The sequence below is a fragment of the Bradyrhizobium sp. Ce-3 genome (assembly GCF_022835695.1).
In the GTDB taxonomy this organism is placed as follows: domain Bacteria; phylum Pseudomonadota; class Alphaproteobacteria; order Rhizobiales; family Xanthobacteraceae; genus Bradyrhizobium.
Window position 1 is genome coordinate 55,658 of the sequence record NZ_BQUV01000013.1, and the last position, 110,604, is coordinate 166,261.

Annotated in this window: 111 protein-coding genes, 2 tRNA genes and 2 riboswitches (2 of these 115 only partly in view); of the genes, 53 read left to right on the forward strand and 60 right to left on the reverse strand. The window is 65.5% G+C overall.

Translation table 11 applies throughout. From position 1 onward, the window contains the following. Positions 1–179: the 3' portion of a hypothetical protein gene (locus tag BRSPCE3_RS33715; RefSeq protein ID WP_244071073.1), read on the forward strand. The gene continues 142 nt to the left of window position 1, outside the view; 179 of the gene's 321 nt are visible here — the last part of the coding sequence; the start codon falls outside the window, past its left edge; its stop codon occupies positions 177–179. 63 nt (positions 180–242) lie between these two features. Further along, positions 243–386, forward strand: coding sequence for a hypothetical protein (locus BRSPCE3_RS33720; protein WP_244071075.1), 144 nt, complete (start codon positions 243–245; stop codon positions 384–386). 80 nt (positions 387–466) lie between these two features. On the opposite strand, the gene BRSPCE3_RS33725 is transcribed toward BRSPCE3_RS33720, so the two are convergent. Then, a complete protein-coding gene (locus BRSPCE3_RS33725) occupies positions 467–2,086 on the reverse strand; it encodes an ABC transporter substrate-binding protein (RefSeq protein WP_375709996.1) in 1,620 nt (539 codons plus the stop codon). Between the two features lie 269 nt (positions 2,087–2,355). Between BRSPCE3_RS33725 and BRSPCE3_RS33730 the strand changes: the two genes are divergently transcribed. From BRSPCE3_RS33730 to BRSPCE3_RS33780, 11 genes are all read left to right on the forward strand, one after another. Further along, positions 2,356–3,486, forward strand: a complete 1,131-nt coding sequence (locus BRSPCE3_RS33730; RefSeq protein WP_244071079.1) for a M20/M25/M40 family metallo-hydrolase — start codon at positions 2,356–2,358, stop codon at positions 3,484–3,486. Between the two features lie 91 nt (positions 3,487–3,577). After that, positions 3,578–3,684: riboswitch (glycine riboswitch) on the forward strand. Between the two features lie 3 nt (positions 3,685–3,687). Then, positions 3,688–3,814: riboswitch (glycine riboswitch) on the forward strand. A gap of 67 nt (positions 3,815–3,881) precedes the next feature. Then, on the forward strand, positions 3,882–5,201 hold the full coding sequence (locus BRSPCE3_RS33735) for a D-amino acid dehydrogenase (RefSeq protein WP_244071082.1): 1,320 nt from the start codon (positions 3,882–3,884) through the stop codon (positions 5,199–5,201). A gap of 242 nt (positions 5,202–5,443) precedes the next feature. Then, on the forward strand, positions 5,444–6,742 hold the full coding sequence (locus BRSPCE3_RS33740) for an ArgE/DapE family deacylase (RefSeq protein ID WP_244071084.1): 1,299 nt from the start codon (positions 5,444–5,446) through the stop codon (positions 6,740–6,742). 263 nt (positions 6,743–7,005) lie between these two features. Continuing rightward, a complete protein-coding gene (locus BRSPCE3_RS33745; protein ID WP_244071086.1) occupies positions 7,006–7,947 on the forward strand; it encodes an ABC transporter permease in 942 nt (313 codons plus the stop codon). 3 nt (positions 7,948–7,950) lie between these two features. Then, complete coding sequence (locus BRSPCE3_RS33750; RefSeq protein ID WP_244071088.1) at positions 7,951–8,838, forward strand: ABC transporter permease; 888 nt, start codon at positions 7,951–7,953, stop codon at positions 8,836–8,838. Then, positions 8,835–10,499: an ABC transporter ATP-binding protein gene (locus BRSPCE3_RS33755; RefSeq protein WP_244071090.1), complete on the forward strand. Its 1,665-nt coding sequence runs from the start codon at positions 8,835–8,837 to the stop codon at positions 10,497–10,499. Before BRSPCE3_RS33750 ends, BRSPCE3_RS33755 begins: the two co-directional genes overlap by 4 nt. A 319-nt stretch (positions 10,500–10,818) precedes the next feature. Beyond that, positions 10,819–12,339, forward strand: coding sequence for a M81 family metallopeptidase (locus tag BRSPCE3_RS33760; RefSeq protein ID WP_244071091.1), 1,521 nt, complete (start codon positions 10,819–10,821; stop codon positions 12,337–12,339). Positions 12,340–12,344: 5 nt separating this feature from the next. Continuing rightward, positions 12,345–13,517 carry a M20 aminoacylase family protein gene (locus BRSPCE3_RS33765; RefSeq protein WP_223976362.1) on the forward strand — a complete coding sequence of 391 codons (1,173 nt, stop codon included), beginning with the start codon at positions 12,345–12,347 and terminating at the stop codon, positions 13,515–13,517. Continuing rightward, positions 13,510–14,928, forward strand: coding sequence for an amidase (locus tag BRSPCE3_RS33770; protein ID WP_244071093.1), 1,419 nt, complete (start codon positions 13,510–13,512; stop codon positions 14,926–14,928). Before BRSPCE3_RS33765 ends, BRSPCE3_RS33770 begins: the two co-directional genes overlap by 8 nt. Before the next feature lie 136 nt (positions 14,929–15,064). Beyond that, positions 15,065–15,955, forward strand: coding sequence for a crotonase/enoyl-CoA hydratase family protein (locus BRSPCE3_RS33775; protein ID WP_244071095.1), 891 nt, complete (start codon positions 15,065–15,067; stop codon positions 15,953–15,955). Beyond that, the gene (locus tag BRSPCE3_RS33780; RefSeq protein ID WP_244071097.1) at positions 15,952–16,626 is read left to right on the forward strand and encodes an alpha/beta fold hydrolase; all 675 of its coding nucleotides are present in this window, start codon (positions 15,952–15,954) and stop codon (positions 16,624–16,626) included. Before BRSPCE3_RS33775 ends, BRSPCE3_RS33780 begins: the two co-directional genes overlap by 4 nt. An 87-nt stretch (positions 16,627–16,713) precedes the next feature. Here BRSPCE3_RS33780 and BRSPCE3_RS33785 read toward each other — a convergent pair whose 3' ends face one another. The 3 genes from BRSPCE3_RS33785 to BRSPCE3_RS33795 form a co-directional block, all read right to left on the reverse strand. Further along, positions 16,714–17,688, reverse strand: a complete 975-nt coding sequence (locus BRSPCE3_RS33785) for an NADPH:quinone oxidoreductase family protein (protein ID WP_244071099.1) — start codon at positions 17,686–17,688, stop codon at positions 16,714–16,716. Beyond that, positions 17,688–18,299 (reverse strand): 2-hydroxychromene-2-carboxylate isomerase, encoded by a 612-nt coding sequence (locus BRSPCE3_RS33790; protein WP_244071100.1) that lies wholly within the window; start codon positions 18,297–18,299, stop codon positions 17,688–17,690. Before BRSPCE3_RS33790 ends, BRSPCE3_RS33785 begins: the two co-directional genes overlap by 1 nt. A 159-nt stretch (positions 18,300–18,458) precedes the next feature. Next, positions 18,459–19,163 carry a glutathione binding-like protein gene (locus BRSPCE3_RS33795; protein WP_244071102.1) on the reverse strand — a complete coding sequence of 235 codons (705 nt, stop codon included), beginning with the start codon at positions 19,161–19,163 and terminating at the stop codon, positions 18,459–18,461. Positions 19,164–19,262: 99 nt separating this feature from the next. On the opposite strand from BRSPCE3_RS33795, the gene BRSPCE3_RS33800 reads away from it, so the two are divergent. Continuing rightward, the gene (locus BRSPCE3_RS33800; protein ID WP_244071104.1) at positions 19,263–20,285 is read left to right on the forward strand and encodes a methionine synthase; all 1,023 of its coding nucleotides are present in this window, start codon (positions 19,263–19,265) and stop codon (positions 20,283–20,285) included. A 17-nt stretch (positions 20,286–20,302) separates the two neighbouring features. Here BRSPCE3_RS33800 and BRSPCE3_RS33805 read toward each other — a convergent pair whose 3' ends face one another. The 3 genes from BRSPCE3_RS33805 to BRSPCE3_RS33815 form a co-directional block, all read right to left on the reverse strand. Further along, the gene (locus BRSPCE3_RS33805; RefSeq protein ID WP_244071106.1) at positions 20,303–20,926 is read right to left on the reverse strand and encodes a hypothetical protein; all 624 of its coding nucleotides are present in this window, start codon (positions 20,924–20,926) and stop codon (positions 20,303–20,305) included. A 162-nt stretch (positions 20,927–21,088) separates the two neighbouring features. After that, on the reverse strand, positions 21,089–21,616 hold the full coding sequence (gene gpt, locus BRSPCE3_RS33810; RefSeq protein WP_244071108.1) for a xanthine phosphoribosyltransferase: 528 nt from the start codon (positions 21,614–21,616) through the stop codon (positions 21,089–21,091). A gap of 6 nt (positions 21,617–21,622) precedes the next feature. Further along, a complete protein-coding gene (locus BRSPCE3_RS33815) occupies positions 21,623–22,375 on the reverse strand; it encodes a molybdopterin-binding protein (RefSeq protein WP_050406379.1) in 753 nt (250 codons plus the stop codon). A gap of 239 nt (positions 22,376–22,614) precedes the next feature. Between BRSPCE3_RS33815 and BRSPCE3_RS33820 the strand changes: the two genes are divergently transcribed. The 5 genes from BRSPCE3_RS33820 (at position 22,615) to BRSPCE3_RS33840 (ending at position 27,432) form a co-directional block, all read left to right on the forward strand. Beyond that, positions 22,615–24,033 carry a circularly permuted type 2 ATP-grasp protein gene (locus tag BRSPCE3_RS33820; RefSeq protein WP_244071110.1) on the forward strand — a complete coding sequence of 473 codons (1,419 nt, stop codon included), beginning with the start codon at positions 22,615–22,617 and terminating at the stop codon, positions 24,031–24,033. Positions 24,034–24,041: 8 nt separating this feature from the next. Continuing rightward, positions 24,042–24,986 (forward strand): alpha-E domain-containing protein, encoded by a 945-nt coding sequence (locus tag BRSPCE3_RS33825; protein ID WP_244071112.1) that lies wholly within the window; start codon positions 24,042–24,044, stop codon positions 24,984–24,986. Between the two features lie 188 nt (positions 24,987–25,174). Further along, the gene (locus BRSPCE3_RS33830; RefSeq protein WP_244071114.1) at positions 25,175–26,017 is read left to right on the forward strand and encodes a transglutaminase family protein; all 843 of its coding nucleotides are present in this window, start codon (positions 25,175–25,177) and stop codon (positions 26,015–26,017) included. A gap of 89 nt (positions 26,018–26,106) precedes the next feature. Continuing rightward, entirely contained in the window at positions 26,107–26,949 is an 843-nt protein-coding gene (locus BRSPCE3_RS33835; protein WP_244071116.1) for an alpha/beta fold hydrolase, read from the forward strand. 72 nt (positions 26,950–27,021) lie between these two features. Next, on the forward strand, positions 27,022–27,432 hold the full coding sequence (locus tag BRSPCE3_RS33840) for a carboxymuconolactone decarboxylase family protein (protein ID WP_244071118.1): 411 nt from the start codon (positions 27,022–27,024) through the stop codon (positions 27,430–27,432). Positions 27,433–27,592: 160 nt separating this feature from the next. On the opposite strand, the gene BRSPCE3_RS33845 is transcribed toward BRSPCE3_RS33840, so the two are convergent. After that, positions 27,593–29,203: an ABC transporter substrate-binding protein gene (locus tag BRSPCE3_RS33845; protein ID WP_244071120.1), complete on the reverse strand. Its 1,611-nt coding sequence runs from the start codon at positions 29,201–29,203 to the stop codon at positions 27,593–27,595. Positions 29,204–29,501: 298 nt separating this feature from the next. Here BRSPCE3_RS33845 and BRSPCE3_RS33850 point away from each other — a divergent pair, with 298 nt between their 5' ends. Together BRSPCE3_RS33850 and BRSPCE3_RS33855 are read left to right on the forward strand one after the other, a co-directional pair. Next, complete coding sequence (locus tag BRSPCE3_RS33850; RefSeq protein WP_244071122.1) at positions 29,502–30,263, forward strand: proteasome-type protease; 762 nt, start codon at positions 29,502–29,504, stop codon at positions 30,261–30,263. A 12-nt stretch (positions 30,264–30,275) separates the two neighbouring features. After that, the gene (locus BRSPCE3_RS33855) at positions 30,276–31,034 is read left to right on the forward strand and encodes an SDR family oxidoreductase (protein ID WP_244071124.1); all 759 of its coding nucleotides are present in this window, start codon (positions 30,276–30,278) and stop codon (positions 31,032–31,034) included. 278 nt (positions 31,035–31,312) lie between these two features. Here the strand turns inward: BRSPCE3_RS33855 and BRSPCE3_RS33860 are convergent, their stop codons facing one another. Beyond that, positions 31,313–32,536, reverse strand: coding sequence for an MFS transporter (locus BRSPCE3_RS33860; protein ID WP_244071126.1), 1,224 nt, complete (start codon positions 32,534–32,536; stop codon positions 31,313–31,315). Positions 32,537–32,651: 115 nt separating this feature from the next. On the opposite strand from BRSPCE3_RS33860, the gene BRSPCE3_RS33865 reads away from it, so the two are divergent. Beyond that, positions 32,652–33,908: a NupC/NupG family nucleoside CNT transporter gene (locus BRSPCE3_RS33865; protein ID WP_244071129.1), complete on the forward strand. Its 1,257-nt coding sequence runs from the start codon at positions 32,652–32,654 to the stop codon at positions 33,906–33,908. Between the two features lie 258 nt (positions 33,909–34,166). Here the strand turns inward: BRSPCE3_RS33865 and BRSPCE3_RS33870 are convergent, their stop codons facing one another. Continuing rightward, entirely contained in the window at positions 34,167–34,745 is a 579-nt protein-coding gene (locus tag BRSPCE3_RS33870; RefSeq protein ID WP_244071130.1) for a cupin domain-containing protein, read from the reverse strand. 111 nt (positions 34,746–34,856) lie between these two features. Then, complete coding sequence (locus tag BRSPCE3_RS33875) at positions 34,857–35,147, reverse strand: usg protein (RefSeq protein WP_097674119.1); 291 nt, start codon at positions 35,145–35,147, stop codon at positions 34,857–34,859. A 395-nt stretch (positions 35,148–35,542) separates the two neighbouring features. On the opposite strand from BRSPCE3_RS33875, the gene BRSPCE3_RS33880 reads away from it, so the two are divergent. Both BRSPCE3_RS33880 and groL read left to right on the forward strand, forming a co-directional pair. After that, positions 35,543–35,857 (forward strand): co-chaperone GroES, encoded by a 315-nt coding sequence (locus BRSPCE3_RS33880; protein WP_038383333.1) that lies wholly within the window; start codon positions 35,543–35,545, stop codon positions 35,855–35,857. A gap of 43 nt (positions 35,858–35,900) precedes the next feature. Beyond that, positions 35,901–37,541, forward strand: coding sequence for a chaperonin GroEL (groL, locus tag BRSPCE3_RS33885; protein WP_244071133.1), 1,641 nt, complete (start codon positions 35,901–35,903; stop codon positions 37,539–37,541). Between the two features lie 149 nt (positions 37,542–37,690). Here groL and BRSPCE3_RS33890 read toward each other — a convergent pair whose 3' ends face one another. The 4 genes from BRSPCE3_RS33890 to BRSPCE3_RS33905 all read right to left on the reverse strand — a co-directional run bounded on the left by BRSPCE3_RS33890 (position 37,691) and on the right by BRSPCE3_RS33905 (position 40,520). Beyond that, positions 37,691–38,854, reverse strand: a complete 1,164-nt coding sequence (locus BRSPCE3_RS33890) for an SPFH domain-containing protein (RefSeq protein ID WP_244071135.1) — start codon at positions 38,852–38,854, stop codon at positions 37,691–37,693. 336 nt (positions 38,855–39,190) lie between these two features. Beyond that, positions 39,191–39,257, reverse strand: a tRNA-Val gene (locus BRSPCE3_RS33895). Positions 39,258–39,260: 3 nt separating this feature from the next. Further along, positions 39,261–39,330 (reverse strand) — tRNA-Leu (locus BRSPCE3_RS33900). Between the two features lie 350 nt (positions 39,331–39,680). Next, positions 39,681–40,520, reverse strand: coding sequence for a LysR family transcriptional regulator (locus BRSPCE3_RS33905; protein WP_244071136.1), 840 nt, complete (start codon positions 40,518–40,520; stop codon positions 39,681–39,683). Between the two features lie 128 nt (positions 40,521–40,648). Between BRSPCE3_RS33905 and BRSPCE3_RS33910 the strand changes: the two genes are divergently transcribed. Further along, on the forward strand, positions 40,649–41,242 hold the full coding sequence (locus BRSPCE3_RS33910) for a cysteine hydrolase family protein (protein WP_244071138.1): 594 nt from the start codon (positions 40,649–40,651) through the stop codon (positions 41,240–41,242). 9 nt (positions 41,243–41,251) lie between these two features. Continuing rightward, a complete protein-coding gene (locus tag BRSPCE3_RS33915) occupies positions 41,252–41,881 on the forward strand; it encodes a glutathione binding-like protein (RefSeq protein ID WP_244071140.1) in 630 nt (209 codons plus the stop codon). A 22-nt stretch (positions 41,882–41,903) separates the two neighbouring features. Here BRSPCE3_RS33915 and BRSPCE3_RS33920 read toward each other — a convergent pair whose 3' ends face one another. The 10 genes from BRSPCE3_RS33920 to BRSPCE3_RS33965 all read right to left on the reverse strand — a co-directional run bounded on the left by BRSPCE3_RS33920 (position 41,904) and on the right by BRSPCE3_RS33965 (position 52,902). Further along, the gene (locus BRSPCE3_RS33920; protein ID WP_244071142.1) at positions 41,904–43,400 is read right to left on the reverse strand and encodes an AMP nucleosidase; all 1,497 of its coding nucleotides are present in this window, start codon (positions 43,398–43,400) and stop codon (positions 41,904–41,906) included. A gap of 120 nt (positions 43,401–43,520) precedes the next feature. Further along, a complete protein-coding gene (locus BRSPCE3_RS33925) occupies positions 43,521–43,871 on the reverse strand; it encodes a DUF779 domain-containing protein (RefSeq protein ID WP_244071144.1) in 351 nt (116 codons plus the stop codon). A gap of 63 nt (positions 43,872–43,934) precedes the next feature. Beyond that, the gene (gene adh / locus BRSPCE3_RS33930) at positions 43,935–45,452 is read right to left on the reverse strand and encodes an aldehyde dehydrogenase (RefSeq protein WP_244071146.1); all 1,518 of its coding nucleotides are present in this window, start codon (positions 45,450–45,452) and stop codon (positions 43,935–43,937) included. Between the two features lie 357 nt (positions 45,453–45,809). Continuing rightward, on the reverse strand, positions 45,810–46,766 hold the full coding sequence (locus tag BRSPCE3_RS33935; protein ID WP_244071148.1) for a GAF domain-containing protein: 957 nt from the start codon (positions 46,764–46,766) through the stop codon (positions 45,810–45,812). 190 nt (positions 46,767–46,956) lie between these two features. Further along, positions 46,957–48,114: a DUF2778 domain-containing protein gene (locus tag BRSPCE3_RS33940; protein ID WP_244071151.1), complete on the reverse strand. Its 1,158-nt coding sequence runs from the start codon at positions 48,112–48,114 to the stop codon at positions 46,957–46,959. A gap of 426 nt (positions 48,115–48,540) precedes the next feature. Next, complete coding sequence (locus BRSPCE3_RS33945) at positions 48,541–49,236, reverse strand: DUF899 family protein (protein WP_244071153.1); 696 nt, start codon at positions 49,234–49,236, stop codon at positions 48,541–48,543. A 78-nt stretch (positions 49,237–49,314) separates the two neighbouring features. Then, positions 49,315–50,817 (reverse strand): glycosyltransferase family 39 protein, encoded by a 1,503-nt coding sequence (locus BRSPCE3_RS33950; protein WP_244071155.1) that lies wholly within the window; start codon positions 50,815–50,817, stop codon positions 49,315–49,317. Between the two features lie 7 nt (positions 50,818–50,824). Continuing rightward, positions 50,825–51,958 (reverse strand): glycosyltransferase family 2 protein, encoded by a 1,134-nt coding sequence (locus tag BRSPCE3_RS33955; RefSeq protein ID WP_244071157.1) that lies wholly within the window; start codon positions 51,956–51,958, stop codon positions 50,825–50,827. A 286-nt stretch (positions 51,959–52,244) separates the two neighbouring features. Next, positions 52,245–52,448, reverse strand: coding sequence for a hypothetical protein (locus tag BRSPCE3_RS33960; protein ID WP_244071159.1), 204 nt, complete (start codon positions 52,446–52,448; stop codon positions 52,245–52,247). Positions 52,449–52,515: 67 nt separating this feature from the next. Continuing rightward, complete coding sequence (locus BRSPCE3_RS33965; RefSeq protein ID WP_244071161.1) at positions 52,516–52,902, reverse strand: hypothetical protein; 387 nt, start codon at positions 52,900–52,902, stop codon at positions 52,516–52,518. Between the two features lie 141 nt (positions 52,903–53,043). On the opposite strand from BRSPCE3_RS33965, the gene BRSPCE3_RS33970 reads away from it, so the two are divergent. Continuing rightward, a complete protein-coding gene (locus tag BRSPCE3_RS33970; protein ID WP_375709997.1) occupies positions 53,044–53,937 on the forward strand; it encodes a DUF72 domain-containing protein in 894 nt (297 codons plus the stop codon). 10 nt (positions 53,938–53,947) lie between these two features. Continuing rightward, positions 53,948–54,409, forward strand: a complete 462-nt coding sequence (locus tag BRSPCE3_RS33975) for a DUF488 family protein (RefSeq protein WP_244071166.1) — start codon at positions 53,948–53,950, stop codon at positions 54,407–54,409. Here the strand turns inward: BRSPCE3_RS33975 and BRSPCE3_RS33980 are convergent. From BRSPCE3_RS33980 to BRSPCE3_RS34020, 9 genes are all read right to left on the reverse strand, one after another. Beyond that, positions 54,406–55,323 (reverse strand): PhzF family phenazine biosynthesis protein, encoded by a 918-nt coding sequence (locus BRSPCE3_RS33980; protein WP_244071168.1) that lies wholly within the window; start codon positions 55,321–55,323, stop codon positions 54,406–54,408. The two genes, BRSPCE3_RS33975 and BRSPCE3_RS33980, sit on opposite strands and share 4 nt — an antisense overlap. A gap of 148 nt (positions 55,324–55,471) precedes the next feature. Next, the gene (locus tag BRSPCE3_RS33985) at positions 55,472–56,371 is read right to left on the reverse strand and encodes an amidohydrolase (RefSeq protein WP_244071170.1); all 900 of its coding nucleotides are present in this window, start codon (positions 56,369–56,371) and stop codon (positions 55,472–55,474) included. 15 nt (positions 56,372–56,386) lie between these two features. Continuing rightward, positions 56,387–57,631: an MFS transporter gene (locus BRSPCE3_RS33990; RefSeq protein WP_244071172.1), complete on the reverse strand. Its 1,245-nt coding sequence runs from the start codon at positions 57,629–57,631 to the stop codon at positions 56,387–56,389. A gap of 46 nt (positions 57,632–57,677) precedes the next feature. Beyond that, complete coding sequence (locus BRSPCE3_RS33995) at positions 57,678–58,406, reverse strand: GntR family transcriptional regulator (RefSeq protein ID WP_244071174.1); 729 nt, start codon at positions 58,404–58,406, stop codon at positions 57,678–57,680. A gap of 74 nt (positions 58,407–58,480) precedes the next feature. Further along, positions 58,481–59,797, reverse strand: a complete 1,317-nt coding sequence (locus tag BRSPCE3_RS34000; protein WP_244071176.1) for an adenylate/guanylate cyclase domain-containing protein — start codon at positions 59,795–59,797, stop codon at positions 58,481–58,483. A 118-nt stretch (positions 59,798–59,915) separates the two neighbouring features. After that, positions 59,916–61,079, reverse strand: a complete 1,164-nt coding sequence (locus BRSPCE3_RS34005) for an ABC transporter permease (protein WP_244071178.1) — start codon at positions 61,077–61,079, stop codon at positions 59,916–59,918. Positions 61,080–61,085: 6 nt separating this feature from the next. Then, the gene (locus tag BRSPCE3_RS34010) at positions 61,086–62,045 is read right to left on the reverse strand and encodes an ABC transporter ATP-binding protein (RefSeq protein ID WP_244071179.1); all 960 of its coding nucleotides are present in this window, start codon (positions 62,043–62,045) and stop codon (positions 61,086–61,088) included. After that, positions 62,042–62,827, reverse strand: a complete 786-nt coding sequence (locus BRSPCE3_RS34015) for an HlyD family secretion protein (protein ID WP_244071181.1) — start codon at positions 62,825–62,827, stop codon at positions 62,042–62,044. Before BRSPCE3_RS34015 ends, BRSPCE3_RS34010 begins: the two co-directional genes overlap by 4 nt. Continuing rightward, positions 62,824–63,549 carry a TetR/AcrR family transcriptional regulator gene (locus BRSPCE3_RS34020; RefSeq protein ID WP_375709998.1) on the reverse strand — a complete coding sequence of 242 codons (726 nt, stop codon included), beginning with the start codon at positions 63,547–63,549 and terminating at the stop codon, positions 62,824–62,826. The genes BRSPCE3_RS34015 and BRSPCE3_RS34020 overlap by 4 nt, the downstream gene beginning before the upstream one ends. A gap of 440 nt (positions 63,550–63,989) precedes the next feature. Between BRSPCE3_RS34020 and BRSPCE3_RS34025 the strand changes: the two genes are divergently transcribed. After that, positions 63,990–64,346 carry a DUF6572 domain-containing protein gene (locus BRSPCE3_RS34025; RefSeq protein ID WP_244071185.1) on the forward strand — a complete coding sequence of 119 codons (357 nt, stop codon included), beginning with the start codon at positions 63,990–63,992 and terminating at the stop codon, positions 64,344–64,346. A gap of 48 nt (positions 64,347–64,394) precedes the next feature. Here BRSPCE3_RS34025 and BRSPCE3_RS34030 read toward each other — a convergent pair whose 3' ends face one another. Then, a complete protein-coding gene (locus BRSPCE3_RS34030; RefSeq protein ID WP_244071187.1) occupies positions 64,395–64,805 on the reverse strand; it encodes a DUF2000 family protein in 411 nt (136 codons plus the stop codon). A 271-nt stretch (positions 64,806–65,076) separates the two neighbouring features. On the opposite strand from BRSPCE3_RS34030, the gene BRSPCE3_RS34035 reads away from it, so the two are divergent. Then, positions 65,077–66,294, forward strand: coding sequence for an FAD-binding oxidoreductase (locus tag BRSPCE3_RS34035; protein WP_244071189.1), 1,218 nt, complete (start codon positions 65,077–65,079; stop codon positions 66,292–66,294). Between the two features lie 52 nt (positions 66,295–66,346). Here BRSPCE3_RS34035 and BRSPCE3_RS34040 read toward each other — a convergent pair whose 3' ends face one another. From BRSPCE3_RS34040 to BRSPCE3_RS34080, 9 genes are all read right to left on the reverse strand, one after another. Next, positions 66,347–66,754 carry a DUF4189 domain-containing protein gene (locus BRSPCE3_RS34040; protein ID WP_244071191.1) on the reverse strand — a complete coding sequence of 136 codons (408 nt, stop codon included), beginning with the start codon at positions 66,752–66,754 and terminating at the stop codon, positions 66,347–66,349. Between the two features lie 218 nt (positions 66,755–66,972). Next, the gene (locus BRSPCE3_RS34045) at positions 66,973–68,577 is read right to left on the reverse strand and encodes an NTP transferase domain-containing protein (protein WP_244071193.1); all 1,605 of its coding nucleotides are present in this window, start codon (positions 68,575–68,577) and stop codon (positions 66,973–66,975) included. Next, positions 68,574–69,275, reverse strand: coding sequence for an XdhC family protein (locus tag BRSPCE3_RS34050; protein WP_050629204.1), 702 nt, complete (start codon positions 69,273–69,275; stop codon positions 68,574–68,576). Before BRSPCE3_RS34050 ends, BRSPCE3_RS34045 begins: the two co-directional genes overlap by 4 nt. Before the next feature lie 2 nt (positions 69,276–69,277). Further along, complete coding sequence (locus tag BRSPCE3_RS34055; RefSeq protein WP_021077800.1) at positions 69,278–69,601, reverse strand: XdhC family protein; 324 nt, start codon at positions 69,599–69,601, stop codon at positions 69,278–69,280. A 29-nt stretch (positions 69,602–69,630) separates the two neighbouring features. Next, the gene (locus BRSPCE3_RS34060; RefSeq protein WP_244071196.1) at positions 69,631–70,833 is read right to left on the reverse strand and encodes a VWA domain-containing protein; all 1,203 of its coding nucleotides are present in this window, start codon (positions 70,831–70,833) and stop codon (positions 69,631–69,633) included. 162 nt (positions 70,834–70,995) lie between these two features. After that, positions 70,996–71,901: a MoxR family ATPase gene (locus tag BRSPCE3_RS34065; protein ID WP_244071198.1), complete on the reverse strand. Its 906-nt coding sequence runs from the start codon at positions 71,899–71,901 to the stop codon at positions 70,996–70,998. Between the two features lie 86 nt (positions 71,902–71,987). Next, positions 71,988–72,794, reverse strand: coding sequence for a xanthine dehydrogenase family protein subunit M (locus BRSPCE3_RS34070; RefSeq protein ID WP_244071200.1), 807 nt, complete (start codon positions 72,792–72,794; stop codon positions 71,988–71,990). A gap of 37 nt (positions 72,795–72,831) precedes the next feature. Continuing rightward, a complete protein-coding gene (locus BRSPCE3_RS34075; protein WP_021077804.1) occupies positions 72,832–73,317 on the reverse strand; it encodes a (2Fe-2S)-binding protein in 486 nt (161 codons plus the stop codon). A gap of 168 nt (positions 73,318–73,485) precedes the next feature. Beyond that, complete coding sequence (locus tag BRSPCE3_RS34080) at positions 73,486–73,932, reverse strand: carbon monoxide dehydrogenase subunit G (RefSeq protein ID WP_021077805.1); 447 nt, start codon at positions 73,930–73,932, stop codon at positions 73,486–73,488. Positions 73,933–74,155: 223 nt separating this feature from the next. Between BRSPCE3_RS34080 and BRSPCE3_RS34085 the strand changes: the two genes are divergently transcribed. The 3 genes from BRSPCE3_RS34085 to BRSPCE3_RS34095 all read left to right on the forward strand — a co-directional run bounded on the left by BRSPCE3_RS34085 (position 74,156) and on the right by BRSPCE3_RS34095 (position 76,882). Continuing rightward, a complete protein-coding gene (locus tag BRSPCE3_RS34085) occupies positions 74,156–75,511 on the forward strand; it encodes a 3-carboxy-cis,cis-muconate cycloisomerase (RefSeq protein WP_244071202.1) in 1,356 nt (451 codons plus the stop codon). A gap of 84 nt (positions 75,512–75,595) precedes the next feature. Next, positions 75,596–76,378, forward strand: a complete 783-nt coding sequence (gene pcaD / locus BRSPCE3_RS34090) for a 3-oxoadipate enol-lactonase (protein ID WP_244071205.1) — start codon at positions 75,596–75,598, stop codon at positions 76,376–76,378. 120 nt (positions 76,379–76,498) lie between these two features. After that, complete coding sequence (locus BRSPCE3_RS34095) at positions 76,499–76,882, forward strand: carboxymuconolactone decarboxylase family protein (RefSeq protein ID WP_244071208.1); 384 nt, start codon at positions 76,499–76,501, stop codon at positions 76,880–76,882. Positions 76,883–76,957: 75 nt separating this feature from the next. On the opposite strand, the gene BRSPCE3_RS34100 is transcribed toward BRSPCE3_RS34095, so the two are convergent. Beyond that, entirely contained in the window at positions 76,958–77,485 is a 528-nt protein-coding gene (locus BRSPCE3_RS34100) for a hypothetical protein (RefSeq protein WP_244071209.1), read from the reverse strand. A 533-nt stretch (positions 77,486–78,018) separates the two neighbouring features. On the opposite strand from BRSPCE3_RS34100, the gene BRSPCE3_RS34105 reads away from it, so the two are divergent. The 7 genes from BRSPCE3_RS34105 (at position 78,019) to BRSPCE3_RS34135 (ending at position 84,825) form a co-directional block, all read left to right on the forward strand. Continuing rightward, entirely contained in the window at positions 78,019–78,936 is a 918-nt protein-coding gene (locus BRSPCE3_RS34105) for a branched-chain amino acid ABC transporter permease LivH (protein ID WP_244071211.1), read from the forward strand. A gap of 10 nt (positions 78,937–78,946) precedes the next feature. Continuing rightward, a complete protein-coding gene (gene livM, locus BRSPCE3_RS34110; protein WP_283843187.1) occupies positions 78,947–80,272 on the forward strand; it encodes a high-affinity branched-chain amino acid ABC transporter permease LivM in 1,326 nt (441 codons plus the stop codon). Further along, a complete protein-coding gene (locus BRSPCE3_RS34115; RefSeq protein ID WP_244071213.1) occupies positions 80,269–81,102 on the forward strand; it encodes an ABC transporter ATP-binding protein in 834 nt (277 codons plus the stop codon). Before livM ends, BRSPCE3_RS34115 begins: the two co-directional genes overlap by 4 nt. Then, positions 81,102–81,623, forward strand: coding sequence for an endonuclease domain-containing protein (locus BRSPCE3_RS34120; protein ID WP_244071215.1), 522 nt, complete (start codon positions 81,102–81,104; stop codon positions 81,621–81,623). The genes BRSPCE3_RS34115 and BRSPCE3_RS34120 overlap by 1 nt, the downstream gene beginning before the upstream one ends. Continuing rightward, entirely contained in the window at positions 81,620–82,354 is a 735-nt protein-coding gene (locus tag BRSPCE3_RS34125) for an ABC transporter ATP-binding protein (RefSeq protein ID WP_244071217.1), read from the forward strand. Before BRSPCE3_RS34120 ends, BRSPCE3_RS34125 begins: the two co-directional genes overlap by 4 nt. Before the next feature lie 156 nt (positions 82,355–82,510). Further along, complete coding sequence (locus BRSPCE3_RS34130) at positions 82,511–83,629, forward strand: branched-chain amino acid ABC transporter substrate-binding protein (RefSeq protein ID WP_244071219.1); 1,119 nt, start codon at positions 82,511–82,513, stop codon at positions 83,627–83,629. A gap of 200 nt (positions 83,630–83,829) precedes the next feature. Next, positions 83,830–84,825 (forward strand): P1 family peptidase, encoded by a 996-nt coding sequence (locus BRSPCE3_RS34135; protein ID WP_244071221.1) that lies wholly within the window; start codon positions 83,830–83,832, stop codon positions 84,823–84,825. Here BRSPCE3_RS34135 and BRSPCE3_RS34140 read toward each other — a convergent pair. After that, positions 84,822–85,658, reverse strand: coding sequence for an EF-hand domain-containing protein (locus BRSPCE3_RS34140; RefSeq protein WP_244071223.1), 837 nt, complete (start codon positions 85,656–85,658; stop codon positions 84,822–84,824). The genes BRSPCE3_RS34135 and BRSPCE3_RS34140 overlap by 4 nt on opposite strands. A gap of 253 nt (positions 85,659–85,911) precedes the next feature. On the opposite strand from BRSPCE3_RS34140, the gene rpe reads away from it, so the two are divergent. Beyond that, positions 85,912–86,613 carry a ribulose-phosphate 3-epimerase gene (gene rpe, locus BRSPCE3_RS34145; protein ID WP_244071225.1) on the forward strand — a complete coding sequence of 234 codons (702 nt, stop codon included), beginning with the start codon at positions 85,912–85,914 and terminating at the stop codon, positions 86,611–86,613. Here the strand turns inward: rpe and BRSPCE3_RS34150 are convergent, their stop codons facing one another. The 7 genes from BRSPCE3_RS34150 to BRSPCE3_RS34175 all read right to left on the reverse strand — a co-directional run bounded on the left by BRSPCE3_RS34150 (position 86,614) and on the right by BRSPCE3_RS34175 (position 92,392). Then, positions 86,614–88,092: a bifunctional serine/threonine-protein kinase/universal stress protein gene (locus BRSPCE3_RS34150; RefSeq protein ID WP_244071228.1), complete on the reverse strand. Its 1,479-nt coding sequence runs from the start codon at positions 88,090–88,092 to the stop codon at positions 86,614–86,616. Positions 88,093–88,097: 5 nt separating this feature from the next. Continuing rightward, positions 88,098–88,838, reverse strand: coding sequence for a metallophosphoesterase (locus BRSPCE3_RS34155; RefSeq protein ID WP_244071230.1), 741 nt, complete (start codon positions 88,836–88,838; stop codon positions 88,098–88,100). A 107-nt stretch (positions 88,839–88,945) separates the two neighbouring features. Then, entirely contained in the window at positions 88,946–89,539 is a 594-nt protein-coding gene (locus BRSPCE3_RS34160; protein WP_244071232.1) for a TetR family transcriptional regulator, read from the reverse strand. After that, positions 89,536–89,670 (reverse strand): hypothetical protein, encoded by a 135-nt coding sequence (locus tag BRSPCE3_RS36090; RefSeq protein WP_256375171.1) that lies wholly within the window; start codon positions 89,668–89,670, stop codon positions 89,536–89,538. The genes BRSPCE3_RS34160 and BRSPCE3_RS36090 overlap by 4 nt, the downstream gene beginning before the upstream one ends. 655 nt (positions 89,671–90,325) lie before the next feature. Further along, on the reverse strand, positions 90,326–90,934 hold the full coding sequence (locus BRSPCE3_RS34165; RefSeq protein WP_244071234.1) for a hypothetical protein: 609 nt from the start codon (positions 90,932–90,934) through the stop codon (positions 90,326–90,328). Then, a complete protein-coding gene (locus BRSPCE3_RS34170; protein ID WP_244071235.1) occupies positions 90,927–91,616 on the reverse strand; it encodes a hypothetical protein in 690 nt (229 codons plus the stop codon). Before BRSPCE3_RS34170 ends, BRSPCE3_RS34165 begins: the two co-directional genes overlap by 8 nt. Continuing rightward, a complete protein-coding gene (locus tag BRSPCE3_RS34175) occupies positions 91,613–92,392 on the reverse strand; it encodes a MotA/TolQ/ExbB proton channel family protein (protein ID WP_244071237.1) in 780 nt (259 codons plus the stop codon). Before BRSPCE3_RS34175 ends, BRSPCE3_RS34170 begins: the two co-directional genes overlap by 4 nt. 261 nt (positions 92,393–92,653) lie before the next feature. Between BRSPCE3_RS34175 and BRSPCE3_RS34180 the strand changes: the two genes are divergently transcribed. The 3 genes from BRSPCE3_RS34180 (at position 92,654) to BRSPCE3_RS34190 (ending at position 96,043) form a co-directional block, all read left to right on the forward strand. Then, positions 92,654–94,024 carry a histidine kinase gene (locus BRSPCE3_RS34180; protein WP_244071238.1) on the forward strand — a complete coding sequence of 457 codons (1,371 nt, stop codon included), beginning with the start codon at positions 92,654–92,656 and terminating at the stop codon, positions 94,022–94,024. 1 nt (position 94,025) lies between these two features. Beyond that, a complete protein-coding gene (locus BRSPCE3_RS34185) occupies positions 94,026–94,694 on the forward strand; it encodes a response regulator transcription factor (protein WP_244071240.1) in 669 nt (222 codons plus the stop codon). Positions 94,695–94,870: 176 nt separating this feature from the next. Then, complete coding sequence (locus BRSPCE3_RS34190) at positions 94,871–96,043, forward strand: M20 aminoacylase family protein (RefSeq protein ID WP_244071241.1); 1,173 nt, start codon at positions 94,871–94,873, stop codon at positions 96,041–96,043. Between the two features lie 164 nt (positions 96,044–96,207). On the opposite strand, the gene BRSPCE3_RS34195 is transcribed toward BRSPCE3_RS34190, so the two are convergent. Both BRSPCE3_RS34195 and BRSPCE3_RS34200 read right to left on the reverse strand, forming a co-directional pair. Next, positions 96,208–97,236, reverse strand: a complete 1,029-nt coding sequence (locus tag BRSPCE3_RS34195) for an agmatine/peptidylarginine deiminase (RefSeq protein ID WP_244071244.1) — start codon at positions 97,234–97,236, stop codon at positions 96,208–96,210. A 99-nt stretch (positions 97,237–97,335) separates the two neighbouring features. Further along, on the reverse strand, positions 97,336–97,899 hold the full coding sequence (locus BRSPCE3_RS34200) for a cytochrome b (protein WP_244071246.1): 564 nt from the start codon (positions 97,897–97,899) through the stop codon (positions 97,336–97,338). Positions 97,900–98,082: 183 nt separating this feature from the next. Between BRSPCE3_RS34200 and murI the strand changes: the two genes are divergently transcribed. The 6 genes from murI (at position 98,083) to BRSPCE3_RS34230 (ending at position 103,332) form a co-directional block, all read left to right on the forward strand. Beyond that, a complete protein-coding gene (murI, locus tag BRSPCE3_RS34205; RefSeq protein WP_244071248.1) occupies positions 98,083–98,880 on the forward strand; it encodes a glutamate racemase in 798 nt (265 codons plus the stop codon). 60 nt (positions 98,881–98,940) lie between these two features. Beyond that, positions 98,941–99,717: an HpcH/HpaI aldolase/citrate lyase family protein gene (locus BRSPCE3_RS34210; RefSeq protein WP_244071251.1), complete on the forward strand. Its 777-nt coding sequence runs from the start codon at positions 98,941–98,943 to the stop codon at positions 99,715–99,717. A gap of 256 nt (positions 99,718–99,973) precedes the next feature. Then, the gene (locus BRSPCE3_RS34215; RefSeq protein WP_244071253.1) at positions 99,974–100,384 is read left to right on the forward strand and encodes a cupin domain-containing protein; all 411 of its coding nucleotides are present in this window, start codon (positions 99,974–99,976) and stop codon (positions 100,382–100,384) included. Between the two features lie 115 nt (positions 100,385–100,499). Then, a complete protein-coding gene (locus tag BRSPCE3_RS34220; protein WP_244071255.1) occupies positions 100,500–101,285 on the forward strand; it encodes an acyltransferase in 786 nt (261 codons plus the stop codon). 269 nt (positions 101,286–101,554) lie between these two features. Continuing rightward, entirely contained in the window at positions 101,555–102,172 is a 618-nt protein-coding gene (gene rpsD, locus BRSPCE3_RS34225) for a 30S ribosomal protein S4 (protein WP_244071257.1), read from the forward strand. A gap of 92 nt (positions 102,173–102,264) precedes the next feature. Further along, positions 102,265–103,332: a low specificity L-threonine aldolase gene (locus tag BRSPCE3_RS34230; protein ID WP_244071259.1), complete on the forward strand. Its 1,068-nt coding sequence runs from the start codon at positions 102,265–102,267 to the stop codon at positions 103,330–103,332. A 99-nt stretch (positions 103,333–103,431) separates the two neighbouring features. On the opposite strand, the gene BRSPCE3_RS34235 is transcribed toward BRSPCE3_RS34230, so the two are convergent. The 4 genes from BRSPCE3_RS34235 to grxD are packed head-to-tail and all read right to left on the reverse strand — an operon-like array spanning position 103,432 to position 106,906. Then, positions 103,432–104,694, reverse strand: coding sequence for a serine hydrolase (locus BRSPCE3_RS34235; RefSeq protein WP_244071261.1), 1,263 nt, complete (start codon positions 104,692–104,694; stop codon positions 103,432–103,434). Between the two features lies 1 nt (position 104,695). After that, complete coding sequence (locus BRSPCE3_RS34240) at positions 104,696–105,976, reverse strand: serine hydrolase (RefSeq protein ID WP_244071263.1); 1,281 nt, start codon at positions 105,974–105,976, stop codon at positions 104,696–104,698. A gap of 49 nt (positions 105,977–106,025) precedes the next feature. Continuing rightward, positions 106,026–106,577, reverse strand: a complete 552-nt coding sequence (locus BRSPCE3_RS34245; RefSeq protein ID WP_244071333.1) for an O-acetyl-ADP-ribose deacetylase — start codon at positions 106,575–106,577, stop codon at positions 106,026–106,028. Further along, on the reverse strand, positions 106,574–106,906 hold the full coding sequence (gene grxD, locus BRSPCE3_RS34250) for a Grx4 family monothiol glutaredoxin (RefSeq protein ID WP_016843475.1): 333 nt from the start codon (positions 106,904–106,906) through the stop codon (positions 106,574–106,576). Before grxD ends, BRSPCE3_RS34245 begins: the two co-directional genes overlap by 4 nt. A 294-nt stretch (positions 106,907–107,200) precedes the next feature. Between grxD and egtB the strand changes: the two genes are divergently transcribed. From egtB to BRSPCE3_RS34265, 3 genes are read left to right on the forward strand one after another with little or no spacing between them, the layout of a single operon-like run. Continuing rightward, positions 107,201–108,457: an ergothioneine biosynthesis protein EgtB gene (gene egtB / locus BRSPCE3_RS34255; RefSeq protein WP_244071265.1), complete on the forward strand. Its 1,257-nt coding sequence runs from the start codon at positions 107,201–107,203 to the stop codon at positions 108,455–108,457. Positions 108,458–108,510: 53 nt separating this feature from the next. Continuing rightward, positions 108,511–109,479: an L-histidine N(alpha)-methyltransferase gene (gene egtD, locus BRSPCE3_RS34260; protein ID WP_244071267.1), complete on the forward strand. Its 969-nt coding sequence runs from the start codon at positions 108,511–108,513 to the stop codon at positions 109,477–109,479. A gap of 29 nt (positions 109,480–109,508) precedes the next feature. After that, entirely contained in the window at positions 109,509–109,904 is a 396-nt protein-coding gene (locus tag BRSPCE3_RS34265) for a DUF4345 domain-containing protein (RefSeq protein WP_244071269.1), read from the forward strand. A 9-nt stretch (positions 109,905–109,913) separates the two neighbouring features. On the opposite strand, the gene BRSPCE3_RS34270 is transcribed toward BRSPCE3_RS34265, so the two are convergent. After that, positions 109,914–110,604 carry the 3' portion of a low temperature requirement protein A gene (locus tag BRSPCE3_RS34270; RefSeq protein ID WP_244071271.1) on the reverse strand. 491 nt of this gene lie beyond the right edge of the window, so the window shows 691 of its 1,182 coding nt (coding positions 492–1,182); its start codon lies off the right edge, out of view; it ends in the stop codon at positions 109,914–109,916.

Sequence of the window (110,604 nt, forward strand, 5' to 3'; positions counted from 1 at the left end):
ACGCGACGCCGGACGAACGCGCGATCTACCGCCGCTGGATTCGCGGCGCGATCATGCTGTACGGATTGCTGGCGCTGGCGGCGGGAGCCGCGGTCTGGATCAACAGCGGCGGTGCCGGACAGACGCAGCTCACCAGCCTGTCGAATGCGGATGCCGCGCGCTCCGGTCATTCACATTAGCGGCCGCCGCTTCGGAACCAGTCCACGGCATCATTGTTGTCATGCAGCAATTGGAGCATGACGATGCCGAACGACGATCCGCCAGCGCAGCGCCCGACCGAACAACGCGATCCGCGCAAGGACAACCCCTCCCCGCCGGAGCGCGCACCGCAGAGCGGGCCGCCGCTTGACGGCGGACTGGAGCAACTCCGCGACAGTCACACCTGACGCGCGACAGCGAAAACAAAACCGAAAAGAAAAATGGCCGGGACAAAGTCCCGGCCATTTGCGTTGCATCGTGCCGAGGCTCACTCGGACTTGTCGATGTTCCAGAAGATCGGGGTCGCCGGGCCGTCGAGCACGCCGGTCAGCGACTTCCGCCAGGCGCTCGGTCCCTGATACTGGCCGAGCGGGATGTAGATGACCTGCTCGTAGGCTTCCTTCTGGATATCGGCGGCGATCTTCTTCTGCTCGTCGAGCGAAGGCGCCCGAACGAAGGCATCCTTCATCTGTTCGATCTTGGCATCCTCGGCCCAGCCGAACCATCCGCCGTTCTTGCCCTGGCCGCCAATCGAGAGGTTGGCGATCGGGTTGGAGACGTCGGCGCTGACCCAGTTGGTGAAGAACATGTTCCAGCCGCCGTCCTTCGGAGCCTTCTGGCTGGCGCGGCGGGTCACGACGGTCTGCCAGTCGGTCGCCTGCAGGTCGACCTTGAAGCCGGCGTCGCGAAGCTGCTGAGCGACGACAACCGGCTGCGCCTTGAGCGTGGTGACGTCGCCGGGCGCCATGATCACGACGGGCGTTCCATCATAGCCCGACTCGGCAAGCGCCTTCTTGGCGGCGGCCATGTCGCCGCCCTTCAACAGAGTCTCGCCACCGACCTCGGACGCGAACGGCGTGTCGCAGATGAAGAAGGCGACGCAGGTCTTGTAATATTTCGGATTGCCGACCAGCGCGTCGAGCACCTGCTTCTGGTTGATCGCCATCAGCGCCGCCTGGCGCACCTTGATGTTGTCGAACGGCGGATAGAGGAAGTTCATGCGGCCGAGCGTCTGGAAGCCGAACTTGTTCAGCGTCTCGACCTTCAGATCCTTGTCGCCCTCGATGACCGGCAACATGTCGAACGACGGGTTCTCGAGGAAATCGATGTCGCCGGACTGCAGCGCATTCAACGCGGTCTGTGCGTCGGCCATCGTGACCCACTCGACGCGGTCGACCTTCACGACCTTGCCGCCCGCGGTCCAGCTCGCCGGCTCCTTGCGCGGCACGTAGTCCTTGTTCTTGACGTAGACCGCCTTCACGCCCGGCTGGAATTCAGCCTGCACGAACTTGAACGGGCCCGAACCGATCTGTTCCGGAATCGGCTTGTCCGGCGGCGTTTCGGCCAGCCGCTTCGGCATCATGAAGGCGACGCGCGACGACGGCTTGCCGATCGAATCCAGCACCAGGCCGTAGGGCTCCTTCAGCTTCAGCGTGATCGTCTTCGCGTCGGTTGCCTCGAGGCTCGCCGTGAAGTCCATCAGCTTCTGGCCCATGCCGTCGACCTTGGCCCAGCGCTTCAATGATGCGACGCAATCCTCGGCGGTCACCGGCGTGCCGTCGTGCCACTTCAGGCCGTCGCGCAGCGTGAACGTGTAAGTGAGCTTGTCGTCAGAGACCTTCCAGTCCGCCATCTGCGGCTGGATCTTGAAGTTGGAGTCGGTCGCGACCAGCGTGTCGTAGACCATGTAGCCATGGTCCCGCGTGATATAGGCCGTGGTCAGGATCGGATCGATGACCCGCAGATCCGAATGCATCACCGCGGTGATGGTCTTATCCGCGGCCATGGCCGCTGGCGCAAACGACAATTGCTGTGGTGCGAACGACAACGCGAGCGCGGTCAACGCGGCCGCTAGCGTGCGGTGTTTCCAACGCGGGATAGGGAACATGCAATCTCTCCTGACGTGTAACTGGTCAAAGCCGGCTTATTCGTTATGCATGCGGTTCGTTATTTAGGCGAACTAACATGCTGTATGGCTTGTGAAATCGAGACTTGCACCAAGCGCAAAGCGCGTCAATCGGTTTCAGGCAGGATCAAACGTATACGAACGAATGAGCGGCGGGCGCAGCGCATTTGACTTTACAAAGTCGTCGTCCGAGCTTTTCGTACGGCACGCGAACGCGTATCGGCGCGAACAAACAACAAGAGAGAAAAGACATGAACCCCGCCAATCTTCCCTTTGATTCCGAAGCGATGCTGCAGGGGCTGCGCAGCTGGGTGGAATGCGAGAGCCCGACATGGGATGCGGCCGCGGTCGAGCGCATGCTCGGTCTCGCCGCGCGCGAGATGGCGATCATGGGTGCGACGATCGAACGCATCGCCGGACGTCAGGGCTTTGCCGGCTGCGTCCGCGCCCGTTTTCCTCATCCGAAACAAGGCCAGCCCGGCATCCTGATCGCCGGCCATCTGGACACCGTGCACCCGGTCGGCACCATCGAGAAGCTGCAGTGGCGGCGCGAAGGCAACAAGTGCTTCGGGCCCGGCATCTTCGACATGAAGGGCGGCAACTATCTGTCGATCGAGGCGATCCGGCAGCTGGCGCGCGCCTCCTTCACGACACCGCTGCCGATCACAGTGTTGTTCACCCCGGACGAAGAAGTCGGCACGCCGTCGACCCGCGACATCATCGAGGCGGAAGCCGCGCGCAACAAATATGTGCTGGTGCCGGAGCCCGGCCGGCCGAACAACGGCGTCGTCACCGGCCGCTACGCCATCGCGCGCTTCAATCTGGAAGCCATCGGCAAGCCGAGCCACGCCGGCGCGACCCTTTCGTCCGGCCGCTCCGCAATCCGCGAGATGGCAAGGCAGATCGTTGCCATCGACGGCATGACCACCGAGGACTGCACCTTCTCGGTCGGCATCGTGCATGGCGGCCAATGGGTCAATTGCGTCGCAACCACCTGCACCGGCGAAGCGCTCAGCATGGCCAAGCGCCAGGCCGATCTCGACCGCGGCGTCGAACGCATGCTGGCGCTGTCGGGTACGGCAAATGACGTGACATTCAAGGTCACGCGCGGCGTCACGCGCCCGGTGTGGGAGCCGGATGCCGGCACCATGGCGCTCTATGAAAAGGCAAAGCGTCTCGCAGCCGATATGGGCCTTGATTTGCCGCACGGCAGCGCCGGCGGCGGCTCCGACGGCAACTTCACCGGCGCGATGGGCATCCCCACGCTCGATGGCCTCGGCGTGCGCGGCGCCGACGCACATACTTTGAACGAACATATCGAAGTCGACAGCCTCGCCGAACGCGGCCGCCTGATGGCGGCGCTGCTGGCGACGCTGGACTGACGTCGATTGCGCTGCACAACACGTTGGCACTGCCGGACCGAAATTTAGCCTTGTCCATTTTTAAGGCTTCGCCTACGGTCCGGCCGTCCAACGCGACGATGCGGGAGAGATCGAAGCGGCAACATTCGTGTTGTTGGCTTTGGCGCCGACGGAGCAACCGCCCCGGAAACTCTCAGGCAAAAGGACTGTATCGTCAGGACGATCTGGAGAGAGACGGACATGGCCGAGATCAAGGGCCGTGACGTCCACCGAAGGGGATAGTCTGCTGTCGGGTGAGGTTCTCGTCCTTGGCCCGGTGCGGATCAAGCTCTCAGGTACCGTGACAGATGGGGCGCTGAAGCTGCCGGTTTCACCGGTGGTTCGGCGACTCTAACCACGGGAGCCTGAAGACCATCATGCGTCACATTGCAATCATTGGCGCCGGCATCACCGGCGTAACGACGGCCTATGCCCTGCTCGAACGCGGCTACCGGGTGACCGTCCTCGACAGGCATCGCTACGCCGCGATGGAAACCTCGTTCGCCAATGGCGGACAGCTTTCCGCCAGCAACGCCGAGGTGTGGAACAGCGCCGCGACCATCCTCAAGGGGTTGCGCTGGATGCTGCGCAGCGACGCGCCGCTGCTGATGAATCCGAAGCCGAGCTGGCACAAATATTCCTGGATCGGCGAGTTCGTCGGCAACATCGGCCGCTATCGCAGCAACACCATCGAGACCACGCGGCTCGCAATCGAAGCACGCAAGCATCTGTTCTCGATCGCGCAGCGCGAGAACATCGCCTTCGATCTCGAACGCCGCGGCATCCTGCACATCTATCACGACAAGGCCGGCTTCGACGCAGGCCTGCGCGTCAACACGCTGCTGCAGCAGGGCGGGCTCGACCGCCGGCCGGTGACGCCAGACGAGATCCGCAGCCTCGAACCCGCGCTGCAGACGGCCTGCTATGGCGGCTTCTTCACGCCGTCGGATGCGACCGGCGATATCCACAAGTTCACCCGCGGGCTTGCCGATGCCTGCATCCGCCGCGGCGCGACCTTCATCCATGAAGCCGATGTCGACACGATCGCGCGCGGCGATGACGGTTTCCGCGTCAGTTGGAACGAAGCCGCTTCGCACGATGCCGAGGTCGCAACCCGACACGAGTTGCAGGCGGACGGCATCGTGATTTGCGCCGGCGTGGCGAGCCGCCACTTCGCGGGCTTGCTCCACGACCGCGTCAACGTCTATCCGGTGAAGGGCTATTCGATCACGGTGCAGCTCGATGCGCCGCAAAGCCGTGATGCCGCACCGACCGTCAGCCTGCTCGATGAAGCTGCGAAGATCGTGACCAGCCGGCTCGGCGCCGACCGCTTCCGTGTCGCCGGCACCGCCGAGTTCAACGGCTTCAACCGCGACATCCGCGCCGACCGCATCCAGCCGCTGGTGGACTGGGTGCGGCATCATTTCCCTGGGATCGACACCTCGAAAGTCGTGCCATGGGCGGGCCTGCGCCCGATGATGCCGAACATGATGCCGGTGGTTCGCGCCGGGCGGATTCCGGGCGTGTTCTACAACACCGGCCACGGTCATCTCGGCTGGACGCTGTCGGCCGCGACGGCGCAGATGGTCGCGGGCGCGATCGATGACTGGCGCGGCCTCGACACGCCCTCGATGGTGCCGTCGCAGATCGAGGCGCCCGAGACCGCCCGTGCAGCTTTTCCCCAATTATCCGACTGATGAGGAAGAATATGTGCGTATTTGAGTGTACCCAAGTCGGAATTCGCTGAGAAACGCCGCATGACAACGACTAGCGTCACGATAGGGACAAGCGCTTCAGCGCGGGAGGGGACAATGCGTAGTGGGGTAGCGGGCACGCATGGCATTGCGGCCCGGCGGGGCATTCCGAACGGCACGCGCACCAGCGCCGTGCACCGCCTTTCCGAAACGGTCAACGTTCACGCCTGCACCACAGGCGCGGCATGACAACCGGGACGTTGACCAAGCCGGATCAGATCGCCGCCGAACTGTGCGCGGCCGTCGATCGAAACTTCGACGATCAGATCGCGTTCCTGTCGCGCATGGTGCAGTTCCGCAGCCTGCGCGGACAGGAGGCGCCGCAACAAGCCTGGCTCGCCGAGCAATTCGCAAAGCGCCGCTACGACGTCGATACGTTCAGCCTTGCCGACGTCAATCTGATGAGCCATCCGAAGGCCGCGCCGATGGACGGCATCGATCTTGCCGGATCGCAGCAGGTCGTCGCGACGCTCGACAGCAAGAGCGGCGGACGCAGCCTGATCCTGCAAGGTCATATCGACGTGGTACCGGAGGGGCCCGCTGATCTTTGGGAGCAGCCGCCGTTCTCGGGCGCCGTGCACGACGGCTGGATGTTCGGGCGTGGCGCACAAGACATGAAGGCCGGTGTCTCGGCCATGATCTTCGCGCTCGATGCGATCAGGGACGCCGGCTATGCCCCCGCCGGACGCGTCCATCTGCAGACCGTGACCGAGGAAGAGAGCACCGGCAACGGTGCGCTCTCGACCTTGATGCGCGGCTATCGCGCCGACGCCTGTATCATTCCCGAGCCGACCGGACACACGCTGACGCGCGCCCAGGTCGGCGCGGTCTGGTTTCGCCTGCGCGTGCGCGGCACGCCGGTGCATGTCGCCTATTCCGAGGCCGGCACCAGTGCCATCCTGTCGGCGATGCATCTGGTGCGCGCGTTCCAGGATTACACCACGGCGCTCAATGCGCGGGCGCTCGACAACAGCTGGTTCCGCAACGTCAAGAACCCGATCAAGTTCAACGTCGGAATCATCAAGGGCGGCGACTGGGCCAGCTCGACCGCAGCGTGGTGCGAGCTGGATTGCAGGCTCGGTCTGTTGCCGGGCGAGACACCGCAGCAGGCGATGCGTGGCATCGAGGACTGCCTGGCCGAGGCGCACAAGGCGGACGCATTCCTGTCCGACAATCCGGCCGAGCTGGTGTGGAGCGGCTTTCAGGCGGACGCCGCGGTGTGCGAGCCCGGCAGCGATGCGGAAGCGGCTCTGTCGGCGGCCCATCATTCCATCTTCCAGGCTCCGATGCAGGAGCGCCTATCTACGGCCGTCAACGACACCCGCTATTATTGCGTCGATTACGGCATCCCTGCGCTTTGCTACGGTCCTTACGGTGTCGGCCCACATGCGTTCAACGAACGCGTCGAGCTCGACAGTCTTCGCAAGACAACGCAGAGCATTGCACTGTTCGTCGCCAATTGGTGCGGCGTGGTGAAGGCGTGAATGAACTCGTCGTTTCTGGTCGGTGGCACACGACGACGAGTGCAATTCGAAATAGCAGCTTCAAACCAAAGGAGGGCTCCGACGGCCCGAACCGCGCCTTGATATAACGTCGCCATTGGCACAGTATTTGCCTGCAAATTCATCACGTTCGCGCTGGCTTTGAGACAAGGCGCAGAAGCGCATGAGACACATCACGGGGACACCATGAGTATGATGCCGCCCAGGCTTCGCTTCGCACCATCTGACGGCAGGAGATAGCAGCGATGCTCGGATATCTGCTTCGCCGCATCCTCGCCGCCATTCCCGTGATGGGCGTGGTGGCCCTGTTCGTGTTCCTGTTGCTGCGGCTGACGCCGGGCGACCCCGCTGCAATCCTCGCCGGCGACAATGCGACGCCCGAACAGCTCGAACGCATCCGCACCTCGCTGGGTCTCAACGAGCCGATCTACATCCAGTTCTACACCTGGGTCGCAAAGCTCTTGCACGGCGACCTCGGCGTTTCCCTGATCTCGAACAAGCCGATCCTCGAGATGATCGGCCCGCGCCTCGAACCGTCGATCTCGGTCGCGCTCGCCACCATCATCCTCTCGATCCTGGTCGCGGTGCCGCTCGGCGTGATCGCGGCGTGGAAGCACGGCACCTGGATCGACCGCTTCGTGATGGGGCTGTCGGTGCTCGGCTTCTCGGTGCCGGTGTTCGTGATCGGCTATGTGCTGATCCAGGTGTTTGCGATCGATCTGCGCTGGGTGCCGGTGCAGGGCTTCAAGAGCATCTCGGCCGGCTTCGGCCCGTTCTTCGAGCGCATCATCCTGCCGACCTGCACGCTCTCCTTCGTCTATGTCGCGCTGATCGCGCGCATGACGCGGGCCTCGATGCTCGACGTGCTCGGTGAGGATTACGTGCGAACCGCGCGCGCCAAGGGCATCGGCGAGACCGGCGTGCTGCTGCGCCATGCGCTGCGCAATGCCGCGGTGCCGGTCATCACCGTGATCGGTTCCGGCTTCGCGCTGCTGATCTCCGGCGTCGTCGTCACCGAAAGCGTGTTCAATCTGCCCGGCATCGGCCGCCTCACCGTCGATGCGGTGCTGGCGCGCGACTATCCGGTGATCCAGGCCATGATCCTCCTGACGTCGGGTATCTATGTCGCGGTCAATCTGTTGATCGACCTCGCCTACACCCTGCTCGATCCTCGTATCCGGTACTGAGCAATGGCGATCGAAACCCTTCCCGAATCCTCCATCCCCGTCACCCGGCCGTTCCGCGTCAAGTTCGGCTTCCTGACCTCGACGCCGATCATCGCGGTTGCGACGATCTGCCTCGCCCTCATCATCCTGATGGCGATCTTCGCGCCGCTGCTTGCGCCGCACGATCCGCTGCTGCTGACACCGTCGCAACGGCTGAAGCCGTCGAGCGCGCAATATCTGCTCGGCACCGACGCCTATGGACGCGACCTGTTGTCGCGCATCATCTACGGTGCTCGGATCTCGCTGGTGATCGGGCTCGGCTCCGCGGTCTTCTCGATCGTCGTCGGCCTCCTGATCGGCCTCGTCGCCGGCTTCTTCCGCTGGGTCGACGCGGTGTTGATGCGGGTGATGGACGGGCTGATGGCGATCCCCGCCATACTGCTCGCGATCGCCGTGGTGTCGCTGTCGGGCGCCAGCATCTGGACCGTGATGGTCGCGATCACCATCCCGGAAATCCCGCGCGTGGCGCGGCTGGTGCGCTCGGTGGTGCTGACCGCGCGCGAGGAGCCCTATGTCGAGGCCGCGATCTCGCTCGGCTCCAGCCTGCCGAAGATCATGTGGCGGCATTTGATGCCGAACACGATCGCGCCGCTGATCGTGCAAGGCACCTATGTCTGCGCATCGGCGATCCTGACCGAGGCGATCCTGTCGTTCCTCGGCGCCGGCATCTCGCCGGAAACGCCGACCTGGGGCAACATCATGGCCGAGGGCCGCGCCTTCTTCCAGGTCAAGCCGTCGCTGATCTTCTGGCCGGGACTGCTGCTCTCGATCGCCATTCTCAGCATCAATCTGATCGGCGACGCCGCGCGCGACGCGCTCGATCCCCGCATGAAACAGCGTGAGGGCAAGTGACCAACACCAACTCTTCCAACGTCGTCCTCGACATCAGCAATCTCGTCGTCGGCCTCGGCCGCAAGGCGGACGCGCATCGCATCATCGACGACCTGTCGCTGCAGGTGCGCGAGGGCGAGACGCTGTGCCTGGTCGGCGAAAGCGGCTCGGGCAAGTCGGTGACCTCCCTGACCACGATGGGCCTGCTGCAGAAGGGCACGCTGGTGCCGTCGGGCGGCAGCGTCAAGCTGGTCGGCGAGGAACTGCTCACCGCCAGCGACCGCCGGCTGCGGCAGTTGCGCGCCACGCGGATGGCGATGATCTTCCAGGAGCCGATGACCGCGCTCAATCCGGTCGTGCCGGTCGGCCGCCAGATCGACGAGGTGCTGCGCGCCCATACGGATCTCGATGCCCGCGCGCGGCGCCAGAAGATCCTGGCGATGATGGAGCATGTGCGGCTGCCCGACGTGCAGCGCATCTTCTCCTCCTACCCGCACCGTCTCTCGGGCGGCCAGCGCCAGCGCATCATGATCGCGATGGCACTGGTGCTGGAGCCGAAGCTCCTGATCGCGGACGAGCCGACCACGGCGCTCGACGTCACCACCCAGAAGCAGATCCTCACCCTGATCCGCGACCTGCAGCGCGATCACGGCACGGCCGTGCTGTTCATCACCCACGACATGGGCGTGGTGGCCGAGATCGCCGACCGCGTCGCGGTGATGCGGCACGGCCGGCTGGTCGAAACCGGTCCGCTGCAGGACGTGCTGCGCAAACCGACGATGGAGTACACCCGCAACCTGTTGTCCTCGGTGCCGAGCCTCGTGCCGCGCGCGCCGCGGCCGGAGACGACCGAGCCGGTGGTGCTGGAGGCCAACGAGCTCAGCAAGGTCTATCGGGAGCGGTCGCTGTACGGCAAAGCCCGCGAGGTCGCCGCCGCCAGCAACGTCACCCTCACCTTGCGCAAGGGCCGCACGCTCGGCATCGTCGGCGAAAGCGGCTCCGGCAAATCGACGGTGGCGCGCTGCATCGTCCGCCTGATCGACCCGACCTCGGGCGGGGTGCGGCTCGCCGGCCGCGAGATCTCCGACCTGTCGCGCCGGCTGCTGCAGCCGCATCGCCAGAAAATCCAGATCATCTTCCAGGACCCCTACCGCTCGCTCAACCCGCGCGTCACCGTCGGCGAGAGCATCGCGGAAGGCCCGATCAATTACGGCATGCCGCGCAAGGACGCGCTGGCGCGGGCCCGCGAGCTGCTCGAGCTGGTCCATTTGCCGCCCGATGCCATCTCGCGCTATCCGCACCAGTTCTCCGGCGGCCAGCGTCAGCGCATCGCGATCGCGCGCGCGCTGGCGCTCGATCCCGACGTGCTGGTCGCGGACGAGGCGGTGTCCGCGCTCGACGTCTCGGTGCAGGCGCAGGTTCTCGATCTGCTGGACGAGATCCAGCGGCGGCTTGGCATCGCGCTGCTGTTCATCACGCATGATTTGCGCGTCGCCGCACAAATCTGCGACGACGTCGCCGTGATGCAGCATGGCCGTGTCGTGGAACAAGGACCGGCCGCCGAGGTGCTGACCAATCCGCAACAGGCCTATACCCGCGCGCTGCTCGATGCGGCGCCCGGTCGCGGCTGGGATTTTGCGAATTTCCGCCCGGTATCGGAAGGCCTCGCGGCGACGGCCTAGGTCTTTGGTATTCCGTAGCCCGGATGGAGCGAAAGCGAAATCCGGGTCGGTCCATCCGGCGCGCAGGTCCCCGGATTGCGCTTCGCTCCATCCGGGCTACGCAGCTCGCAATGACGGACTGCGCTGAGGGCATGCAAATCCGGAAGTGCTCGACGGCTTGCGCTTGGCGCGACGACACGCTTAACGTCGCGCGCCAGAGCTTGGCCCGAACGGCGGACACCGGTCCTCCCGAAAGCTCACGCTCCAACCAACGAGCTGCGATCATGACGCACGCCGTCCTGATCGCATCGTGATCGAAGAAACGTACGAGACCAACTTGATGACCCGCATTGCCATCGGCGGCTTCCTGCACGAGACCAACACCTTCGCACCGACGAAGGCAACCTATGACGACTTCGTGCATGGCGGCGGCTGGCCGTCGATGACGCACGGCACCGAGGTGCTCAAGGTCATGCGCAAGATCAATGCCGGCCTCGCCGGCTTTGTCGAGGCGGCGGAAGCCAATGGCTGGGAGCTGGTGCCGACGATTGCCACCGGTGCGACCCCATCGGCACATGTGACGAAGGATGCCTTCGAGCGGATCGTCAAGGAGATCGTCGACGGCATCGTCGCGGCCGGGCCGATCGATGGCGTCTATCTCGACCTGCACGGCGCCATGGTGACCGAGCACCATGACGACGGCGAAGGCGAAATCCTCGCCCGCGTGCGCAAGGCGATCGGCAAGGACATTCCGCTGGTTGCGAGCCTCGATCTGCATGCGAACGTCTCACCCGAGATGATCGAACACGCCGATGCGCTGATCGCCTATCGAACCTATCCGCATGTCGACATGGCCGACACCGGCCGTGCCTGCGCCAGGCATCTGGCGCTGTTGCTGAAGACAAAACAACGGCTTGCAAAGGCATTCCGGCAATTGCCGTTCCTGATCGCGATCAGCTGGCAGTGCACCAACGACCAGCCGGCCAAGGGCATCTATCAGAGGCTTGCGGCGCTCGAGAGCGACGCGGTTCCGACGCTTTCCTTCGCGTTCGGCTTCCCTGCCGCCGATATCAGGGACTGCGGCCCGAGCGTATTCGCCTACGGCCGGACCCAAGCCGATGCCGACGCTGCCGCCGACAGCATCGTCGCACTGGTCGAAAGTCATGAGAACGATTTCGACGGCCCGATCTATTCGCCCGACGAGGGCGTCCTGCTCGCGATGAAGCTGGCGGAATCGGCGTCGAAGCCGATCGTCATCGCCGACACCCAGGACAATCCCGGCGCCGGCGGCAATTCCGACACCACCGGCATGTTGCGGGCGCTGGTGCGCAACGGAGCAAGTGCCGCCACCGGCGTGATCTGCGACCCGCAATCGGCGCGCGCTGCGCACGCGGCCGGCGTCGGCGCGACGCTCACGCTCGATCTCGGCGGCAAGTCCGGTATTCCGGGCGATACGCCATATCGCGAAACCTTTGTCGTCGAGAAGCTCTCGGACGGCAGGTTCGTCGCGCCAGGGCCATTCTACGGCGGCCGCGACATGGATATGGGGCCGTCCGCCTGCCTGCGGATCGGCGACGTCCGGGTCGTGGTCGGCTCCTACAAGGCCCAGCTTGCCGACCAGGCGATGTACCGCTATGTCGGCATCGAGCCGACCGCGCAGAAGATCCTGGTCAACAAGAGCTCGGTGCATTTCCGCGCCGATTTCGAGCCGATCGCCGAGAAACTGCTGATCTGCGCCGCGCCCGGCCCGATGCCGGCCGACACCGCCACACTGCCGTGGAAACATTTGCGGCCGGGCATTCGTATCAAGCCTAACGGCCCCGCCTTCACCCCCTCCTCCCCATCACGGACAAACGGATAGAGATCATGCCGACCATTGAGCGCATCGACAGTTTTGCCGACGAACTCACCGCCATCAGACGGGATCTGCATGCGCATCCCGAGATCGGCTTCGAGGAGGTCCGTACCTCGGGCATCGTCGCCGACAAGCTGACGAGCTGGGGCATCGAGGTGCATCGCGGCCTCGGCGGCACCGGCGTGGTCGGCGTGCTCAAGGGCAAGGGCAACAGCTCGAAGAAGATCGGCCTGCGCGCCGACATGGACGCGCTGCCGATGGAGGAGAACACCAATCTGAAGTGGCGTTCCACCATTCCCGGCCGCTTCCACGGCTGCGGCCATGACGGCCACACCACGATGCTGCTTGGCACGGCGCGCTATCTCGCCGAGACCCGCAATTTCGACGGCACCGTACACTTCATCTTCCAGCCGGCCGAGGAAGGCCTCGGCGGCGCCCGTGCCATGATCAAGGACGGCCTGTTCAAGCAGTTCCCCTGCGACGAGGTCTACGGCCTGCACAATGCGCCCGACCTCAACCATGGCGAGATCGCGATCCTGCCGGGCCCGGCGATGGCCGCGGCCGACTTCTTCGACATCAGGATCCAGGGCTACGGCGCCCATGGTGCGATGCCGGAGCGCTCCAAGGACGCGGTCGTGATCGCAATGACGCTCGGACAGGCGTTGCAGTCGATCGTCAGCCGCAACGTCGATCCGCTGCAGGCTGCGGTGCTGTCGATCACGCAGATCCATTCCGGGTCGGCGTACAACGTGATTCCCGGCGAAGCCTGGATGTGCGGCACGGTGCGCTGCTTCTCCGACGAGATCCGTGAGCTGATCCGCAAGCGCATGCGCGAAATCGCCGCCGGCTTTGCGGTGGCCTATGGCGCCGAAATCTCGGTCGAGATCCGCGACGGCTTCAGCGTGCTGGTCAACCAGGAAGAGCAGTCCCGCGTCGTCGAGGAAGTCGCGCGCACCGTGGTCGATCCGGCCAAGGTGATCACCCGCTCGACGCCCAAGATGGGCAGCGAAGACTTTGCCGACATGATGCAGGCCATTCCCGGCGCGTATTTCTGGGTCGGCCATGACGGTTCAGTGCCCGTGCACAATCCCGGTTACGTTCTCGACGACAAGATCCTGCCGATCGGCGCCAGCATGTTCGCCCGCATCATCGAGAAACGTATGCCGGCAGGTGCGCATGCATAAGCCGAAAGCGGACGCCATCACGTCGCTGCACGATCTCTCGGCCGCCGACCTGCTCGCCGGCTATCGTGCCAAGCAGTTCTCGCCCTCCGAGGTGCTGGAGGACATCATCTCCCAGGTCGCGACCTGGGAGCCGCACATCAAGGCGCTGTACCTGTACGACCCCGACGGCGCGCGCAAGGTCGCCAGGACCGCGACCGAGCGCTGGCAGCAGAGCGAGCCGGCCGGCACGCTCGATGGCGTGCCCGTCACGATCAAGGACAATGTCGCCACCAAGGGCCAGCCGATGCCGCTGGGTGCGGCGAGCGTCAAGCTCGCGCCCGCCGAGAAGGATGCACCGCCGGCCGCGCGGCTGCGCGAAGCCGGCTGTGTGATCTTCTCCAAGACCACGATGCCGGATTACGGCATGCTATCGTCGGGCCTGTCGTCGTTCCATCCCCTCACCCGCAATCCCTGGGATGTCAGCAAGAACCCCGGCGGCTCGAGCGCCGGCGCGGGCGCGGCCGGTGCGGCCGGCTACGGCCCGCTGCATCTCGGCACCGATATCGGCGGCTCGGTGCGGCTGCCCGCCTCGTGGTGCGGCCTCGTCGCGCTGAAGCCGAGCCTCGGCCGCGTGCCGATCGATCCGCCCTATGTCGGCCGCGTCGCCGGTCCGATGACCCGCACCGTCGACGACGCCGCGCTGATGATGAGCGTGCTGTCGCGCCCCGACCGCCGCGACGGCATGAGCCTGCCGGCGCTGGAAGTGAACTGGAAGGCGCTGGAGAAGTCGCCGCGCAAGCTGCGCATCGGCCTGATGCTCGATGCCGGATCCGGCCAGAAGGTCGAGAAGGACGTTCGCGAGGTCGTGGTCAAGGCGGCGAAGGCGTTCGAATCCGCCGGCGCCGTCATCACCGAGATCGACGGCATCCTGACGCCCGAGATGCTCGAAGGGCTCGACAATTTCTGGCGCGCACGGACCTGGGACGAACTGTCGAAACTGTCGCCGGCCGATCGCGGCAAGACCCTGCCATACATCCTCAACTGGGCCGAGGCCGGTGCAAAGCTCTCTGGCGTCGATGTGGTGCGCGGCTTCAATCAGACGATGGCGATCCGCGCAGCCGCCGCAAAACTGTTCTGCGAGGTCGACTACGTGATCTCGCCGGTGTCGCCGGTGGTAAATTTCCCGGCGGAGTTCGCAGCACCGCTCAACGACCCCGCGAAGCCGTTCGAGCACATCTGCTTTACCGTGCCGTGGAATATGTCGGAAAATCCCGCGCTGTCGATCAACGCCGGCTACGACAAGAAGGGTTTTCCGATCGGCGTCCAGATCATCGGCCGCCGCTTCGACGACATCGGCGTGCTCGGCATGGGCAAGGCGTTCGAAGGCCTGCGCGGCCCGCAGAAGCCGTGGCCCGCGCCGCCGAAGAAGTAGCGCCTCAACGCAAGTTGCGATGCGCGGGACCAAGCCTGCGCATCCCTCTCCTTCACAAGGGATGATTGCCGGGTTAACTGGATGGAGACGCGCGCCAGCGCCGTTCATTCAAGAAAACCGAGAGGAAATCATCCCCATGGCGTATGAGACGATCAAGTATGAGCTCGCCGAGCAGATCCTGACCATCACGCTGAACCGGCCCGACAAGCTCAACGCCTTCAACGCCACGATGCAGCAGGAACTAATCGACGCGTTCGACAAGGCCGACAAGGACGACGACGTCAGGGCGATCATCGTGACCGGCGAAGGCCGCGGCTTCTGCGCCGGCGCCGACCTCTCCTCCGGCGCCAACACCTTCGACCGCGATGCGCGGCGCGGCCCGGTCAAGCGCAATGCCGACGGCAGCGTCGACTACAGCGATCCGCAGGTGCGCGACGGCGGCGGCCAGGTCACGCTACGCATCTTCAAATGCCTGAAGCCTGTGATCGCCGCGGTGAACGGCCCGGCGGTCGGCATCGGCGTCACCATGCAGCTTGCGATGGATATCCGCATCGCCTCCGAAGCCGCGCGTTTCGGCTTCGTGTTCTCCCAGCGCGGCATCGTGCCCGAGGCCGCATCGAGCTGGTTCCTGCCGCGCATCGTCGGCATCTCGCAGGCGCTGGAATGGTGCTATTCGGGCCGCGTCTTCCCAGCCCAGGAAGCGCTTGCCGGCCGGCTTGTCAGCAAGGTGGTGCCGCCCGACGATCTGCTGCCGACCGCGCGCGCGCTCGCCGAGGAGTTCGCAGCCAAGACCGCGCCGGTGTCGGTGGCACTGATCCGCCAGATGATGTGGCGCATGATGGGCGCCGACGATCCGATGGAGGCGCACAAGGTCGACAGCCGCGGCATCTATGCCCGCGGCCGCTCCGAGGACGTCAAGGAAGGCGTGGTGTCGTTCCTGGAAAAGCGCCCGGCGCAGTTCAAGAACAAGGTGTCGTCCGACATGCCCGACTATTTCCCGTGGTGGCAAGAGCGCGACTATAAGTGAACGAACGGCGTCCCGCGGCGTCTCCATTTGACGGCGTCGTCCTGCTGCACGGCATCAGCAGGACGGCGCGCTCGTTTCGCAGGATGGAGCTGGCGCTCCGCGATGCCGGTCTTGCCACGCTCAACCTCGACTATGACAGCCGGCGCAAGGGCCTCGATGCGCTGGCCGAGGACATCCATCCAGCACTGGATCGCTTCGCGCAGAGCCTCGACGGCTCCGTGCATGTCGTTTGCCATTCGATGGGCGGCCTGCTCGCCCGCGTCTACCTCGCACGACATCGCCCGGCGCGGCTCGGCCGCGTCGTGATGTTGGGCACGCCGAATGGCGGCAGCGAGATCGCCGATCGCCTGAAGAACCTCACGGCCTATCGCGCCTTCTTTGGCCCGGCCGGCCAGCAGCTCGTCACCCGGCGCGATGCCGCGACCAGCGCGCTGCTGCCCGCAATCGATTATGAGGCCGGCGTCATCGCCGGCAATCGCTCGGTCTATCCGATCACGTCGATGGGCCTGCCGCGGCCGCATGACGGAAGGGTGTCGGTCGCCAACACCAGGCTCGAGGGCATGGCCGATCACATCGTGATCCGCACCTCGCATCCCTGGCTGGTGCGCAACAAGGAGGCGATTGCGCAAACCATCGCGTTCTTGCGCGCAGGCAAATTCGCAAAGCCGTAGCCGTCATTACGAGGAGCGAAGCGACGAAGCAATCCATACCTCCCACACGGTGAGCATGGATTGCTTCGCTTCGCTCGCAATGACGAACTACCGCATCATCAACGCCACCCGCCCGATCGCCTTGCGCTCGATCAGAAGCCGCATCGCCTTGGCATAGTCCTCCAGCGGCAGGCGATGCGAGATGTTGGGCCGCACCCGGCCGGCCTCGGCCCATTCGCTCAGCGCCTTGAACCTGACCTCGCCGAGCGCGGGATCCTTGCGCACCGCCTCGCCGGCGCGAACGCCGAGCACGCTGGCGCCCTTGATCATCAGCAGATTGGTGCGAGCGAGTCCGATGCCGCCGGTGAAGCCGACGACGAGAATCCGCGCGCCCCAGTTGATGCAGCGCATCGAGTTCTCGAACACCTCGCCGCCGACCGGATCGAACACGACGTCGGCGCCGCGGCCGTCGGTGAGGCGCTTGACGGCGTCACGAAATGGCTCGCGCGCGTACAGCACGAGATGATCCGCACCACGTTGTTTGGCAATCGCAAGCTTCTCCTCGGATGACGCCGCCGCGATCACGGTGGCGCCGAGCAGCTTGCCGATCTCGACCGCGGCGAGGCCAACGCCGCCGCCGGCGCCGTGCACCAGCAGCACTTCGCCCGGTTTGATCTGCCCGCGATCGATCAACGCGTGATACGCGGTGCCATGCGCGGCAAGGAAGGTTGCGCCTTCCGCATAGTCGAAGGTCGACGGCACCGGCACGAGCTGTGCCGGTGTCGCGACCGTCTCGTCGCAATAGGCGCCGAAGCGCATCTTGACGATCACCTTGTCGCCGACCGCGACACCGGCAGCATCATTGACCTCGACGACATCGCCGGCGGCTTCCGAACCGGGCGTGAACGGCAGCGGCGGCTTGAGCTGGTACTCGCCCGCGGCCATCAGGATGTCGGGGAAATTGATCCCGGCGGCACGGATCGCAACCCGCACCTGCCCCGGCTGCAACGGCACCGAGGCAAAGGTCTCGAGCTGAAGGCGCTCGGGCGGCCCGAGCTCGCGGCAAACGACGGCTTTCGGCATCAGGCGGCCCGCGCCTTGAGACGGGCCAGCGCCTCGCGGATCAGCGGCAGGCGGTCGTTGCCGAAATACATGTCGGTCTTGTCGAGATAGATCGTGGGCGAACCGAAGCCGCCACGCGCCATCACCTCCTCGGTGTTGGCCTTGAGCTGATCTTTGATCGCCTGGTCGCTGATACCGGCAAGGAACTGCGCCGGATCGATCCCGACTTTGGTGCAGATCTCGGCCAGCACCGCATCCTGCGAGATGTCCTTGTCGTCACCCCAATAAGCCTCGAACGCGGCACGCGCGAACGGCACCATCTTCTCGTTGCCGAGAAGGATGCAGCCGCGCATCGCCTTGACGCTGTTCACCGGAAACACCGTCGGCGGCATCTTGATCGCGAGCCCGGCCGAGCGCGCCCAGTCGCCGAGATCCTTCTTCATGTAGCGCGCCTTCAACGGCACCGGCGTCTCGCGCTGCGCATAGACCGACGGATTGACGGTGTTGAAGATGCCGCCGACCAGGATCGGCCGCCAGGTGATCGGCGCGTCGAACTCCTTCGCCAGCGGCTGGATGTTATGCCAGGCGAGATAGGTCCACGGGCTGGAGCAGTCGAAGAAGAATTCGATCATAGCGTTTCCTTTTGGTTTCTTTCTCTCAATCTCTTCATTCCGGGATGCGCCGCAAGGCGCAGGCCCGGAATCCATAACCACGATCGTGAGTATGGATTCTCAGATGTGCAATTGCACATCGTAGCTCGCGCCAAGAGGCGCGCCCCGGAATGACGGGTATTACTTCCTCTCGACCAGCTCCTTGGCACGCTGGCCGAACATGCTCTTGCGTGATTCCTCGTCGAACGGCTCCTTGACGAATTTTCCGATCGCAAGCCCCGCCTGCACCTGCGGCCGGGCGCGCACGGTGGCGTACCAGCGCTTGATGTTGGGGTAGTCGTCGAGGGTGAAGCCCTGCGCCTTGTGGGTCATGGTCCAGGGAAAGCAGGCGATGTCGGCGATCGAATAGTCATCGCCGGCGATATAGGCGCCGGTCTTGCCGAGCTGGCGATCGAGCACGCCATAGAGCCGCGCCGTCTCGTCGCGGTAGCGCGCGATCGCGTAGGGAATCTTCTCGGCCGCATAGAGCGCGAAGTGGCCGTGCTGGCCGAGCATCGGCCCGAGGCCGCCCATCTGCCACATCACCCATTGGATGACGTTCGACCGCGCCCGCAACTCCCTGGACAGGAAGCGGCCGGTCTTGTCGGCGAGATAGATCAGGATGGAGCCGGTCTCGAACACCGAGAACGGCCCGCCGCCGTCGGCAGGCGCATGGTCGACGATCGCGGGAATCCGGTTGTTCGGGCTGATCGCCAGGAATTCCGGCCTAAACTGCTCGCCGGCACGGATGTTCACCGGGATCACCTGATAGGGCAGCTCCAGTTCCTCCAGCATGATCGATATCTTCCAGCCGTTCGGCGTCGGCGCATAGTGCAGGTCGATCATCGGCGTCCTATTCCCCGTCACGAAAATTTTTGTTGTTCTGTACCTCCACTCTAGGACATGGCACACAGGCGCTCAATCAGAACCCGCCGGGAGGCACCCATGCTGTTTCCAACCACGATCGCAGGCTCGCTGCCGAAGCCGGAATGGCTGGCGGAGCCGAACATGCTGTGGGCACCGTGGAAGTCGGAGGGCGCCGAGCTCGCCCGTGCCAAGCGCGATGCCACCGTGCTCGCGGTCAAGCTGCAGGAGGATGCCGGCGTCGACATCGTCACCGAGGGCGAGCAGGCACGCCAGCATTTCGTGCACGGTTTCCTGGAGCGGATCGAGGGCATCGATTTCGCCCATAAGGTCGAGATGGGCATCCGCAAGGACCGCTACAAAGCCATGGTGCCGCAGGTGGTCGCGCCACTCCAGCTCAAGGGCCGCGTCCATGAGGGCGAAGCGCGCGCCGCACGCGCCCACACCAGGAACAGGCTGAAGTTCACCCTGCCCGGCCCGATGACGATCATCGATACCATCGCTGATCAATATTACGGCGACCGCGTCAAGATGGCCTTCGCTTTCGCCGAGCTGTTGAACCAGGAAGCCAAGGCGCTGCAGGCCGACGGCGTCGACATGATCCAGTTCGACGAGCCTGCCTTCAACGTCTACATGGACGAGGTCCGCGATTGGGGCGTCAAGGCGCTGGAGCGCGCCGCCGAGGGCCTGACCTGCGCCACCGCCGTGCATATCTGCTACGGCTACGGCATCAAGGCCAACACCGACTGGAAGCAGACGCTCGGCGGCGAGTGGCGGCAATATGAAGAGACCTTCCCGGTCATCGACAAGAGCACGATCCAGCAGGTCGCGATCGAATGCCGCAACTCGAAGGTGCCGATCGAGCTGCTCGCGGCACTCCCCGGCAAGATCGTGCAGGCCGGCGTCATCGACGTCGCCAGCGACGAGGTCGAGACCGCGGAGGACGTCGTCAAGGTGATCGAGGCCGTCGCCAAACACGTGCCGAAGGGCAACATCATCGCGACCACCAATTGCGGCATGGCGCCGATGCGGCGGGACATTGCCGAAGCCAAGCTGATCGCGCTCGGTAACGGTGCAAAGCTGGCGCGGCAGCGGCTGGCGTAAAGCGCGGCCCAGGCGGCTCAGCTCAAAGCAGCCGCCGCGCTCGGATGCAGCACTGGCCGGTAGCCTGCCAGAAGCGCGCGCACGGTTGAAGGCGGTGTCAGCAGCACGGCCGGCCCCGGTATGTCGGCCCGGCCATAACCGGCGAACGACCAGCGCAGCGCGACGCCGTCGGCGACGAGATAGCTTTCCCCGTTCGCCTGCACCATCGCGCCATCAGGCAACGCGTGCACCGGCATTGGCAACGGATGCAGCCGCTTCTTGCCCCGATCGAGCCGCTCGGCGTGCAGCGCCGCATCCATCGCCTTGGCGCTGAGATCGCTCAAGCCGTTGCCCTGCTCCCAGGCGGCGCGAAACCGCTTGGCGTCGTCGCGGCGGCAATAGAAGCAGGGCCGGTGTCCGGCCGCGAACGCCGTCGCTTCATCGAGGAAGAACAGCTCGGTCCAGCTCTGCCGGCTCATCACCTTGCGCCGCCGTCCCCTGAACTCGCAGACGCAGGTGAGCCACGCCGGCGACGACCAGCGCCTGTTGAGCAGCGTCCGTGTCGCGGGATCGTGGATGATGCCGCGGTTGCCGGTGAAGGTGCCGCGATGTTCGGATGCGACGATGTCGCCTGTCGGGGTGACGCGGTTTTGCAGGGGCATGTGTCTTACTTCCCCCTCGCCCCGCTCTTGCGGGGAGAGGGTTGGGGTGAGGGGCGCTTCCGCAAAGATGGTGAGAGATGAACCCGCGGTGCGTCCCCCTCACCCGGATCGCATCTATCGATGCAATCCGACCTCTCCCCGCAGGCGGGGCGAGGTGACCTTCTACGCCGCCCCGTCGCGGATCGGCGGCTGGAACGACAGCGCGGTGTCCCAGGGAAAGAAAATCCAGGTGTCCTGCGACACCTCGGTGATGTAGGTGTCGACCAGCGGGCGCCCCTGGGGCTTGGCATAGACGGTCGCGAAATGCGCGTCCGGAAGCAGCTCCCGCACCAGCTTGCCGGTCTTGCCGGTATCGACGAGATCGTCGACGATCAGAAGCCCCTTGCCGGTGCCGCCGCCGAGCGCGGCGGTGTGCTCCGAAATGCCCTTGAGCACCTTCAGGTCGCCCTGCTTGTCGTGGTCGTAGCTGGCGACGCAGACCGTATCGATCACCCGCAAGCCGAGCTCGCGCGCCACGATCGCCGCCGGCACCAGCCCGCCGCGGGTGATCGCGATCACCGCATGGAACGGGCCCACTTCATTCAGCCGCCAGGTCAGCGCCCGGCAATCGCGGTGGAATTGATCCCACGAGACCGGGAACGGCCTGCCGGCCCGCTCTTGCGCACTCGGTTCAGAATTTCGCTCGACCATATCGCCTCAACCCGCCGGCTTCTTCTGCGCGGCCTGCACCTGTTTCAGCATCTCCTTCACGGCGGCCATCGCGGCTGCCAGCTTCTCCGGATCGCGCGAGCGGACCACCAGATTGGTGTTCGGCTTCTGGTTCTCGTCCTGGAACGGATAGCTGCCGATGATGGTGTCGGGATTGGCTTCCGCGATCGCCCGCAGCGGGCCGCCGATGTCGCCTTCCCGGGCGTCGGCGCGGACCGAGTCCGACAGCATCCGCACGCCGGACTTCAGGGTCGGCGCCACGATGTCCATCATCGCCTGCATGATGGTCGGGATGCCGGCCATCACGATGACGTTGCCGAGCTTGAAGCCCGGCGCCAGGATGGTCGCGCTCTGGATCAGTTCGGCACCATCGGGCACCCGGGCCATCCGCAGCCGCGCCTCGTTGAGGTCCTGCTCGCTCCAGCGCTCCCTGAACCGGGCCACCACGTCGGGGTGATGGTGGATATCGACCCCGAACGCCTTCGCCACGCTGTCGGCGGTGATGTCGTCATGGGTCGGCCCGATGCCGCCGGTCGTGAACACGTAGGTGTACCTATGCCGCAGCGCATCAAGGGCGGACACGATGTCGGCCTCGTCGTCGGCGACGACGCGGACCTCCTTCAGGTCGATGCCGATATTGGTCAGGTATTCGGCGATGAAGCCGATGTTCTTGTCCTTGGTCCGGCCGGACAGGATCTCGTCGCCGATCACCAATATCCCCGCCGTGACGATCTCGCTCATGGTCTCATTCCCTAACTTGATCCCCTGACATTGCCGATCCAATGCCTTGATGTCACGGGGTTTTGCCGCCGAATTAAGCAGACCTCAGCCGGTTTTTCGGGCAGGCCTTCCGCCTTCCCCTTAGCAAATGCCACAAGCCAATGCATATCGCGCTGGCCCGGCCCTTGCTACCATCCCATCAAGTCATGCACTGTGTCACATAGCTCGTGAGGGCTGGCTTGGGAGGGCAGTCGGGATATATGGCAGTCGCGTTCGATGAGATGAACGGCCTCGGCGAGGACCTTCGCCCGGCCTACCAGGAGCTCTCCCGCTGGCTCAAAGAGACGCCGCCGGATGCGCTCGAATATCGACGCCAGGAAGCGGAGCTGCTGTTCCGCCGGATCGGCATCACATTCGCGGTCTACGGTGATTCCGAGGCCCAGGAGCGGCTGATCCCCTTCGACGTCATTCCGCGCATCATGTCGGCCACCGAGTGGATGCTGCTGGAGAAGGGCCTGAAGCAGCGCGTGCTCGCGCTCAACATGTTCCTCAAGGACATCTATCACGGCCGCGACATCCTGCGCGCCAACATCATCCCCGAGGACCTGATCTTCCAGAACCCGGTCTTCCGGCCGGAGATGAACGGCCAGGACGTGCCGCACGACATCTACGTCCATATCGCCGGCATCGACATCATCCGTACCGATCCGGACAATTTCATCGTGCTGGAGGACAATGCGCGGACGCCGTCCGGCGTGTCCTACATGCTGGAAAACCGCGAGATCATGATGCGGCTGTTTCCGGACCTGTTCGCGCGGCACCGTGTCGCGCCGGTGGAGCGCTATCCGGACGAGTTGCTGTCGGCGCTGCGCTCGGTGGCGCCGCACAGCGCCTCGGCCGAGCCGACCGTCGCTCTGATGACGCCCGGCGTCTACAATTCGGCCTATTACGAGCACTCGTTCCTCGCCGACAAGCTCGGCATCGAGCTGGTCGAGGGCCGCGACCTCATCGTCAAGAACGACGAGGTGTTCATGCGCACCACCGAGGGGCTGAAGCGGGTCGACGTGATCTACCGCCGCGTCGACGACGACTTCCTCGACCCCCTCACCTTCCGGCCGGATTCCGCGCTCGGCGTGCCCGGGCTGATGTCGGCCTATGCGGCCGGCAATATCACGCTCGCCAACGCGGTCGGCACCGGCATCGCCGACGACAAGGCGATCTATTCCTACATGCCCGACATCGTGAAGTTCTATCTCAGCGAAGAACCGATCCTGAAGAACGTGCAGACCTGGCGCTGCCGCGAAGCGCAGGATCTGTCCTACGTGCTCGACAACCTCGCCGACCTCGTCGTCAAGGAGGTGCACGGCTCGGGCGGCTACGGCATGCTGATCGGGCCTGCCGCCACCAAGGCGACCATCGAGGCGTTCCGCGACAAGCTCAAGCGCGAACCGGAGGGCTTCATCGCGCAGCCGACGCTGGCGCTGTCGACCTGCCCGACCTGCACCGACAAGGGGCTGGCGCCGCGCCATGTCGACCTCCGCCCATTCGTGCTGACCGGCTCCAGCCACACCACCATCGTGCCCGGCGGGTTGACCCGCGTCGCGCTGAAGGAAGGCTCGCTCGTGGTCAATTCGAGCCAGGGCGGCGGCACCAAGGACACCTGGATACTGAGTGAGTAGTTGAAAGCATGCTGTCGCGCACCGCCGAAAACCTGTTCTGGCTCGCCCGTTACGTCGAACGCGCGGAGTATCTCGCGCGCACGATCGATGCCACGCTGCGTGTCACCGCACTGCCGGCGGCCTATGTCGGCAAGACCAATGAGTGGGACTCCGCGTTGCTCACCGCCGGCGTCGGCGCCAACTTCTACGACCACTACGAGGAAGCCAACGAACGAAACGTCGTCGAGTACCTGTCATTCTCGGACGCAAACCCCGCCTCGATCAAGAACTGCATCGAGGCCGCGCGGCTCAACTCGCGCTCGGTGCGGACGGCACTGACCTCGGAGATGTGGGACACCATCAACTCGGCCTGGATCGAATTGCAGGCGGTGTGGAGCAAGGGTCCCTCCAACCGCGAGGAGCTGGCGAAGTTCCTGCGCTTCGTGCAGGAGACCTCGCTGCGCTTCGATGGTTCGGCCTACCGCACCATGCTGCGCAACGACGCCTACTGGTTCTCGCGGCTCGGCGTGCATCTCGAGCGCGCCGACAACACCGCCCGTATTCTCGACGTGAAGTATCACATGCTGCTGCCCGAGGAAGAGCACGTCGGCGGTCCGCTGGACTACTACCAGTGGACCTCGATCCTGCGCTCGGTGTCGGCGACGACAGCCTATCACTGGGTCTACCGGGAAACCCTGAAACCCTGGCTGATCGCCGACCTGTTGATCCTCAACGACACGCTGCCGCGGTCGCTTGCGAGCTGCTACAGCAACCTGGTGCGCAACCTCGACCAGATCGGCGTCGCCTATGGCCGCCAGGGCGCTTCCCAGCGCCACGCCCGCGGCATCAGGAACCGGCTCGAGCACAGCAACATGGACGATATCTTCCAGCACGGCGTGCACGAATTCATCCAGGAATTCATCGCCGACAATTCGCGGCTGGGTGAGATCATCACCAAGCAGTACCTGATCTGACCGATACGGCCCAAAACGCTCAAATTGTCGTCAAGGCGGGCCCAAAAGCGCGAAGCGCGTCTTCGCATGGGTGTCCCGGCCATCGACATCTTGCTTTCGCGGCCGATTAGGACGAAAGACGTGATGCCCGGGACAGCTCCGGGCATGACGCTCCTGCCTTAGGAAATCGACTGAACTCCGGTTGAGCCATGCGCCTGCGGATAGCCCATACCACCACCTATCGCTACGAGCCGGCGGCCTCGGGCGTGATCCAGATTCTGCGGATGACGCCGGGCAGCCATGACGGCCAGTATGTCGCGGATTGGCAGATCGACGTCTCGACCGATTCCCGGCTCGACACCCACGAGGACGCCTTCGGCAACGTCACCCATGTGCTGACGCATGGCTCGATCAGTGACCTCACCATCCACTGCGAAGGCCTGGTCGAAACCCAGGACACCGGCGGTGTGCTGAAGGGCAGCGACGAGCGGTTTCCGCCGAGCCTGTTCCTGCGCCCCACGGCGCTGACCGACCTCAATCCGGCGATGACGAGTTTCGTGCGCGAGCTGCGCGCCGAAGCAGGTAGCGACGTGCTCGGCTTCCTGCACGCGCTGATGGTGCAGATCTACGAGCACATGACCTTCGACGAGGATCCGACCAACAGCGCCACCTCGGCCTCCGAGGCGTTCGCGCTGAAGCGCGGGGTCTGCCAGGACTACGCGCATATCCTGATCGCCTGCGCGCGCGCCGGCGGCGTTCCGGCGCGGTTCGTCTCCGGCCACTTCCTGCGCTCCGACGGCATGGTCAACCAGCAGGCCGGCCACGCCTGGGCGGAGGCCTTCGTGCCGGATTTGGGTTGGGTCGGCTTCGACGCCGCCAACGGCATCTGCACCACCGACGCCCATGCCCGCGTCGCGATCGGCCTCGACTACCTCGGCGCCGCCCCGGTCCGCGGCACCCGCTACGGCGGCGGCAACGAGACGCTGACGGTCGCGGTCAAGGTCGACCAGGCCGGCCGCCCCGGCCAGTGGCAGAGCCAGTCGCAGTCGTAAGGCTCACCTCGTCTTAACATCGTCATTCTCGGGGCGCTTGTTGGCGCGTCGTGCCGCGGCCTGAAGCGGTGCTTGCGGAGAGTATAGCCATGGACCGACGTCTCTTCCTTGCGACCGCCCTGCTCGGCCTCGCGCGCATCCCGCGCGCCGACGCGCTTGAGCGCTGGCAGACCTTGCCCGCGACGCCGGCGCCGATCGCGGGGCGCAGCGCCCACGCCGAGGTCAACGGGATCAGCCTGTTCCATGTCGAGACCGGCGAAGGCAGCCCCGTGGTCTTCCTGCATGGCGGGCTGTCCAATTCCGATTACTTCGGCCTGCAGGTGCCGGAAGTGGCGCGGGCGCATCGGGTGATTTGCGTCGACAGCCGGGGCCATGGCCGCAGCACCCGCAATGCGCAGCCGTTCGGATACGATCTGATGACCGACGACGTCGTGGCGTTGCTCGATCAGCTGAAGATTCCGCGTGCGGCGATCGTCGGGTGGAGCGATGGCGCGATCATCGGACTGGATATGGCGATGCGCCATCCCGACCGGGTCAGCCGTGTGTTTGCGTTCGGTGCCAACACCCTGACATCGGGCCTGAAGCCCGACATCGACAAGGACCCGACCTTCGCGCAGTTCATCGCGCGGGCGAGGACCGAGTATGAGCGCCTCTCGCCGACGCCGGGCGAATATGATCAGTTCCTGCAGCAGATCGAGAAGATGTGGGACAGCCAGCCGAACTGGACCGACGCGCAATTGCGCGCGATCCGCGCGCCGGTGCTGATCGCCGACGGCCAACATGACGAAGGCATCAAGCGCGAGCATACCGAATACATGGCCGCGACCATTCCGGGCGCCGGCCTGCTCATCCTGCCCAATGCCAGCCACTTCGCATTCCTGCAGGACCCCGCGCTGTTCAACGCCGCGCTAAAGGATTTCCTCGACTCCTGATCGCGGACACGGCAACGCCGGACGCGTGCTGCTATGATCGTAGCCGTTCAAACCGACGCAATGAGAGGGGCCATGGCCACCGTAAAACTGCTCGCCGACGATGAACTCTCGACTGAGGCCCGCGCCGTTTTCGACGACATCCGCAAGACCCGGAACTCGGACTTCGTCAATAATTTCTGGCGCGCGCTCGCGCATGATCCGAAGACGCTGCGGCGGACCTGGGAGAGCATCAAGGAGGTGATGGCCCCGGGCGCGCTGGATCCGAAGGTCAAGGAGATGCTCTACGTCGCGGTCTCGGTGGCGCATGGCTGCAGCTACTGCATCCACTCGCACACCGCAGGCGCCCGCGCCAAGGGCATGACCGAGGCCGAATATCAGGAAATGCTCGCGATCGTCGGCATGGCCGCCGAGACCAACCGGCTGGTCACGGCGCTCGGCGTGCCCGTGGACGACGCGTTCCTGGCCGATGCGGCGGATAGGTAGGGCGCGCTTTGACTGCCCCTATCCTGTCATTGCGGGGCTCGCGAAGCGAGAGCCCGGAATCCATCGTGCCACAAGTTGCGCGGAAAAATGGATTCCGGTCTCGCGCCAAGAGGCGCGCCCTCAGGCAATTGCGCACCGGGGAATGACCGCCATATCGCGGTCACTTGTCGAGCCAGACATCCTCGAAGCGCAGATTGTTGTACTGGCTGTTGTCGTGCGGATGGAAATTCTTCACGTACGGCTGCCAGCAATTGCCGGCCGATGAGTGCAGGATGACCGGCCGCGCGGCGTCGTCGACCAGGAGGCGCTCGATGTCGAACACGATGCTGCGGCGCTTGTCCTTGTCGACCTCGCGCGACTGCGCGGCGAGCAATTTGTCGACCTCGGCATTGCAATACTGGGTGTAGTTGCGCTCCGAGTTGCAGGAGTAATTCTCGACCAGATTGCCGTCGGGATCGTCGACGCTGACGCCGGTGACATTGAGCCCGATCGTGTAGTCCTTGCGTTGCAGCCGCGAGTACCAGCGCGGCGTATCCAGGATATCGAGCTCGGCGACGATATAGATCTTCTTGAGCTGGTCGGCGAGGATCACGGCCGGATCGCGATAGGTCGGCAAATTGCGGGTCTGGATCTTGATCGACAGCGGCTTGGCGTCGCTGTAGCCGAGCTTCTGCATGATCGCCTGCGCGTCCGCGAGGTTCTTCTCGGTATCGGGGCCGTAGCCCATCAGCGTCGACAGGATCTCCAGCGGCATGCCCCACTCGCCTTCGGGCTTGGCCTGCATCGCGCCGCCGAGCCGCCCGCTGCCCTCGAACAGGATGCTGTTGAACGCCTTGCGATCGAGCGCCAGCGACATCGCCTTGCGAATCTCCGGATTGTCGAACGGCGGATTGACGCGGTTGACGAGCAGATTGATCTGCAGATTGGTCGAGGTCATCTCGCAGATCGCATTCGGCGCCCGCGCCTTGACGTCCTTCATCAGGGGAATGCTGACGTCGGACGGAAAGGTGATGTCATAGTCGCCGGTCGCGAATGCCAGCATGCGCGTGGCGCGGCTGTCGATCGAGCGCACCGTGATCTCGTCGAGATACGGCCGGTCCTTCTTGAAGTAATCCGGGTTGCGGACGAGACGGATCGAATCGCCGCGCCGGAACTCGGCGAATTTGAACGGCCCGGTGCCGACCGGCTTGGTGCGCATCACCTGCTGCGGCGCGTGGCAGGGATAGACCACCGAGAAGGCGCTGGCGAGCAGCGCCAGCAGGCCCGGCTGCGGCTCGGTCAATTCGAAGGTCGCTTCATCGTCGCCGTTGACGCTGACGTCCTTCAGCTTCGAGTACCAGACCTTGCGTGGATTGCGCTTGAAGTCCTGGGTTCTGGAGTCCTGGGTCTCGCTCTTGCCGATCAGCATCCGCCAGGTGCATTGCACGTCCTTGGCGGTGAACGGCTGGCCGTCATGCCATTTCACGCCGTGATGCAGCTTGAAGGTGAGCTTTGTGTTGGTGGAATCCCACGACCAGCTCTCGGCGAGGTCGGGGATCACGGTGTCGATGCTTTCGTGCACCTTGGCCGGATCGAACACCACGAGGTTGTTGAACACAGCCGCAAACGGCATCACCGAGGCGATGGTGGATTCCTCGAGCAGCGAGGTCGAGGGCGGATTGTCGTTGTGATAGAGCCGCAGCGTGCCGCCCTTCTTCTGCGCCGATGCAGGGCTCGCAGCCATTGCCGCGATGCCCAACGCCACGACACATGCGGACAGTTTGAGCGACATTCTCGCCTCCCGGAATTTCTTGTTGTTGTCGGTTGCGGGCAGTCGACCACAACGCCATGGGCCTCGCAATGACAGGGGCGCAGATCATTGCCGGCTGCGCACAACGCAGAACGCGGCCGGCTTCGGCCGGCAAGTTGGAGCGGCTGGAACAGGGGTCCGGCCCTCGCCGCGATCGGGCCGTCCCGCCCCGCTTTGACCGGCCGCCGCACGTCCCGTCACGGGGAATTAGGGTTGGATGCATGCTCGAAATTGGCTACTAGTCTCCCGCCGAGAAACTCGGACCGTTTGAGGGCTGGAAATGACCTATTGCTGCGGAATTCTGGTGCGCGACGGCCTCGTCATGATCGCCGATACCCGCACCAATGCCGGCCTCGACAACGTCTCGACCTTCCGCAAGCTGCACATCTTCGAAAAGCCCGGCGACCGCATCATGGCGATCGCCAGCGCCGGCAATCTCGCGATCAGCCAGTCGGTGCTGTCGACCCTGACCGAGGGCATGGAAGATCCGCACAGCGGCGAGCTCGAGACGCTGATGAACGCGCCGACCATGTTCCAGGCGGCGCAGCGGATCGGCCGCGCCATCCGCGCGGTGCATGCCACCGAAGGCGACGCGCTGCGCTCGGAGGATATCTCCTTCGACGTCTCGTTCCTGTTCGGCGGCCAGATCAAGGGCTCGCGGATGCGCCTGTTCATGGTCTACACCGCCGGTAACTTCATCGAATGCACCACCGATACGCCTTATCTGCAGATCGGCGAGCACAAATACGGCAAGCCGGTGCTCGACCGCGCCATGCATTACGACGTCGAGCTCTACGAGGCGCTCAAGACCGGGCTGATCTCAATGGATTCGACGATGCGCTCCAACCTCGGCGTCGGCCTGCCGATCGATGTGCTGGTGGTGCGCACCGACGCCTGCGAGGCGGATCTCAACCATCGGATCGAGGCCGGCGAGCCCTATTTCCACGATCTGCGCTCGCGCTGGTCGGCGGCGCTGCGCGCGGCGCATCAGAACATTCCACGTCCACCCTACAAGAACGAAACCGAAGCAAAAACCAAGTAAGAGGAAACTCGGATGACCGAAGCAACCAAGATCGCGCTCGTGACCGGCGCCGGCACCGGCGTCGGCCGCGCGGCATCGCTCGCTCTGATGGACAAGGGCTACACCGTGGTGCTGGTCGGGCGCCGCCTGGAGATGCTGGAGGAGACCGCCAAGCTCGGCCTCGCCGGCAAGAGCCTGTGCGTCACCGCCGACATGGCCAACCCGGCCGCGATCGCCGCGCTGTTCGACAAGGTCAAGGCGACCTATGGCCGGCTCGACGTTCTCTTCAACAATGCCGGCATGGGTGCACCGCCGGTGAACTTCGAGGACCTAGCCCTCGAGCAGTGGCAGGCCGTGGTCAACACCAACCTCACCGCGCCGTTCCTGTGCACCCAGCACGCCTTCCGCATCATGAAGGACCAGAACCCGCGCGGCGGCCGCATCATCAACAACGGCTCGATCTCGGCGCATGCGCCGCGGCCGTTCTCGGCCGCCTACACCTCGACCAAGCACGCCATCACCGGCCTCACCAAGGCCTCCAACCTCGACGGCCGGATGTATGACATCGCGGTCGGCCAGGTCGATATCGGCAACGCCGCAACCCCGATGACCGACCGCATGGTCAACGGCCCGGGCGTGCTGCAGCCGGACGGCACCACCAAGCACGAGCCGCGCATGGATGCGAAGGCGGTCGGCGACGCCGTCGCCTACATGGCCGGCCTGCCGCTCGACGCCAACGTGCTGTTCATGACGGTCATGGCGACCAAGATGCCGTTCGTCGGCCGGGGCTGATCCTCCCTCGCCTGCCCGCTTGCGGCATGGCCGGGCTCGTGCCGGCCATGCCGTCGCAGGGGCGCTCTACCAAAATATCGAAAACAACCCCATGCACAGTAGCCGGCCGCTGCTGGCGTGCGCATACCCGCTTGACACGTCGGGCAACTCAGGGGTATTTTTCCACTATTCCGAAATCGCGCGTCGTCATTGCGAGCGAAGCGAAGCAATCCATGCCTCCGCATATGGCAAGATGGATTGCTTCGCTTCGCTCGCAATGACGGGTGGCGAAAAGTCCCCTACTCCAGCTTCTCGACGTCCCGCAGCGTCGGGAACAGCTTCATCCAGAGCAGCGCGACCGCGATCGTGGCGACGCCGCCGAGCACGGCCGAGGGCACGGCGCCGAGCAGCGCCGCGGTGACGCCGCTCTCGAACTGGCCGAGCTGGTTCGAGGCATTGATGAACAGGAAATTCACCGCGCCGACCCGGCCGCGCATCTCGTCTGGGGTGGCGAGTTGCACCAGCGAGAAGCGGATCACGACGCTGATCGTGTCGGCGGCGCCGAGCACCGCGAGCGCCAGCGCCGACAGCCACATCCAGTGCGACAGCGCGAACACCACCGTCGCCACGCCGAACACGATCACCGCCTGGAACATGCGCATGCCGACGCGCCGGTTGATGGTGTGCCGCGCCAGCACGATGGTCATCAACAGCGCACCGACCGCGGGCGCGGCGCGCAGGATGCCGAGCCCGAGCGGGCCGGTCTGCAGGATGTCGCGCGCATAGATCGGCAGCAGCGCGGTGACGCCGCCGAACAGCACCGCGAACAGATCGAGCGAGATGGTGCCGAGGATCGCCGGATTGCTGCGAACGAAGGTGACGCCGGCATACAGGTCGTCCGACACCTCGCCGTTCTTCGCTGCGGCCTGTTGCAGCCGGCCGATGCCGCCGGTCAGCAGCGCGCCGAACAGCCAGAACACCATCATGATGCCGTAGGGCGCGCTCGGCATCAGCGCATAGGCGAAGCCGCCGAGCGCGGGTCCGGTGATGGTCGCGACCTGGGCCGCGCCGCTCGAGATCGCGGTCGCCCGCTGCAGTGACCCCTGCGGCGCGATCAGCGGCAGCAGCGCGGCGGTCGCCGGGCTCTCGAACGCGCCGGCGATGCCGAGCACGAAGGTCGCAGCAAAGATCTGGATCTCGGAGATGGTGCCGGCAAACGTGCTTCCGGCGAGAAACAATGCGGTCAGCGCCTCCGCGACCTGGCAGACCTGCACCACGCGCTTGCGCTCGAATCGATCGGCGGCGTGGCCGGCGACGAACACCAAGAGCGCCGTCGGCAGAAACTGCACCAGTCCGACCATGCCGAGGTCGAACGCGCTGCCGGTCAGATCATAGATCTGCCAGCCGATCGCCACCGCACCGATCTGGCTGGAGAAGCGCGACAGGCTGCGCGACGACAGGAAGAACAGGAAGGGTTGGTGGCCGAGCAGATCGCGGGCGCCGGCCGGCGTGGCGGTGTGCATGGATGATGGCGTGGCCGAGCGCCTGCAACTTGTCAATGGCGACGGGGTCAACGCGCAACAGCATTGCGCTGCGCGGGGCCCCTGCCCATAATCCGCAAAGGTTCTTGGGGGCGTGATGCTGCAGTTGCAATCGGCGTTCGGTGTGGTGGCGTTGCTCGTGATCGCCTGGGCATTGAGCGAGAATCGCCTGAGGGTGTCGCTGCGGCAGGCGGCGATCGGGCTCATCGTCACGGTCGTCACTGCACTGTTGCTGATCAAGGTGCCGCTGGTGACGCAGGCTTTCGGCGCGATCAACGATGCCGTCGGCACCATCGCGGCGGCGACACGCGCCGGCACCGCCTTCGTGTTCGGCTATGTCGGCGGCGGCCCGGCGCCGTTCGATCCCAAGGCGCCGGGCTCGGACTTCATCCTCGCCTTCCAGGCGCTGCCGATCGTGCTCGTGATGAGCGTGCTGACCACGCTGCTGTTCTATTGGCGGGTGCTGCCGCCGGTGGTGCGCGGCATGGCCTGGATCCTGGAGCGCACGCTCGGCGTCGGCGGCGCGGTCGGGCTCTCGACCGCGGCCAACATCTTCCTCGGCATGGTGGAAGCCCCGCTGTTCATCCGGCCTTATCTGGCACAGCTGACCCGCTCCGAATTGTTTCTGGTGATGACCGGCGGCATGGCCGGGATCGCCGGCACCGTGCTGGTGCTGTACGCCACGCTGCTCGCGCCGCTGATCCCCGATGCGGCCGCGCATTTCGTCATCGCCTCGGTGCTCGGCGCGCCGGCCGCGATCCTGGTCAGCCTGATCATGGTGCCGGAAACCTCCGACAAGCGCACCGGCGGGTCGCTCGACGATCCCGATGTTCAGGTGTCGTCGACGATGGATGCGATCGTGAAGGGCACCGCCGCGGGCCTCGAGCTCTTGATGAACATCATCGCGATGCTCTTGGTGCTGGTCGCGCTGGTCTATCTGGCGAACAAGATCATCGGCCTGCTGCCCGAGGTCGGCGGCGCCAGGATCTCGCTGCAGCGGCTGCTCGGTTACGTGATGGCGCCGGTGTGCTGGCTGATGGGCCTGCCCTGGCCGCAGGCGATCACGGCGGGAAGCCTGATGGGCACCAAGACCGTGCTGAACGAGCTGATCGCCTATGTCGACCTGTCGAAGCTCGGCCCCGACGCGCTCGATCCGCGCTCGCGCCTCATCATGCTCTACGCGATGTGCGGCTTTGCCAATTTCGCAAGCCTCGGCATCATGATCGGCGGCCTCGGCATCATGGCGCCCGAACGCCGCGACGAGATCAACGCGCTCGGACTGAAGTCGATCGTGTCAGGCACGCTGACGACCTGCCTGATGGGCGCGATCGTCGGGATGATGACGGCGCCGTAGCCGTAGCCCGGATGGAGCGCAGCGCAATCCGGGGCGGTCTCACTGCGGGCGCGAGCCCCGGATTTCGCTTCGCTGCATCCGGGCTACGAAACTTTTTTCGTCGTCATTCCGGGGCGGCGCGTAGCGCCGAGCCCGGAATTCATCACGCCGCAGAGCAAGTGGACAAATGGATTCCGGGCTCGCGCGGAGCCTGTCATCGGGCGCGCGTTCGCGCGACCCGTTGGCGCGCCCCGGAATGACGTCGGAGGGTGACGGCGCCTACGCCTTCAGCTCCACCGTCTTGAACTCGGCCGGCAGGATCACCTCCAGCAGTTCGACATCGTCGGAGTAATCCAAAATCATGTGCCGGATGCGCGGAGGCTGGGTCCAGGCGCTGCCCTCTCGCATCAGCGTCTCGCCCTCGCCTTCCATGTAGGTCTTCACCCAGCCCTTGAGCACATAGACCATCTGGAAGTCGACGTCGTGGAAGTGCAGCTTCGACACTTCATCCGGATTGCACGGGCCCTGCAGCCGGATGACATGCGCCTGCGCCAGGCCGCGGGAGGCGGCTGATATGCCGAGGTCGCGGTACTTGGCGTAGGTGCGCAAGCCATCGGCCTTGAAATCCTCCTCGCGGTGATGGCTGATCGCGACGCGCTGCTTCGGCCGCGCCTTCGCTGCCGCTTTCGGCGCGCTCTTCGCCGCACTCTTCTTGGCCGCCGAGACCCGGCCCTTGGATTTGATGGTCTTGCGCGCGGACGATTTCACTGACGTTTTCTTGGCGCCGGCGCCGAGCCCGGTCCATTTCTTCTTCACTGCGGTCTTGGCAGCGGATCTCGATGCCGTCTTCTTGGCCATTGTTCGCCTCCCGTCTTCTTGTGACGGTCAAAGGCTAACACAAGTCGCGCCGCGCGAGGTGGGCAAAGGCGCACAGCGCGCTTATGCCTCCAAAGCCCGGGTTCGACCCGCTCAATGCAGCCGGAACACGCCGTCGACGGCGCGCAGTTCGGCCGGCTTGACCAGCTTGGAATGCGCCACGGTGACCGAGAACAGCGGGCCCTCGAGCTTCTGCTGCCAGAAGGAGAGGAAATCCTGCAGCGCCGGAAATTTCGGAAACAGGTCGTAGTTCTGCCAGACATAGGTCTGCAACAACGAGGGATGATCCGGCATCCGATAGAGGATTTGCGCCGTCGTCAGCCCGTACCCCAGCAACTGCTTCCGGAAATCGTCGGAAACAACCCCACCAACTCGCGAGACCATGCCAACCTCCTGTGACGGAGCGCATTCACGTGGGTGGCCGACCTTCCCCGCCGGACCACCGGCAATGGATGCGCTCACATGAGAGAAATGTGACGCACGCGACTAACCCATCTCAAGCCTAAATGTTTAATAGGTTGTTGAAATTTCTTGCGTTGGCAGCAGCTTACCGCATCTGCTAATAGCCCGGCGGGCGCCCCCGGACGGCATTAAGGATGCCGAAATGATCTCGAAATGATCGTGGCACCCGACACTTACGAGTGCCAATTTTTCTGCTAGAGGCACTTGCCCGCCGCCAAGGCTTGGCCTATCTCCTGCCCAACCAGTCTGGCACTCGCCGGATTGGACTGCTAAAACTCCAAAAATCTACAGCATCCGCAAATATTTAGGAGGACTGCATGAAATTCCGTCCGCTTCACGACCGCGTCGTGGTCAAGCGTATCGACGCCGAAGAGAAGACTGCTGGCGGCATCATCATTCCGGACAGTGCCAAGGAAAAGCCCTCGCAGGGCGAAGTCACCGCCGTCGGCCCGGGCGGCCGCGACGAGGCTGGCAAGCTGATCCCGATCGACCTCAAGGTCGGCGACCGCGTCCTGTTCGGCAAGTGGTCCGGCACCGAGGTCAAGATCGACGGTGAAGATCTGCTGATCATGAAGGAAAGCGACATCATGGGCGTGCTCGACGTCCCCGCTTCCAAGAAGAAGGCGGCCTAAGCGCCTCTTCCCTCCCAGGTAAACCTCTCAAGGAAAAATTCAGATGGCAGCTAAAGAAGTCAAATTCTCCGTCGATGCGCGCGACAAGATGCTGCGCGGCGTCGACATCCTCGCCAATGCGGTGAAGGTCACCCTCGGCCCGAAGGGCCGCAACGTCGTGCTCGAGAAGTCGTTCGGCGCTCCCCGCATCACCAAGGACGGCGTCACCGTCGCCAAGGAGATCGAGCTCGAGGACAAGTTCGAGAACATGGGCGCCCAGATGGTGCGCGAAGTCGCCTCCAAGTCCGCTGACGCGGCCGGCGACGGCACCACCACCGCGACCGTGCTCGCCCAGGCGATCGTGCGCGAAGGCGCCAAGTCGGTTGCCGCCGGCATGAACCCGATGGATCTGAAGCGCGGTATCGACCTCGCGGTCGAAGCCGTCGTGGCCGACCTCCAGAAGAACTCGAAGAAGGTCACCTCGAACGAGGAGATCGCCCAGGTCGGCACCATTTCGGCCAACGGCGATGCCGAGATCGGCAAGTTCCTCGCCGACGCCATGAAGAAGGTCGGCAACGAGGGCGTGATCACGGTCGAGGAAGCCAAGTCGCTCGAGACCGAGCTCGACGTCGTCGAGGGCATGCAGTTCGACCGCGGCTACATCTCGCCCTACTTCGTCACCAACGCCGACAAGATGCGCGTTGAGATGGACGACGCCTACATCCTGATCAACGAGAAGAAGCTCTCCTCGCTGAACGAGCTGCTGCCGCTGCTCGAGGCCGTGGTGCAGACCGGCAAGCCGCTGGTCATCGTCGCTGAAGACGTCGAAGGCGAAGCGCTCGCCACCCTCGTCGTCAACCGCCTGCGCGGCGGCCTGAAGGTCGCGGCCGTCAAGGCTCCGGGCTTCGGCGATCGCCGCAAGGCCATGCTGCAGGACATCGCGATCCTGACCGGCGGCCAGGCGATCTCGGAAGACCTCGGCATCAAGCTCGAGAACGTCACGCTGCAGATGCTCGGTCGCGCCAAGAAGGTGATGATCGACAAGGAAAACACCACGATCGTCAACGGCGCCGGCAAGAAGGCCGACATCGACGCCCGTGTTGCCCAGATCAAGGCGCAGATCGAGGAGACCACCTCGGACTACGACCGTGAGAAGCTGCAGGAGCGTCTCGCCAAGCTCGCAGGCGGCGTCGCGGTGATCCGCGTCGGCGGCGCGACCGAGGTCGAGGTGAAGGAGCGCAAGGATCGCGTTGATGACGCGATGCATGCGACCCGCGCGGCTGTCGAGGAAGGCATCGTCCCGGGCGGCGGCGTCGCCCTGCTCCGTGCTTCCGAGCAGCTCAAGGGCCTGCGCACCAAGAACGACGACCAGAAGACCGGCGTCGAGATCGTGCGCAAGGCGCTGTCGGCTCCGGCTCGCCAGATCGCGATCAACGCCGGTGAAGACGGCTCGGTGATCGTCGGCAAGATCCTGGAGAACAAGACCTACAATTACGGCTTCGACTCCCAGACCGGCGACTATGCCGACCTGGTCAAGAAGGGCATCATCGACCCGACCAAGGTCGTCCGTACCGCGATCCAGAACGCTGCCTCGGTTGCCGCGCTCCTGATCACCACGGAAGCGATGGTTGCCGAGCTGCCGAAGAAGAACGCCGGCGGCCCCGCAATGCCTCCGGGCGGCGGCATGGGCGGCATGGACTTCTAAGTCCAGCCACTCAAGGCAATTTGCGAAATGCAAAACCCCGGCAGCGATGCCGGGGTTTTTGTTTTGGGGGTCCGTCATTCCGGGGCGCGCGCAGCGCGAGCCCGGAATGACGGAGAAACCGAAGGGCCGCCCGTGGGCGGCCCTTCTTGTTATGCGCTCTCGGGCGCCTTGAGGCGGACCAGCTTGGTCAGCAGCGCATCGAGGCCCTGGCCGTCGCCGGCATGCAGGTCGATGCGGCCGACCTTCTCGACCAGACGCTCGAGCGACTCCAGCTCCTTGAGCCGCAGCAGCAGAGGGTTCTCCTCCATCAGCCTGGCGGTGTTGAGGAGCGAACGCGTCGCCGCGGTCTCCTCCTGCCGGCGGATCAGGTTGGCCTTCGCCACCCGCTCCGCCTCCACCACCTTGTTAACCAGCTCGCGGATCTCGCCGGGCAGGATCACGTCCTTGACGCCGAGCTCGGTGACCTCGACGCCGCTATCCGCGACACGGCCGCGGACATAGTCGCGAAGCTCCTCGTCGAGCGCCGCCTTCGCAGACAGCATCTCGTCCAGCGTGCGGCCGGCCACCGCCTCGCGGATCGCGAACTGCACCAAACGATACAGCCACGCATCCACGTCGGGCACCGTGGCCACGACCCGCTCGGGATCGACGATCCGGCGGAACGCGGTCAGCGTCACGCGCAGCGCGATGCGATCCCTGGTCAGCATCTCCTGCGCCGTGATCTCGATCGCCTGGGGACGCAGGTCGAGGCGCTTGACCTCGATCTTGCGGCCCGCGATCCAGAACGCGTGCCGGCCGGGCGCGAGCCGCTCGACCAGCCTGCCCTCGACCGTGAGCAGACCGGCCTCGTGGTTCTCGACCACCGCCTCGGTGATGACGCCGGCCCGGTTGGGCTGGATCATCGCGAGGTGGCGTGCCGTGACCCTGGGATCGCTGGTGACGTCGATGCGCTCGACATCGACCGCGGTCGCGACCTTCCAGTACACGCGCGTCTGCCAGGGCGTCAGCAGCTGCACGGGGCGGCCGTCCAGGCTGACGATCGCGATCTCGTTCGCTCCGGTCTCGACCGCCTCGAACAGTTCGTCGGCCAGATCAGGACGCGCGGCCTTGATCACCGCGTAGCGATCCGCGGGGAATTCGGTCCGCACGACGCTGAACAGCTCGGCCTTGAGCTGATGCAGGGGATCGAACAGGCGGTGCCGCCCGGGCGCGAGCACCTGCGTCAGCCGGCCGTCGCGCGTCAGCAACGCGCGCTCGCCATCCTTCACCGTCAACTTGGTCGTCAAGAAATGCCAGGTCTTATCCAGAGTCATGGCACGCCTCCATCGTTGCTTCAGGCCCATGGGCCTGAATGCGGGTTTACGTTTGCAAAGGATTTGAGGACGCGAACGCGGCTTCCTGTCAGCCAAGCGGGCCGTGGCTTAAAGCCTGCGCGATGACGGGCGCACGCGCGCGATCGCGCGACGAATGTCGCGCGGCCGTGCGGAGCCACCCGGCATCAGCGCAAGCGGTATCCACCGCGGCGCATAGCCGGTCTCACAGTGTCCAGGTTCGGACGAAAAGCCTTGCGGCAGAACGGCCGGACTGCGACTGAAGCGCGCGTCCGGTCCCCTTCAGAGGTATCAGCTTTTCAGGCTGAAACGGAGCGCTTGGAGCGGGATTTGAACCCGCGACCCGATGAGTGTCATTCACCTGCTCTACCCAACTGAGCTATCCTTTGTGAGAAGTCCGGAATCGAACCGGCGCCTTCGGGGTTTGATCCCCGATGCTCGCCATGAGCTTCATCTCGCGATCGTCATTTCAGCGGAACACGACACCGCAGAGCGGCACGCGCCAGTCGGGATCTCAACGAGCCCGAACCCATGGCCGAAGCGAAGGAGCGGGCTAATAAACGAAGCACGTCCGGGTTGCAAGAGGGAAGCGTGTGATTTTTTCATGGCGAGGTCGCGTTGTGGCGCTTATGGCGCATCACACCCTCTCCTCGTCATTCCGGGGCTCGCGAAGCGAGAGCCCGGAATCCATCGGGCCGCATAACTCGCGGAGGAATGGATTCCGGGCACGTGCTTCGCACGCCCTCAGGTACGCAATTGCGCACCGGGGAATGACGAGCGGAGAGTTCAGCGCCTGCTTCCGCCCACCTCACCCGCTGCGCGCGACGTCCTGGAAGCAGCCGCGCAGCCAGTCGATGGTGACGCGTGTCGCCGCATCGCGCTTGAGATGGCTCTGCACCAAAAGCCAGACGTCGCGCCGCTTCGGCAGCAGCGTCGCGCGCAGGCGGCGATCGGTCAGAAGATCCGCGCAACTATGCTCCGGCAGCACGCCGACCGCGTGATGCGACTGGATCAGCCTGTGGATGATGCGGACGTTGTCGGTGACGCAGCGCGCGCGAAGGCGCTTTCCGCGCAGGAACTGCATTTCCGGAATCGTGCCGAGCTCATCGGGATAGGCGCAGGTCACCGCCTCTCCCGTTGCTGCCGCGGCCGGCTCGAAGAAATACAGCCTGACCTCGGCGAGTTTCGAGATCGCGAAGTCGCCCTTGTCGGGCTTGCGCAGCCGGATCGCAAGATCGGCCTCCCAGCGCGAGAATCTCACGTTCTCGCTCGACGTCAGGAACTGCAGCGTCAGGCCCGGATGGGCGCGCAGCAATTCGCTGGTGCGCGGCGCCAGCACCTCCTCGGCGATCGCATTGGTGGAGGCGATGCGCAGCCGCCCGACCGGGCCAGGCAGGCTCTCGCCGACCCGGCCGATCTCCTCGGCGTGCGCGGCCATCGCCTGGACGTGTGCGAGCACGACGTCGCACTGCCGGGTCGGCCTGCGGACGCCGTCGGCGGCCTCGAACAGCCGCAGGCCGAGCGCGCGCTCGATCCGCGCCAGCCTGCGGCCGACCGTGGTCTCGTCGATGCGCAGCCGCGCGCTGGCGCCGGCATAGGTGCCCTCGTCCCTGACGGCCGCGATGATGCGAAGATCGTCCCAGTTCATGCGCTCAGATTACAGCGCGCCCGGCCTGCCTGCAATAACGCAGCCACCGGCTGCAATATCCCTGCATAACGGCAGGCCGGGCCGCGGCTATATTTTCGCAGGACACATCCGCTGGAGATCTCAGGACCATGACCGCAGCCAAGACCTTGATGCAGCTTGCCGGCATCGACCTCACCCCGCCCCGCCTCGGCGACGCCTGTCTGGTGCTGATCGACATCCAGAACGAGTATCTCGCCGGTCCCCTCGCCCTGCCGGACGCCGGCCCGGCGATCGCGCGCGCCACCGCATTGCTCAACCGCGCGCGGGAGAGCGGCGCCAGGATCATCCACATCGCGCACAAGGGAGCGCCGGGAAGCCTGTTCGATCGCAGCGCCGAGCGTGGCGCGATCGTCGCGCCGCTCAAGCCGCGGCCCGGCGAGATCGTGATCGAGAAGCAATTACCGAACGCCTTCGCCGGCACCGACCTCAACGCGCAGCTCGTCGCGACCGGCCGCAAGGAGCTGGTGCTTGCCGGCTTCATGACGCATATGTGCGTCAGCTCGACCGCCCGCGCCGCGCTCGATCTCGGCTTCCGAACCACGATCGATGCCGACAGCTGCGCCACGCGCGACCTGCCCGACGGCGTCGGCGGCACGATTGCCGCAAAACTCATTCACGACGTCGCACTCGCCGAACTGTCCGACCGCTTCGCGATCATCGCGCGCGGCAACGCGCTCGCCTGAGACGCCGTCATGCTCGAGCTCTATTTCTCGCCGATGGCCTGCTCGCTCGCCAGCCGCATCGCACTGATGGAAGCCGGGATCGAGGCGCGCTACCACCTCGTCCAGCTCTGGACCAAGAAGGTGATCGAGGACGACGGCGACTTCCGCGCCGTCGCGCCGAAGGGCGCCGTGCCCGCGCTGGTGCTCGAAAACGGCGAGCGCCTGACCGAGAGTGCGGCCGTGCTGCAATATATCGCAGACCTCAAGCCCGAGCTCGGCCTCGCGCCGCCGCCCGGCGATCCGGACCGCTACCGCCTGCAGGAGTGGCTGAGCTTCGTCGGCACCGAGATCCACAAAGGCTTTCTGTTTCCGACCTTCTGGTACAAGGACGACGCGTCGCTCGCCAAGCCGCGTGCCCGGATCGGACAGACCTTGTCGGTGCCGTCAGCGCATCTTGCCGACCGCGAATTTCTGGTCGGGGACCGCTTCACGGTAGCGGACGCGCACCTCGCCTGGGCCCTGCTGCTGCTCCGTGCCGCCGGCGTCGACGTGGCGCAATGGCCGCCGCTGGCCGCCTATCTCGCGCGCATGCAGGCGCGACCGCAGGTCAAGGCCGCGGTCGGTATCGAGACGCAATTGTGGAAATCGCTCGCAGCGTGATCGAGGCGCACGTCGTACGGCGCTACTGAAACGCGACCTCGGCGAAGCTGCGCAGCTTGCGCGAATGCAGCCGCTCGGATTCCTGCTGCTTGAGCCGCTCCAGCGCCTTCAGTCCGATCTGAAGATGCTGGCCGACGCGCTGGCGATAGAACTCGCTCGCCATGCCCGCCAGTTTGATCTCGCCATGCAGCGGCTTGTCGGAGACGCACAGCAGCGTGCCGTAGGGCACGCGGAAGCGATAGCCGTTGGCGGCGATCGCCGCCGATTCCATGTCGAGCGCGACGGCGCGCGACTGCGACATCCGCCGGATCACCTGCGGCCCGCTGATCTCCCAATTGCGGTTGTCGACGCTGGCGACCGTGCCGGTGCGCATCAGCCGCTTCAGCTCGAAGCCGGTGAGCCCGGTGACCTCGCCGACCGCCTCCTCGAGTGCGACCTGCATCTCGGCGAGCGCGGGGATCGGCACCCACAGCGGCAGCTCGTGATCGAGCACGTGATCCTCGCGGACATAGCCGTGAGCCAGCACATAGTCGCCGAGCCGCTGCGTGTTCCTGAGCCCCGCGCAGTGCCCGATCATCAGCCACGCATGCGGCCGCAGCACCGCGACGTGATCGGTGATGTTGCGCGCGTTCGACGGACCGATCCCGATATTGATCAGGGTGATGCCGCGATAGCCGGGCTCGACCAGATGAAACGCCGGCATCTGCGGCACGCGCTCCGACGCCGTCCCGCTCACGCCGCCGCCTGCCAGCGCATTGCCTGTGATCACATTGCCGGGCGCGACGAACGCCTCGAGACCTTCCTCGCCCGCGGCGAGACGCTGCTGGCTCGATTGCACGAAGGCATCGACATAGAACTGGTAGTTGGTGAAGATCACGAAATTCTGGAAATGCTCGGGATCGGTGCCGGTGTAGTGATAGAGCCGGCGCAGCGAATAATCGACCCGCGCCGCCCGAAACAGCGCCAGCGGCTCGGGCGCGCCCGGCAACAGTTCAAATGTCCCGTCGGCGATCGCATCATCCATCGCGGCGAGATCCGGCGTATCGAACACATCGCGCAGCGACCGCGTGAACGCCGAGCTGTCGGCGATGGTCAGCGCCGCCTCGATATTGATGTCGCGCCGGTAGGCAAAATGGATCGGGATCGGCTCGTTCGATTCGCCGATCTCGACCGCGACGCCATGGTTCTTGATCAGGAGCCCGATCTGCTCGGTGAGATAGGTCCGGAAGATGTCCGGCCGGGTGATGCTGGTCTCATGGATGCCAGGCCCCGCAACAAAACCGTAGGCGAGACGCGAATCGAGCCGGGCATGCGACGAGGTCGTGATGCGCACGAACGGGTAACAGGCCCGCACCCGCGTCGTGATCACGGCGCCGTTGACATAGGCCTCGAAGCGATTGCGCAGGTACGCCGTGTTGCGCTCGTAGATCTCCTCGAGCCGGGCCACGGCGGCCGCGGCATCGACGAACGCTTCGGTCGTGATCGGCGGTGGGGTTTCGATGGGGGGCGTCAGGGACATGTTCGCTTTACACCAGATCCGTTGCCGAGTTGGGACTCGCCTGGATCAGCGCAGTATAGCGACAATGGCCCCCGGTTCCAGATCGGCGCCGGTCGCGCCAGCCCGCCCTACCAGGCCGCCCTACCCGGTCTCGCGAGGCGGCAACGCGCAGATCTCGGACCGGGTCAGGAACCGGCGTTCGCGCCCGTTGTCGAGCGAGAACATGCCGCCGCGGCCCGGAACGACGTCGATGATCAGGTCGGTGTGCTTCCAGACATCGTATTGCGAACCGCTGATGTAGAACGGCGCCCCGCCGATCTCGCCGAGCTTGACGTCGTAATCGCCGATCAGGAAATCGCCTTGCGGATAGCACATCGGCGACGAACCGTCGCAGCAGCCGCCGGACTGGTGAAACAGCACCGGCCCGTGATCGGCGACGATCTCGGCGATCAGCTCCAGCGCAGCCGGCGTCGCGGTCACCTTGTCAGCCATCTCGGCCTCCGTGATGGAGCTTCGGCGGGTCGCCCCGCCGAAGCCTGTCGCGTGGACACGATGCTAGAAGAAGCCGAGCTTCTTCGGGCTGTAGCTCACCAGCATGTTCTTGGTCTGCTGGTAGTGGTCGAGCATCATCTTGTGGTTCTCGCGGCCGACACCGGACTGCTTGTAGCCGCCGAACGCCGCATGCGCCGGATAGGCATGATAGCAATTGGTCCAGACCCGGCCGGCCTGGATGGCCCGGCCGAACCGGTAGCAGCGATTGACGTCGCGGCTCCAGATGCCGGCCCCGAGGCCGTAGAGCGTGTCGTTGGCGATCGAAAGCGCGTCCTCGTCGTTCTTGAAGGTGGTCACGGACACCACCGGCCCGAAGATCTCCTCCTGAAAGATGCGCATCTTGTTGTTGCCCTCGAACACGGTCGGCTTGACGTAATAGCCGCCTGACAGTCCGCCGCCGAGATTGTTGCGCTCGCCGCCGGCGAGCACCTTGGCGCCCTCCTTCTTGCCGATGTCGATATAGGAGAGGATTTTTTCGAGCTGCTCGGAGGAGGCCTGCGCGCCGATCATCGTGGTCGGGTCGAGCGGGGAACCTTGCGTGATCGCCGCGACGCGCTTCAGCGCGCGTTCCATGAAGCGGTCATAGATCGATTCATGGATCAGCGCCCGGCTCGGGCAGGTGCAGACCTCGCCCTGGTTGAGCGCGAACATCACGAAGCCCTCGATCGCCTTGTCGAAGAAATCGTCGTCCTCGGCGCAGACGTCCTTGAAGAAGATGTTGGGCGACTTGCCGCCGAGCTCCAGCGTCACCGGAATCAGGTTCTGCGAGGCGTATTGCATGATCAGCCGGCCCGTCGTGGTCTCGCCGGTGAAGGCGATCTTGGCGATCCGGTTCGACGAGGCAAGCGGCTTGCCGGCCTCGAGGCCGAAGCCGTTGACGACGTTCACGACGCCCTTGGGCAGGAGATCGCCGATCAGCTCGAGCCAGACCAGGATCGAGGCCGGCGTCTGCTCCGCCGGCTTGATGACGACGCAATTGCCGGCAGCGAGCGCCGGCGCGAGCTTCCAGACCGCCATCAGGATCGGGAAATTCCAGGGAATGATCTGGCCGACGACACCGAGCGGCTCGTGGAAGTGATAGGCGATCGTGTCGTGGTCGATCTCCGAGATCGAGCCCTCCTGCCCGCGGATCGCGCTGGCGAAATAGCGGAAGTGATCGATCGCAAGCGGCATGTCGGCCGCCATGGTCTCGCGGATCGGCTTGCCGTTGTCCCAGGTCTCGGCGGTGGCGAGCTTTTCGAGATTGGCTTCCATCCGGTCGGCGATCCTGTTGAGGATCAGCGCGCGCTCTGCGACGCTGGTCTTGCCCCAGGCGTCTTTGGCGGCATGCGCCGCATCGAGCGCGGCCTCGACATCCGCGGCGTCGGAGCGGGCGATCTCGCAGACCGGAAGTCCCGTGATCGGAGATACGTTCTCAAAGTATTTTCCGGAACGGGGCTCGCGCCATTCGCCGCCAATGAAATTGCCGTAGCGCTTGGCGAACGGCGCCTTGAGCACGGACTGCATGTCAACCTTGTTCATGTATTCCTCCGTTGGCACGCCGATGGTCCCGGCGTTGGGGCGGAACGCTCGGTCAAATCAGGCGGACAGAACAGGGGCGTGGCCCAACGGCCGCGGGGGACTGTCGCAAATCTGAGACAGAGTGCGCCGCAAATTGGCACAGATGTGTCAGCGCTGCGGACGCTGGTTCTGGGGCCTGCAAGACGGACTTTCCTTCACCTCGCCCCGCGTGCGGGGAGAGGTCGGAACGCATCGCTAGATGCGTTCCGGGTGAGGGGGACTCTCCGCAAACGCAGCTATCACCGGCTGCGCGGAGACAGCCCCTCACCCCACCCTCTCCCCGTAAGAACGGGGCGAGGGAGCGTAGCGCCGTCGGTGTTAACGATGCAAGCCAAGCTGCTTGAGCTTGCGGTGTAGTGTCGCGCGGGACATGTCGAGATCCTTGGCCGCCTTCGAGACATTGCCGCCGGCGCGCGCCAGCGCACGCTGCAACGCCGCACGTTCGGCGGCAGCGAGCCCGCCATCGTCGCGGGTCTCGCCGATCAGGTCGGCCGCCGGCAATGGCCGCGCCAGCGACGCCGCATTGAGGCCGAGCGCACGGCGCGCAGCCCGCGTCGCACCGATCACGAGATCGTCGCGATCGACCGCCAGCAGCGAGTTGACGGCGCGCTCGCTTTTCGGCGTCAGCAGAATTCGCGCATCGGGAAACGCCCGGCGAAAATTCTCGGCTTCGATCGCACGCGCGGCGTCGGTGACCGTGGTTGCGATCAACCGGGAAAATCCATCCGTCAGGTCAGCCCGGCAGGACGACACGTCGAGCGCCGCGGCAAGTTCGCCATGCTCGTCGAAGATCGGCGCAGTGGTGCAGAACAGCCCGGAATTGCGCGTGAAGAAGTGCTGCTCGCGGTCGATCGAGAGCGGCCGCTTCTCGACGATGCAGGTGCCGATGCCGTTGGTGCCCTCGTACTTCTCGCTCCAGACCGCGCCGGTCCACAGCCCCCAGGCGTTGAAGGTCGCGTCATCCGCGCCCGCGCCGCGCCGGTCGACCACGACGCCGTCGCGATCCGCCAGCAGCACCGAGCAGCCGACCCCGCCGACCGCAAGGAACAGCCGGTCGAGCGTGCCCTGGGCGACCTTCAGGAATTCACCGAGCCGCTGCTGTGCAGCGGCGATGTCGGCCTGGCTCAGACGATATGACGGCAGACGGCTCGCCGGATCGAGCGCATGCAGATGGCCGGACCGACGCCACGACGCCGACAAATCGGATGGCGCTCCGCCTCCGGCCAGCACGTCGAGAACCTTGTCCGTGTGCACGACGCCTGGCGACCGGCTCATGCTTCCCTCCCCTGCTCCCAGGGTTCTGTGACCCACAGGAGCGCGGCGCTGTTGACCCCGGCACCCTTGTATTTCGCAGGATATAGCGCTGCCAGCGGCCTTTCAAGGGACGGAACTGCGACCTTCGGACAGGTGCCGGGGCTGATCGCGCGGCTCACACCTTGGAGCAGCGCCCCAAGGAGGACGGCGCTTACTGAATCCTCGCCAGCACCGCGAGGCGGCGGATGCCCTTGTTACGATAGGCGTCGAGGAATGCGTAATAGTCCTTGAACGACACGCAACCGTTGGAGTCGCCGTTCGGGCCGAGCATGAAGGTGTGCGCGAGCAGACCGTCGCGGTTGAAGATCTTGCCTTCGCCGCCGATCGGATTGAGCCGCAGCGCCGGCACGCCGTGGAACAGCGCCTCGCGCGGCTTGAGCTCGTAAATGTGCGGCGGCGTCACGCCGACCATCTTCAGATGCGAGGAGCGGGGATCGTCGAGCCTGGAGCCGAGGCCCGAATGCGCCTCGAGGCGCGTGCCGTCGGGCAGATACACGGTCTTGGCCGAGATGTCGTAGACCGCGGTCTGGCGGTCATAGGGCGGCGAGCCGCCGAGCATCGGGTTCTGATCCAGCGTCGAGGGGATGCTGCCGGTGACATTGGCGTCGGCCGAGGCGAACGACAGTAGCCCACCGCCGGACTCGCGCTTGCCCCACAGCTTCTCGACCATCGTCTGCCGCTCGCTCGATGCGATCGACATCACCGCGGCCTTGGCGCGCGCGGCCATGTCGCGGACGCCGCTGGATTTCGCAGCCTGCTTGACCTCGGCCGCCTTCGGCTCGGTCGCCTTGGCTTCGGCTGCCTTCTCGGCTCCCTTGGGCTGCACATCGGCAGCGGGATCGTTGAGCGCCACCTTCAGATTGGCGGCGGCTTGCTTCTTGGCGGTCTCGACCGACTTCGGCGCCGGCAGCGGCTTCGATGTTTCGGCGAGCACTGCGGTTGCCACCGCCCTCGCCGCTCCGGCGGCACTGGGTGCAGCAGCCTGCTTGATCGGGTCGATCTGCGTGGCGGCGTCGGCCACGACGGTGGGCGCCACGCCGTCGGGCGAGGCGGCCGCAAACCGATCGTTAAACATAGTCGAAGGTGCCGGGGCTTCCGACTTCGCGACCTCGGTCCTGGCGGGCGCTGCGGGCGCCGGCTTCAACGACGCGAACACCTCGTTGAACGCGGGCGTCGGCCGCGCGGCGACCGCGACGGGCCGCTTCACCACCGGCGCATCGAACGACGCATTGCCGACCGACGGATAGACGCTCGCCGCAAAGATGTTGGCGTAGACGGTCCAGGCGCAGCCAAGCACCAGCCCCGCCACCGCGGCGCTGCCGAGGAAATGCTGTGGGAGGATTTTTCGGGAAGATTTCTTGCGGCTTGGTGCCCCAAGAACATACGCACTCGCACTCGTACCCATACGCCCGGCGCTCAAAACAGGTCCACCTTTGTCCCTCACTCGACGCCTGGTCGAACGGTGTTCGGCTCAACGTCGCGCGGGGGCACAGACGGCCATTAAGGCGACTTTTAGTTAAATGCGACTTAACCGGATGCGATCCCCTGCAGCGCGGGAAGTGCCTGTGGCGTAGGGCTTTTTTAAGATGACATTGGACCGCCAAAACGGCTTTTTTGTCCCATGATGGGACATTCCGGCACGCTGCCCGAGGGCAGCGCACCGGGATAAAACCCAGGGAGAATTTCCTTGCCGACCGCCCCGTGATCCCGCGGGGATCGGGCAAAAACCTTCTCCTCAGTAGCTGAGCTTCGGATACCAGTCGGTGCCGCGCCCCTCGCGCGTGGTGTCGAGCAAGGTCCAGAGCGGATCCATGTCCGGCGCGCCGCGCGGGTCCTGGCCGGGGTCCATCGTGCCCGCTCCCATTTCGCCGGCCCAGAAATGGCGGATCGTGCCGTTGTGGCGGGTGAAGACATTGTAGCCCGGGATGTCGCTGTCTTCCTTGCTGACATAGTCGCGCGTGTAGTCGCCCGAGGCATCCGAGTAGATCCTGTGGCGCGTCCAGCCCCGCGCCTTCTTCGCCTCGATCAGCCGCGCGATCGGCGAGCGCGCCACGAACACGAACGAGACGCGCTGCTCGATGTCGGGCAGCTTCTCCTCCCATGTGCCCATGAACGATGTGCACATCGGACACGGCTTCTCGCGCTGCGGGCCGAACATGTAGCTGTAGATGATCAGCGTCTGCTTGCCGCCGAACAGATCGGCGAGTGAGACCGCACCGGCCTCGCCGGCGAACTCATAGGCCTTCGTCACCTCGCCGCCCGGCGGCAAGGCGCGGCGCAGCTCGGCGACACGCGCGATGTGCCGGCGCAACTCGATCTCCTCGACAAGCAGCGCCTGGCGCGCGCGGCGATACTCGTCGCTCTCATTGGGAAAGCGCCTGACATTGGTGTTGGCGAGCTCGGCGGCAGGCTTGAGGACGGAACTGGTCATGTCGGAACCTCGCGTGGTTGACGGGATCCCTGGAAGACGATCCGGACCCGGACGATCCGACACTCGACGGCGACGATCTTATTGCAGTTCCGGCGGCGGCGAACGGTCAAGGACCTCGCCCTTCGCCCCTTTCAGCAGGTCGAGCGCGTATGTCTCGATCACCAGCGGCCCGCGCATGCGTTTGGCCTCGGCTACGGTTTCGACACGGGCGAAATTGTCGCGCAGCGAGGCCGGCATCGCCTGCTCGACCTCATGCACATAGAGCAGCTTGCCGGACAGCTGTGCCGGGCTCGGCTCCGGCATGTTGACCCAGCGAATACGCTGGCCCTGCTGGGCGACGCAGGTGCTCTTCGGGAGGTAGAAGGCCAGCCAGCCGGTGGTGCCGTAGTCCGCCGCGAGCACGCAGCTCGCGCCCGACCGCACCCGCGCCGCCTCGATCTCGCTTGCGAGCTCCTGCCAGCCGACGCCGACGCTGCGCACGGTGGCGTCGCGGCGGTAGGCGGAGAGCAGACCGGTGTTGGCCTGCACGATCAATAGCGCGAACAGCACGACGCCGGTCGGCGCGGCCCAGCGGCGGCAGAAATCGATCGTGCGCTGCTCGCGCGGCGCCCACTGCACCTGGATCGCGGCGACCGCGGCCGCCACCGCAAAGGCCGGATAGACCGGCGCGAACCAGTTGGCCTCGACCCGCGCATGCAGCGCGTGCCAGGTGAAGTAGACCACGATGGTCCAGAACATCGTGTTGACCAGCGCGCGCGCACCCATTGCGCCGGCGCGGCGCCGGAACAGCGCGTAAAGGCCCATCACGCCGAGGATGAAGACGAGCGGCGTCGCGAACGCAAACTGCGTCGGGATCAGCTCGGCGATGTAGGTCGGCCGGAAATCCTCGATCCGGGCGCGGCCCATCTGCTTGATGAACGACACCCAGTGGTGATCGGCATTCCAGAGGATGACCGGCGCGAACAGGCCGGCGGCAACGAGGCCGCCGAGATAGAGCCACGGCGAGAGATACCAGCGCCGCAGCTTCGGCACGACGGCAAGCCAGATCAGGATCGCGGGACCAAAGAACAGCGCGGTGTATTTCGACAGCAGCGCCATGCCGGCGCTGGCGCCGACCGCAAGCCACCACGCACCGCGGCCGCTCTCCAGCACCTTGGCAAGCGCGTAGAGCAGGAAGCTCGCCGCAACCAGCAGCGGCGCATCGGGTGTCACGATCAGCGTGCCGACCGCGGCCATCAGCGTGACATTGAGCAGGATCGCAGCACTGGCCGCGACGCGCTGGCCGCCGAACAGGATCTCGGCCGTTCGGTAGATCGCCCAGCTCATCGGCAGCGCGAGCAGGATCGACACCAGCCGCACGCCGAACGCCGTATCGCCCGCGATCATCGTGCCGAGCCGGATCACCACCGCGACCATCGGCGGATGATCGTAATAGCCGCCGGCCAGCGCTTTCGACCACATCCAGTAATAGGCTTCGTCGAAGGTCAGCGGCGTCCATGCGGCGGCGGCCAGCCGCAACACGACCAGCGCGCACACCGCAAGGGCGGTGTTCCGGGCCAGCCGCGCCTCGCTCGGGTTCATGCCACCGTCATCGCTTGCGCCAGACGAACAGCCCGGACATCGCGTAGTTCCAGACCACGCCCATCAGCGCGCCGGCCGCGCCCGCAAGCCACCAGATCGGCTCCTGGTCGTAGACCGAGAACGCGACGCCGACATTGGCGAGCAGGCCGACGCTGCACACCAGATAGAACAGCAAGAGGCCGCGCAGGATGCCGAAACCCTTCAGCCGCTGGTCGCGGTAGGTCAGGAAGTTGTTGAGGATGAAATTGCTGGTCATGGCGACGATCGCGCCGGTGGCCTGGGCCTCCGGGAATGGCGCCTTGAACAATTCCAGCGCGATGAACAGCACGGACAGATGCACCAGCAGGCCGAGCCCGCCGACCGCCGCGAACAGGATGAAGCGCAGCGAGATCAGGTCATTGGTCAGCTTCGCCAGCACCAGGCCGAGGAAGTCGAGCGCGACCATGGAGTCGAGCTTGCTCTCGCCATGCTGGCGGGCACCGAAGGTGTAGGGAATTTCGACCGCGCGCAGCTTGCCGTCCGCGCTCGCCACGACGTCGAGCAGGATCTTGAAGCCCTGGGTCGAGAGCTGCGGCGCAAGCTGCTCGAACCGGTCGCGGCGGATCATGAAGAAGCCGCTCATAGGGTCGGCGATCTCGACCTTGAGCGCGCGGCGCGCGATCTCGGTGGCGAAGGCGCTGGCGCCGGCGCGCTGCTTGTTGAAGCCGTCGGCCTTGTAGCCCTCGATATAGCGGCTGCCGACCACGAGCTCGGCCTCGCCGCTCTCCAGCAGTGCCAACATCTTCGGAAGCTGGCTCTCGTCATGCTGGAGGTCGGCGTCCATCACGGCGGCATAGGGCGCGCTCGAGGCCAGGATGCCCTCGATGCAGGCGCCGGACAGGCCGCGCCGGCCGATTCGGCGGACGCAGCGCACGCGGGAGTCCTTGCGCGCCAGCGCGCGCACCACGTCCCAGGTTCCGTCAGGCGAATTGTCGTCGACGAAGATGACTTCCCAGGACACGTCCTTCAGGATCGCGTCGAGCCGGCGGTACAGCACCGTGACGTTGTCGCGCTCGTTGAAGGTCGGGACGACCACCGAAAGCTGCGGCAAACGTGCTGCCTGCAAGGCGGTTTCGGGGGCTAGCTTGATGGCGTCAGTCATGAGCGCCAGCGTATAGCCGCAGCCTCCGCCGCTGCCAAGGCAGGCCGGCCCGAACGCTGTCTCGGAAAGCGGGAAAACGGGGCAAAATACCCCGAAAATGCCAACGACCACGAACAAGGGGCGCGCGTACATCCGGCGCAGCCGACATTGTCGTGGTCGTCCCAGCGCCGGAGCCCTGAAGCTGCAACGTCGCCGTTATGAGGTAGGTAGGAAGCCGCCATGCGGTCCGCAAGGGGCGGTCCGCAAGGGGCAGTCTGCAAGAGGCAGTCGGTAAGGGGTTTTGGCGCTAGTTGTTGGGGACTTCCCGGATCACCGGGCCGCGCGGCGCCGCGGGCGCGGCCTCAGCAGCAGGAGCCGCCTGCGGCTGCACGGCTGCGGGCTGGGTCGGGTTGCGGAGCTGGCTCGGCGACGGCCCGTAGATGAACGCCGCCGCCAGCGCGATGGCTGCGACCAGTGCGCCCAGGAAGCCTGCCGTCGATTGTGATCTCATGCCGATGATCCCCTCGCCTGCGCGGATTGATATCAAAAATCGGCCGGCCGCAACAGGATTCGGGAACCTATTTCGCCGCGGCCCGGCGCCTGACGAAGGCGGTCACGATGTCCTTCTGCGCCAGCTCGATCGCGCGGTTGGCGGTGGTCAGATTGGCGTCGGCATCCTGCTTCGGAAACTGCAGCGTCAGGAAGTCGATCAGCGACACCCGGAAATTCTGCCGCTCGGAGGGACAGACATTGGCGATCAGCGAGGTGAATTCCTGATCGGACATCGCCTTGTTGCTGTCGCGAGGATATTCGCGGGCCAGGCAATTCCAGTAGGCGTCACGGCCGGTGATCGCGAGCTTGTGGGCATCGTCGACCTCATCGGCCATTGCAGCGGACGGTATGGCAGCGGACGATATGGCGGCGAAGGACGTCATCAAGAGGGCGGCCGCAACCAGCATGCGCATTGTTGTTCTCTCCCGTTTTTCGGCATCCTAGCCAACACCGGCAATCACGATAAGCACCACCGCGCCAATCTGGCAAACTGGCCAATCACGATTATTTTGACTACTCTTGCTCCCGTTCCCTCCCTCACGATGAGTGCAGTCGTGGCCAAAGCTCCCACCAAGGCGACCAAGACCAAGACCGACGCCAAGATAGACGCCAAGACCGACGCCAAGATAAACGCCAAGCCAGACACCAGGACAGACGCAGGCAATATCTATATCGGCGTCGGCGGCTGGACCTTCGAGCCGTGGCGCGGCGTGTTCTATCCGGAGAAGCTCACGCAGGCGAAGGAGCTGTCCTACGCCGCCTCGAAGCTGACCTCGATCGAGATCAACGGCACCTATTACGGCTCGCAGAAGCCCGAGAGCTTTCGCAAATGGGCCAGCGAAGTGCCTGATGGATTCATCTTCTCATTGAAGGGGCCGCGCTTCGCGACCAACCGCCGCGTGCTCGCCGAGGCCGGCGATTCGGTGAAGCGCTTCTATGATTCGGGCGTGCTCGAACTGAAGGACCGCCTCGGCCCGGTCCTGTGGCAGTTCGCGCCGACCAAGAAGTTCGACGGCGCCGATTTCGGCAAGTTCCTCGAGCTGTTGCCGCGCAAGCTCGACGGCCGCGCACTGCGCCACGTCGTCGAGGTGCGGCATGACAGCTTCAAGGTGCCCGAGTTCATCGCCCTCATTCGCGAGCACGCGGTGCCGGTCGTGTTCGCCGAGCACGGCAAGTATCCGGCGATCGCCGACGTCGCGAGCGACTTCGTCTATGCCCGGCTGCAGAAGGGCAATGACGAATTGAAGACCTGCTATCCGCCGAAGCAGCTCGACGCCTGGGCCAAGCGGTTGCAGGACTGGGCCGCCGGCGGCGAGCCGGACGACCTGCCGAAGGTCGACAAAGCAGCGCCGAGGAAAACGCCGCGCGATGTGTTCGCCTACGTGATCCACGAGGGCAAGATCCGCGCGCCGGCGGGCGCGATGGAGCTGATCGAACGGGTGAAGTGAGGGCGAGCCGATGGCGAAGGCGAAGAGGCTGTTCACCATCGGCTACGAGCAGACGCCGTCGAAGGCGGTGCTCGACGAGCTCGCGCAGGCCGGCGTCAAGCTGCTGGTCGACGTGCGAGCGGTCGCCTCCTCGCGCCGGCCCGGCTTCTCCAAGACCCAGCTCGCCGCCGGCCTCGACGAGCGCGGCATCGGCTACGTGCATCTGCGCGGCCTCGGCACGCCGAAGAGCGGCCGGGAGGCGGCGCGCAGCGGGCAATATGCGCTGCTGCACAAGATCTATTCGGCGCATCTGAAGACGGTGCAGGCCAAGGAGGAGCTCGACGAGCTGTCGGCGCTGGTGAAGAAGTCCGGCCCGGTCTGCATCCTCTGCTACGAGCGCGACCACGAGCACTGCCACCGCCGCTGGATCGCCGAGATCATCGAGGAGCGCGACGGCGTAAAGATCGAGAACCTGGTCGCGCCGCAGGTCTAGCCTCCCTCTCCCGCCAGGTTCAGCGTTCCCTGCATCATCTGCACGCAGGCCCCGCCGACATGCGCGGATAGGACTGCGCCATCTTGCTTGCGCACGCGGGTCAGCAGCAGGCTCGGGCGGCCCATGTCAAAACCCTGGCCGACCGTCAGCTTCAGGGCGCCATCGCGCAATGGATCGAGCGCCGCAAGCAGCGCGGCCGCGGCGACCGTGGCGCTGCCCGTGGCCGGGTCCTCGATCAGGCCGCTCGATCCCGGAAAGAACATCCGCGCCTGCAAATCACAAGGCTGCTCCGCGGCCGGAACATCGCGCGTGTAGAAGTACGCGGAGAATGCGCCGTCACGCGGAAAGAACCCGGCGAACGCCGCCGCATCCGGTTTTGCCCGACGTACCGCATCGCGCGATGCGACCTCGAAGACCAGGAATGGCGTTCCCACGCCGACCACCTGCGGTGCCTGGCGATCCGTTCTGACGTCGTCTGCCGTGAGCGAGATCAGGCTCGCGACCTCGCTGGCGGAGAACTGCCCCAGGCGCGACAGCGGCTGCGGCGCAGTCAGTTCGGTGGCAACGACCCTGCCGTCCTCTCGCGTGATGTCGACCGGCACCAGCCCCGCCTTCTCCTCGAATACCAGACGCGGCTTCGGCTGCTTCGCAAGCTGCGCCAGCACGAATGCAGTCCCGACATTGGGATGCCCGGCAAACGGCAATTCCCTGACCGGCGTGAAGATGCGCACCTGGGCGTCGTTGGCCTTGTCCTGCGGCGGCAGCACGAAGGTCGTCTCGGAATAGTTGAATTCGGTCGCGATCGCCTGCATCTGTCCGGTCGACAACCCCTCGGCGTCGAGCACCACGGCGAGCGGGTTGCCGCCGAAGGCGCGATCGGTGAAAACGTCGACGGTGATATAGCGCCGCTGCATTGTGCGTGTCCTTGTGCCGGTCATTCCGATGACGTCATCGTAGCACAGCAGCAGGAACGCCCGTCAGAGCACTCGGTACAATCACGCGCGCCTTGTTTGAGCATGATCTTTTTCGGAAAACCGCTTCGCACTTTTCCGGATCATGCTTCTAGAATCGAAACAGCTCGCGCGGCGATGCGAGCACACGGGCACGCTCGTCGGCATCGGTGACGAGCTCGTCGAGAAATTTGCGGTTCCTGGCGTAGCTCTGCGTCGCCTCGAATTGGGTGTGCGGCCAGTCGCTGCCCCACAGCAGACGGTCGACGCCGTAGGCGTTGCGCAGCAGCGGATAGGCCTGCTTCGCGAAGGATTCGCCGGCCGCGCCGTTGCGATACGGTGCGGAGATCTTGACCCAGACATTGCGCGTCGCGCCAAGCTTGAGCACCGACTGGAATCCGGGATCGTCGACGCCAAGCTTCGGATCGGGCAAGGCGAAGTGATCGAACACGACCTTCACCCCCTGGTCGAGCAGCGTCGGCGCGAGAATGGCGAGATCGCCGGCATTGCGCTGGATCTCGACCTGCCAGTCGAGCGTCCTGATCTCGCCCAGCAATGCGGTCCACGCGCCCGATGTCAGATCGGGCAGCGTCTGCCCGACCAGATTGAGGCGGATGCCCGCGACGCCGGCGCGATCGAGCTCACGAAGCTCTTCCGCCGGAACCGTGGGATCGACAACGGCAATGCCGCGCAGGCGGCCATTGGTCGCCTTCAGGCATTCGAGCAGATAGGAATTGTCGGTGCCGAGAAAGCTCGGCTGCACCAGCACGCCATTGCTGATGCCGTTCTGGTCGAGCTGCTGCAGATAGAGCGCGAGCGGCGCGTCGTAGTCGGGCGCGTAGCGCCGGCCCGGCGCAAGCTTCAGCCCGCGATGGAAGACGTGGGCGTGGGTATCGATCGCCAACTTCGGCACCTCAGCCCTCACCCTGCTCGCCAATGCGCCCGCCGACAGCGCGGCAGCCATTCCCGCGGCAAAGCGGCGCCGAGTCAGCCCATGTTGGTCCGATGTCATGATCATTCCCCATCATCACGCGCGCGCGGCAGTGGCCTGCTCGAAAACCTTGCCGCGGGTTTCCGGCAGCATCAGCACCGCGACCAGCACCAGCGAATAGGCGAACGCCGCGTCGATCCCGATCGCGGCCCCAAGGCCGATGTGATCGCTGAGGTAGCCGACCAGGAAGGGAAACGCCGCGGAGACGATGCGGCCGAAATTGTAGCAGAAGCCGACGCCGGTGCCGCGCACGCCGGCCGGATAGAGCTCGCTGAACAGCGCCGCCATGCTGGCGGGAATGCCGGCCGAGAAGAACCCCAGGGGGAAGCCGAGCACCAGCATCTGCGAATTGGACAGCGGCGCGAAGATGTAGACCAGCACCGTCACGACGCAGGCGGCGGCGAACAGCGTCACATTGGCGCGCCGCCCGATCCGATCGCTGATGATCCCCGAGGCCACGCAGCCGCAGAAGAAAGCGACGATGATCACGGCGAGATAGGCGCTGGAGCCGAGCACCGAGAGGTGCCGCACCTCGCGCAGATAAGTCGGCAGGAACGTCGTCAGCGCCGCATAGCCGCCATGGGCACCGATGCCGAACAGGCCGCCGATCAGGGTCGAGCGCAGCACGTCGCGGTGAAAGATTCCGGCGAGCGTGGCGAAGAACGGCGGCTCGGCCGCGCGCGACGCGGCGCGCGGCGGCTCCTTCAACCCGCGGCGGATGTAAAGGATCAAGAGCGCCGGGATCAGGCCGACCGCGAACAGGATCCGCCAGGCGATGTCGGCCGGCGCATAGGTGAAGACCAGCGCCGACAACAGCACCGCTGCGCCCCAGCCGACCGCCCAGGCGCTCTGCACGGCACCGAGCGCCTTGCCGCGATGCTCGGCGCGAATGATCTCGGCCATCAGCACCGCGCCGCAGGCCCATTCGGCGCCGAAGCCGACGCCTTGAATGGCCTTCAACACCACGAGCTGGCTGTAGTTCATCGCGAAAGCCGAGGCGAAGGTCGCGAGCGCGAAGGTCGCGACCGTGATCTGCAGCGCTTTCACCCGCCCGAAGCGGTCGCCGAGCGCACCGCCGAGCCAGCCGCCGAACGCACCGAAGAACAGCGTGACCGATCCGAGCAGCCCGGCATCGGCCTTGCTGATGGCGAATGCGGTGATCAAAGCCGGAATCGCGAGGCTGAACATCTGGACGTCGAGCGCATCGAGCCCCCAGCCGCCAAAACTTGCCCAGAAGGTGCGCCGTTCGAGCGGCGAGCATTCGCTGTACCAGTTCACCATCATTCCTCCCTGAAATGTCTTGTGTTGTTTTAATTGCTTGCCGCGCTCATCTGATCTCGGCGTGGTATCGGAAGCGATCCGCCGGCCCGCGCGAGCGGCGCCATTCGATCGGCCGCCGCTCCAGATCGAAGGCCAGGCGTTCGATCACGATCAGCGGCGCGTTGGCCTCGAGCCGCAGCAGGCGCGATTGCATCTCGGTCGCGATCTCGACGGTGAGGATTTCATCGGCGGAGACCACGACCTGGCCGCAGCGATCCTCGTAGAGCGGATACAGCAAATCGCCGAACTCGGTGGTCTCGAGCGCGAGCAGCGCCTCGAAGCGCGATCGTTGCAGCCAGATCTCTTCCGCAAGCAGCGGCACGTCGTCGATCAGCCGCAGGCGCGACAGGCTGATGACGGGCTCGCCGGCGCCGATGCGCAGCGCCGACGCCACCGCCGTGGTCGCAGGCATCGCCTTGCGCCGCAGGATGCGGCTCTGCGGCACCCGGCGCTCGCCGCTTTCGGACTGGAAGCGGAAGAAGCGGAACAGCGAGGAATTGAACCGCGCGCGGCGCACGAAGGTGCCGCGGCCCTGCTGGCGCTCCAGCACGCCGTCCGAGACCAGCTGATCGATCGCCTTGCGCACGGTGCCGATCGCAACGCCGTAATGCGCGCCGAGCTCGGCTTCCGACGGGATCAGGTCCCCCGGCCGCCATTCATTGCGGTTGATGCGCGCGGCGAGATCGTCGCGGAGACGCTGGTAGCGTGGCAGGCGGTCGTCGAGGGCTGAATTCATCTAGTCATCTATATGAGTATATGACGAGAGGTCAATCACTACTAAAATACCTTAACCGATCTGGAAGGTTCGGCCTACCCCAATTGCCAGACCGGCACCGGGTGCTCGTAACCCCGCACGGGGATCTCGCCGCGCGAGACGGCGTCCGTGCAGTCGTCGCCGAGCGCGTCGCGCACCGCGGAGGAGATCAGGAATTGCGAACCGAGCTCCTTGTTGAGCGCCTCGAGCCGCGCAGCGAAGTTCACGGTGTCGCCGATCACGGTGTATTCCTTGCGCCGCGGCGAGCCGATATTGCCGGCGACGACCTCGCCGATATGGATGCCGATGCCGATGCGCAGCGGCCAACTCGACTGCGCATTGGTGCGCTCGTTGGCGGCCAGCATCTCGCGCGCCGCGGCGACCGCCTGATGCGCGGCGTCCCCGGTCTCGAACGGCGCACCGAACAGCGCGAGAAAGCCGTCGCCGAGAAACTTGTTCACGATGCCGCCATGGCGGTCGAGGATCTCGACCAGCACGGCAAAGGCGCCGTCGAGCCGGTCCACCACCTCCTGTGGCGAACGCGAGCGCGCACCCGCGGTGAAGCTGCGGAAATCGACGAACATCACGGCGACCCGGCGGATGTCGCTGCTCGTGGAGGCGCCTTCCGTCATCAACCGCTCGACCACCTGCGGCGAGACGTGCTGGCCGAACAGATTGGTGATGCGATCGCGCGCGGTGGCGGCCATGATACTGGCGCCGAACTGCCGCCGCAACTGCGCACCGACCGCGCCCGCGAGCAGGCCCGAAACCAGGATCACGACGCTGCGCGCGGCATGATAGAAGAAGTCCGGCTCGGGATCGAGCGTCCCCTCGGGGCGGTAATACATCGCCATCCAGAACAGCTCCGAAGCCGCGACAAAGCCGGTGAAGGCCGACAGCCAGAAATCGAGCCGCAAGGTCGAGGCGATGATGAAGATGAAATAGACGAACGGAGCGACCCAGCCGAGCGCCGCGACGGGGCCCATGCTGTCGATATGCAGCGCGAGCGCGACGGTCGGCATCGACGTCTCGATCAGGACGCCGACATAGCGCCTCACGATCGGCAGGTCGCGGCCCTGCTTCTGGTGCCTGGTGATTGCGCCGTGCACCCACAATTCGAACAGGATGAACGGCACAATCACGGAGTAGATATAAGACGGCTTGAAATTGCCGTGCCAGACCCGGGCCAGCGCCTCGGGCGCCGTGAAGTAGATCGTCGAGGTGATCACCGCGAACACCGCGGCGATGCCGACCAGCACCTTGATGCGAAGCAGCTCGGTGGTCATCACCTCCTGCATCAGGGCATGATGGAAGTCTGCGGATAGGGACGTGTCCCGCGCTGTCCTGTCCTTGGTCCCCCAATACTCGGCCATGTCCCCCACCCCGTCATGCCGGAATGGTCCGAACGACCAGACCGGGAAGCTCGAGATTCCGGGTTCGGCGCTTGCTACCGCCCCGGAATGACGATCATTGATGGGGTCCATCATAACGTCAATCGAGCGTGCGGCGGAAGCGCGTCACGGCCACCGTCATGGCGAACAGCATCAGGGCGGCGAGCGCGATGGTGTCGTATTGCAGGTTCGGCATCGCCGCGCCCTTCAGCATGATGGCGCGGACGATGCGGACGAAGTGGGTCAGCGGCAACCCCTCGCCGATATATTGTGCCCAGACCGGCATGCCGGCGAACGGAAACATGAAGCCGGACAGCAGGATGCTCGGCAGGAAGAACATCATCGAGAGCTGCATCGCCTGCAGCTGGTTCTGCACGATGGTCGAGAAAGTGTAGCCGATCGACAGATTGGTGGTGATGAACAGCGTGGTCAGCAGCGCCAGCAGCGTCAGGCTGCCGAGCACCGGCACGCCGAACAGCAGGATGCCGATCGCGATGATCAGGGTGGCCTGGATGAAGCCGACCAGCACGTAGGGGATGATCTTGCCGAACATCACCTCGACCGGCTTGATCGGCATCGACAGCAGGCTCTCCATGGTGCCGCGCTCGATCTCTCGCGTCACCGACAGCGCGGTGAAGATCAGCATGGTCATGGTCAGGATGGTGCCGACCAGGCCGGGCACGATGTTGAGGCGCGAATCCGCCGCCGGGTTGTAGCGGGCGTGGGCGCGGATCTCGAACGGCATGTCCGGGGGATCGCCGACGTGCAGGTCATGCGCCAGCGCGGTCTGCACCAAAGGCCCGAGCGCGCCAAGCGCCGAGCCCGCCGCCGTCGGGTCGGTGGCATCGGCGGCAACCAGTAGCGCCGGCCTGTCACCGCGGCGCACCGCACGCTCGAAGCCGCGCGGGATCTCGACGCCGAACAGCACCTTGCCGGATTGCAGCAGCTCGTCGAATTGCTCGACGGTGTGGACCTCGCGGACGAAATGGAAATAGGCGGTGTTCTCCATCGCCTTCAGGATCGAGCGGCCGAGGTCGGTGTCCTCCTGGGTCAGCACCGCGGTCGGCAGGTTGCGCGGCGTGGTGTTGATGGCATAGCCGAACAGCGTGAGCTGCATCACCGGCAGCATGATGATCATCGCGAACGAGACGCGGTCGCGGCGGAGCTGGATGAATTCCTTGACCAGCATCGCATAGCTGCGCCGCCAGAAGCCGAATGCCGGCTCCCTGTCTTCGCCATTGCGGATCGTATCCGTTGCCCTCATCGGACCCTACCCCTGAAAATTATCTTTGGAGCGTCCCATCAGATCGATGAAGACATCTTCGAGCGACGGCTCGCTCGGCTGCCAGTGCCACTTTGAATCATCGCGATAAGGCGCGATGGCGGCCTCGAGCGCCGCCTTGTCGCGGCCGGAGACGTGCAGGCTGGTGCCGAACGGCGCCACCATGTCGACGCCGGGTTTGTTCGTCAGCTCGGCCATCAGGCCGTTGAAGTCCTCGCCGGTCACCGTCCAGGTCGACAGCGCGGAGGCCGCGATCACCTCGTCCACCGTGCCGTGGGCCAGCAGATGACCGTAGGCGATGTAGGCGATCTCGTGACAGCGCTCGGCCTCGTCCATGTAGTGGGTCGAGACCAGCACCGTGAGGCCCTCCGCGGCAAGCGCGTGGATTTCGTTCCAGAAATCGCGCCTCGCCTTGGGATCGACACCGGCGGTCGGCTCGTCCAGCAGCAGCAACTGCGGATTGGGCAGCGTGCAGGCACCGAGCGCGAGCCGCTGCTTCCAGCCGCCGGAGAGATTGGCGGCGAGCTGCTCCTCGCGCCCCTTCAGCCCGATCCGCGCGATCATGTCGGCCGCGGCGCCGCGCGCGTCCGGCATGCCGTAAAGCCGCGCCACGAACTCCAGATTCTCGCGCACCGACAGATCCTGGTAGAGGCTGAAGCGCTGCGTCATGTAGCCGACCTTGCGCTTGATCTTGTCGGCATCGCGCCGGATGTCGTAGCCGAGGCAGGTGCCCTCGCCGCTGTCTGGTGTCAGCAGGCCACAGAGGATGCGGATGGTGGTGGTCTTGCCGCTGCCATTGGGACCGAGGAAGCCGTAGATCGAGCCGCGCTTGACCTGCATCGACAGGTCATGAACGACCTCTCGCCCGCCGAACGATTTGGTCAGCCCCTTCACATCGATCGCGATGCGCGATCCGTCGGGCTGCGCGCTGGTGGGGCCGCCGTTCATCTGCGCTCCGCCACCGGTGTCTTGGGGTTGAGGTAGATGCTGATCGGCTGGCCGACGCGTAAGCTATCGGGCCGGCTCGGCCGCGCCTGGATCAGATAGACCAGCTTGTTGCGCTCATCGAGGCTATAGATGACCGGCGGCGTGTACTCCGCGGTGGTAGCGATGAAATAGATCTTGGCGGTGAGATCGGCCGCGCAATTGTCGCAGGTCACCCGCACCTCGTCGCCGAGCGCGAGCTTCGGCAATTCGGTCTCCGGCACGAAGAAGCGCAGCTTCATGTTGCCGGGCGGCATGATCGACAGCACCGGCCGCTGCGCCTGCACCATCTCGCCCTCGCGGAAATAGATCTGCTGGATCGAGCCCGCGATCGGCGCAAAGCCCTTGCGGCGGTCGAGCCGGGTCTGCGAGGTGTTGACGCGTGCCTCCGCGACGCGCAGCGCCGAGACCGCGGAATCCAGATTGGCCTGGGTGCCGGCGCCGGTGCCGCGCAGCGAGGCGGCGCGGTCATAGCTCTGCTGGGCGTTGGCGAGGGTCGCGTTGTTCTGGTTGAGATCGGCGCGCTGCAGATCGTCGTCGACCGAATAGAGCTGATCGCCGGGCTTGACCTCGTCGCCCTCGCGCACGTTGAGCTTGATGACGCGGCCGGATTCATCCGGGCTGACGAAGATCATGTCGGCCTCGACCCAGCCCTGGAAGCCGGGATCGCGCTTCTCCTTGCAACCGGCCAGCGCCGCCGCCAGCGCGACGGCTGCGATCAGCTTCATCATGCGCGACGCGGTCATGTCTTCCTCCGTTCGCCGAAAATCAGATCGAGATGAACCTTGAACATCGCGAGTCCATCGAGCGGCGCGTGCCGGGCAAACAGGCTGTGCCAGATCACCGCGACGATCGCGGGCGCAACGATCAGCTGCGGGAAGTCGCCGAGCTCGCGGTGCTTGATCTCGCCGCGCGTGATCGCGAGCTGGACCAGCGCCTTCATGCCGGCGAGGCCCTTCGACACCACCTCGCGAAAGTAAAAGTCGGCGATCGCCGGAAAGCGCGGTCCCTCGGAGACGATCAGGCGAATGATGTCGCCGCGCCGGGTCGCCACGACCTCGCGCATGAAGGTCTCGGCGAAACCCTCCACCGCGTCGCGCACCGGACCGGTGATGGTGGGCAACGTGGTCAAGCGGCCGATCAGCGGCACCAGCGCGGTGCGGATCAGCTCCTCGAACATCGATTCCTTGTCCTTGAAGTAGAGGTAGAGCGTGCCCTTGGCGACGCCGGCGCGCTTGGCGACGTCGTCGAGCCGCGCCGCGGCAAACCCGCGCGCGATGAACTCGTCCATCGCCGCCTCGATGATCGCGGCGCGCCGTTCCGCCGATTTCTCGGCGCGGTTCGCCGGCGGCTTCGCCTCAGGCAGTTTTGCCGAGGCCACCTTCGGGATCCTCGCCGCCGCAGCGCGCATCGCGGTGCGGCGCCTGGCGGGCTGGGTGCGGGTCGTCTTTTCGGTGCGCTTTGTCATGGCCACATTATGACTGACTGGTCAGTCATTGTCAATTCGATCAAGGAAACGCGCGGCGGCGCCGAGCGTTCCTTTGAGGGTTCAGCCTGGGATGACCGGATAAGGCCGTGCCCTCGTGGCCTAAACCCCGAGCTTTCTGGCTGTTTTCGCTGATCTTACGATCAGGGGGCGCAGGGAAAAGCCGGGCAGCGATCGCCCCCATGGGTGTCGCGCAACGAGAGGCGCGCCCTCCTTTTCATTCCGGGGCGTGCGAAGCACGAGCCCGGAATCCATCAAGCGGCATAACTTCTGGATGAATGGATTCCGGGCTCTCGCTTCGCGAGCCCCGGAATGACGAAGGATAGAGTTGGCCCGCTGCGTTGGCCTGGGGCCTTGCTTGCGGACGCATAGCGAAGCTTCACTCAGCGGGTTATCGTGAGAAAGAAATCGGGATCGGGTCGATGTCGTTGGACAAGGTGGACGTTATTGATGCGATCAGCACCGCCAGGGACGGCTCAGCGATTTTCCTGACGATTATCGATGGCTGGGACTGGTCGGATGAGTTGCAGCACTTGTTGGCCCTGCAAGCCAAGTTCAACGCCTATTTCGATTTTGTTCAAAGCGGTCAGATCTATGAGGTTCGACCGGAGGCGTTGCGAAAGAATATCTGGATCAACCTTCTGACGCGGCACCCCCTTACGGAAAAGGCGCAGCAATTCCTGTCGATTGCAGAAAAAGCCGCGGCGCAGCTCAATGTAAAGATCGAACATCGCATCCTGCCGCCAAACGCATCAGGCTCTGCGGCCCCTCCCCCCTGAAATATCTACTTGCGGGATGAGCCAATGGAACACGGCGGCGTACCGCCGCTAGGCGTGAAACTTCAGCCCGTCGGGGATCTTGTCGACGACCTTGCGTTCGGCGCGAAAGGCAAGACCGACCAGGTTGAGGTCGCCCCGCGCCACCGCCTTCACCACCTCGCGGTTGGCGGCATCATGCGTGGTCCTGAACATGTCCTCGGTGTAGAGCGCAGGCTTCACGTCTCGCGCCAATGCGCGCTCCAGTGCCCGCGACAGCTGCGCACGGTCGGCGCCGTAGATCAGGATCGGCTGGCCGATCAGGGACAGATATTTCGTCCCCGAGCCGTCCTCATAATTCTCGCCGATGCATTCGGGAAAGGAAGCTGCGATGCCACCGGCGAGAAACGACGCCACGTTGAGCTTCTGCCAGACTTCCAGGTCGGTGCGGATCACGACCGCGATCTTGGTGTCGAACTGCATGGCGATAAATCTATCCTCAGGTTAGCGACAAACACCAGCTCTGACGCTGCATCCCTCCTCCGCCTGCTAGGCGCTGACGTTAGTTTCTTAAGGGATCTAAGGGCGGCTTGCCGACCTGAAGCAGCCATTCCGCGCCGGCGACGAAGAATTGCGACAGCAAGGCGCCGCGGGCTCAGCCGCGCACCGGCAACGAAGGCAATGGTCAGCTGGTGCGCTGCGTAGTAAGCTACGCGGGTTTGATAACCACAGCATATTTTCAGGGCATTGCATCATGATCAGCAAGGCCGATGTTGTTGTGATTGGTTCGGGCGGATTGGGCGCGGCCACAGCCTATTACCTGAGCAAGCGTGGGGGTCTCAGCGTCGCGCTTGTCGACAAGCATGAGATCGGATCGCAAACCTCGCCACGCGCTGCAGGCATGGTGAGCTGCGTGCGCAAGAGCGACCTGATGATTGGCCTCATCAAGGACGCGTGCCGCAAGATCGAGGCGTTCACGGACGAAACCGGCCAGCCGCTCGACTGGGTGCATTCGGGCAGCCTGAAGATCGCGCGCCGGCCGCAGGACGCCGAAGTGATCAAGGACGATTTTGCGCGCGGACGCCGCGCCGGCATCGATGTCGAGCTGATCTCTCCGGAAGAGGCGAGCGGTCTCAATCCGTTCTTGCAGCCGGCGGGTGTCGTCGCGGCGATGCGGATCGGCGACGACCGGTATTTCGACCCGGCGCAGGTTGCCGTCGGTTTCGCCACGGCCGCCGCAGTCAACGGCACAACCTTGCTGCCGAAGACCGACGTGCGCGCCGTCAACATCGTCGGCGGCATCGTGATCGGCGTGACTACCACGAACGGCGTCATCGAAAGCCCGGTTGTCGTCGATGCAGCCGGTGCGTGGACACGGCAGGTCGCGGAGGCAAGCGGGATCCGCGTGCCGCTGGTGCCGACCCGGCAGCAACTGATCGTCACCGAGCCGCTGGATGGCGCGCGTGCCGACTTGCCGATGATCCGCATCATGGATGCCGCGGTGTACGCGCGCCCGTGTCAGGGTGGCTTCCTGTGGGGCGTCTACGAGGAAACGCCGCGCTTCTTCGACATGCAATCGCTCGAAGCCGGCTTCGACGTCAAGGACATGCCGCTCGACATCGAAGTGCTTCATGCGGCCGCCGATGAAGTGAAGGATCAGCTGCCATTCCTGCAAACCGCCAAGGTGCGGGAATTTCGCGGCGGCATTCCGACGATGACCGCCGACGGCCATCATATTCTCGGCCCGGCCGCCGGCGTGACCGGGTTCTATTTTGCCAGCGGGTGCAACGTTGCCGGCCTCTCGATCTCGCCGGCCGTCGGCGAGGCGCTTGCGGCCTGGATCGTGGACGGCAAGCCGCCCATCGATCTATCGCCGATGTCGGTCACGCGGTTCAAAGACCAATCGTGGTCCGAAGACCAATTGGAGCGCGACGCCGCCTGGCAATACCGACACTTCTATGGTGCCGTCTGAGCGCGACAGCGCGCTTTGCCCACCAAGCGGACCTCGCGGATCGGCGGCCGCCCTACCCCTTGGCGTCGCAGGCCCAAGCGCGGATCACGCATTCCTTGCCGCCATAGTCGTAGCATTTCTTGGTGGCGGCATTGAGCGAGCTCGAGATCTTCGGCGCCACCGCGTAGCCATGGGCGCCGCAGGGATTCTTCATGTCGATCGCAAGCGCGGCACAGGCGCGCTTCATGGTGACGGCCGTGCAATCGCCCTTGCACTGTTTCAGCGCCGCGGCGCGCGCCGCGCCCTCGGCGGGATAGTCATAGGCCTGGCCATACGCCCCGCACTTGCCGACCGCGAACGCACCGGCCGCGTGCGCCTTGGGGACGAAAGTCTCCACGGAGAAACGCGTGGCGCCAATCAGCAATGTCAGGACAAGGAAAGTCAGCGCGCGACGCTGCGCGGCGGCGGTCGAAATGATCAAGCGGAAATCCCCCAAAGTCCGGCGCGGACTTTACGCAGGGGTCGTTTCCAGATGGTGAATGACGGGTTGATGCGCGCAACTCCAACGTCGTCCCGGCGCAGGCCGGGACCTATAACCACAAATGCAGGTTGGTTTGCAGAGCTGGGGCTGCTGTCCGATCAACAACAAAATTCGGTGGTGGTGGGTCCCGGCCTTCGCCGGGACGACGCGGAGAATGTTCAGCCCCGCCGTGCCGCTTCCAGCGCCTGCGGCGTGTCGATGTCGAGGAAGGCGCTGTTGCCTTCGACCGGGACCTCGGCAACCGCCTCGGCATGCTTGGCGATCAGATGACGGGCGCCGATGTCGCCGTCGAGCGTCATCAATTCCCTGAAGAAACGGCGCGACCACAGCACCGGATTGCCGCGGCGGCCCTCGCTGACGGGCACTGCGATCAGATGGCCGCGGTCGGGCGCGAAGGTCTCGATCAGGCGGTCGATCAGCTGCGCATCGATCAACGGCATGTCGCCGAGGCAGACGATGGCGCCGTCGGCCTTGTCGGATACCGCCGCAATGCCCGCCTTCACCGAGCTGGCGAGACCGCCGGCGAAATCCGGATTGCGGACGAACCTGACCTTGAGACCTTGCAGAGCCCGCTCGACCAGATCGGCCTGATGCCCGGTGACGACGATCACCTCCGAGGCTTTCGAGGCCAGCGCCTGCTCGGCAACGATGCGCGCGAGCTTCTTTCCGTCGAGCTCGGCGAGCAGCTTGTTCGGGCCGCCCATCCGGGTCGAACGTCCGGCGGCGAGCACGATCGCCGCGACGTTGCGGTTGCCTTCGGTGTCCGGGACGGTGCGCGGCTGCGGCCGGGTCACGATCTCCATCAGCAGACCGCCGACGCCCATGCCGGTGAGATCCGATCGCGTCACCTTGATGCCGGCGAGCAGCCGCATCAGCACCCAGTCGAAACCGTTTTCGACCGGCGAGCGCGCGCAGCCCGGCGCACCCAGCACCGGCACGCCGCCGGCGCTGCCGATCAGGAGCAGATTGCCGGGATCGACCGGCATGCCGAAATGCTCGATGGCGCCGCCGATCTCGGTAATGGCGGCCGGAATCACGTCGCGGCGGTCGGCGATCGCCGATGCGCCGAACACGATGACGAGCTCGGCGCCGAGGCCGAGCAATTCCCTGATCGAGGCCGCGAGCACCGTCTCGTCATGCGGCACGCGCCGCTCGGCGATGATAGTGGCGCCGGCCGGCGCCAGCCGCTCGGCGGTGACGCGCAGCGTCTTGTCGATCACCTTCGGCGCGAGGCCCGGCAGCAAGGTCGAGACCACGCCGACCTTCTTGATCACGTAAGGCGCGATCCGCAGCGCATCCTTGCCGGCGACCGCGACGGCGGCATCGCACAAGCGGCCCTCGACGCCGAACGGGATCAGCTTGACGGTTGCGATCATCTCGCCTTCGACCACCGGCTTGAAGGCTGCAAGCGTCGCGAAGGTGATGGCCTCGTCGACGCCATTGATGCGGTCGACCGCGGCGCGATCGACCACCAGCACGCCGGGACGCCCCGCGAACAGATTGGCGCGGCCGGTGAAGGCGCGCTCGACATTGACGCCCTCGCCCGCCACCGCCTGCGCGATGCTGGCGGCAGCCGTGTCCTCGGAGACGTCGCCCTCCTCCAGCCGCACCACGACGACGTCCTTGACGCCGGCCTTGGTCAGTGCCTCGACCTCGTCAGGGCCGATCGTGGTGCCCTTCTTGAGCACCAGCGCGCCCTGGCGGAGCGTATGCACGGTGACGCCGCCAATCGCGTCGGCCGGACTGGCGGGACCGAATTTCATGCCGCTTCTTCTTTTTCTTTGGGAGGCAGACGCAGCTGCGCGGTGATCTCGGCCATGATCGCGACCGCGATCTCCGACGGCGACACCGCGCCGATGTCGAGCCCGATCGGCGCGTGGATGCGCGCGATGTCGCTGTCTTTCGCTCCTTGCGCGCGCAACCGCTCGGCGCGCTTGGCGTGGGTCTTCCGCGAGCCGAGCGCGCCGATATAGAAGCAGTCGCGGTCGAAGGCGTGCAGCAGCGCCGGATCGTCGATCTTCGGATCGTGCGTCACCGCGACGAACGCCGTGTAGTGATCGACGTTGAGCGGCGGCAGCGCGACGTCGGGCCATTCGGCGACCAGCGGCACGTCGGGGAAACGCTCGGGGCTTGCAAACGCCGTGCGCGGATCGACCACCGTGACGTCGTAGTCGAGCGAGCGCGCCAGCGGCGCCAGGGCCTGGCTGATATGGACCGCGCCGATGATCACGAGCTTTGCGGTCGGCGCGTAGACGTTGAGGAACAGCTTTTTGCCTGCGACCTCGACATTGCCGCTCTTGCCCATCCTGAGCTGCTTTGCGAGCTCGGCGCGCAACGGATCGGCGGCGATGTCCGCAGCCTTGACCAGCCGCTGCTCGCCGTTGGCGGTATCGGTGACGATGATCACCGGGCGGCGCGCGGCGCGCTCGGCGTTCAGCTCTTTCAGGATCTCGAGTTTCACGGCTAACCGACCTTCTCGACGAACACGCGGATGGTGCCGCCGCAGGACAGGCCGACATTCCAGGCCGTCTCGTCGGCGACGCCGAATTCGAGCATTTTTGGCTGGCCGCTCGCGATCACGTCGAGCGCTTCCGTGACCACGGCGCCCTCGACGCAGCCGCCGGAAACGGACCCTAAGAACGTGCCGTCGTCATTGATGACCAGGCTGGAGCCGGCCGGGCGCGGCGCCGAACCCCAGGTCTCGACCACGGTGGCGAGCGCCACGCCGTGGCCCTGTTTCTGCCAGGTTTCGGCGGCCTGCAGGATGTCTTCGTCGCGGTTCAGCATGGTGGCCTCCTGCTTATGGGTCAGGCTTCTTAGGCTACGGAGCGGATCAGGCTGCGGTGGTGCGCCGGCGGCGGCGATGACAGCGCCCCGATCAAGCCCTTGATGGACGTCAAGTTATGCACCGGGCGAAATTCGTCAACGTGGGGCAACATCATTTTGATGCCCTGCGCCTTGGCCTCGAAGCCGGAGTAGCGCAGCAGCGGATTGAGCCAGATCAGGCGGCGGCAGGAGCGGTGCAAACGGTCCATCTCGAAGGCCAGTTTGGCATCAGCCTCCCGTTCTAGTCCATCGGATATAAGGAGGACGATGGCGCCCTGGCCGAGCACCCGGCGAGCCCAGAGCTGGTTGAAGCTGTGCAGCGAGGTCGCGATCCGGGTCCCGCCGGCCCAGTCCTCCACCGAGGACGTGCAGCTCGCCAGCGCCTCGTCGGGGTCACGCGCCCGTAACGCGCGCGTCACATTGGTCAGGCGGGTGCCGAACAGGAACACCGAGACCCGCTTGCGGTAGTCGGTGATGGCGTGCAGGAAATGCAGGAACAGGCGGGTGTATTCGCTCATCGAGCCGGAGATATCGAGCAGCGCCACGATCGGCGCCGGCTTCTCGATCCGGCCGAGCTTGCGGATATCGATGATCTCGCCGCCGGTGCGCAGCGAGTTGCGCACGGTGCGGCGCATGTCGAGCCGCAGTCCCCGCGCATCCGGCTGGTAGCGGCGAGTGACGAGTTCGGCCTGCGGCAGCCGCATCCTGGCGATCTCGCGCGTCACCTCGGCGATCTCGGCCGCGGTCATCTGCGCAAAGTCCTTCTTCTGCAGGATCTCCTTGTCGGAGACCGAGAGCTTGAGCTCCTGCTCCTGGGCCTGCGGCCGCTCCTCGCTCTTCGCCGGCTGCGCCATCGCCTCCTGGACCCGGCGCGAGGCCGGCGGCGGCTTCTTCCTGGCGTGGTCGGGCAGCGGCACCGAATCCAGCATGCTCTTCCACTCCTCGGCGGCGCGGAAGAACAGCATGAAGGCCTGGCGGAAGATCAGCGCATGCTCATGGCGCTTGACGAAGATCGCCTCCAGCGTGGCGTAGAAATCGGCGCGATGGCCGACCTCGATCAGCTGCAGCGCGTCGAGCGCATCGATCACCGAGCCCGGCCCGACCGGGAGCCCGGCCGCCCGCAGCGCGCGGGCAAAGCCGATCACGTTGTCGGCCATGTGGCCGGTCGGGGGCGCGAGGTGGTTGATCGCCATTCGAACTATCCACTCCCGTCATTCCGGGGATCGCGAAGCGAGAGCCCGGAATCCATACTCACGATCGTGGTGATGGATTCCGGGCCTGCGCCTCACGGCGCATCCCCAGATGCGCAATTGCGCATCGGGGAATGACGACCGATGTTGTGACGCGCGACCCAGCTAGTCGCTCGTCGCGTCCTTCAATGTCTTCTGCAGCGCATCGCCCTGCATCCGCGCGATGTCGTCCTGGTACTTGAGCAGCGCGCCCAGCGTGTCGCCGACCACCTGCGGGGTCAGCGAGCGGGCGTCGAGCTCCGACAGCGCGGTGGCCCAGTCGATGGTCTCGGCGACGCCCGGCGACTTGTAGAAATCCTGGTTGCGCAGCGCCTGCACGAAGCGGACGACCTGCTGCGACAGCTTTGCGGAAATGTTCGGCACCCGCGACTTGACGATCGCGAGCTCGCGCTCGGCCGTGGGATAATCCACCCAGTGATAGAGGCAGCGCCGCTTCAGCGCGTCGTGGATCTCGCGGGTACGGTTCGAGGTGATGATCACGATCGGCGGCGCCGGCGCCTTCACGGTGCCGAGCTCGGGGATCGTGACCTGGAAGTCGCTGAGGATTTCCAACAGATACGCCTCGAACGCCTCGTCGGCGCGGTCGAGCTCGTCGATCAAGAGCACCGGCGGGCCTGCGACATCGGGCTCCAGCGCCTGGAGCAGCGGCCGCTTGATCAGGAAGCGCTCGGCGAAGATATCGCTGGCGAGCTGGTCGCGATCGGTATCGCCGGAGGCTTCCGCCAGCCGGATCGCGATCATCTGCGCCGCGCTGCTCCACTCATAGACCGCGGAGGCGACGTCGAGGCCTTCATAGCATTGCAGCCGGATCAGCTTGCGCCCGAGCGCCGCCGACAGCACCTTTGCGATCTCGGTCTTGCCGACGCCGGCCTCGCCTTCGAGGAACAGCGGCCGGCCCATGCGCAGCGCGAGGTAGGTCACGGTCGCCAGCGACCGCTCGGCGAGGTAGCCGCGCGAGGTCAGGATGCCCTCGAGCGCATCGACGGAGGTTGGTAACGTCGATGCACTCATGGAACAACCAGTCTTCGAACAGGGGTTAGCAACATCGCGCGTTAGATCTAGTCCTTGGGATCCAGTTAGGATCTAGTCCCTTGGATCTAGTCCTTGGCGTTCGCGGCTTCCACCGCCCGGCGCGCCAAAACGCCGATCAGATGCGCGCGGTATTCGGCACTGCCATGCAGGTCGCTGTTCAGCCCTTCGGCCGAGACCGCGATGCCATCGAGCACCTTGTGCGAGAACCGCTTCTTCAGGGCCTCCTCGAACGCGGTGACGCGGAACACGCCGTCGGAGCCCGCACCGGTGACCGCGACGCGGACGTCGGAGGGACGCTTGGCCACGAACACACCGACCAACGCATAGCGCGACGCCTGGTTGCGGAACTTGACGTAAGCCGCCTTCTTCGGCAGCGGGAACATCACCTTGGTGATGATCTCGTCGGCCTCGAGCGCGGTCGAGAACAGGCCCTGGAAATACTCCTCGGCCTTGAGGCGGCGCTTGTTGGTGACGATGGTGGCGCCGAGCGCCAGCACCGCGGCCGGATAGTCGGCGGTCGGATCGTTGTTGGCAAGCGAGCCGCCGATGGTGCCGCGGTGGCGCACGGCGGGATCGCCGATCAGGCCGGCCAGTTCGGCCAGCGCCGGGATCGCCTCGCCGACGACAGCGGAGTTCGCGACCTCGGCGTGCTTGGCGGTGGCGCCGATCACCAGCGAGCGGCCCTTCATCTCGATGGTGTCGAGACCTTCGATATGGGAGAGGTCGACCAGATGCGGCGGGCTCGCGAGCCGCTGCTTCATGACCGGCACCAGCGTGTGGCCGCCGGCGATCAGCTTGGCGTCCTCGTTCTTCACCAGCAGATTGGCGGCTTGCCGCACGGTGCCGGGACGATGATATTTGAATTCGTACATTGGAATGTCCTGATCGCAGATCGCGACGAATGGCTGATTAAGCGAGATCCGATTTGGCCATCGCCTTGGCGCCGGCGGCGATCGAAGCGACGATGTTCTGGTAGCCGGTGCAGCGGCACAGATTGCCTTCCAGCTCCTCGCGGATCACCTCGTCGGAGAGGTCGTGGCCCTTGCGATGCACCAGGTCGACCGCGGTCATGATCATGCCCGGCGTGCAGAAGCCGCACTGCAGGCCGTGATGCTCGCGGAACGCCTCCTGCATCGGATGCAGCGGCGCGCCGTCGGCCGCCAGCCCCTCGATGGTCTTGACCTCATGACCGTCGGCCATCACCGCAAGCGTCGTACAGGACTTCACCGCCTTGCCGTCCAGATGCACGACGCAGGCGCCGCACTGCGAGGTGTCGCAGCCGACATGGGTGCCCGTCAGCCGCAGATTTTCGCGCAGAAACTGGACCAGAAGGGTACGGGGGTCGACGTTCGCGTTAACGGGGTTGCCGTTCACGATCATTGAAATCTTGGCCATCAGCACTCTCTTATCTGCCCCACCGCATATCGGCGAAGCAGGCGGTTCAAAATCATTCCAGACGGCATAATATGGGCGCGCCCCGCGATGGGCAACCTTTCGAGCCACCCATCCAGGGCATAGCGGGAAGACATGGCCGGACCTGGGTAATCCAGCCGGAAGACAGGGCTAACCCTGCACCGCCTTGGCGAAATTTGCAAAAAATTCGTCGGCCAGCTTCTTGGCGGCGCCGTTGATCAGGCGCTGGCCGAGCTGGGCGAGCTTGCCGCCGATCTGCGCCTCCACGTTGTAGCTCAGAAGCGTGCCGCCATCCTTGTCGGCAAGGCCGACGGTGGCGCCGCCCTTGGCGAAGCCGGCGACGCCGCCCTCGCCTTCACCCGAGATCTTGTAGCCGTTCGGCGGGTCGAGATCGCTCAGCATGACCTTGCCCTTGAAGCGGGCGGAGACCGGGCCGACCTTCATCTTGGCGGTGGCACGGAAGCCGCCCTCGTCGGTCTTCTCCAGCTCTTCGCAGCCGGGAATGCAGGCCTTCAGCACCTCGGGATCGTTGAGCTTGTCCCACACAGCCTGGCGCGGCGCTGCAAGCTGAACTTCGCCGGTCATTGTCATGGCCATGGGGGACCTCCTCGATCGCAAGAAACCTTTCCCCCAAGTAAAGCAGCCCGGCCGCAAAGGAAAGGGCACCTTCGGAGGATGAGCGATGCATATTCGCAACCGCAGCAAGCCGAGCGCATCGTTCACGAAATCGCGCGGTCCGCGTGCCGGATATGACGGCAGCGCAGGGCCATTGGCAGCGACGCGCAGGAATGGTTAGGTCGCGCGCGATGAGTACAGCCCTATGAGCACAGCCCTCTCCCCCCTGCTTGCGCCGATGCTGTCGAGCGCCGCGATGCGTGCGGTGTGCGACGATGCCGCCACCCTGCAGAACATGCTGGATTTCGAGGCCGCGCTGGCCCGCGCCGAGGCGGCCTGCGGCGTGATTCCCGCAGCCAGCGCCGGACCGATCGGCGCCGCCTGCAAGGCCGAATCATTCGGCCTCGCCGCGCTGGCCGATGCCGCGACGCGATCCGGCAATCTGGCGATCCCGCTGGTCAAGACCCTGACCGCCAACGTCGCCAAAAAGGATGCCGAGGCCGCGCGCTATGTGCATTGGGGTGCGACCAGCCAGGATGTCATCGACACCGCCACCATGCTGTCGCTGCGCGCCGGCATCGATGCGCTGCTCGCCGACCTCGACCGCGCCGTCGCCGGTTTTGCCGGGCTCGCGCGCACCCATCGCGACACCGCGGTGGTGGCGCGGACCTGGCTGCAGCACGCGCTGCCGATGCCGTTCGGCCTGAAGCTCGCCGAATATGCCGCCGCCCTGCACCGCTCCCGCAAACGCTTGCTGCGCCTGCGCCGTGAGACGCTGGCGCTGCAATTCGGCGGCGCCGCAGGCACGCTCGCCGCACTCGGCGACAAGGGCATGACGGTCGCAGCCGCGCTTGCGGAGGAATTGGACCTGCCGCTGCCGGATGCGCCCTGGCACACCCACCGCGACCGCATCGCCGAGGCCGCCTCGGTGTTCGCGATCCTCGCCGGCAGCTGCGGCAAGATCGCGCGCGACGTTTCGCTGATGATGCAGACCGACGTCGGCGAAGCCTTCGAGCCCGCCGGCGCCGGCCGCGGCGGCTCCTCGACCATGCCGCACAAGCGCAACCCGGTCGCCGCCGCGAGCGCGCTGGGGGCCGCGACCATGGCGCCGAACCTCGCTGCCACGATCCTTGCCGCCCAGGTGCAGGACCATGAGCGCAGCGCCGGTCCATGGCATGCGGAATGGCCGACCTTGCCGGGCCTGATGCTGGTGACATCAGGGGCGCTTGCCGCGATCGTCGATCTCGCCGAAGGGCTCGAGGTCGACGCAGCGCGGATGCGCGCCAATCTCGATGCGACCCATGGACTGATCATGGCGGAAGCAGTCACCTTTGCGCTGGCCGAAAAGATCGGCAAGAGCGAGGCCCATCATCTGATCGAAGCCGCCAGCAAGCAAGCCGTCGCGGACAAGAAGCATTTGCGCGACCTGCTGTCGGCGGATGCCAAGGTCACCGCGCATCTCGACGCCAGGCGGATCACGGAATTGTTCGAGCCGATGGCCTATCAGGGCGCCTCGCAGGCGCTGATCGACCGCCTGCTGGCTTCACTGGATGACAGATAGCGACGATGTCGTTGCCGGGCAAAAGCGCGAAGCGCGTCTTCGCGCGGATGACCCCGGCCAATGCATGACGAGAGGGACAACACGATGCCGATGATCAACGCCGACGGATGCCTGCTCAACGTCCAGGTGGACGGCCGCGACGGCGGGCCGACCTTGATGCTGTCGAACTCGCTCGGCTGCACCTTGCAGATGTGGGAGCCGCAGATGAAGGCGCTGACGCAGCTGTTCCGCGTCATCCGCTACGACCGCCGCGGCCACGGCAAGTCCGGCGTGCCGGCCGGCCCCTACTCGATGGAGCGCTTCGGCCGCGACGTGCTGGCGATTCTCGACGACCTCAACATCGAGAAGGTGCATTGGTGCGGCCTGTCGATGGGCGGCATGGTCGGGCAATGGCTAGGGGCAAACGCGCCTGACAGATTCGGCAAGATCATCCTGGCGAACACCGCCTGCTACTATCCCGATCCGACCAACTGGCAGAACCGCATCAAGGCGGTGAAGCAAGGCGGCATCGCCGCCGTCGCCGATACCGTGATCGCGGGCTGGCTGACGGCCGATTTCCGCGAGCGCGAGCCGGAGACCGCGGCGCGGATGAAGGCGATGCTGCTGGCCTCGCCCGTCGAGGGTTATCTCGCCTGCTGCGAGGCGCTCTCCACGCTCGACCAGCGCGCGCTGCTGCCCAGGATCAAGAGCCCGACCCTGGTGATCGCAGGCAAGCAGGACATGGCGACGCCGGTGTCGGCGGGCGAGATGATCCGCAGCGGCATTCCCGGCGCCAGCATGACGCTGCTCGATGCCGCGCATATTTCCAATGTCGAGCAGCCGCACGCCTTCACCGAGGCCGTGGTCGGCTTCCTGACGCAACGCTGACAGCAAGAACTGCGTAGCCCGGATGCAGCGAAGCGAAATCCGGGACAGGTCTTTCGCCGGATGCTGAAACCCGGATTGCGCTGCGCTCCATCCGGGCTACGATTTCACGAGGAGACATCAATGGACGACAATCAGCACCGCGACGACGGCATGACGCAGCGCCGCAAGGTGCTCGGCAACGAATGGGTCGACAAGTCGATCAAGAACCGCAACGCGTTCAACACCGACTTCCAGGACCTGATCACGCGCTATGCGTGGGGCGAGATCTGGACCCGACCGCATTTCGATCACCGCACGCGGCGCGTGCTCGTGATCGGCACCATGGTTGCGCTCGGCCAGTGGGATGAGTTCCGCCTGCATGTGCGCGCAGCGCTCAGCGAAGGCGGCTTCACGCCCGACGACATCAAGGAGATCCTGCTGCAACAGGCGATCTATTGCGGCGTGCCGGCGGCCAATCACGCCGTCAAGGAAGCCGGCGCGATCATTGCTGAGCTAGGAGCATGATCCGGAAAAGTGCGAAGCGGCTTTCCGAAAAGATCATGCTCAGACAACGAACTAAAGCGCGATGACTATCGCGCTTTAGGGCTGCTGAAGGGATAGCTCGCCCGACGGCGCGCCCGCTTCGGCGGCGGGCGCCTGGGCGACTCGCTTCGGCGAGGTCTCGAACAGCATCACGATCGCGGTGCCGAGCAGCATCAAAAGCTCCGACGCGTGCATGCGCATCGCCTCGATCTCGCCGACCTTGGACGCCATCATCATGCTGGCGAAGCTCAGCACGCTGCCGAGGCAGAGCGCCACCGCGAGCGCCTCGTCGGCACCGCTGCTGTTCTTGCGCAGCGGCGAGAACGCCGCCATCGCGAGGAACACCGCGAAGAACGCCACCACGGTGATCCGCGCCAGCGCCAGCAGCCAGGCGAGCCGCACCGTCGCCATCTTGGAGAGATGCAGATAGTCGCTCGCATACAGCGCGATCGACACGCTCGGCCGCTCATAGAGGCCGTGGATCGGCGATACCATGATGCTGAAGGCGATGATGGTCCAGACCGGAATGAAATAGGCCGCAAGCAGCGCGCCGTTGAAGGAGCTGATCCGCCAGGTATTCGACATTGCCGCTTCCCGTTGTCTCCGGCGCCTTTTGGAGCGGCGACGGTTCAGCCTGCGAGGTAACGCCGATCAATTGCCGGCGGCAATTTAAACCCTTCGTTTACCTTAACTGGCCTGGGGATTGCCGGTGGCGGCCGGCATGCCGTGCCAAATCGGCTCAAAAGGCTGGGTCCCACCCCTGTGGCGAGACCCGTTCCGGAACTCCCCTTGCAAGGGTCTGCGAACGAACCAGCGCTCCGGATCGGGGGGTGGCCGTGCCTTTGCCTGCATCAAGCCGCCGTCAGGAGCGCCGCCGCTCGGGGAACACGGGTTCCCGCGTGATCATTGCAAGGCAACATCGCAACGTCCCTGTGACATCTGAACCGCACCCGCCAAACTAGTTATGTACAAGCCCTTTCTGCTGCTGCCACGCTGTTGCCGCCGCCGGGGTTCCGCTGTTAGAAAATGACACGACGCGACGGGTCAGGCTGCCGGGGGCCCTCGCCGCGTCACTCGGACGTGGCGTTTTCGAGCGAAGTGGGGACTGACGGCAGCGCATGGCTTATTTCGCCCAGCAACTGATCAACGGCCTCGTGCTCGGTTCGATCTACGGCCTGATCGCCATCGGCTACACGATGGTCTACGGCATCGTCGGCATGATCAATTTCGCCCATGGCGACATCTTCATGATCGGCGGCTTCATCGCGCTGATCTCGTTCCTGGTGCTGGTGTCGCTCGGCCTCACCGCGATCCCCGTGATCCTGCTGATCGTGCTGCTGGTCTCGATGGCGATCACCGCGCTCTATGGCTGGACCATCGAGCGTATCGCCTACCGGCCGTTGCGGCATTCGTTCCGCCTGGCCCCGATGCTGTCGGCGATCGGCATGTCATTCGTGCTGACCAACTTCTCGCAAGTGTCGCAGGGCGCGCGGGTCAAGCCGGTGCCGCCGATCATCACCGGCGGCTACACGCTGCATGAAGGCGCCCAGGGTTTTGCCGTGCAGCTCTCCAATGTCCAGATCATGGTCGTGCTCGCCACCATCGTGGTGCTCGCGCTGTTCACCTGGCTGGTCTCGCGCACCAGGCTCGGACGCGACATGCGTGCCTGCGAGCAGGACCAGACCATGGCCGCGCTGCTTGGCGTCGACGTCGACCGCACCATCTCGATGACCTTCGTGATCGGCGCCGCGCTCGCCGCCGTCGCCGGCATGATGTATCTGCTGTATTACGGCCTGGTCGATTTCTTCATGGGCTTCGTCGCCGGCATCAAGGCGTTCACCGCCGCGGTGCTCGGCGGCATCGGCTCGCTGCCGGGCGCGATGCTCGGCGGGCTCGCGATCGGCCTGATCGAGACGTTCTGGTCGGCCTATTTCTCGGTGGAGTACAAGGACGTCGCCGCGTTCTCGATCCTGATCGTGGTGCTGATCTTCATGCCGACCGGCCTGCTTGGCCGTCCCGAAGTCGAAAAAGTCTGACAGGCACTTCGTGAGCGCGACCTCAGCCCGCCCATCGCCCGCCGCGCAGCCCTCGGGCAGCGCCTTCATTCTCAAGAAAGCCCTGATCAGCGCCCTCGTCGCGCTGGTGCTGTTCTCGCTGATGATCGGCATCCGCACCGAGGCCGGGCCGCAAGGCGGCCTGATCTACTGGACCCGGTTCGGCGACCTCGCCGCCCTCGTCGGCACCGTGTTCGGCGGCAGCATCATCGTCGAGTTGCTGCGGCAATGGTGGGGTCCGGTCGACAAGGACAGCATCGTGCCGAAGCCGGTGCAATCGGCGATCTCGTTCGCCGGCCGATGGCTGGCGCCGGCGCTGCTGGTGTTCGCGTTCCTCGTTCCTGTGATCTTCTACAACCAGCGCTACATTCTCGATTTGTCGATCCTGGTGCTGACCTACGTGATGCTGGGCTGGGGCTTGAACGTCGTGGTCGGGCTCGCCGGCCTGCTCGACCTCGGCTATGTCGCCTTCTATGCGGTCGGCGCCTATTCCTACGCGCTGCTGGCGACCAATTTCGGATTGTCGTTCTGGGTCTGCCTGCCGCTTGCCGGCATCCTGGCGGCGTTCTGGGGTGTGCTGCTCGGCTTCCCGGTGCTGCGGCTGCGCGGCGATTATCTGGCGATCGTGACGCTCGCCTTCGGCGAGATCATCCGCCTCGTCATCATCAACTGGCAGAGCCTGACCGGCGGTCCCAACGGCGTGTCGGGGATTCCGCGCCCGACCATGTTCGGCATTCCGCTGACGCCGGGCGATGACGGCCTCGCCGCCAAGCTCGGCATCGAATTCTCGCCGACCCACCGCCTGGTCTTCCTGTTCTATCTGATCCTGGCAATGGCGCTGCTCACCAACTGGGTGACCATCCGGCTGCGGCGGCTGCCGATCGGACGCGCCTGGGAGGCGCTGCGCGAGGACGAGGTCGCCTGCCGCGCGCTCGGCATCAACACCACGACCACCAAGCTGACGGCGTTCGCGACCGGGGCGATGTTCGGCGGCTTCGCCGGCGCGTTCTTCGCCACGCGGCAGGGCTTCATCAGCCCGGAATCCTTCACCTTCCAGGAATCGGCGCTGGTGCTGGCGATCGTCGTGCTCGGCGGCATGGGCTCGCAGCTCGGCGTCGCGCTCGCCGCGCTGACCATGATCGGCGGCTTCGAATTGTTCCGCGGCCTCGATCAATACCGCATGCTGGTGTTCGGCATCGCGATGGTGCTGCTGATGATCTGGCGGCCGCGCGGGCTGATCGGCCATCGCGCGCCGACCGTGTATCTGGAACGCAACCAGGCGATCTCGTCCGACCTCGTCAAGGAGGGCCACGGATGAGCGGCGACCATATCCTGACCGTCGACCGCCTGATGATGCGCTTCGGCGGCATCGTCGCGGTCAACGAGCTCTCCTTCACCGCCGAGCGGCGCAAGATCACCGCGCTGATCGGGCCGAACGGCGCCGGCAAGACCACGGTGTTCAACTGCATCACCGGCTTCTACCGGCCGAGCGGCGGCGCGATCCGCCTCAGCCATGATGACGGCCGCAGCATCCAGCTCGAACGGTTGAACGATTTCCGCATCTCCAAGCAGGCCAAGGTGGCGCGCACCTTCCAGAACATCCGGCTGTTTCCCGGCATGACCGCGCTGGAGAACCTGATGGTCGCCCAGCACAACGCGCTGATGCGCGCCTCGGGCCTGACCCTGCTTGGCCTGCTCGGCCTGCCATCCTGGCGCGCGGCCGAAGCACGCGCGATCGATCTGGCGCGGGCCTGGCTCGACCGTGTCGGGCTGCTCGACCGCGCCGACGATGCCGCGGGCAATCTGCCCTATGGCGACCAGCGCAGGCTCGAGATCGCGCGCGCGATGTGCACCGAGCCGGCGCTGCTCTGTCTCGACGAGCCGGCGGCCGGACTGAACGCGCGCGAGAGCGGCGGCCTCAACGAACTGCTGCTGTCGATCCGCAACGAACAGGGCACCTCGATCCTGTTGATCGAGCACGACATGTCGGTCGTGATGGAGATCTCCGATCACGTCGTGGTCATGGACTACGGCGTCAAGATCGCCGAAGGCACGCCGCAGGCGGTGCGCGACGACCCCAAGGTGATCGCCGCCTATCTCGGCGCCGACGAGGAAGAAGCCATCGCCGTGATGGAGAGCGGCACGTGATGAGCGCAGCCGACAAGCCTCCCACCTCCCCCTGCAAGGGGGAGGTCGACCGCGAAGCGGGCGGGTGGGGGTCACGCTTTTCCCGCACGAAAGATATGACGGCCCGTGCGCGATCTCTCCGCGTCAGCATGACCGATGCGGAAGCACGTCTTTGGCGCGCGTTGCGTCGCGATCAACTCAATGGTTTCTCTTTCCGCAAGCAGCATCCGATCGGTCCATATACAGTCGACTTTTATTGTTCGCGCCTGCATCTCGCCGTTGAGGTCGATGGTGGGCAGCACGCCGAGCAGCGCAAGCAGGCTGACGATCGCAGAACGCAATGGCTCGCCGAGAAGGGCGTGATGGTCGTCCGTTACTGGAACAACGATGTGCTTTCGAATTTGGAGGGTGTGCTGAGCGACCTGGTCGCGCACATCGAGAGACTGGCGCAAGCGGAGGCAACCCCCACCCCAACCCTCCCCCTTTCAGGGGGAGGGGGAACGGACGACCGCGCGCTTGGCGACGACGGGAGCGAGCAATGACCACACCCCTGCTCGCGGTGCGCGGCGTGCGTGCGGCGTATGGCAAGATCGAGGCGCTGAAGGGCGTCGACATCGAGATCAATCGCGGCGAGATCGTCGCGCTGATCGGCGCCAACGGCGCCGGCAAGTCGACGCTGATGATGACGATCTTCGGCCGGCCGCGCGCCCGCGCCGGCGCCATCGAGTTCGACGGCCATGACATCACCGGCGTGCCGACCCACGAGATCGCACGGCTGCGCATCGCGCAATCGCCCGAGGGCCGGCGGATCTTTCCGCGCATGAGCGTCGCGGAAAACCTGCAGATGGGCGCCGATGCCACCGAATGCAGCGAGGCCGAACGCGAAGCCGGGCTGGAGCGCGTGTTCGCGCTGTTCCCGCGCCTGAAGGAGCGCGTCGCACAACGCGGCGGCACGCTGTCGGGCGGCGAGCAGCAGATGCTGGCGATCGGCCGCGCCCTGATGAGCCGGCCGCGGCTTCTGATGCTGGACGAACCGTCGCTCGGCCTTGCGCCGCTGATCGCCCGACAGATCTTCGATGCCATCCGCACCCTGAACCGCCAGGATGGCCTCACCGTGCTGATCGTCGAGCAGAACGCCAACCATGCACTGAAGCTCGCCCATCGCGGCTATGTCATGGTCAACGGCCTGATCACGCTGACCGGAACCGGCAGCGAATTGCTGCAGCGCCCGGAAATCCGCGCCGCCTATCTGGAAGGCGGCCGCCACGGCTAGCAAACCCTTCCGCGTCGCCCCTGCAACAGGATGCAGCGTCGATTTGCCTGAAAATTGCCGGTGACTTCGCCGCGAAATCGGCCGAGAATGCCGGCGGTTTTGGGGCCCGGCGTGCCGGGCCCTTCCGCAAGAGGCAACGACCACGAGGGACGTCTCATGAAATCACTGAAGCTGATCGGCCTGGCATTGGGCGCTTCGTTCGCATTATCGGCGAGCGCGTTCGCGCAAGACATCACCGTCGCCGTCGCGGGCCCGATGACGGGCTCCGAATCCGCTTTCGGCCGGCAGATGAAGAACGGCGCCGAGCAGGCCGTCGCCGACATCAACGCCGCCGGCGGCGTGCTCGGCAAGAAGCTCGCGCTGGAATCCGATGACGATGCCTGCGATCCGAAGCAGGCACGCTCGATCGCGGAAAAGATCGGCTCGTCGAAGATCCCGTTCGTGGCCGGCCATTTCTGCTCGTCGTCGTCGATCCCGGCCTCCGAGGCCTATGCCGACGCCAACGTGCTGCAGATCACCCCGGCCTCGACCAACCCGCTGTTCACCGAACGCAAGCTCTGGAACGTGGCGCGCGTCTGCGGCCGTGACGACCAGCAGGGCCTGGTCGCCGCCGACTACATCATGAAGAACTACAAGGGCAAGAACGTCGCGATCCTGAACGACAAGACCACCTACGGCAAAGGCCTCGCCGACGAGACCAAGAAGGCGCTGAACAAGGCCGGCTTCCAGGAGAAGATGTTCGAGTCCTACAACAAGGGCGACAAGGACTTCAACTCGATCGTCTCGCGCCTGAAGCGCGACAACATCGATCTGGTCTATGTCGGCGGCTACCATCAGGAAGCCGGTTTGATCCTGCGCCAGATGCGCGACCAGGGCCTGCAGACCGTGCTGATGGCGGGCGACGCCATGAACGACAAGGAGTTCGCCTCGATCACCGGCCCGGCCGCCGAAGGCACGCTGTTCACCTTCGGCCCCGACCCGCGCAACAAGCCGACCGCGAAGGCGATCGTCGAGAAGTTCAAGGCCAAGAACATCGATCCCGAGGGCTACACCCTCTACACCTACGCCGCGATGCAGGTGTGGACGCAGGCCGTCGCCAAGGCCGGCTCGACCGACGCCAAGAAGGTGATGGACACCATCAAGGCCGGCGAGTGGGACACCGTGCTCGGCAAGATGGCCTTCGACGCCAAGGGCGACATCAAGGCGATCGACTACGTGGTCTACAAGTGGGACGCCAAGGGCAACTACACCGAAATCAATCCGAAGGGCTCCTGATCGACTCCCCATCCTTCGCCGTCATTGCGAGGAGCGAAGCGACGAAGCAATCCATCTTTCCGCGTGATCGGTGACATGGATCGCTTCGCTCGCAATGACGGGGACAGAGCGCTAGACGCCCCGGTCCGCCGGGGCGTTTTGCTTATGCGCTGCGGCTGCTATACCGGATCGATCGGACAGCAGGCGGATAGACCTCAATCGTGAAAAACCTTCTCACCGATATTGCCGGCGTTGCCGTCGGCCACGCCGACGACGCCGTGATCGCCTCCGGCGTCACCGCCATCCTGTTCGAGCGGCCGGCGGTGGCCTCGATCGATGTCCGCGGCGGCGGTCCCGGCACCCGCGAAGACGCGCTGCTTTCGCCGCATAACGTCGTCGAGGCGATCGACGCCATCACGCTGTCCGGCGGCTCCGCGCTCGGGCTCGACGCGGCCGGCGGGGTGCAAGCCTGGCTCGCCGAGCGCGGCCGCGGCTTTCGCATCCGCGACGCCGTGATCCCGATCGTGCCGGGCGCGATCTGCTTCGATTTGCTCAACGGCGGCAACAAGGCATGGGGACGCTTTCCGCCCTATCGCGACCTCGGCTACGCGGCGGCGAATGCCGCCTCCGGCGATTTCGAGCTCGGCAGCGTCGGCGCGGGCATGGGCGCCACGACAGCCAATCTGAAGGGCGGTCTCGGCTCGGCGTCCGCTGTGACCGACGACGGCATCAAGGTCGCAGCGCTGGCGGTGGTCAACGCGGTCGGCAGTGTGACGGTCGGCGGCGGCCCGTGGTTCTGGGCGGCGCCGTTCGAGGTCGATGGCGAGTTCGGCGGGCGCGGCCTGCCGCCCGCGTTCACGCCTGACATGCTGAAGCCGCGGCTGAAGGGCGGCGCGGACGCGAGCGCCGCCGAGAACACCACGCTCGTCGTGGTCGTCACCGACGCGCAATTGACGAAGCCGCAGGCGCGGCGGCTGGCGATGATCGCGCAGACCGGCATGGCGCGCGCGATCTACCCGGTGCACGCCCCGCTCGATGGCGATGTGGTGTTTGCCGCCGCAACCGGCGCCAAGCCGGTCGATCCGCTGTTCGGGCTGACCAGGCTCGGCGCGATCGCGGCCAACACGGTGGCGCGCGCGATCGCCCGCGGCGTCCATTCAGCGACCGCGCTGCCCTTCCCCGGTGCGCTGCCGAGCTGGCAGGACCGGTTCGGTTAGGCGCTGACCGACACGCTCGACGAAGCCTGCGCGGAGATCGCCTGCGACTGGCGCTGGATCAGCTGCTCGATGAAATTGTAGGACGAGGTTGCGCTGCCGCTGGCGGAGGACGAAGACGAAGACGTGCCGCTGGTGCTGGAAGCTGTGGCCGGCGTCGTCATCGACACCTTGGAGCCGTCGGCATAGGTCGTCGTCGTGGTGGTCGAGCCGTCGCTGTTGGTCACGGAGCTCGAGGTGGCGCCGTTTAGCGCCTGCATCAGCGGATCGGAGCTCGATCCGCCGGAGCCGCTGCTGGAGCCGGAGCCGTCGGTCGAACCGCTTTCCATGTGATGGTGATGATGACCGCCGCCCTTGTGGCCCTGCAACGCCTGCGACATCTCGTCGAGGCTGACGCTGCCGTCGCCGTTCTTGTCGAGCTTGGAGAACACGTCGTCGGCCTGCGCCGTGTTGGTGCCGCCGGCGCCGAGCGCGTTCTCGAATTCGGTTTTGCTGATCTGGCCGTTGCCGTCCGCGTCGATCTGCGAGAACAGGTCCTGCAGCGCGGCGGACCGGCTGGTCGGAGCCGTGCTGGTTGAAGCCGTGCCGGTCGACGCCGACTGGCTTTGCGCATCGAGCAGCGCGCTCATCGTCAGCGGCGAAATCTGCGGCGTGCTGCTGCTCGATCCGGCGCTGGTGCTGCTGCCGGTCGAGGTCGATGTCGTGGTCGAAAGGTCGAACAGGCCGCTCGACTGGCCTGCCTGACTGGAGCTGCCGGTCTGGGTCGTCGACTTCGACGACATCAGCGAGCTCAGGAGATCAACGGCCGACGACGCAGCGCCTAAAGCAAACAGCATGGCAATACTCCAACAAAGCCGCGCCTGGCGGCTCAAACGCGTGGCAATGGCTCAGCAAGGGGCGTGCCATGGCAAAAACCCAATAAAACCAGGCCTTCGAGCGTCGATGCCGGTTCCATGCGCCCGGCAAGAGCTGCCGCCGGCGGCAGATTTTTCCGGCTCCGCGGTGCCATCGGCTCGCATTGCCCGCCACGCCTGCGCATGTTAGGCGGGATCACCCGTCGCCCTCTGCAAGTCTTCCGGAACAGCTGACATGACTCAGTCATTCACCCCGCGTCCCCTCGTTATCGCTCCGTCGATTCTGGCGTCGGATTTCTCAAAGCTTGGCGAGGAGGTCCGCGCCGTCGACCAGGCCGGCGCCGACTGGATCCATCTCGACGTGATGGACGGGCATTTTGTGCCGAACATTTCCTACGGCCCCGACGTCATCAAGGCGATGCGGCCGCACACCAAGAAGATCTTCGACGCCCATCTGATGATCTCGCCTTGCGACCCCTATCTGGAGGCGTTCGCCAAGGCGGGCTGCGACCACATCACGGTGCATGCCGAGGCCGGCCCGCATTTGCATCGCTCGCTGCAGGCGATCCGCGCGCTCGGCAAGAAGGCCGGGGTCTCGCTCAATCCGGCAACACCGGCGAGCGCGATCGAATACGTGCTCGACCTGATCGACCTCGTGCTGGTGATGTCGGTCAATCCCGGCTTCGGCGGCCAGGCCTTCATCCGCTCGGCGATCGGCAAGATCGCTGACGTCAGGGCGATGACCGCGGGCCGCCCGATCGACATCGAGGTCGATGGCGGCGTGGCGCCCGATGTCGCGGGCCAGCTCGCCGCCGCCGGCGCCAATGCCTTCGTCGCGGGCTCCGCCGTGTTCAAGGGCGGCACCGTCGAGGCCTACAAGACCAACATCGCCGCGATCCGCAATGCAGCGGCAGACGCGCGCGGCGAAGCGATCTGATCAAAACAGCGCGGGCGGCGGGACCGCGGCATTCGCCGCTGGGTCCGCCGCGCCGTTGCCGTCTTCGGCATCCGTCGCCGGCACCAGCTGCGACGGCCGCACCACGGTCACCGTGCACGGCGCTTCGCCGGCGACTTTGGCGGAGACGCTGCCGAGCAGCGCGCGCCGCATCGAATTCTGCCGCGCGCCGATGATGATGTGGTCGACCAGATTGACCGCGGCGAATTCCAGGATCGCGGCGGCCGGATCGATCGCCTCCAGCACATGCACGGTCAGCCGCCCCTCCTCGAGCCTGAACGGCCGCGCCCAGTGCTGCAGCGCCACGAGGCGGTCGACGTGCTTGTTCTGGCCCTGCTCGTCATGGCTGCGGTCGATCGCCAGGCGATTGAGCTTCAGCACGTTGACGCAGGCGAGCCGCGCCGACGGCGACGTCGACAGCACCTGTTCGGCGGTGACGCGGATGGCCTCGTTCAGCGCATCGGCCTCTTCGCCGAGGTCGAGCGCAACGGCCAGGATCGGGCTCGATGCGAGCTGCGCGGCGGCATTGGACTTCGGCTGCGGCGGCATCGCACCGAGATTGAAGCGGCGCCGCCACACGGTGCCGAGCGAATCGCGCTCGAACCGCTGCGCCCGCGCCGTCAGCTTGACCTGCTCGGGGTGGCCGAGATCGAACGCCAGTTGCGCCGCGGTCGGATAGCGCGCGGCCGGATCGATCTCCAGACAGCGCAGCACGATCTCCTGCAGCCACGGCGGATAGTCGGGCTTGAGCTGGCGCGGCGGATACGGGTCACGCCACAGCCGCCGGCGCATGCCGCGCAGGCTCTCGGTCTCGCCGAACGGGCGCACGCCGGTGGTGAAGAAATACAACAGCACGCCGAGCGAAAACAGATCGCTGCGCGGATCGTCGCGCACCCCGAGCAGGCGCTCCGGCGCCATGTACGGCGCGGTGCCGTAAGGCAGCCGAAACTCCTCCTGCAGCAAATCGGGCAGATGCTGGTGATGCGAGAGGCCGAAATCGATCAGCACCGCCTCGCCGCGCTCGCGGAACATGATGCTGCTTGGCTTGATGTCGTGGTGGATGACGTTCTGGCGGTGCAGGCTGGCGAGCGCGGTCGCAATCTTGCCGCCGATCACCCTCACCTCCTCATACGGCAACGGCAGGGCATCGAGCCGCTTGTAGAGCGTCTGCCCGGGAATCCGCTCCATCACCACATAGGCCTGGCGCTCGAAATCGCCGGTGCCGAAACAGGCCGGCACGTGCGGCCCCGACAGCCGCGGCAGGATCATCTGCTCCATCTCGAAGCTGACGATCGCCGCCGGGTCCTCGCCCTCTGAAGTCAGCGGCACCTTCATCAGCAGCGGCACATTGATGCCCGGATGGGTGACGGTCCACAGCGTCGCCATGCCGCCGCGGTGCACGCGCTCGCCGATGGTGAAGCCATCGATCTCGGCGCCAGGCTGCATCGTCAGCGCCGCCATTTGCTTCACCTGCCGAGCGGCAGACGGTCGGCGAGCCAGAGCGGCAGGCCGCTCGCCTTGATGCGCGCAGCCGCGGTCGCGACGTCGTAGGGCACGCGGTGATAGGTGATCTCGCGGCTGACCGTGTCGAACATCGCGAACGACGCCGCGGGATCGCCGTCGCGCGGCTGGCCGACCGAGCCGAGCACGGCGAGCCAGCGCCGCCCCGGCAACAACTGCACCGCGACGCCCGAGGTCGGAACGAAGCTCGTCATCTTGGCCGTCGAGGACATCGAATAGAGGCCGGGACGATGGATGTGGCCGCAGAAGGTGATCTGCAACTCGGTCGCCATCATGCTGCGCGCGGCGTCCGCGGTATCGCGGACATAGCGCCACTTCACCGGATCGGACGCCTCCGAGTGCACGTAGAGCCGATTGTCTTCCTGCCGCGACATCGGGAGCTCGGCGAGGAACGCCTTCTGCTCGCCGCTGAGACGGTTGCGGGTCCAGTCGATCGCGGCCTGCGCATCGGCGTTCATGCTGTCGCTCGGCACACCGATCGCATTGTCATGATTGCCGCGCACCGCGATCGCGCCCTTGCCGACGAGGTCCATCACCGTGTCGACGGCCCATTCGGGATCGGCGCCGTAGCCGACGATGTCGCCGAGGCAGATCAGCCGCTCGGCGCCGCGCGCCCGCGCGGCATCGAGGCAGGCGGCGAAGGCCTGCCGGTTGGCATGAATATCGGCAAACAGTGCAAGCCGCATCGTGGTCCGCGTGGATGATCCCTGCCTGATATCAAGCACACGCGGCCCCGGGCTCGCAATCGGGCCAGAGGCGTCAAATGATCAGAGGATGACGGAAGACGGGTCGGTCAGGGCTTGCAGACCCGCAGGCCTCGCAGCAGCAGGGCCAGCAGCGCGTCGATCCGCGACGGGCATTCCGGCTTGGCCCATTCCTCGGCATGCGCCGGGTGATGATAGCGGACGGTCGCGTCGAACACGGCGCGCGCGGTCGCCTTCACATTGTCGACCTCGAACACGCCCTGCGCGACACCGTCGGACAGGATCTTCGCGATCAGATCGACCTGCTTGTCCTTGTAGGCTTCCACCACCTCGCGGGCGTCCTGCGCCAGCGCGAGGTAGGTCGCGAACATCTCGGGATCGTCGCAGACCTTCTTCTGCTTGATCGTAAAGGCGGTGCGCAGCCATTTCTCCAGCCGCTCCGGCGCCGGGCCATCGCCGGCCGCGAGCTTGCACAATGGCTCATTGGCGCGGTCGAGCCAGCGCTTGGCGACGGCGTCGCGCAGGGAGGCCTTGCTGGGGAAGTGACGGTAGACGCTGCCGTGGCTGACATCCAGCGCACGGGCAACGTCGACAACGGTGGCCTTGCTAAGTCCAAAGCGCCTCAAGACATCCTCAGTTGCCTCAAGGATCCGCTCGGGAGTCAAAACCACCGCCTCGTTCATGCGTTTACCGTCTGGTTATCGCTGTCCTGGCCGCGGCTGAACTTGGCGGCCTGGGCGGCCAAGTGGCGGGCGACGCGAAGATTGAGCCACTGTTGAATCTGGGCGGTCAATTGAAAGATTTCTATCGTCATGGAGGTAGTCCTTCGAGGTAGTCAAATTAAGTACGGCTCTCCCGGCCAAACACCGGAACAGCCACTGGGCGCCCTCCTCCCTTGGGCATGCTGAGTATATACACCATCCCGCTGACAGATTTCAATATCTGTCAGACAGACTTTGCGAGATGACAGCCATGCGGCCTGGACGGGGCCGCGGTCCTGCAGCCCGGGTCGGGCCAGGCGAGGTCCCCCTGTTCGTCGTCCTGGCGAACGCCAGGACGACACCGAGAGGGTCCTGCGCGATCCGCCAGTCCGTACCTATCTCCTCAGAGGCACCAAGGGAGAGGCTCACATGGACCGGCCGATGACCTTCAAGGAGATCGCCAAGATCACCGCAGGCGCGGTGGCATCGCTCATCATCGTGGGATGGCTGATGGTGCTCGCAATCGCGTTCCTGACCGTGCTGTGAGGCCGCCTCGCTGCGCCGGAACAGGACGCCGGAATCGAAAGGGGCCGCTTCACGCAGCGGCCCCTTTGCCGGGAAAATGGCTTGGGGATGAAATCTAGCCCCGGTTAGCCTCAAGACTACACGGTTCAGGGGATTGAGGAATTCCGGATGACTACTGTCCATCCCGCTGACTGATTATTGGCGATCCCTATTTTTATGCCATCCTGACCCGGTCCGCGTACCCTATCGCTGCTCGTCCTTGGGCGGCATCCGGGGCGGCGGCAGCGGGTTGAAAACCGACCCCTGCGCCCCGGCCGGGGGCGGCACGAAAGTTCCCGTCGTGGAATCGCCGCCGGTGGTCTCCAGGATCGTCTTCGGGGTGATGTACTCCCTGACGAAGTCCATGATGGTGCCGTCGCCACCGCCGAAATCGGCCGCCCGCCCGCCTTGCGGATGTCCGGCCTTGATCTCGTTCTCGGCGGTGTGGGTCTGCTCCGCCAGGGCGTCGCTGTAGGGAATGCGGAAGGCGCGCGGCACCGCGCTCGGCCGGTTGTCCTCGTCGAGTTCCTCGACCCAGAGGTAGATCGAGCCCGGGTCGCCCTCCAGCGAATGCGGCTCCACGATCCGGGTCGACAGCAGCTTGAAGTTCGCCGGCAGCTTTTCCGCGGACGCCCAGCCGAGCAGCCCGCGCATGCCGCCGAAGCTGACGAAGTAGAACGCGCTGGTGACGACGATCACGACCGCCTTCAGCGACCAGTGCAGCCGCGCATAGACCAGCACGATCAGCAGCAGCGCGCCGATCACCGCGTAAGCGACCGCAATGGTCAGGATCACTGACTGCAAGCTAATCATTGCGCAGCACCCTCACGCCGGATTTCGGGACGCCGGTGTTCGGATCGAGGTCGGCGCCGTTGCGCCAACTGCTGCGGAAGGTCTCGAGCAGCGATTTCGGCCGCCGGTCGACGTTGATCACCTTGCCCTCGGCGTCGAGACGAAACCTCACCGCGGTCTTCTCGTCGCCGGTGTGATCGACCGTCAGCTTGTCGTCGAAGATCACCTGCGCGGTCGGATTGAGCTTCTGCACCTTGATATTGGCCTGTACCGGCTCGCCGGTGGTGGCCTGGAAATGCGAGACGTTGACGGTGTACTCGCCGGCGACGATGCCGCGCAAGGTGACGATCTCCTCGCGGATTGGCGATGCGATCTTCTTGCCGTTGACCACGATGAAGTCGTTGGCGCCGCCGCGGTCGTCGCGGTCGAGCGTCAGGAAGCCGGCCTCGCGATGCCGATACCAGGCGATGTTGCCGGCGGGGTCCTGCACGAACAGGTCGAGATCATCGGGGTGGTTGTCGGGCCAGTCCATCGTGATGATGAACTCCGCCTTGGATTCGATCTTGCCTTCCTTGGAATCCGGCGACACCGCCAGCAACGCCAGGAAGAACAGGAAGGCGATCACCTGCAGCGCCTTGAACAGCATCACGCCGAGCGGATCGAACGGCTCCTCGCGCGGATAGAGCCCGAACTCGTCCATCATGGCGGCGACCCAAGGGGCGTGCCAAGGCGGCGTTCAAGCGCCGGCGTGACGTGCGTCTCGGTCAGCACGACGGTGTCGGAGAACACCCGCTGGGTCGCGGAATCCAGCATGTAGTACTGGATCCGGACCAGGATCGATCCGATCAGCCCGGCCAGCGTGGTGTACATCGCGACCGCCATGCCGTCGCTCATCAGGCCCATCGACGATTTCATCGCGACCTTGTCGGCGGCATCGAGCGAGGCGATCGGCGCCAGCATGATGATGAAGCCGATGATGGTGCCGAGCAGGCCGAGCTTCATCAGCGTGTCGGAGACGAAGGCGCCGAAACCGTTCGAGCCGCGCAGGCGGTCGGCCAGCGTGCGCAGCAGCAGGGTCTGATCGATGCGGCCTTTGGCCTGTGCGTCGGCTTTCTGCACCAGGCTCTTGATGTGATCGGTGACGAGGCCGCCGGGCAGGCCGCGCCCATCGGCGGCAAGTGCCTTCACGCCGTCTGGCGCGGCGAGGATCGTGCGGCAGGAACGCGCCACCTCGCCTTCCCGCGCGATCGCCCGCGTCCGCCAGAAGCAATGGATGCAGGTGACGATGTAGAGAACTGCGATGACGCTGGAAATGTAGGTGCGGTCGGAATTGACCATCAGGCGGATCAGCCCGTAGCGCCACAGCAGGAACGCGGCGAAGATCGACAGGCCGGTGAAGATCATCCAGAGCAGCAGGACACTGCGCTCCGCCGCGTCCGTGCCGGCCGATGCGGCCGCGGCGTCGACCTTGGCATCCATGCTGCGTGAGCTCCCTGTGCCGCCTGTTTCATTGAGGCTCTGCGCGGGCCTCGTTTGCCGTTAGAGCAGAGCCGGCCGGCGCCGTCCAAAGACATCTGCCCAGATTTGGTCGGGCAAATTTCCCGACCTGCACAGCTTCGCACGCTTGCGATTGGCGGGGAATACCGCTGCTGTTAGCATCACGCTCTCGTTTGGGCATGATGTTCCCCGGAAAGCCGCTTCACGCTGCTCCGGATCATGCGCTGGCCGTGGAGTGATCGCATGCGCCTCGTGCTTCAACTGGTCGCCCGCCTGCTCGTCATCGTCGCGCTGTGCCTCGGCGCGGCCACCGTCTGGGCCACGATCGACGCCTATCGCAGCGTCGATCGCGCGACCGAGGCGTCCGCCCAGCGGGTCTCGCAGGCGCTCGAAGCGCTGTACTGGCGCGAATTGCTGCTGCGCAGCAACCGGATGCGCGAGCAATTGCTGCCGGCGCCGGAGTGGCGCACCATCGAGACCATGGGCCTGATCGCGCCCGGGATCTGCGTGCAGTTCGAGCCGGCCGGCGCCTTCGAGACACCGCTCTGCGGCCAGAGCAAGGGGATCGGCAAGGCACCACCGCGCTGGTTCGCGGCCGTGGTGCAGATGGTGCTCGGCGATCACGCCACCGTGGAACGGCCGATCAGCGCCCGCGCCGCGACCGCGGGAACCGTACGCGCCACCGCCAGTCCTGACGCCGCGATCGCGCTCGCCTGGCAGCACATCCTGGACAACATCCATGTCGCGCTGCTGATGGCGCTCGCGATCGCGCTGCTTGCTTCGCTTGCGATCGCGCACACGCTGGCGCCCGCGCACTCGATCGTATCGGCGCTGCGGCGCATGGCCGATGGCGAGTACCGCACGCCGCTGCCGCGGATCCGCTCGATGGAGCTTGCGATGATCGGACGCGCCGTCGGCGATCTCGGCGACCGCCTCGCGCAGGCCGAGGAGGAGCGCACCGTGCTGACACGGCGGCTGCTCGAAATCCGCAACGACGAACGCCGTACCCTCGCCCGCGAGTTGCACGATGAGTTCGGCCAGAACCTCACCGCGATCCTCGCCTTCGCCAACACGATCGAGGTGAGCTCCGGCGACAAGTACGCCGCCGGCACCGAGATTGCGCAGGACGCGCGGATGATCTCGCAGGCGACACGGCGCATTATGGCATGCCTGCGCGATACGCTGAACCGGCTGCGCCATCCGCCGGCCGAGGAGCTCGGTCTCGAGGCAAGCCTGGTCGATCTCGTCGACAGCTGGCGATCGCGCTCGGCGCAGCCGATGATCCAGCTCGATCTGCACGGCGACCTCGCCGACATCAGCGGCACGGTCGCCGCAACAGCCTATCGCGTCGCGCAGGAGTGCCTGACCAACGCGTTGCGCCACAGTGCGGCGCGCGAGATCGTGCTGCGGATCGAGCGGCGGACCGGCGCGGAGAACGCGCTGCTGGTGCGCGTCGAGGACGATGGCGGCGGCGATGCGGCCAAGGTGGCGCAATCGGCGGGCTTCGGCCTCACCGGCGTCAGCGAGCGCGTCGCAGCGCTCGGCGGCTCGCTGTCGATCGCGCGCGCCAGCCGCGGCCTCTCCGTCGCCGCCACGATCCCGCTCGCCGCCTGAGATGACCACCGTGACGACGACACCTGCGAAGATTCGGGGCATCTCGATCCTGCTGGTGGACGATCATCCCGTCGTCCGCCAGGGCTACCGGCGCGTGCTCGAGCACCAGGACGATTTTCGCGTGGTGGCCGAGGCCGACAACGCCGCCAATGCCTATCGCGCGTTCAAGGCGCACCAGCCCGACGTGGTCGTGATGGACATCTCGATGCCCGGCGCCAGCGGCCTGGAAGCGATCCGCAACATCCGCGCGCGCGATGCCGACGCCCGCATCCTGGTCTTCAGCATGCACAGCGAAGCGGCCCAGGTGAAGGCGGCGTTCGCGGCCGGCGCGAGCGGCTTCGTCACCAAAGGCAGCGAGCCGGCCGAGCTGATCACCGCCATCCGCTCGGTGGCGCGCGGCGAGCATGCGATGAGCGACGACGTCGCACGCGTGCTCGCGCTGGAAAGCCTGGTGCCGACCCAATCGGCGCTCGACCAGCTCGGCGACCGCGAGATCGAGATCTTGCGACAATTGGCAGCCGGCAGCACCAAGGAGCAGATCGCCGCCAACCTCAATCTCAGCACCAAGACCGTGCAGAACTACCACTACCTGATCAAGGCCAAGACCGGGATGCGGACCGACGCCCAGCTGGTCCGCCTCGCCGTCGAATGCGGGCTGGCGAATTTGTAGACTGTCCCTGTAGCCCGGATGGAGCGAAGCGAAATCCGGGATCGCGCCGCGTGCCGGGCTCCCGGATTGCGCTGCGCTTCATCCGGGCTACGGGCTGGTGCCATTCCCACGTGACATCGCGGCGGGTTACGCTACGCTGCCCACCCACCAAAGCTCACAAGAAACGGACGCTTCCCATGCCCATCGTCAATCGCGTTGCCGCCCTTTCGGATGAAATGGCCGCCTGGCGCCATGACTTCCACGAGAATCCTGAACTGCTTTACGAAGTCCACCGCACCGCCGGCATTGTCGCCGACAGGCTACGCGAGTTCGGCTGCGACGAGGTGGTGACGGGGATCGGGCGCACCGGCGTGGTCGGCGTCATCCGCGGCCGCAAGTCGACCTCGGGCAAGACCATCGGGCTGCGCGCCGACATGGACGCGCTGCCGATCGCCGAGGCCTCGGGCGTCGCCTATGCCTCGAAGGTCCCCGGCAAGATGCACGCCTGCGGCCATGACGGCCACACCGCGATGCTGCTGGGCGCCGCAAAATATCTCACCGAGACCCGCAATTTCGACGGCACCGCGGTGGTGATCTTCCAGCCCGCCGAGGAAGGCGGCGCCGGCGGCAAGGCGATGGTCGACGACGGGCTGATGACCCGCTGGGGCATCCAGGAGGTCTATGGCCTGCACAACATGCCCGGCCTGCCCGAGGGTTATTTCGCGACCACGCCCGGCCCGATGCTGGCCTCGTCGGACACGCTGAAGATCGTCGTCCACGGCAAGGGCGGCCACGCCGGTGCGGCCCCGCACGAGGCGGTCGACAGCGTGCTGATCGGCGCCCAGATCATCAACGCGCTGCAGTCGATCGTGTCGCGCAATGTCGATCCGCTGAAATCGGCGGTCATCTCGATCACCATGTTCGAGGCCGGCGCCGCGTTCAACGTGATCCCGGAGACGGTCACGCTGGGCGGCACCGTGCGCACGCTCGATCCGGGTGTCCGCGATCTGGTCGAGCGCCGGATCGGCGAGGTCGCCTCCAGCATCGCCAAGGCCTATGGCGGATCGGCCGAGACGGACTATGGGCGGATGTACCCGGTGACGCTGAACCACGCGCGCGAGGCCGGCGTCGCCGCCGAGGTCGCCCGTGACGTGGTCGGCGCCGATCGTGTCAACGACAATCTGGTGCCCGTGATGGGCGCCGAGGATTTCGCATTCATGCTGGAGGCGCGTCCCGGCGCGTTCGTGTTCCTCGGCATGGGCGACGGCCCGATGTGCCACCACCCGGCCTACAAGTTCAACGACAACATCCTCGGCCACGGCGCGTCCTACTGGGTGCGGCTTGTCGAGAAGCAGATGCCGGCGGGCTAGAGCATGATCCGGAAAAGTGTGAAGCGGTTTTCCGAAAAAGATCATGCTCCAATCAAGAATCCAAAGCGCGATGACGATTAAACCTGATCTCATCGCGATTTAGCGCCGCGCACGCCGTTTCATGAACCACCTCAAGCACGGCCGCGATCAAATCGCGGCCGTGTTCACAAGCGCGGCTGCTGCTGCGTGGTGCAGTGTATGCCGCCGCCACCGGCGGCGATGCCATCGATGTTGAGCTGGATGATTTCGCGGTCCGGGTACAGATCGCGCAGCTTGTCGCGCGCATTGCTGTCCGCAGCCGGGTCGCCGAATTCCGGCGCGATCACGGCGCCGTTGCAGACGTAGAAATTGATGTAGCCGGCGGCGAAGTCGTTATTGCCGTATTTTGCGCGCCAGGTCGACGGTCCCTGCAGCGCCACGACGTCGAGACGCCGGCCCTTGGCATCTGTCGCACCGCGCAGGATCTCCAGATGTCGTTTCGTCACCGCGTGGTCAAACGACGACGCGTCCGGTTCGAGGCCGGCGACCACGACGCCGGGGCTGGCAAACCGCGCGTAAAAGTCGGTATGCCCGTCGGTGATGTCCTTGCCGGCAATGCCCGGCAGCCAGATGATCTTGTCGAGCCCGAGGACGCGGGACAGTTCAGCTTCGCATTGGTCCTTGGACACACCCGGATTGCGATTTGGGTTGAGGACGCAGCTCTCGGTGATGATGGCGGTCCCCTCACCGTCGACTTCGATCCCGCCGCCTTCCAGCACCAGGCCGGCCTTGACGAACACCGCCTTCGCGGCCCTGGCCACCCGCTCTGCGACCGCCGCATCGAGCGCATGGCGCTGCTTGTTGCCCCAGCCGTTGAAGTTGAAACCGATCGCGCCAAGCTGCCCCGACGCATCGCTGACAAAGACCGGCCCGGTGTCGCGCATCCAGACGTCATCGACCGGCTGCACGACGAGGCTGACCGCAGGGCCGCAAAGCCGCGCAGCGATGTCGTGATCCTCCTCGCGCACCAGCATGTTGACGCGTTCATAGGCCGCAATGGTCTTGGCAATGCCGGCGAGATTGTTGCGCGCAACCGGCAGCAACTTGCCGCCCCAGATCGCGGCACTGGCGCCAAACGCCATCCAGGTGGCGGCATGCGGCGCCCCCTCGTCCGGCATCCGCCAGTTCGCGTTGTCCCGCGCAGGATCGTTCATGAGCATTCGAGCCGCGATGGCCGCCCCATTCGTCACAGGGTAGCGCAATTCTCCCCGCGCCGGCGACCGCTTTGCAACGCCGGAGCGGACCGCGCGCGCCTAATGCGCGGGGTCGGCCTCACCCGCCCCCACCATCCGCACCGCGACGCGGTCGCGCCTGACGAAATGATGGAAGGCCACCGCCGCGAGGTGCAGCACGATCAGTGCCAGCAGCACATAGGCGAAAAAGATGTGGCGATGCTCAAAGGCATCTGCCGCCGCCTTGTCGGGCGAAGTGATCTGGGGAACGTGGAACAGGCCGAAGAAGCTCGAATAGTCCTGCGCGCGGGAGCCGGAATGCGCCCAGCCCAGCATCGCCACCAGGATGGTGACGGCGTAAAGCGCACCATGGCTGACCCGGGCGGCGATCCGCTGCCACGAGGGCATGTCGGCCGGCAGCGCAGGCGTCGGGTTGACGCCGCGCCAGAGCAGCCGCAGCACGGTGAGGAGCAGCACCAGATAGCCGATGTCGGCATGGATCGAGCGGTAGAAGAACTTGTCCGCCCGCGCCGGGATGTGGTTCATCCACCAGCCATAGGCCAGCATGCCGATGATGGCGATGCCGAGCACCCAGTGGAATGCGCGGGCGAGCGAGCCCCAGCTTGCGGTCGTATTGCGGATCATGGTCAATTGGTCCCCGGCGGCCCCAGTTGGATTTCACACGTCGCAGCAATAGTTTGCCGTGATACTTGCAGGTATTGGCCAAAGCCATATGAAATTCCCGCCTTCACCGCCTTTTGTCGGCCGCAGAGGCCGGATAGCCAAAAACAACTGAATGGTAACCCTGCCTCGGATAGACTTTTCACCGTGTCCACTCCCCCGACCATCCTGGTGTTCGATTCCGGCCTCGGCGGCCTCACCGTGCTGCGCGAGATCGTCCGCGCCCGGCCCGACGCCCACTATGTCTACGTCGCCGACGACGCCTTCTTCCCTTACGGCCACCACGGCGAGGACGAGATCATCGCCCGCGTGGTGCCGCTGGTCGGCGAGTTGATCGAGGCCCACGCGCCCGATCTCGTGGTGATCGCCTGCAACACGGCGTCGACGCTGGTGATGTCGCATCTGCGCGATGCCTATCCCTTGCCCTTCGTCGGCACGGTGCCGGCGATCAAGCCGGCCTGCGCACAGTCGAGGACACGGCGCGTCTCGGTGCTCGGCACCAGGGGCACCGTGAAGCGGGAATACACCCGCAAGCTGATCTCGGATTTTGCGCAGGGCTGCGAGGTAACGCTGGTCGGCTCAGGCGAGCTCGCCTCGCTGGCGGAAGCAGCCCTCAGCGGCGCGCGCGTGCGCGACGAGGACATCGCCGCCGAGCTTGCGCCCTGCTTCATCGGCGACGGCGCCAACGACCCCGCCCGCACCGACACCGTGGTGCTCGCCTGCACGCATTACCCGCTGCTGCTGGAACGCCTGGCCAGGCTCGCGCCCTGGCCGGTCGACTGGATCGATCCGGCACCGGCGATCGCCCGCCGGGTCGCCGACCTGCTCGGCCCGGCCGGCTCGGAGAGCGACGAGGCCGGCGCCGAGATGATCTTCACCTCGAAGCGCCCGCATGCGCTGAGTGAGGCACTGACGCCGTTCTTCGGCGGCCGTGTTCCGGCCTGATCCTTTTCGCCGTCACCATGGGCTGCTAGCTTCCCCTCGCCTCATCGAGGGAGCACTGCATTGACCTCAGCACCGCTGACGCCGCTCAACCGCCTGCGCCAGGCCTGGCGCGACAAGCGCCCGACCTTCGGCGCGATCGCGACCATTCCGAGCATCCAGACCGTTCAGATCATGGCGCAGTCGCTGGACTGGATCATCGTCGATCTCGAGCACGGCCCGATCGACCTCGGCACCGCGCATGCGATGATCGTGGCGACGTCGGGCACGCCTTGCGTGCCGATGGTGCGGATCGCGGCCAACGAACCGCACCTCGCCAAGGCCCCGATGGATATCGGCGCGCTCGGCATCAACTTCCCGATGATCTGCACCCGCGCGGACGCGGAGAAAGCCGTGCGCAGCGTGCGCTATCCGCCGAAGGGCGACCGGCTCTGGGGTCCCTTCCATGCGCCGTTCCGCTGGGGCGTCTCGATGAACGACTACATGGCGACCGCCGACGACGACATGATCTGCATCATCACGATCGAGCATGTCGATGCCGTGAACCGGATCGACGAGATCATGGCGACGCCGGGCATCGACCTCGCCGTGATCGGCCCCGGCGATCTCGCCACCTCGATCAACAAGCGCGGCCTGCCGGACGATCCCGAAGTGGTCGCGCTGATGCAGCGCGCCGAGCAAGGCATCATGAAGAGCGGCGTGCCGATCGGCGGCGTGGCGCGCACCGCCGAGCAGGCCAATGCGATGATCGACCGCGGCTACCTTGCGCTCGCGCTCGGCTTCGACTGGTCGCTGTTCCAGCGCGGCATCGCCGCCGCGTTCGCCGGGATCAGGCGCTGAGCGAGCATCGCGGCTGAAGAAGTTCCTTCACGTTCATGAACGCACCGCAGCGCGCCGGCGACAAACTGAACGGTGCGCACTGCAATTGCCTGAACAGCCTGTAAGCCCTGTGTAAGCCCGGCCGCGCATAAATCCTCGACAGCCTGCGCACTTGGATGAACGGACTAATCCCAATGTCGAAAGCCTACATCACACATCGCCTGCTTTTCGCCGGGATTCCGCGCTGCTAGAGTTTCGGCGGTTGGGAGGAAAATGCATGTTCAGGAAATTGCTGCTCGGTCTCTCCGTGATTGCCTTTGCCGGTGCCGGCGCTGCCTTTGTCGATGCTGGCGCTGCCTTGGCGCAGCAGAGCGGTATCAAGCGAACGCCGTTGCAGAAAGTCGACTTCCCGGCGGGGTACAACACGGTGACCGCGATTGCCGAGGTTCCAGCCGGGGGTGCGTCGGGGCGTCACACCCATCCCGGTGCGGAAACCGGCTATGTGCTCGAAGGCGAGCTTGAGCTTCTGATCGACGGCCAGCCGCCGTTGAAGCTGAAGGCCGGCGATTCCTACCAGATCCCGGAAGGCGCGGTGCACGACGCCAAGACTTCCGGCGACAAGCCGCTCAAGGTGCTCGGTGTCTATGTGGTCAAGGCCGGCGAGCCCTTGGCAAAACCCGCGCCGTGAGCCGAACCAATTGATCTCTGACCAGTTGGTACACCTCAGCTTCAGGTGCGGTGAGCAACGATTGAACGCGCCGGACCTTTGATTTTGCCTGTTTGCAGGGACGTGAACCAATCAGATGCGCGGTAAATTTCGTCGAATTTCATTGCCGCGCCGTCTCGTCGCCGATCTGATGCACGCATCGGCCGGCGTGCCGCTGGTCTCCCTGACGCGCACCCTGAACGTCCGCGCGGTGGTCGAGGCCCGCGCTCGCGCAGCGCAAGCGCCGGGCTGGGCCGCCATCTTCGTCAAGGCGTTCGCGCTGGTCGCCAAAACCGATCCGACACTGCGCACGCTGCACGTCAAATGGCCCTGGCCCTGCCTCTATGAGCTGCCGCGCAGCGTCGGCATGGTGGCCGTTGCGCGCGTTGAGAAGGGTGAGGACTGCGTGCTGTTCGAGCGCGTCTGCGCCGCCGACGAGATGGCACTGGCCGAGGTCGACACGCTGATCCGGCGTGCCAAGACCGCGCCACTGAACGAGATCCCGTCCTTTCGCAAAACGCTCTGTGTGACGCGGCTGCCGTTTCCGCTGCGCCGCCTGGCCTGGGCGATCGGGATGAATTTCGGCCGCCAGCGCGCCAATTTCTGCGGCAGCTTCGGCGTGACCTCGGTCGCGGCCTATGGCCCCGGCGAGCTGCACGCGTTGAGCCCGGGGCCGTTCCTGCTGAGCTATGGCGCGATCAAGCCGGACCACACCGTCGACGTGGTGCTGCGCTGGGACCACCTGGTCTGCGATGCCGCCCTGATCGCGAAGACGCTAACCCGGCTGGAGCAGATGCTGGGCGGCGAAATCGCCGCGGAATTGGCCGCGATCCGGCCACAAGCCGAGGCCCGGCCGGTGCGAGCGGCCGGGAACCGCCTTTGAGGCGCAAAACTGGCCAATTTTGACGCCGATTCGGCCCAAAATGCCCTGCGTTTTGTTTGACAGGACCGGACTTTCTCCTTAAGACCACCCTTGCTCGCGGGCCGGTTTTCGGCCCGCGATGCGTTTCGCGACCCGTGGTTCTCCCCGAGCTTTCGAGGCGGACCTGTCGGTGCAGGCCTTTTGGCCGGTACACAGGAGGGCGCGTCTCCTCAAACCTGAAACTGACAAAACGCCTGTCGCTGGGTGCGACGGCTATCAAAGAGGACGCGATGACAAAGCGCAGTGAGGCGAAGTACAAGATCGATCGCCGCATGGGCCAGAATATCTGGGGCCGCCCGAAGAGCCCCGTGAACCGCCGCGAATACGGCCCCGGCCAGCACGGCCAGCGCCGCAAGGGCAAGCTCTCCGACTTCGGCGTGCAGCTCCGCGCCAAGCAGAAGCTCAAGGGCTACTACGCCAACATTTCCGAGCGCCAGTTCCACGGCATCTATGTCGAGGCCAGCCGCCTGAAGGGCGACACCGGCGAGAACCTGATCGGTCTGCTCGAGCGCCGTCTCGACACCGTGGTCTATCGTGCCAAGTTCGTCGCCACGATGTTCGCCGCGCGCCAGTTCATCAACCACGGCCACGTCAAGGTGAACGGCCGCAAGGTCAACATCGGCAGCTACAAGCTGAAGATCGGCGACACCATCGAGGTCAAGGAATCCTCCAAGCAGCTCACCCCGGTGCTGGAAGCCGCCCAGCTGCCCGAGCGTGACCTGCCCGACTTCCTCGAGGTCGATCACGGCAAGATGACCGCGAAGTTCGTCCGCATCCCGGCGCTCGGCGACGTGCCGTTCCCGGTGCAGATGGAGCCGCATCTGATCGTCGAATTCTATTCGCGCTGATCACAGCACGCATGCGAGATCCGAAAGGCCCCGGTTTTGCCGGGGCCTTTTTGTTTGGCTAAAGTCGGTGCACATCGACCGAGAGAGACATCATGCACTACACCCCTGCCCAGCCCGATCCGAAGGCGCCCGCCGTCCGCATCAACCTGTTGTCGGACACGCAAACGAAGCCGACGCCCGCGATGCGCGAGGCGATGGCGAAGGCTGCGGTCGGCGACGAGCAGGTCGGCGACGATCCGACCACCAACGAGCTCAACGCCCGCGTCGCCGACCTGCTCGGCAAGGAAGCCGCGGTGTTCATGCCGTCGGGCACGATGTGCAACGTCGCCGCGACGCTGGCTTATTGCCGCCCGGGCGACGAGATCCTGGCGCACGCGACCGCGCATATCATCGCGCGCGAGGGCGGCGCACATGCGGCGCTCGGCGGTTTCCAGGTCACACAGCTGCCGGGCGATGACGGCCAGTTCACGCCGGAGACGTTTCGCGCCGCGCTGCATCCGCGCACCCGCTACCAGCCGCCGCAGGTGCTGGTCAGCGTCGAGCAGACCGCCAATATCGGCGGCGGCACGATCTGGAAGAAGGCTGCGCTCGACGAGGTCGTGCGCATCGCCAAGGCCAACGGGCTGGTGACACACATGGACGGCGCGCGGCTGTTGAACGCAACCGTCGCCTCCGGCATCTCGCCGCGCGACATGACCGCGGGCTGGGATTCCGCCTGGATCGATTTCTCCAAGGGCCTCGGCGCGCCGATCGGCGGCGTGATCGCCGGCACCCGCGCCTTCATCGACGACGTCTGGCGCTGGAAGCAGCGGCTCGGCGGCTCGATGCGGCAGTCCGGCGTTTGTGCCGCCGCCTGCATCTACGCGCTCGATCACCATGTCGATCGCCTCGCCGACGACCACGCCAATGCGCGGGCGCTGGCGCGCGGACTGTCGCAGATCAACGGCATCGCGGTGCAGGCGCCCGAGACCAACCTCGTGTTCTTCAAGCCCGACGGCGCCGGCGTATCCGGCGACAAGATGGTCGCCGAGCTGCGCAAGCGCGGCGTGACGCTCGCGATGATGGACGGCCGGATCAGGGCCTGCACGCATCTCGACGTGTCAGCGGCGATGATCGAGGAAGCCGTCGATCACGTCAGGGACATCGTGCGGGCGGCGTAGATCCGTAGCCCGGATGGAGCGTAGCGAAGTCCGGGGACGCGTCCCTGCGGATCGAGCTATCCCGGATTGCACTACGCTCCATCCGGGCTACGAAGCGCCTCAGCGTCCCATCGCCTGGTAGATCAGTGTCTTCAGCTCCTGCTGGATCCGGCCGCGCTGGGTCGGCGTCTGCACCATGAAGATCCCGAACAGATCGTCGGCGGGATCGATGAAGAAAAAGGTGCCGCCGACGCCGTCCCAGCGATATTCGCCGAGCGGCCAGGACGTATTCTCCGGCACCGAGGTGCGCACCGCGAAGCCGAGGCCGAAGCCGGAGTTCGGCCCCGGATAATAGTTCTTGTCGCGCACCACGCCGGTCTCCGGACCGATATGGTCCCGCGCCATCAGCGCAATGGTCTCGCTCTTCAGATAGCGCCGCCCCTCATAGAGGCCGCCGCTCAACAGCATCTGCGAGAAGCGTGCGTAGTCGCCGATGGTGCCGACCATGCCGCCGCCACCGGATTCCCGTCGCAGCGGCTGGCGCGGGTCGCTGACGTCGGCGACCGGACTGATGGTGCGATCCTTCGGCATCGGCTCGGCGATCAGCGGCCATTTCGCGGGGTCGGCGACATAGAACGCGGTTTCGTTCATCCCGAGCGGGCCGAGCAGCCGCTCCTTCTCGACCTGAAACAGGGATTTGCCCGTGATCACCTCGATGATGCGGCCGAGCACGTCGGTGGAATGGCCGTAGTCCCATCGCGTGCCGGGTTGCTCGGCGAGCGGCAACGCGGTGAGCCGCGCCACGAATTCGGCATTGTCGGGATCGTCGTTGAACAGACCGGCATCGGCGTAGGTCTTGTTGACGACGCCGCCGCCATAATAACCGTAGGGCAGACCCGCCGTGTGGCGCATCAGGTCTTCGATGGTCACCGGGCGCTTGAGCGGCTCCAGCGACATCGTCGCCTTGCCTTCATCGCCGCGCTTTTCCACGCCGACCTTCATGTCGGCAAAGGCCGGGATGTATTTCGACACGGGCTCGCTGAGGGCGAGCTTGCCCTCCTCCACCAGCATCATCGCGATGACCGTCGTGATCGGCTTCGACATCGAATAGAGCCGGAAGATGGTATCCGCGCTCATCGAGAACTCGGTCGCAACGTCGCGGACCCCGAAATTCTGGTAATAGACCGGCTTGCCGTGCTGCTGCAGCAGCAGGATTGCGCCCGGAATCTTCCCGCTCGCGATCTCGTTCCTGACATAGTCGGAGACCTTGGCGAGACCCCCCGCCGAGAAGCGGTGCGCGGCCGCTCCCTCCGAGCCGGCCTTCGCGCTCGTTGCGATCAGCGCGAGCACGAGTGCCGCGACGACCGCGCGGCACCCACGCATATCAGTTCTCCATGGCTTCATAGACGAGCAGCTTCAGGGTCCGCTGGATGCGCTGGCGCTCGCTCGGCGTCTGCTCCAGCAGGACGAAGAAGAAGTCCTGCTTGCGGTCGATGATATAGTAGCAGCCGCTGGCGCCGTCCCATTTCAGCTCGCCGAGATCGCCGGGCGGCGGCGGCTTGGCATTGCCGGGATCGGTACGCACCGCGATGCCGAGCCCGAAGCCGAAGCCATCGCCGGGAAAGTAGAAGAAGTCGCGCTCGACGCCGGAGCCCGCGCCGACACGGTCGGTCGTCAGCTCCTTGAACGTCTCGGGCTTCAGGATGGTCTTGCCGTCGAGCGTGCCGCCATTGAGCAGCATCTGGGCGAAGCGCGAATAATCCGCCATGGTCGACACCATGCCGCCGCTCGCGGACTCCCACTTCTTGACCTTGGTCGGATCGTTGACCCGGCCGACCCGGAAATCGCTGTCGTTCGGCATCGGCTCGGCCATCAGCTTCTGCTTTTCGGGATCGGTGACGAAGAAGCCGGTGTCCTTCATGCCGAGCGGGCCGAGCAGCCTTTCCTGCTCGATGGTCGAGAGCTTCTCGCCGGTGGCCACTTCCATCACGCGCGCCAGGATGTCGGTGGAGTGGCCGTATTGCCAGAGCGCGCCGGGCTGGTTGTGCAGCGGCAGCCTGGCGATCCGCTCGGCGAATTCAGCGAGATCGAAATCGCCGCCATAGATGTCGGCTGCCTTGTAGGCCTTGCGGACCAGGCTGTCGCCATAGAAGCCGTAAGTGATGCCGGACGTATGCGTCATCAGATCGAGGATCGTGATAGGCCGCTTCAACGGCACCAGCTCGAGCGTCTTGGTGCCGTCCTCGGCCTTCTTCTCGACGCCGACCTTCATGTTGGCAAAGGATGGAATGTATTTCGAGACGGGATCGTCGAGCTTGTACTTGCCCTCCTCCAGCAGCTGCATCGAGGCCACGGCGGTGATCGACTTGGACATCGACGCCAGGCGGAAGATGGTCTTGTCCGTAATCGGCACCTTGCTGGCCACGTCCTGCACGCCAAAGGCCTCGTGATAGACCGGCTTGCCGTGCTGCTGGATCAGGACGATGGCGCCGGGAATCTTGCCGGTCGCGACCTCGTTCTTGAAGAACTCGCCGATCTTGGCGAGCTTGTCGGGATTGAAATGCGCGCCCGCCGGAATCTCATAGGTGCCCTCGGCGCGCGCAGGCGGCGCCGCCAGCACCACCGCTGTGGCCACGGCCGCGCACGTCAAACGAAATGAATGCATTTGATGTATCCCTCTCCGGAAATCACGGAGAAGTGTAGCGGCGGTATCATCAGGCACAAGGGCTCCCAAAGGCGTCCAGGACGTCCTGATGCAGCTCGCCGCTTTGGGCGGAGAAGCAGCAGAAGGTCACCTGCGCAAGACCTGGGGCCGAAGGCAGGGCATCGACAACAGTTTTGACGGCGATTTTGGCGGCCCGATCAGCCGGGAAGCGAAAGACGCCGGTCGAAATCGCCGGAAACGCAACCGAAGCCAAATTGCTGGCGCGGCAAAGCTCAATGCTGCGGCGATAGCAAGACGCCAAATGGGCGTCCTCTCCACGGTTGCCGCCATACCAGATCGGACCAACGGCATGGATCACGTGCTTCGCAGGGAGCCGATAACCCTTGGTGATCTTGGCATCACCCGTTGCGCAGCCGTTGAGTGTTCGACACTCGTCAAGCAATTCGGGCCCGGCCGCGTCGTGGATCGCGCCGTCGACGCCGCCGCCCCCAAGCAGCGAGGAATTGGCCGCGTTGACGATGGCGTCAACGCGGAGCGTCGTGATGTCGGTAACGATGACGTCGAGCCGCGCCTTGCCGATCCGGCGCGCGGTCAAGGTCAGGCGGCCACGTCGACCGGGATGCCCTTGTCGGCAAACAGCTGCTGCAATTCACCGGCCTGGAACATCTCGCGGATGATGTCGCAACCGCCGACGAACTCGCCCTTCACATAGAGCTGCGGAATCGTCGGCCAGTTCGAATAGACCTTGATGCCGTTGCGCAGCTCGGCCGATTCGAGAACGTTGAGACCTTTGTAACCGACACCGATGTGGTCGAGTATCTGCACGACCTGACCGGAAAACCCGCACTGCGGGAATTGCGGCGTGCCCTTCATGAACAGCACGACGTCGTTCGACTTCACTTCGTTGTCGATGAATTGCTCGATGCTCATTTTCGCTTCCTTCGGGGGCGGCGCTCTCAGGCCTTAACGGGCCGGCCCGCCCTTCTAACCCGTGACTGGCTATATATGTAGCTCAAACCATTGTGCATCCAAAGCAAAATGGCGGAATTCTGGCATGCGGCGGGGGCTGGGCGGCGGCCTAAAAGGCGCCGGGATTATCTGACGGGCCCAATATCATCATGGGGGGAGGCTTTTTTCCCGTAACGGAGCCCCTATCTAGGACGAACTGTCCGTCAGGAACCAGATTGCCGAAGCAACGTTCTCCCCGTCGAATCGGAGACCCTCGTGACGAAACCAGCCTCTGCCGTGGCCGCCACCCATTCTGCGGCCTCCCCGTCACTATCCTCCGAATCCGGGCCGCTCGCCCAGCGCCTGGTCGACGCCTATCGCGCGGTCCGCGACGAGACCGAGCGCAGGGTCGCGCCGCTGTCCCCCGAGGACCAGCTGATCCAGTCGATGCCGGATGCGAGCCCCGCCAAGTGGCACCGCGCCCATACGACCTGGTTCTTCGAGCAGTTTCTGCTCGGCGAGCATGTCAAAGGCTACACGCCGTTCCACCCGGACTACGCCTATCTGTTCAATTCCTATTACGTCAGCGCCGGCCCGCGGCATGCCCGACACCAGCGGGGCCATCTGACCCGCCCGACCGCAGACGAAGTCACCGCCTACCGCCGCCATGTCGACGCCGAGGTGGTGAAGTTCTTCCAGACCGCCACGACGGAGAAACTCGAAGCGCTGGTGCCGCTGGTCGAGGTCGGCCTCAATCACGAGCAGCAGCATCAGGAGCTGATGTACACCGACATCCTGCATGCGTTCGCGCAGAACCCGATCCCGCCGGCCTACGATCCGGCCTGGCGCTTCCCGGCGTCGCACCGCGGCGCCGACCAATGGGTGACGCTCAACGAAGGCATCCACACCGTCGGCCATGCCGACGACAGCTTCCATTTCGACAATGAGAAGCCCGCGCATCGCGCGCTGGTCGGTCCGGTGAAGCTCGCGAAAAACCTCGTCAGCAATGCCGACTGGCTCGCCTTCATGAAGGACGGCGGCTATTCCACCGCCACGCTGTGGCTGATGGACGGCTTCGGCACCGCGAGCAACGAGGGCTGGCAGGCGCCCGGCCATTGGCGCCAGATCGACGGCGAATGGAAGATCATGACGCTGGGGGGCCTGCAGCCGGTCGACCCAAAGGCCCCGGTTTGCCACGTCAGCTATTACGAGGCCGACGCCTTCGCCCGCTGGGCCGGCAAGCATCTGCCGACCGAGATGGAGTGGGAGGTCGCGGCCCGCGCCGGCCTGCTGAACGACGCCTACGGCATCGTCTGGCAGTGGACCCGCAGCGCCTATTCGCCCTACCCGGGCTACCGCGCGATCGAAGGCGCGCTCGGTGAGTACAACGGCAAGTTCATGGTCAACCAGCTCGTGCTGCGCGGCTCGTCGCTGGCGACGCCGTCAGGTCACAGCCGCGTCACCTACCGCAACTTCTTCTATCCACACCATCGCTGGCAATTCACGGGGTTACGCCTCGCAGACTATGCCTGATTGAGTCCTGTCGACATCGATAACGCGTCGGTAAGCGCGTTCGGGAGAGTATCATGAATGTGCATGCCGCCGCTTTGGCCAAAGCGTATCCATTCGACGAAGCGACCTCGGCATTTGCCGGCGATGTGATCGGCGATCTCGCCCGTCACCCGAAACGGCTGTCGCCGAAATATTTCTACGATGCCGCCGGCTCGGAGCTGTTCGAGCAGATCACGGTGCTGCCGGAATATTATCCGACGCGCACCGAGCTCGGCATCCTGCGCGACCGCGGCGACGAGATCGCCGCGATCATTCCGGAAGGTGCCGCGCTGGTCGAGTTCGGCGCCGGCGCGACCACCAAGGTGCGGCTGCTGCTCGAGCATTGCGAATTCGCAGCCTATGTGCCGGTCGACATCTCCGGCGACTTCCTGAAGGCCCAGGCCGATGGCCTGCGCAAGGATTTCCCCGGGCTCGGCATCTACCCCGTCGCGGCCGATTTCACCACGCCGTTCGCGCTGCCCGAGGCGGTCGCCGACATGCCGAAGGTCGGCTTCTTCCCGGGCTCGACGCTCGGCAATTTCGAGCCGAGCGAGGCCCTGGCCTTCCTGCGCAGCGCGCGAAAAATCCTCGGCCACGGCGCGCAGATGATCATCGGCGTCGACCTCGAGAAGGACGAGCGCGTGCTGTACGACGCCTATAACGACGCGGCCGGCGTCACCGCGCGCTTCAACCTCAATGTGCTGGTTCGCATCAACCGCGAGCTCGGCGGCAATTTCGACCTGTCGGGCTTCACTCATCGCTCGATCTACAACCGCGACCGCCATCGCATCGAGATGCACCTGATCAGCCGCAAGGCGCAGACCGTGCGCATCCTTGGCAACACCTTCGCGTTCCGCCCGGGCGAGAGCATTCACACCGAGAACAGCTACAAGTACTCGCTCGAGCGTTTCACCGCGCTGGCCCGCAGCGCGGGCTGGACGGTGCGCGAAAGCTGGACCGACGCCAACACCATGTTCTCGGTGCACGCGCTGGTGGCGGAGTAGCACGGGGACCAGGAGACGGGGCGACGATCATGGGCCGGCGTGCACTGCAGGTCGCAACGGTGGTGCTCGCCCTCATTCCGATCCTTACCGGCATCATCACCATGCTCGGCGTGAGCGACCCGCTCTACGCCTCATCCGGCGTTCCGGCGTTGCCGGTGCTCGACAGCAACCTGCGCTTCTTCGGCGGGGTCTGGCTTGGCCTCGGCCTCGCACTGCTCTGGCTGGTGCCGCGGATCGAGAGCGAAAGCGTCCTGTTTCGCGTGGTGTGGGGCGGCATCTTCCTCGGCGGAATCGGCAGAGTGCTGTCGATGCTGATGGTAGGCCTGCCACCGCTGCCCTTCGTGGGCTTCACCGCGCTCGAAGTGATCGGCGCACCATTGTTCGTCTATTGGCAGCACCGCGTGGCGACCGCCGGCCGCAGCTAGCGGCCGCTGTTATTCCTCTTCACCCGTCGAGCGCAGCGAAATCGACTCCCATGCCGCGACCACGATCATGATCGCGGTGGTGACGATCGAGAGCATCAGCGGCGACATGTCATGCCCAAAATACGCCGTGATCGCCAGCGCGATGATGCCGACGCCGTGCGAGAGCTGCAGGAAACTGCGGATCACATATTTGAACAGGATGGTCCCGACCAGGAACAGCGCGGGGCCGCCGACCGAGCTCACGATCGTCTTGAGGTCGGAATGGCCGCCGGGGTGCTTCAGCACCAGTTCGTCGGCGACCGCGGTAAGGATGATGCCGCCGACGATCGGCATGTGCAGATAGGTGTAGGCGATCCGCGCCACGCGGCCGGATTCCTCGGACCTGGAGATCATGTCCGAGCCGGCCTCGGCGCCCTTGTGGAAATAGATCCACCACATCGCGATGCTGCCGACCAGTGCCGAGATGAAGGCGGCGACATTCTCCGGCGTCCAGGTCAACTCGGCGAAGGTCGCGCCGTCGACCACGATCGCCTCGCCGAGCGCGATGATGATGAAGCCGGCGCAGCGCTCGGCCATGTGGCCGCCCTCGACCGACCAGGCCTCCATCGAGGAGAAGCCCAGTCTCGGGGTCCAGAACCGCGCGGCCGGCGCGATATATTCGATGGTCAGCGCCGCGATCCACAGCCACATCCGCGTCTCG

What these genes read in the sequence shown, in the direction of transcription:
- BRSPCE3_RS33835 (WP_244071116.1), top strand. Translation starts at nt 26,107, where the DNA reads ATGGACCGACGTCTCTTCCTTGCGACCGCCCTGCTCGGCCTCGCGCGC.
- BRSPCE3_RS33775 (WP_244071095.1), top strand. Translation starts at nt 15,065, where the DNA reads ATGGCGTATGAGACGATCAAGTATGAGCTCGCCGAGCAGATCCTGACC.
- BRSPCE3_RS33845 (WP_244071120.1), bottom strand. Translation starts at nt 29,203, where the DNA reads ATGTCGCTCAAACTGTCCGCATGTGTCGTGGCGTTGGGCATCGCGGCA.
- BRSPCE3_RS33910 (WP_244071138.1), top strand. Translation starts at nt 40,649, where the DNA reads ATGACCGCAGCCAAGACCTTGATGCAGCTTGCCGGCATCGACCTCACC.
- BRSPCE3_RS34115 (WP_244071213.1), top strand. Translation starts at nt 80,269, where the DNA reads ATGAGCGGCGACCATATCCTGACCGTCGACCGCCTGATGATGCGCTTC.
- BRSPCE3_RS34230 (WP_244071259.1), top strand. Translation starts at nt 102,265, where the DNA reads ATGCACTACACCCCTGCCCAGCCCGATCCGAAGGCGCCCGCCGTCCGC.
- BRSPCE3_RS33720 (WP_244071075.1), top strand. Translation starts at nt 243, where the DNA reads ATGCCGAACGACGATCCGCCAGCGCAGCGCCCGACCGAACAACGCGAT.
- BRSPCE3_RS33795 (WP_244071102.1), bottom strand. Translation starts at nt 19,163, where the DNA reads ATGATCGACCTGCACTATGCGCCGACGCCGAACGGCTGGAAGATATCG.
- BRSPCE3_RS34195 (WP_244071244.1), bottom strand. Translation starts at nt 97,236, where the DNA reads ATGAACGATCCTGCGCGGGACAACGCGAACTGGCGGATGCCGGACGAG.
- pcaD (WP_244071205.1), top strand. Translation starts at nt 75,596, where the DNA reads ATGCCGATGATCAACGCCGACGGATGCCTGCTCAACGTCCAGGTGGAC.
- BRSPCE3_RS34015 (WP_244071181.1), bottom strand. Translation starts at nt 62,827, where the DNA reads ATGACCGCGTCGCGCATGATGAAGCTGATCGCAGCCGTCGCGCTGGCG.
- BRSPCE3_RS34125 (WP_244071217.1), top strand. Translation starts at nt 81,620, where the DNA reads ATGACCACACCCCTGCTCGCGGTGCGCGGCGTGCGTGCGGCGTATGGC.
- BRSPCE3_RS33815 (WP_050406379.1), bottom strand. Translation starts at nt 22,375, where the DNA reads ATGAGCGAGATCGTCACGGCGGGGATATTGGTGATCGGCGACGAGATC.
- BRSPCE3_RS34165 (WP_244071234.1), bottom strand. Translation starts at nt 90,934, where the DNA reads ATGATTAGCTTGCAGTCAGTGATCCTGACCATTGCGGTCGCTTACGCG.
- BRSPCE3_RS34160 (WP_244071232.1), bottom strand. Translation starts at nt 89,539, where the DNA reads ATGAACGAGGCGGTGGTTTTGACTCCCGAGCGGATCCTTGAGGCAACT.
- gpt (WP_244071108.1), bottom strand. Translation starts at nt 21,616, where the DNA reads ATGGTCGAGCGAAATTCTGAACCGAGTGCGCAAGAGCGGGCCGGCAGG.
- BRSPCE3_RS33990 (WP_244071172.1), bottom strand. Translation starts at nt 57,631, where the DNA reads ATGGTGAACTGGTACAGCGAATGCTCGCCGCTCGAACGGCGCACCTTC.
- BRSPCE3_RS34130 (WP_244071219.1), top strand. Translation starts at nt 82,511, where the DNA reads ATGAAATCACTGAAGCTGATCGGCCTGGCATTGGGCGCTTCGTTCGCA.
- BRSPCE3_RS34010 (WP_244071179.1), bottom strand. Translation starts at nt 62,045, where the DNA reads ATGAACGGCGGCCCCACCAGCGCGCAGCCCGACGGATCGCGCATCGCG.
- BRSPCE3_RS33860 (WP_244071126.1), bottom strand. Translation starts at nt 32,536, where the DNA reads ATGCACACCGCCACGCCGGCCGGCGCCCGCGATCTGCTCGGCCACCAA.
- BRSPCE3_RS33875 (WP_097674119.1), bottom strand. Translation starts at nt 35,147, where the DNA reads ATGGTCTCGCGAGTTGGTGGGGTTGTTTCCGACGATTTCCGGAAGCAG.
- BRSPCE3_RS33745 (WP_244071086.1), top strand. Translation starts at nt 7,006, where the DNA reads ATGCTCGGATATCTGCTTCGCCGCATCCTCGCCGCCATTCCCGTGATG.
- BRSPCE3_RS33750 (WP_244071088.1), top strand. Translation starts at nt 7,951, where the DNA reads ATGGCGATCGAAACCCTTCCCGAATCCTCCATCCCCGTCACCCGGCCG.
- BRSPCE3_RS33935 (WP_244071148.1), bottom strand. Translation starts at nt 46,766, where the DNA reads ATGAGCCGGTCGCCAGGCGTCGTGCACACGGACAAGGTTCTCGACGTG.
- BRSPCE3_RS33740 (WP_244071084.1), top strand. Translation starts at nt 5,444, where the DNA reads ATGACAACCGGGACGTTGACCAAGCCGGATCAGATCGCCGCCGAACTG.
- BRSPCE3_RS33800 (WP_244071104.1), top strand. Translation starts at nt 19,263, where the DNA reads ATGCTGTTTCCAACCACGATCGCAGGCTCGCTGCCGAAGCCGGAATGG.
- BRSPCE3_RS34220 (WP_244071255.1), top strand. Translation starts at nt 100,500, where the DNA reads ATGCGCGGTAAATTTCGTCGAATTTCATTGCCGCGCCGTCTCGTCGCC.
- BRSPCE3_RS33840 (WP_244071118.1), top strand. Translation starts at nt 27,022, where the DNA reads ATGGCCACCGTAAAACTGCTCGCCGACGATGAACTCTCGACTGAGGCC.
- BRSPCE3_RS34240 (WP_244071263.1), bottom strand. Translation starts at nt 105,976, where the DNA reads ATGCATTCATTTCGTTTGACGTGCGCGGCCGTGGCCACAGCGGTGGTG.
- BRSPCE3_RS33870 (WP_244071130.1), bottom strand. Translation starts at nt 34,745, where the DNA reads ATGGCCAAGAAGACGGCATCGAGATCCGCTGCCAAGACCGCAGTGAAG.
- BRSPCE3_RS34170 (WP_244071235.1), bottom strand. Translation starts at nt 91,616, where the DNA reads ATGATGGACGAGTTCGGGCTCTATCCGCGCGAGGAGCCGTTCGATCCG.
- groL (WP_244071133.1), top strand. Translation starts at nt 35,901, where the DNA reads ATGGCAGCTAAAGAAGTCAAATTCTCCGTCGATGCGCGCGACAAGATG.
- BRSPCE3_RS34235 (WP_244071261.1), bottom strand. Translation starts at nt 104,694, where the DNA reads ATGCGTGGGTGCCGCGCGGTCGTCGCGGCACTCGTGCTCGCGCTGATC.
- BRSPCE3_RS34140 (WP_244071223.1), bottom strand. Translation starts at nt 85,658, where the DNA reads ATGCTGTTTGCTTTAGGCGCTGCGTCGTCGGCCGTTGATCTCCTGAGC.
- BRSPCE3_RS33865 (WP_244071129.1), top strand. Translation starts at nt 32,652, where the DNA reads ATGCTGCAGTTGCAATCGGCGTTCGGTGTGGTGGCGTTGCTCGTGATC.
- BRSPCE3_RS34215 (WP_244071253.1), top strand. Translation starts at nt 99,974, where the DNA reads ATGTTCAGGAAATTGCTGCTCGGTCTCTCCGTGATTGCCTTTGCCGGT.
- BRSPCE3_RS34180 (WP_244071238.1), top strand. Translation starts at nt 92,654, where the DNA reads ATGCGCCTCGTGCTTCAACTGGTCGCCCGCCTGCTCGTCATCGTCGCG.
- BRSPCE3_RS34020 (WP_375709998.1), bottom strand. Translation starts at nt 63,549, where the DNA reads ATGACAAAGCGCACCGAAAAGACGACCCGCACCCAGCCCGCCAGGCGC.
- grxD (WP_016843475.1), bottom strand. Translation starts at nt 106,906, where the DNA reads ATGAGCATCGAGCAATTCATCGACAACGAAGTGAAGTCGAACGACGTC.
- BRSPCE3_RS34045 (WP_244071193.1), bottom strand. Translation starts at nt 68,577, where the DNA reads ATGAAATTCGGTCCCGCCAGTCCGGCCGACGCGATTGGCGGCGTCACC.
- BRSPCE3_RS33785 (WP_244071099.1), bottom strand. Translation starts at nt 17,688, where the DNA reads ATGCCGAAAGCCGTCGTTTGCCGCGAGCTCGGGCCGCCCGAGCGCCTT.
- BRSPCE3_RS33725 (WP_375709996.1), bottom strand. Translation starts at nt 2,086, where the DNA reads ATGTTCCCTATCCCGCGTTGGAAACACCGCACGCTAGCGGCCGCGTTG.
- BRSPCE3_RS34150 (WP_244071228.1), bottom strand. Translation starts at nt 88,092, where the DNA reads ATGGCGGCGCTGACGATGCAGCCTGGCGCCGAGATCGATGGCTTCACC.
- BRSPCE3_RS34030 (WP_244071187.1), bottom strand. Translation starts at nt 64,805, where the DNA reads ATGCAGTTCGACACCAAGATCGCGGTCGTGATCCGCACCGACCTGGAA.
- BRSPCE3_RS34190 (WP_244071241.1), top strand. Translation starts at nt 94,871, where the DNA reads ATGCCCATCGTCAATCGCGTTGCCGCCCTTTCGGATGAAATGGCCGCC.
- BRSPCE3_RS33790 (WP_244071100.1), bottom strand. Translation starts at nt 18,299, where the DNA reads ATGATCGAATTCTTCTTCGACTGCTCCAGCCCGTGGACCTATCTCGCC.
- BRSPCE3_RS33905 (WP_244071136.1), bottom strand. Translation starts at nt 40,520, where the DNA reads ATGAACTGGGACGATCTTCGCATCATCGCGGCCGTCAGGGACGAGGGC.
- BRSPCE3_RS34025 (WP_244071185.1), top strand. Translation starts at nt 63,990, where the DNA reads ATGTCGTTGGACAAGGTGGACGTTATTGATGCGATCAGCACCGCCAGG.
- BRSPCE3_RS34000 (WP_244071176.1), bottom strand. Translation starts at nt 59,797, where the DNA reads ATGGCCGAGTATTGGGGGACCAAGGACAGGACAGCGCGGGACACGTCC.
- BRSPCE3_RS33965 (WP_244071161.1), bottom strand. Translation starts at nt 52,902, where the DNA reads ATGCGCATGCTGGTTGCGGCCGCCCTCTTGATGACGTCCTTCGCCGCC.
- BRSPCE3_RS34105 (WP_244071211.1), top strand. Translation starts at nt 78,019, where the DNA reads ATGGCTTATTTCGCCCAGCAACTGATCAACGGCCTCGTGCTCGGTTCG.
- BRSPCE3_RS33765 (WP_223976362.1), top strand. Translation starts at nt 12,345, where the DNA reads ATGCCGACCATTGAGCGCATCGACAGTTTTGCCGACGAACTCACCGCC.
- BRSPCE3_RS34155 (WP_244071230.1), bottom strand. Translation starts at nt 88,838, where the DNA reads ATGCGGCTTGCACTGTTTGCCGATATTCATGCCAACCGGCAGGCCTTC.
- BRSPCE3_RS34080 (WP_021077805.1), bottom strand. Translation starts at nt 73,932, where the DNA reads ATGGCCATGACAATGACCGGCGAAGTTCAGCTTGCAGCGCCGCGCCAG.
- BRSPCE3_RS33730 (WP_244071079.1), top strand. Translation starts at nt 2,356, where the DNA reads ATGAACCCCGCCAATCTTCCCTTTGATTCCGAAGCGATGCTGCAGGGG.
- BRSPCE3_RS34085 (WP_244071202.1), top strand. Translation starts at nt 74,156, where the DNA reads ATGAGCACAGCCCTCTCCCCCCTGCTTGCGCCGATGCTGTCGAGCGCC.
- rpe (WP_244071225.1), top strand. Translation starts at nt 85,912, where the DNA reads ATGACTCAGTCATTCACCCCGCGTCCCCTCGTTATCGCTCCGTCGATT.
- BRSPCE3_RS33960 (WP_244071159.1), bottom strand. Translation starts at nt 52,448, where the DNA reads ATGAGATCACAATCGACGGCAGGCTTCCTGGGCGCACTGGTCGCAGCC.
- BRSPCE3_RS34055 (WP_021077800.1), bottom strand. Translation starts at nt 69,601, where the DNA reads ATGCTGAACCGCGACGAAGACATCCTGCAGGCCGCCGAAACCTGGCAG.
- BRSPCE3_RS33950 (WP_244071155.1), bottom strand. Translation starts at nt 50,817, where the DNA reads ATGAACCCGAGCGAGGCGCGGCTGGCCCGGAACACCGCCCTTGCGGTG.
- BRSPCE3_RS33855 (WP_244071124.1), top strand. Translation starts at nt 30,276, where the DNA reads ATGACCGAAGCAACCAAGATCGCGCTCGTGACCGGCGCCGGCACCGGC.
- BRSPCE3_RS33985 (WP_244071170.1), bottom strand. Translation starts at nt 56,371, where the DNA reads ATGACATCGGACCAACATGGGCTGACTCGGCGCCGCTTTGCCGCGGGA.
- adh (WP_244071146.1), bottom strand. Translation starts at nt 45,452, where the DNA reads ATGAACAAGGTTGACATGCAGTCCGTGCTCAAGGCGCCGTTCGCCAAG.
- BRSPCE3_RS33770 (WP_244071093.1), top strand. Translation starts at nt 13,510, where the DNA reads ATGCATAAGCCGAAAGCGGACGCCATCACGTCGCTGCACGATCTCTCG.
- BRSPCE3_RS33830 (WP_244071114.1), top strand. Translation starts at nt 25,175, where the DNA reads ATGCGCCTGCGGATAGCCCATACCACCACCTATCGCTACGAGCCGGCG.
- BRSPCE3_RS34185 (WP_244071240.1), top strand. Translation starts at nt 94,026, where the DNA reads ATGACCACCGTGACGACGACACCTGCGAAGATTCGGGGCATCTCGATC.
- BRSPCE3_RS34265 (WP_244071269.1), top strand. Translation starts at nt 109,509, where the DNA reads ATGGGCCGGCGTGCACTGCAGGTCGCAACGGTGGTGCTCGCCCTCATT.
- BRSPCE3_RS34070 (WP_244071200.1), bottom strand. Translation starts at nt 72,794, where the DNA reads ATGTACGAATTCAAATATCATCGTCCCGGCACCGTGCGGCAAGCCGCC.
- BRSPCE3_RS33760 (WP_244071091.1), top strand. Translation starts at nt 10,819, where the DNA reads ATGACCCGCATTGCCATCGGCGGCTTCCTGCACGAGACCAACACCTTC.
- BRSPCE3_RS34035 (WP_244071189.1), top strand. Translation starts at nt 65,077, where the DNA reads ATGATCAGCAAGGCCGATGTTGTTGTGATTGGTTCGGGCGGATTGGGC.
- BRSPCE3_RS33735 (WP_244071082.1), top strand. Translation starts at nt 3,882, where the DNA reads ATGCGTCACATTGCAATCATTGGCGCCGGCATCACCGGCGTAACGACG.
- BRSPCE3_RS34100 (WP_244071209.1), bottom strand. Translation starts at nt 77,485, where the DNA reads ATGTCGAATACCTGGCGGATCAGCTCCTTCAACGGCGCGCTGCTTGCG.
- BRSPCE3_RS36090 (WP_256375171.1), bottom strand. Translation starts at nt 89,670, where the DNA reads ATGACGATAGAAATCTTTCAATTGACCGCCCAGATTCAACAGTGGCTC.
- BRSPCE3_RS33955 (WP_244071157.1), bottom strand. Translation starts at nt 51,958, where the DNA reads ATGACTGACGCCATCAAGCTAGCCCCCGAAACCGCCTTGCAGGCAGCA.
- BRSPCE3_RS33920 (WP_244071142.1), bottom strand. Translation starts at nt 43,400, where the DNA reads ATGTCCCTGACGCCCCCCATCGAAACCCCACCGCCGATCACGACCGAA.
- BRSPCE3_RS33890 (WP_244071135.1), bottom strand. Translation starts at nt 38,854, where the DNA reads ATGACTCTGGATAAGACCTGGCATTTCTTGACGACCAAGTTGACGGTG.
- BRSPCE3_RS33915 (WP_244071140.1), top strand. Translation starts at nt 41,252, where the DNA reads ATGCTCGAGCTCTATTTCTCGCCGATGGCCTGCTCGCTCGCCAGCCGC.
- BRSPCE3_RS33805 (WP_244071106.1), bottom strand. Translation starts at nt 20,926, where the DNA reads ATGCCCCTGCAAAACCGCGTCACCCCGACAGGCGACATCGTCGCATCC.
- BRSPCE3_RS34005 (WP_244071178.1), bottom strand. Translation starts at nt 61,079, where the DNA reads ATGAGGGCAACGGATACGATCCGCAATGGCGAAGACAGGGAGCCGGCA.
- BRSPCE3_RS33945 (WP_244071153.1), bottom strand. Translation starts at nt 49,236, where the DNA reads ATGACCAGTTCCGTCCTCAAGCCTGCCGCCGAGCTCGCCAACACCAAT.
- BRSPCE3_RS33820 (WP_244071110.1), top strand. Translation starts at nt 22,615, where the DNA reads ATGGCAGTCGCGTTCGATGAGATGAACGGCCTCGGCGAGGACCTTCGC.
- BRSPCE3_RS33980 (WP_244071168.1), bottom strand. Translation starts at nt 55,323, where the DNA reads ATGCAGCGGCGCTATATCACCGTCGACGTTTTCACCGATCGCGCCTTC.
- BRSPCE3_RS33995 (WP_244071174.1), bottom strand. Translation starts at nt 58,406, where the DNA reads ATGAATTCAGCCCTCGACGACCGCCTGCCACGCTACCAGCGTCTCCGC.
- BRSPCE3_RS34175 (WP_244071237.1), bottom strand. Translation starts at nt 92,392, where the DNA reads ATGGATGCCAAGGTCGACGCCGCGGCCGCATCGGCCGGCACGGACGCG.
- BRSPCE3_RS34060 (WP_244071196.1), bottom strand. Translation starts at nt 70,833, where the DNA reads ATGGCGATCAACCACCTCGCGCCCCCGACCGGCCACATGGCCGACAAC.
- rpsD (WP_244071257.1), top strand. Translation starts at nt 101,555, where the DNA reads ATGACAAAGCGCAGTGAGGCGAAGTACAAGATCGATCGCCGCATGGGC.
- BRSPCE3_RS33925 (WP_244071144.1), bottom strand. Translation starts at nt 43,871, where the DNA reads ATGGCTGACAAGGTGACCGCGACGCCGGCTGCGCTGGAGCTGATCGCC.
- BRSPCE3_RS33975 (WP_244071166.1), top strand. Translation starts at nt 53,948, where the DNA reads ATGGCGAAGGCGAAGAGGCTGTTCACCATCGGCTACGAGCAGACGCCG.
- BRSPCE3_RS34200 (WP_244071246.1), bottom strand. Translation starts at nt 97,899, where the DNA reads ATGATCCGCAATACGACCGCAAGCTGGGGCTCGCTCGCCCGCGCATTC.
- BRSPCE3_RS33850 (WP_244071122.1), top strand. Translation starts at nt 29,502, where the DNA reads ATGACCTATTGCTGCGGAATTCTGGTGCGCGACGGCCTCGTCATGATC.
- BRSPCE3_RS34095 (WP_244071208.1), top strand. Translation starts at nt 76,499, where the DNA reads ATGGACGACAATCAGCACCGCGACGACGGCATGACGCAGCGCCGCAAG.
- BRSPCE3_RS34065 (WP_244071198.1), bottom strand. Translation starts at nt 71,901, where the DNA reads ATGAGTGCATCGACGTTACCAACCTCCGTCGATGCGCTCGAGGGCATC.
- BRSPCE3_RS34120 (WP_244071215.1), top strand. Translation starts at nt 81,102, where the DNA reads ATGAGCGCAGCCGACAAGCCTCCCACCTCCCCCTGCAAGGGGGAGGTC.
- BRSPCE3_RS34075 (WP_021077804.1), bottom strand. Translation starts at nt 73,317, where the DNA reads ATGGCCAAGATTTCAATGATCGTGAACGGCAACCCCGTTAACGCGAAC.
- egtD (WP_244071267.1), top strand. Translation starts at nt 108,511, where the DNA reads ATGAATGTGCATGCCGCCGCTTTGGCCAAAGCGTATCCATTCGACGAA.
- BRSPCE3_RS33825 (WP_244071112.1), top strand. Translation starts at nt 24,042, where the DNA reads ATGCTGTCGCGCACCGCCGAAAACCTGTTCTGGCTCGCCCGTTACGTC.
- BRSPCE3_RS33880 (WP_038383333.1), top strand. Translation starts at nt 35,543, where the DNA reads ATGAAATTCCGTCCGCTTCACGACCGCGTCGTGGTCAAGCGTATCGAC.